107 protein-coding genes, 2 tRNA genes and 2 pseudogenes (1 of these 111 cut by a window edge) are annotated in these 111,037 nt (G+C 68.9%); 35 read left to right on the top strand and 76 right to left on the bottom strand.

The features are described 5' to 3' along the window. Nucleotides 1–123 precede the first annotated feature (123 nt). The 7 genes from DP107_RS02215 to DP107_RS02185 all read right to left on the bottom strand — a co-directional run bounded on the left by DP107_RS02215 (nt 124) and on the right by DP107_RS02185 (nt 8,834). The gene (locus DP107_RS02215) at nt 124–738 is read right to left on the bottom strand and encodes a DUF7529 family protein (RefSeq protein WP_144260496.1); all 615 of its coding nucleotides are present in this window, start codon (nt 736–738) and stop codon (nt 124–126) included. A 457-nt stretch (nt 739–1,195) separates the two neighbouring features. After that, nucleotides 1,196–1,585: a DUF7555 family protein gene (locus DP107_RS02210; RefSeq protein WP_144260495.1), complete on the bottom strand. Its 390-nt coding sequence runs from the start codon at nt 1,583–1,585 to the stop codon at nt 1,196–1,198. Continuing rightward, nucleotides 1,575–2,909, bottom strand: a complete 1,335-nt coding sequence (locus DP107_RS02205) for an ABC transporter ATP-binding protein (RefSeq protein WP_144260494.1) — start codon at nt 2,907–2,909, stop codon at nt 1,575–1,577. Before DP107_RS02205 ends, DP107_RS02210 begins: the two co-directional genes overlap by 11 nt. Next, complete coding sequence (locus tag DP107_RS02200) at nt 2,906–4,036, bottom strand: ABC transporter ATP-binding protein (RefSeq protein WP_394348514.1); 1,131 nt, start codon at nt 4,034–4,036, stop codon at nt 2,906–2,908. Before DP107_RS02200 ends, DP107_RS02205 begins: the two co-directional genes overlap by 4 nt. After that, nucleotides 4,036–5,589: an ABC transporter permease gene (locus tag DP107_RS02195; protein WP_202877309.1), complete on the bottom strand. Its 1,554-nt coding sequence runs from the start codon at nt 5,587–5,589 to the stop codon at nt 4,036–4,038. Before DP107_RS02195 ends, DP107_RS02200 begins: the two co-directional genes overlap by 1 nt. A 1-nt stretch (nt 5,590) precedes the next feature. Beyond that, on the bottom strand, nt 5,591–6,706 hold the full coding sequence (locus DP107_RS02190; RefSeq protein WP_144260493.1) for an ABC transporter permease: 1,116 nt from the start codon (nt 6,704–6,706) through the stop codon (nt 5,591–5,593). 214 nt (nt 6,707–6,920) lie between these two features. Further along, nucleotides 6,921–8,834 carry an ABC transporter substrate-binding protein gene (locus tag DP107_RS02185; protein WP_144260786.1) on the bottom strand — a complete coding sequence of 638 codons (1,914 nt, stop codon included), beginning with the start codon at nt 8,832–8,834 and terminating at the stop codon, nt 6,921–6,923. Between the two features lie 312 nt (nt 8,835–9,146). Between DP107_RS02185 and DP107_RS19745 the strand changes: the two genes are divergently transcribed. Beyond that, entirely contained in the window at nt 9,147–9,305 is a 159-nt protein-coding gene (locus DP107_RS19745; protein ID WP_185977132.1) for a DUF7556 family protein, read from the top strand. A gap of 113 nt (nt 9,306–9,418) precedes the next feature. On the opposite strand, the gene ahbB is transcribed toward DP107_RS19745, so the two are convergent. Next, nucleotides 9,419–10,480: a siroheme decarboxylase subunit beta gene (ahbB, locus tag DP107_RS02180; RefSeq protein ID WP_144260492.1), complete on the bottom strand. Its 1,062-nt coding sequence runs from the start codon at nt 10,478–10,480 to the stop codon at nt 9,419–9,421. A 143-nt stretch (nt 10,481–10,623) separates the two neighbouring features. Between ahbB and DP107_RS02175 the strand changes: the two genes are divergently transcribed. Further along, the gene (locus tag DP107_RS02175) at nt 10,624–11,544 is read left to right on the top strand and encodes an SDR family NAD(P)-dependent oxidoreductase (RefSeq protein WP_144260491.1); all 921 of its coding nucleotides are present in this window, start codon (nt 10,624–10,626) and stop codon (nt 11,542–11,544) included. A 1-nt stretch (nt 11,545) separates the two neighbouring features. Here DP107_RS02175 and thrS read toward each other — a convergent pair whose 3' ends face one another. Together thrS and DP107_RS02165 are read right to left on the bottom strand one after the other, a co-directional pair. Continuing rightward, nucleotides 11,546–13,468 (bottom strand): threonine--tRNA ligase, encoded by a 1,923-nt coding sequence (thrS, locus tag DP107_RS02170; protein ID WP_144260490.1) that lies wholly within the window; start codon nt 13,466–13,468, stop codon nt 11,546–11,548. 84 nt (nt 13,469–13,552) lie between these two features. Then, nucleotides 13,553–14,590 (bottom strand): Glu/Leu/Phe/Val dehydrogenase family protein, encoded by a 1,038-nt coding sequence (locus DP107_RS02165; RefSeq protein WP_144260489.1) that lies wholly within the window; start codon nt 14,588–14,590, stop codon nt 13,553–13,555. A gap of 554 nt (nt 14,591–15,144) precedes the next feature. Between DP107_RS02165 and DP107_RS02160 the strand changes: the two genes are divergently transcribed. After that, a complete protein-coding gene (locus DP107_RS02160) occupies nt 15,145–16,935 on the top strand; it encodes a threonyl-tRNA synthetase editing domain-containing protein (RefSeq protein ID WP_185977131.1) in 1,791 nt (596 codons plus the stop codon). Between the two features lie 56 nt (nt 16,936–16,991). On the opposite strand, the gene DP107_RS02155 is transcribed toward DP107_RS02160, so the two are convergent. Next, nucleotides 16,992–18,653: a class I adenylate-forming enzyme family protein gene (locus DP107_RS02155; protein ID WP_144260487.1), complete on the bottom strand. Its 1,662-nt coding sequence runs from the start codon at nt 18,651–18,653 to the stop codon at nt 16,992–16,994. Nucleotides 18,654–18,725: 72 nt separating this feature from the next. Continuing rightward, nucleotides 18,726–19,184 carry a PaaI family thioesterase gene (locus DP107_RS02150; protein ID WP_185977130.1) on the bottom strand — a complete coding sequence of 153 codons (459 nt, stop codon included), beginning with the start codon at nt 19,182–19,184 and terminating at the stop codon, nt 18,726–18,728. A 448-nt stretch (nt 19,185–19,632) separates the two neighbouring features. On the opposite strand from DP107_RS02150, the gene cmk (DP107_RS02145) reads away from it, so the two are divergent. Then, nucleotides 19,633–20,211 carry a (d)CMP kinase gene (cmk, locus tag DP107_RS02145; protein ID WP_144260486.1) on the top strand — a complete coding sequence of 193 codons (579 nt, stop codon included), beginning with the start codon at nt 19,633–19,635 and terminating at the stop codon, nt 20,209–20,211. A gap of 1 nt (nt 20,212) precedes the next feature. Next, nucleotides 20,213–21,193 (top strand): RNA-guided pseudouridylation complex pseudouridine synthase subunit Cbf5, encoded by a 981-nt coding sequence (locus DP107_RS02140; protein ID WP_144260485.1) that lies wholly within the window; start codon nt 20,213–20,215, stop codon nt 21,191–21,193. Between the two features lie 50 nt (nt 21,194–21,243). Here DP107_RS02140 and DP107_RS02135 read toward each other — a convergent pair whose 3' ends face one another. Continuing rightward, nucleotides 21,244–22,518 carry a response regulator gene (locus DP107_RS02135; RefSeq protein ID WP_144260484.1) on the bottom strand — a complete coding sequence of 425 codons (1,275 nt, stop codon included), beginning with the start codon at nt 22,516–22,518 and terminating at the stop codon, nt 21,244–21,246. Nucleotides 22,519–22,711: 193 nt separating this feature from the next. On the opposite strand from DP107_RS02135, the gene DP107_RS02130 reads away from it, so the two are divergent. After that, nucleotides 22,712–22,782: transfer RNA gene (locus tag DP107_RS02130), tRNA-Pro, on the top strand. A gap of 386 nt (nt 22,783–23,168) precedes the next feature. Here the strand turns inward: DP107_RS02130 and DP107_RS02125 are convergent. Then, the gene (locus DP107_RS02125) at nt 23,169–23,486 is read right to left on the bottom strand and encodes a DUF1330 domain-containing protein (RefSeq protein ID WP_144260483.1); all 318 of its coding nucleotides are present in this window, start codon (nt 23,484–23,486) and stop codon (nt 23,169–23,171) included. 209 nt (nt 23,487–23,695) lie between these two features. Here DP107_RS02125 and DP107_RS02120 point away from each other — a divergent pair, with 209 nt between their 5' ends. Continuing rightward, nucleotides 23,696–25,729, top strand: a complete 2,034-nt coding sequence (locus DP107_RS02120; protein ID WP_144260482.1) for a PGF-CTERM sorting domain-containing protein — start codon at nt 23,696–23,698, stop codon at nt 25,727–25,729. 337 nt (nt 25,730–26,066) lie between these two features. Here the strand turns inward: DP107_RS02120 and ilvD are convergent, their stop codons facing one another. Continuing rightward, nucleotides 26,067–27,830: a dihydroxy-acid dehydratase gene (gene ilvD / locus DP107_RS02115; protein ID WP_144260481.1), complete on the bottom strand. Its 1,764-nt coding sequence runs from the start codon at nt 27,828–27,830 to the stop codon at nt 26,067–26,069. Between the two features lie 92 nt (nt 27,831–27,922). Between ilvD and DP107_RS02110 the strand changes: the two genes are divergently transcribed. Continuing rightward, nucleotides 27,923–28,927, top strand: coding sequence for a beta-ribofuranosylaminobenzene 5'-phosphate synthase family protein (locus DP107_RS02110; protein ID WP_144260480.1), 1,005 nt, complete (start codon nt 27,923–27,925; stop codon nt 28,925–28,927). Nucleotides 28,928–29,163: 236 nt separating this feature from the next. Here the strand turns inward: DP107_RS02110 and DP107_RS02105 are convergent, their stop codons facing one another. After that, nucleotides 29,164–31,200, bottom strand: coding sequence for a hypothetical protein (locus DP107_RS02105; protein WP_144260479.1), 2,037 nt, complete (start codon nt 31,198–31,200; stop codon nt 29,164–29,166). A gap of 207 nt (nt 31,201–31,407) precedes the next feature. Between DP107_RS02105 and DP107_RS02100 the strand changes: the two genes are divergently transcribed. Next, nucleotides 31,408–31,836 (top strand): SCP2 sterol-binding domain-containing protein, encoded by a 429-nt coding sequence (locus DP107_RS02100; protein ID WP_144260478.1) that lies wholly within the window; start codon nt 31,408–31,410, stop codon nt 31,834–31,836. Between the two features lie 33 nt (nt 31,837–31,869). Here DP107_RS02100 and pdxS read toward each other — a convergent pair whose 3' ends face one another. The 3 genes from pdxS to DP107_RS02085 all read right to left on the bottom strand — a co-directional run bounded on the left by pdxS (nt 31,870) and on the right by DP107_RS02085 (nt 34,611). Next, nucleotides 31,870–32,778 carry a pyridoxal 5'-phosphate synthase lyase subunit PdxS gene (gene pdxS / locus DP107_RS02095; RefSeq protein ID WP_144260477.1) on the bottom strand — a complete coding sequence of 303 codons (909 nt, stop codon included), beginning with the start codon at nt 32,776–32,778 and terminating at the stop codon, nt 31,870–31,872. 74 nt (nt 32,779–32,852) lie between these two features. Beyond that, complete coding sequence (prs, locus tag DP107_RS02090; protein ID WP_144260476.1) at nt 32,853–33,701, bottom strand: ribose-phosphate diphosphokinase; 849 nt, start codon at nt 33,699–33,701, stop codon at nt 32,853–32,855. Nucleotides 33,702–33,750: 49 nt separating this feature from the next. Beyond that, nucleotides 33,751–34,611, bottom strand: a complete 861-nt coding sequence (locus DP107_RS02085) for an HVO_0234 family beta-propeller protein (protein WP_144260475.1) — start codon at nt 34,609–34,611, stop codon at nt 33,751–33,753. Nucleotides 34,612–34,711: 100 nt separating this feature from the next. Here DP107_RS02085 and glmM point away from each other — a divergent pair, with 100 nt between their 5' ends. Continuing rightward, nucleotides 34,712–36,145 carry a phosphoglucosamine mutase gene (gene glmM / locus DP107_RS02080; protein ID WP_144260474.1) on the top strand — a complete coding sequence of 478 codons (1,434 nt, stop codon included), beginning with the start codon at nt 34,712–34,714 and terminating at the stop codon, nt 36,143–36,145. 75 nt (nt 36,146–36,220) lie between these two features. Here the strand turns inward: glmM and DP107_RS02075 are convergent. After that, nucleotides 36,221–36,598 (bottom strand): annotated as a pseudogene (locus tag DP107_RS02075) (tripartite tricarboxylate transporter permease); the annotation flags it as partial. Between the two features lie 61 nt (nt 36,599–36,659). Between DP107_RS02075 and DP107_RS02070 the strand changes: the two are divergent. After that, nucleotides 36,660–37,172, top strand: coding sequence for a hypothetical protein (locus DP107_RS02070; RefSeq protein ID WP_144260472.1), 513 nt, complete (start codon nt 36,660–36,662; stop codon nt 37,170–37,172). Next, entirely contained in the window at nt 37,169–38,158 is a 990-nt protein-coding gene (locus DP107_RS02065) for a tyrosine-type recombinase/integrase (RefSeq protein WP_144260471.1), read from the top strand. The genes DP107_RS02070 and DP107_RS02065 overlap by 4 nt, the downstream gene beginning before the upstream one ends. 4 nt (nt 38,159–38,162) lie before the next feature. Here the strand turns inward: DP107_RS02065 and DP107_RS02060 are convergent, their stop codons facing one another. The 14 genes and pseudogenes from DP107_RS02060 to DP107_RS01995 form a co-directional block, all read right to left on the bottom strand. Further along, nucleotides 38,163–39,077 carry a hypothetical protein gene (locus DP107_RS02060; RefSeq protein ID WP_144260470.1) on the bottom strand — a complete coding sequence of 305 codons (915 nt, stop codon included), beginning with the start codon at nt 39,075–39,077 and terminating at the stop codon, nt 38,163–38,165. Nucleotides 39,078–39,125: 48 nt separating this feature from the next. Next, nucleotides 39,126–39,950, bottom strand: coding sequence for a hypothetical protein (locus DP107_RS02055; RefSeq protein WP_144260469.1), 825 nt, complete (start codon nt 39,948–39,950; stop codon nt 39,126–39,128). 8 nt (nt 39,951–39,958) lie between these two features. Continuing rightward, nucleotides 39,959–40,225 (bottom strand): hypothetical protein, encoded by a 267-nt coding sequence (locus DP107_RS02050; protein WP_238330735.1) that lies wholly within the window; start codon nt 40,223–40,225, stop codon nt 39,959–39,961. Nucleotides 40,226–40,738: 513 nt separating this feature from the next. Further along, entirely contained in the window at nt 40,739–41,968 is a 1,230-nt protein-coding gene (locus tag DP107_RS02045; protein ID WP_144260467.1) for a hypothetical protein, read from the bottom strand. Nucleotides 41,969–42,595: 627 nt separating this feature from the next. Further along, a pseudogene (locus tag DP107_RS02040) lies at nt 42,596–43,432 on the bottom strand (tripartite tricarboxylate transporter permease); the annotation flags it as partial. 157 nt (nt 43,433–43,589) lie between these two features. Continuing rightward, complete coding sequence (locus DP107_RS02035; RefSeq protein WP_144260465.1) at nt 43,590–44,936, bottom strand: sodium/calcium exchanger protein; 1,347 nt, start codon at nt 44,934–44,936, stop codon at nt 43,590–43,592. A 51-nt stretch (nt 44,937–44,987) separates the two neighbouring features. Further along, the gene (gene folP / locus DP107_RS02030; protein ID WP_144260464.1) at nt 44,988–47,504 is read right to left on the bottom strand and encodes a dihydropteroate synthase; all 2,517 of its coding nucleotides are present in this window, start codon (nt 47,502–47,504) and stop codon (nt 44,988–44,990) included. A 59-nt stretch (nt 47,505–47,563) separates the two neighbouring features. After that, entirely contained in the window at nt 47,564–48,007 is a 444-nt protein-coding gene (gene arsN2 / locus DP107_RS02025) for an arsenic resistance N-acetyltransferase ArsN2 (protein ID WP_144260463.1), read from the bottom strand. Between the two features lie 58 nt (nt 48,008–48,065). Further along, a complete protein-coding gene (locus tag DP107_RS02020) occupies nt 48,066–48,377 on the bottom strand; it encodes a hypothetical protein (protein WP_144260462.1) in 312 nt (103 codons plus the stop codon). A gap of 295 nt (nt 48,378–48,672) precedes the next feature. After that, on the bottom strand, nt 48,673–50,346 hold the full coding sequence (gene thsB / locus DP107_RS02015; protein WP_144260461.1) for a thermosome subunit beta: 1,674 nt from the start codon (nt 50,344–50,346) through the stop codon (nt 48,673–48,675). A 188-nt stretch (nt 50,347–50,534) separates the two neighbouring features. After that, nucleotides 50,535–50,924 carry a DUF7383 domain-containing protein gene (locus DP107_RS02010; protein WP_144260460.1) on the bottom strand — a complete coding sequence of 130 codons (390 nt, stop codon included), beginning with the start codon at nt 50,922–50,924 and terminating at the stop codon, nt 50,535–50,537. A 134-nt stretch (nt 50,925–51,058) separates the two neighbouring features. Then, a tRNA-Ser gene (locus DP107_RS02005) sits at nt 51,059–51,139 on the bottom strand. Nucleotides 51,140–51,166: 27 nt separating this feature from the next. Further along, on the bottom strand, nt 51,167–51,415 hold the full coding sequence (locus DP107_RS02000; protein WP_144260459.1) for a hypothetical protein: 249 nt from the start codon (nt 51,413–51,415) through the stop codon (nt 51,167–51,169). Beyond that, nucleotides 51,412–51,795 (bottom strand): Rid family detoxifying hydrolase, encoded by a 384-nt coding sequence (locus DP107_RS01995; RefSeq protein ID WP_144260458.1) that lies wholly within the window; start codon nt 51,793–51,795, stop codon nt 51,412–51,414. Before DP107_RS01995 ends, DP107_RS02000 begins: the two co-directional genes overlap by 4 nt. A 118-nt stretch (nt 51,796–51,913) precedes the next feature. Between DP107_RS01995 and DP107_RS01990 the strand changes: the two genes are divergently transcribed. The 3 genes from DP107_RS01990 to DP107_RS19740 are packed head-to-tail and all read left to right on the top strand — an operon-like array spanning nt 51,914 to nt 53,142. Then, complete coding sequence (locus DP107_RS01990; protein ID WP_144260457.1) at nt 51,914–52,543, top strand: AAA family ATPase; 630 nt, start codon at nt 51,914–51,916, stop codon at nt 52,541–52,543. Continuing rightward, nucleotides 52,540–52,953, top strand: coding sequence for an RNA-binding domain-containing protein (locus tag DP107_RS01985; RefSeq protein WP_144260456.1), 414 nt, complete (start codon nt 52,540–52,542; stop codon nt 52,951–52,953). Before DP107_RS01990 ends, DP107_RS01985 begins: the two co-directional genes overlap by 4 nt. A gap of 42 nt (nt 52,954–52,995) precedes the next feature. After that, on the top strand, nt 52,996–53,142 hold the full coding sequence (locus DP107_RS19740; protein WP_185977129.1) for a hypothetical protein: 147 nt from the start codon (nt 52,996–52,998) through the stop codon (nt 53,140–53,142). A gap of 70 nt (nt 53,143–53,212) precedes the next feature. Here the strand turns inward: DP107_RS19740 and DP107_RS01980 are convergent, their stop codons facing one another. Next, nucleotides 53,213–54,349: a polymer-forming cytoskeletal protein gene (locus DP107_RS01980; protein WP_144260455.1), complete on the bottom strand. Its 1,137-nt coding sequence runs from the start codon at nt 54,347–54,349 to the stop codon at nt 53,213–53,215. Nucleotides 54,350–54,503: 154 nt separating this feature from the next. Here DP107_RS01980 and DP107_RS01975 point away from each other — a divergent pair, with 154 nt between their 5' ends. Further along, nucleotides 54,504–55,424 (top strand): rhomboid family intramembrane serine protease, encoded by a 921-nt coding sequence (locus tag DP107_RS01975; protein ID WP_144260454.1) that lies wholly within the window; start codon nt 54,504–54,506, stop codon nt 55,422–55,424. A gap of 7 nt (nt 55,425–55,431) precedes the next feature. Here DP107_RS01975 and DP107_RS01970 read toward each other — a convergent pair whose 3' ends face one another. Continuing rightward, nucleotides 55,432–57,339: a PAS domain-containing sensor histidine kinase gene (locus DP107_RS01970; protein ID WP_144260453.1), complete on the bottom strand. Its 1,908-nt coding sequence runs from the start codon at nt 57,337–57,339 to the stop codon at nt 55,432–55,434. A gap of 147 nt (nt 57,340–57,486) precedes the next feature. Here DP107_RS01970 and DP107_RS01965 point away from each other — a divergent pair, with 147 nt between their 5' ends. Next, nucleotides 57,487–58,242, top strand: coding sequence for an endonuclease V (locus tag DP107_RS01965; RefSeq protein ID WP_144260452.1), 756 nt, complete (start codon nt 57,487–57,489; stop codon nt 58,240–58,242). 415 nt (nt 58,243–58,657) lie between these two features. Here DP107_RS01965 and DP107_RS01960 read toward each other — a convergent pair whose 3' ends face one another. Beyond that, entirely contained in the window at nt 58,658–59,050 is a 393-nt protein-coding gene (locus DP107_RS01960) for a hypothetical protein (RefSeq protein WP_144260451.1), read from the bottom strand. A gap of 101 nt (nt 59,051–59,151) precedes the next feature. On the opposite strand from DP107_RS01960, the gene cmk (DP107_RS01955) reads away from it, so the two are divergent. Both cmk (DP107_RS01955) and DP107_RS01950 read left to right on the top strand, forming a co-directional pair. Next, entirely contained in the window at nt 59,152–59,769 is a 618-nt protein-coding gene (gene cmk / locus DP107_RS01955) for a (d)CMP kinase (protein ID WP_144260450.1), read from the top strand. A gap of 372 nt (nt 59,770–60,141) precedes the next feature. Then, nucleotides 60,142–60,897, top strand: coding sequence for a hypothetical protein (locus tag DP107_RS01950; RefSeq protein ID WP_144260449.1), 756 nt, complete (start codon nt 60,142–60,144; stop codon nt 60,895–60,897). 436 nt (nt 60,898–61,333) lie between these two features. On the opposite strand, the gene secY is transcribed toward DP107_RS01950, so the two are convergent. The 28 genes from secY to DP107_RS01810 all read right to left on the bottom strand — a co-directional run bounded on the left by secY (nt 61,334) and on the right by DP107_RS01810 (nt 81,506). After that, nucleotides 61,334–62,818: a preprotein translocase subunit SecY gene (secY, locus tag DP107_RS01945; protein WP_144260448.1), complete on the bottom strand. Its 1,485-nt coding sequence runs from the start codon at nt 62,816–62,818 to the stop codon at nt 61,334–61,336. Between the two features lie 3 nt (nt 62,819–62,821). After that, entirely contained in the window at nt 62,822–63,334 is a 513-nt protein-coding gene (locus DP107_RS01940) for an uL15m family ribosomal protein (RefSeq protein WP_144260447.1), read from the bottom strand. Next, on the bottom strand, nt 63,331–63,795 hold the full coding sequence (locus tag DP107_RS01935) for a 50S ribosomal protein L30 (protein ID WP_144260446.1): 465 nt from the start codon (nt 63,793–63,795) through the stop codon (nt 63,331–63,333). The genes DP107_RS01940 and DP107_RS01935 overlap by 4 nt, the downstream gene beginning before the upstream one ends. Then, nucleotides 63,795–64,436, bottom strand: coding sequence for a 30S ribosomal protein S5 (locus DP107_RS01930; RefSeq protein ID WP_144260445.1), 642 nt, complete (start codon nt 64,434–64,436; stop codon nt 63,795–63,797). Before DP107_RS01930 ends, DP107_RS01935 begins: the two co-directional genes overlap by 1 nt. Next, on the bottom strand, nt 64,429–64,989 hold the full coding sequence (locus DP107_RS01925; RefSeq protein ID WP_144260444.1) for a 50S ribosomal protein L18: 561 nt from the start codon (nt 64,987–64,989) through the stop codon (nt 64,429–64,431). The genes DP107_RS01930 and DP107_RS01925 overlap by 8 nt, the downstream gene beginning before the upstream one ends. After that, nucleotides 64,990–65,448 carry a 50S ribosomal protein L19e gene (locus DP107_RS01920; protein WP_144260443.1) on the bottom strand — a complete coding sequence of 153 codons (459 nt, stop codon included), beginning with the start codon at nt 65,446–65,448 and terminating at the stop codon, nt 64,990–64,992. Further along, on the bottom strand, nt 65,445–66,287 hold the full coding sequence (locus DP107_RS01915; RefSeq protein WP_144260442.1) for a 50S ribosomal protein L32e: 843 nt from the start codon (nt 66,285–66,287) through the stop codon (nt 65,445–65,447). The genes DP107_RS01920 and DP107_RS01915 overlap by 4 nt, the downstream gene beginning before the upstream one ends. Continuing rightward, entirely contained in the window at nt 66,287–66,823 is a 537-nt protein-coding gene (locus DP107_RS01910) for a 50S ribosomal protein L6 (protein ID WP_144260441.1), read from the bottom strand. Before DP107_RS01910 ends, DP107_RS01915 begins: the two co-directional genes overlap by 1 nt. Nucleotides 66,824–66,825: 2 nt before the next feature. Further along, nucleotides 66,826–67,218, bottom strand: coding sequence for a 30S ribosomal protein S8 (locus DP107_RS01905; protein WP_144260440.1), 393 nt, complete (start codon nt 67,216–67,218; stop codon nt 66,826–66,828). Further along, nucleotides 67,218–67,400, bottom strand: coding sequence for a 30S ribosomal protein S14 (locus DP107_RS01900; RefSeq protein WP_144260439.1), 183 nt, complete (start codon nt 67,398–67,400; stop codon nt 67,218–67,220). Before DP107_RS01900 ends, DP107_RS01905 begins: the two co-directional genes overlap by 1 nt. Beyond that, nucleotides 67,397–67,924, bottom strand: a complete 528-nt coding sequence (locus tag DP107_RS01895) for a 50S ribosomal protein L5 (protein WP_144260438.1) — start codon at nt 67,922–67,924, stop codon at nt 67,397–67,399. Before DP107_RS01895 ends, DP107_RS01900 begins: the two co-directional genes overlap by 4 nt. Then, the gene (locus tag DP107_RS01890; RefSeq protein ID WP_144260437.1) at nt 67,917–68,726 is read right to left on the bottom strand and encodes a 30S ribosomal protein S4e; all 810 of its coding nucleotides are present in this window, start codon (nt 68,724–68,726) and stop codon (nt 67,917–67,919) included. The genes DP107_RS01895 and DP107_RS01890 overlap by 8 nt, the downstream gene beginning before the upstream one ends. After that, nucleotides 68,723–69,085: a 50S ribosomal protein L24 gene (gene rplX, locus DP107_RS01885; protein WP_144260436.1), complete on the bottom strand. Its 363-nt coding sequence runs from the start codon at nt 69,083–69,085 to the stop codon at nt 68,723–68,725. Before rplX ends, DP107_RS01890 begins: the two co-directional genes overlap by 4 nt. After that, nucleotides 69,082–69,480, bottom strand: a complete 399-nt coding sequence (locus DP107_RS01880; protein WP_144260435.1) for a 50S ribosomal protein L14 — start codon at nt 69,478–69,480, stop codon at nt 69,082–69,084. The genes rplX and DP107_RS01880 overlap by 4 nt, the downstream gene beginning before the upstream one ends. Next, nucleotides 69,480–69,806, bottom strand: a complete 327-nt coding sequence (locus tag DP107_RS01875; protein WP_144260434.1) for a 30S ribosomal protein S17 — start codon at nt 69,804–69,806, stop codon at nt 69,480–69,482. The genes DP107_RS01880 and DP107_RS01875 overlap by 1 nt, the downstream gene beginning before the upstream one ends. After that, nucleotides 69,797–70,129: a ribonuclease P protein component 1 gene (locus DP107_RS01870; protein WP_185977158.1), complete on the bottom strand. Its 333-nt coding sequence runs from the start codon at nt 70,127–70,129 to the stop codon at nt 69,797–69,799. Before DP107_RS01870 ends, DP107_RS01875 begins: the two co-directional genes overlap by 10 nt. Further along, the gene (gene rpmC / locus DP107_RS01865) at nt 70,126–70,326 is read right to left on the bottom strand and encodes a 50S ribosomal protein L29 (protein ID WP_144260432.1); all 201 of its coding nucleotides are present in this window, start codon (nt 70,324–70,326) and stop codon (nt 70,126–70,128) included. Before rpmC ends, DP107_RS01870 begins: the two co-directional genes overlap by 4 nt. Then, nucleotides 70,323–71,231 (bottom strand): 30S ribosomal protein S3, encoded by a 909-nt coding sequence (locus DP107_RS01860; RefSeq protein ID WP_144260431.1) that lies wholly within the window; start codon nt 71,229–71,231, stop codon nt 70,323–70,325. The genes rpmC and DP107_RS01860 overlap by 4 nt, the downstream gene beginning before the upstream one ends. Next, complete coding sequence (locus tag DP107_RS01855; RefSeq protein WP_144260430.1) at nt 71,231–71,701, bottom strand: 50S ribosomal protein L22; 471 nt, start codon at nt 71,699–71,701, stop codon at nt 71,231–71,233. Before DP107_RS01855 ends, DP107_RS01860 begins: the two co-directional genes overlap by 1 nt. 3 nt (nt 71,702–71,704) lie before the next feature. Then, complete coding sequence (locus tag DP107_RS01850) at nt 71,705–72,133, bottom strand: 30S ribosomal protein S19 (RefSeq protein ID WP_144260429.1); 429 nt, start codon at nt 72,131–72,133, stop codon at nt 71,705–71,707. Between the two features lie 2 nt (nt 72,134–72,135). Continuing rightward, nucleotides 72,136–72,867 (bottom strand): 50S ribosomal protein L2, encoded by a 732-nt coding sequence (locus DP107_RS01845; protein ID WP_144260428.1) that lies wholly within the window; start codon nt 72,865–72,867, stop codon nt 72,136–72,138. Further along, entirely contained in the window at nt 72,868–73,125 is a 258-nt protein-coding gene (locus DP107_RS01840) for a 50S ribosomal protein L23 (protein WP_144260427.1), read from the bottom strand. After that, nucleotides 73,122–73,868 carry a 50S ribosomal protein L4 gene (gene rpl4p / locus DP107_RS01835; protein WP_144260426.1) on the bottom strand — a complete coding sequence of 249 codons (747 nt, stop codon included), beginning with the start codon at nt 73,866–73,868 and terminating at the stop codon, nt 73,122–73,124. The genes DP107_RS01840 and rpl4p overlap by 4 nt, the downstream gene beginning before the upstream one ends. A gap of 3 nt (nt 73,869–73,871) precedes the next feature. Further along, on the bottom strand, nt 73,872–74,879 hold the full coding sequence (locus tag DP107_RS01830) for a 50S ribosomal protein L3 (protein ID WP_144260425.1): 1,008 nt from the start codon (nt 74,877–74,879) through the stop codon (nt 73,872–73,874). A 120-nt stretch (nt 74,880–74,999) separates the two neighbouring features. After that, on the bottom strand, nt 75,000–75,941 hold the full coding sequence (locus DP107_RS01825) for a putative RNA uridine N3 methyltransferase (RefSeq protein ID WP_144260424.1): 942 nt from the start codon (nt 75,939–75,941) through the stop codon (nt 75,000–75,002). Nucleotides 75,942–76,448: 507 nt separating this feature from the next. Next, nucleotides 76,449–77,414, bottom strand: coding sequence for a transcription initiation factor IIB (locus DP107_RS01820; RefSeq protein WP_144260423.1), 966 nt, complete (start codon nt 77,412–77,414; stop codon nt 76,449–76,451). Between the two features lie 320 nt (nt 77,415–77,734). Beyond that, on the bottom strand, nt 77,735–79,549 hold the full coding sequence (locus DP107_RS01815; protein ID WP_144260422.1) for a flippase-like domain-containing protein: 1,815 nt from the start codon (nt 79,547–79,549) through the stop codon (nt 77,735–77,737). Nucleotides 79,550–79,778: 229 nt separating this feature from the next. Further along, on the bottom strand, nt 79,779–81,506 hold the full coding sequence (locus DP107_RS01810; protein WP_144260421.1) for a radical SAM protein: 1,728 nt from the start codon (nt 81,504–81,506) through the stop codon (nt 79,779–79,781). Nucleotides 81,507–81,629: 123 nt separating this feature from the next. On the opposite strand from DP107_RS01810, the gene mtnP reads away from it, so the two are divergent. Both mtnP and DP107_RS01800 read left to right on the top strand, forming a co-directional pair. Beyond that, entirely contained in the window at nt 81,630–82,484 is an 855-nt protein-coding gene (mtnP, locus tag DP107_RS01805; RefSeq protein WP_144260420.1) for an S-methyl-5'-thioadenosine phosphorylase, read from the top strand. A gap of 187 nt (nt 82,485–82,671) precedes the next feature. Then, nucleotides 82,672–83,577: a halocarboxylic acid dehydrogenase DehI family protein gene (locus tag DP107_RS01800; RefSeq protein WP_144260419.1), complete on the top strand. Its 906-nt coding sequence runs from the start codon at nt 82,672–82,674 to the stop codon at nt 83,575–83,577. Here the strand turns inward: DP107_RS01800 and DP107_RS01795 are convergent. From DP107_RS01795 to DP107_RS01785, 3 genes are read right to left on the bottom strand one after another with little or no spacing between them, the layout of a single operon-like run. Then, nucleotides 83,574–84,617 (bottom strand): segregation and condensation protein A, encoded by a 1,044-nt coding sequence (locus DP107_RS01795; RefSeq protein ID WP_144260418.1) that lies wholly within the window; start codon nt 84,615–84,617, stop codon nt 83,574–83,576. The two genes, DP107_RS01800 and DP107_RS01795, sit on opposite strands and share 4 nt — an antisense overlap. Continuing rightward, nucleotides 84,610–88,209 carry a chromosome segregation protein SMC gene (gene smc / locus DP107_RS01790; protein ID WP_144260417.1) on the bottom strand — a complete coding sequence of 1,200 codons (3,600 nt, stop codon included), beginning with the start codon at nt 88,207–88,209 and terminating at the stop codon, nt 84,610–84,612. The genes DP107_RS01795 and smc overlap by 8 nt, the downstream gene beginning before the upstream one ends. A 22-nt stretch (nt 88,210–88,231) precedes the next feature. After that, nucleotides 88,232–88,537, bottom strand: a complete 306-nt coding sequence (locus tag DP107_RS01785; protein ID WP_144260416.1) for a DUF7518 family protein — start codon at nt 88,535–88,537, stop codon at nt 88,232–88,234. 393 nt (nt 88,538–88,930) lie between these two features. On the opposite strand from DP107_RS01785, the gene DP107_RS01780 reads away from it, so the two are divergent. Together DP107_RS01780 and DP107_RS01775 are read left to right on the top strand one after the other, a co-directional pair. Beyond that, entirely contained in the window at nt 88,931–89,680 is a 750-nt protein-coding gene (locus tag DP107_RS01780) for a 4-phosphopantoate--beta-alanine ligase (RefSeq protein WP_144260415.1), read from the top strand. A gap of 109 nt (nt 89,681–89,789) precedes the next feature. Further along, on the top strand, nt 89,790–90,752 hold the full coding sequence (locus tag DP107_RS01775; RefSeq protein ID WP_144260414.1) for a thiazole biosynthesis protein: 963 nt from the start codon (nt 89,790–89,792) through the stop codon (nt 90,750–90,752). Between the two features lie 12 nt (nt 90,753–90,764). Here DP107_RS01775 and DP107_RS01770 read toward each other — a convergent pair whose 3' ends face one another. From DP107_RS01770 to dcd, 3 genes are read right to left on the bottom strand one after another with little or no spacing between them, the layout of a single operon-like run. After that, the gene (locus DP107_RS01770; protein ID WP_144260413.1) at nt 90,765–91,445 is read right to left on the bottom strand and encodes a class I SAM-dependent methyltransferase; all 681 of its coding nucleotides are present in this window, start codon (nt 91,443–91,445) and stop codon (nt 90,765–90,767) included. Beyond that, nucleotides 91,442–92,392, bottom strand: coding sequence for a thiamine-phosphate synthase family protein (locus tag DP107_RS01765; RefSeq protein WP_144260412.1), 951 nt, complete (start codon nt 92,390–92,392; stop codon nt 91,442–91,444). The genes DP107_RS01770 and DP107_RS01765 overlap by 4 nt, the downstream gene beginning before the upstream one ends. Nucleotides 92,393–92,395: 3 nt before the next feature. Then, nucleotides 92,396–92,983, bottom strand: coding sequence for a dCTP deaminase (gene dcd / locus DP107_RS01760; protein WP_144260411.1), 588 nt, complete (start codon nt 92,981–92,983; stop codon nt 92,396–92,398). Nucleotides 92,984–93,173: 190 nt separating this feature from the next. Here dcd and DP107_RS01755 point away from each other — a divergent pair, with 190 nt between their 5' ends. The 4 genes from DP107_RS01755 to pth2 are packed head-to-tail and all read left to right on the top strand — an operon-like array spanning nt 93,174 to nt 97,856. Then, nucleotides 93,174–93,479, top strand: a complete 306-nt coding sequence (locus DP107_RS01755) for a hypothetical protein (protein WP_144260410.1) — start codon at nt 93,174–93,176, stop codon at nt 93,477–93,479. Between the two features lie 51 nt (nt 93,480–93,530). Then, complete coding sequence (locus tag DP107_RS01750) at nt 93,531–95,390, top strand: ATPase, T2SS/T4P/T4SS family (RefSeq protein WP_144260409.1); 1,860 nt, start codon at nt 93,531–93,533, stop codon at nt 95,388–95,390. Next, nucleotides 95,387–97,468, top strand: coding sequence for a type II secretion system F family protein (locus DP107_RS01745; RefSeq protein WP_144260408.1), 2,082 nt, complete (start codon nt 95,387–95,389; stop codon nt 97,466–97,468). The genes DP107_RS01750 and DP107_RS01745 overlap by 4 nt, the downstream gene beginning before the upstream one ends. Before the next feature lie 49 nt (nt 97,469–97,517). After that, complete coding sequence (gene pth2 / locus DP107_RS01740) at nt 97,518–97,856, top strand: peptidyl-tRNA hydrolase Pth2 (RefSeq protein ID WP_144260407.1); 339 nt, start codon at nt 97,518–97,520, stop codon at nt 97,854–97,856. A 189-nt stretch (nt 97,857–98,045) separates the two neighbouring features. On the opposite strand, the gene DP107_RS01735 is transcribed toward pth2, so the two are convergent. Further along, the gene (locus DP107_RS01735; protein ID WP_144260406.1) at nt 98,046–99,170 is read right to left on the bottom strand and encodes an NADH:flavin oxidoreductase/NADH oxidase; all 1,125 of its coding nucleotides are present in this window, start codon (nt 99,168–99,170) and stop codon (nt 98,046–98,048) included. Between the two features lie 552 nt (nt 99,171–99,722). Between DP107_RS01735 and DP107_RS01730 the strand changes: the two genes are divergently transcribed. Both DP107_RS01730 and DP107_RS19735 read left to right on the top strand, forming a co-directional pair. Beyond that, nucleotides 99,723–100,898 (top strand): 3-dehydroquinate synthase II, encoded by a 1,176-nt coding sequence (locus DP107_RS01730; RefSeq protein WP_144260405.1) that lies wholly within the window; start codon nt 99,723–99,725, stop codon nt 100,896–100,898. A gap of 483 nt (nt 100,899–101,381) precedes the next feature. Next, nucleotides 101,382–101,687 (top strand): hypothetical protein, encoded by a 306-nt coding sequence (locus tag DP107_RS19735; protein WP_185977127.1) that lies wholly within the window; start codon nt 101,382–101,384, stop codon nt 101,685–101,687. Between the two features lie 1,120 nt (nt 101,688–102,807). On the opposite strand, the gene DP107_RS01725 is transcribed toward DP107_RS19735, so the two are convergent. Continuing rightward, nucleotides 102,808–103,629: an MBL fold metallo-hydrolase gene (locus tag DP107_RS01725; RefSeq protein WP_144260404.1), complete on the bottom strand. Its 822-nt coding sequence runs from the start codon at nt 103,627–103,629 to the stop codon at nt 102,808–102,810. Between the two features lie 71 nt (nt 103,630–103,700). Next, on the bottom strand, nt 103,701–105,035 hold the full coding sequence (locus DP107_RS01720) for an ATP-binding protein (protein WP_144260403.1): 1,335 nt from the start codon (nt 105,033–105,035) through the stop codon (nt 103,701–103,703). A 232-nt stretch (nt 105,036–105,267) separates the two neighbouring features. Here DP107_RS01720 and sufU point away from each other — a divergent pair, with 232 nt between their 5' ends. From sufU to DP107_RS01705, 3 genes are all read left to right on the top strand, one after another. Next, nucleotides 105,268–105,684 (top strand): Fe-S cluster assembly sulfur transfer protein SufU, encoded by a 417-nt coding sequence (gene sufU / locus DP107_RS01715; RefSeq protein WP_144260402.1) that lies wholly within the window; start codon nt 105,268–105,270, stop codon nt 105,682–105,684. Nucleotides 105,685–105,766: 82 nt separating this feature from the next. Further along, a complete protein-coding gene (locus DP107_RS01710; RefSeq protein WP_144260401.1) occupies nt 105,767–106,066 on the top strand; it encodes a DUF7130 family rubredoxin-like protein in 300 nt (99 codons plus the stop codon). A gap of 69 nt (nt 106,067–106,135) precedes the next feature. Then, nucleotides 106,136–107,041 (top strand): ketopantoate reductase family protein, encoded by a 906-nt coding sequence (locus DP107_RS01705; protein ID WP_144260400.1) that lies wholly within the window; start codon nt 106,136–106,138, stop codon nt 107,039–107,041. An 18-nt stretch (nt 107,042–107,059) separates the two neighbouring features. Here the strand turns inward: DP107_RS01705 and DP107_RS21035 are convergent, their stop codons facing one another. Beyond that, nucleotides 107,060–107,194 (bottom strand): DUF7859 family protein, encoded by a 135-nt coding sequence (locus DP107_RS21035; RefSeq protein WP_272949812.1) that lies wholly within the window; start codon nt 107,192–107,194, stop codon nt 107,060–107,062. 128 nt (nt 107,195–107,322) lie between these two features. Here DP107_RS21035 and DP107_RS01700 point away from each other — a divergent pair, with 128 nt between their 5' ends. Then, nucleotides 107,323–108,240, top strand: coding sequence for an ArsR/SmtB family transcription factor (locus DP107_RS01700; protein ID WP_144260399.1), 918 nt, complete (start codon nt 107,323–107,325; stop codon nt 108,238–108,240). 163 nt (nt 108,241–108,403) lie between these two features. Here the strand turns inward: DP107_RS01700 and DP107_RS01695 are convergent, their stop codons facing one another. After that, nucleotides 108,404–108,928, bottom strand: coding sequence for a metallophosphoesterase (locus DP107_RS01695; protein ID WP_144260398.1), 525 nt, complete (start codon nt 108,926–108,928; stop codon nt 108,404–108,406). A gap of 227 nt (nt 108,929–109,155) precedes the next feature. Between DP107_RS01695 and DP107_RS01690 the strand changes: the two genes are divergently transcribed. Then, the gene (locus DP107_RS01690; RefSeq protein ID WP_144260397.1) at nt 109,156–110,103 is read left to right on the top strand and encodes a cation diffusion facilitator family transporter; all 948 of its coding nucleotides are present in this window, start codon (nt 109,156–109,158) and stop codon (nt 110,101–110,103) included. Between the two features lie 91 nt (nt 110,104–110,194). Continuing rightward, nucleotides 110,195–111,037 carry the 5' portion of an ATP-dependent DNA helicase gene (locus DP107_RS01685; RefSeq protein WP_144260396.1) on the top strand. Its footprint extends 1,353 nt past the window's final position, so 843 of the gene's 2,196 nt are visible here — the first part of the coding sequence; the start codon lies at nt 110,195–110,197; its stop codon lies beyond the right edge, outside the window.

Here is a 111,037-nt window from a genome sequence, read left to right as displayed (position 1 = left end):
GACCGCCTGCCGCTCCCGGTCTCGAACGGGTGACGTAACTGACGTATCCGGACTTCTTGGCTCGAAGGGAAAGGTCTTTCCGAGAACGTTCATATCCGAGAACGAACGGGCTCGGTAACTCGACTACTCGGGGTCGGACGGGGCCGCATCGTCCCCCGTCGGGTCGGGCAGCGTGTCGGCCGGCTCGCCGGCGACCTCGTAGGCGTAGAACGCGTCCGGGTCCGGGAAGAACGACTCGGCGTCCTCGTGCTCGATGCTCGCGACGACCGTCCCGTCGCCCCGGCGGATGTGGCTGAACATCCGCCCCGCCTCGGTCGCGGTCCGGACGAGGTCGGGCGCCAGGCGCATCCGGTAGGCCCCCACGATGAGCAGGATGGCCCCGGCCTCGAGGTCGATGCACTCGGTGGCGATGAAGACGTTACCGCCCTGGCCCTGGTTCTGGTAGACGGCCGTCTCGTCGAACGCCGTGCGCTCGTGGAACGCGGCGGCTTCCTCGGCGTCGCTGCTGCCGACGAGATAGCTCAGCCCCCAGTAGTCGCGCTCGCCGGCCTCGGGTGCGACCGGGGCGGTGTCGGCGGCGAAGACGGTCAGCGTCTCGTACCCCTCCTCCTCGCGGGCGTCGGCTATGGCCCGGGCCTCCTCGAGGGTCCGTTTCCACCCCTCGCGGGCCGCGTCGGCGCCGCGGGCGATGCGTTCGAGCTCGTCCGGGTTCGATTCGTCGGCGTTCAGGCGGACCATACGCCGCGTTCGACGGCTGCGCGAATAAATGGTGTGTCACCCGCGACGGGGCATACGTAGGATAGAGGACGAGTTTGCCGGATAGCCCGGGAAACTCCTCGTCGAGAGGAACGGGTCGGAAGCCCCTGGCCGCTCGACGGGTTGCGGCTCGCTGCGCTCCTCGGTCGCTCGCGTCGCCTCACCGGGTCGAGCACCGGTGGACTCCGTCCACCGAGCAATCGGCGCTGCGCGCCGATAACGGCCGGCCAGTTCATTCCCGCCCGAGATCATCTGGCCCACGGGGCGCACACACCGAGCCGGCACGGTGCGGACGCGACCCGGGAACGGCGAACCGGGTGGGACTGAGCGGGCGGGGGGTTTTCAGCAGGTCGCTGTCGGTATCGCTGTCCGAAAACCCACCGAGCAGATCGTTAGGAACGCAGGACCCTCCCGTCGCTCCGAGCCCCCACTACGACCGTCACCCGGGCACGCCGAGCCCCAGCTCCAGCAGCAGCGAGACGCCGAGCACGACGAGGCTGGTGACGAACAGCTTGACGTCCCGGCTCACCCGGTCGTCGAACGGGAGCCGCTCCTCGACCGGGAGGGTGTCGTGGATGCGCTCCTCGAAGTCGGCCTCCCCACCCCCCTCGACCGTCACGCGCTTATCCTCCTTGTAGGAGGGTGTGGGCTGGATGCCGAAGCTCCCGATGCCGAACATGAGGACGCCGACGACGAACAGGGCCTGTTTCACGAGCGCGAGTCCGCCGACCAGCAGCGTCGGGACGCCGACCGCGACGGCGACGACCCCCGAAACGGCAGCGACCCAGGCGGCGAAGTCGATGGCCCAGAGGGCCCGGTCACTCGTCATCGCTGCGTCGCTGGAGCACCGTCTCGGGGGGCTCGTACTCGGGGGCGTGACGGTGGCAGTAGCTCTGCTGCCCGGAGTCGGAGACCCCCTGGAGGACCGGACGCTCCCGGTCACAGATGCCGTTGAACTCGTCGAACAGTGCCTCGCGGGCCGCGTCGGGGTTGCCGGCCTTTACCTGCTCGCGGGCGCTCTCGATGGCGTCGGTCACCGCCTCCGGCGCGTCCAGGCCGCCGAACAGGTCCGCAACGGCCTCGTCGATGTCGTCGTACTTCGAGAAGAGGCCCAGCCGGAGCCGCGCCTGGTCGACCAGTCCCAGCTCCTGCCGGGACCGCTCGCGGACGACCTCGCGGAACCGCTCGATGGCGTCCCACACGTCGTCGCTCAGGTCGTCGTACTCCTCCGGATAGATCTTCGCCGGACACCGGGTCGAGAACTGACAGCCGACCGGCGGGTCCCGCGGGCTCGGCGGCGTGCCGGGCAGGGTGATGCGCTGGCGGTCGGCCGTCGGGTCCGGCCGCGGGATGGCCGATAGCAGCGACTGCGTGTACGGGTTCGCCGGGCTCTCGAACAGCTCCCCCGTCTCGCCCAGCTCCATGATCTTCCCCAGGTACATCACCGCGACCCGGTCGCAGATGTGCCGGATGACCGAGAGGTCGTGGGCGATGAACAGGTAGGTGAGGTCGAACTCCGCCTGCAGGTCCTCCAGCAGGGTGATGATCTTCGCCTGGACGGAGACGTCCAGGGCGCTGACCGGCTCGTCGAGCACGACGAACTCCGGTTCGAGCGCGAGCGCGCGGGCGATGCCGATGCGCTGTCGCTGGCCGCCGCTGAACTGGTGGGGGTAGCGGTAGTAGTGCTCCTCCTGGAGCCCGACCTCCGACAGCAGCTCCAGTGCCCGCTCGCGACGGTCCTGTTTCGTCTTCCAGCCGTGGGCGCTGAGCGGCTCCATGATGATCTCGCCGATCGTCATCCGGTCGTTGAGGCTGGACTCGGGGTCCTGGAACACCATCTGGGCGTTCCGGCGCCACTGCTTCAGTTCGTCACCCGAGAGGGTCGTGACGTCGCGCCCGTCGAACAGCACCCGGCCCTCGGTGGCGCGCTCGAGCTGGACCAGGGTCCGACCGAGCGTGCTCTTGCCGGAGCCGGACTCCCCGACCAGCCCGAAGGTCTCGCCGCGGCGGATCTCGAAGCTCACGTCGTCGACCGCCTTCACCGGCGGGTCGGCGAACATCCCCTCGCCGCCGTAGTACTTCTTCAGGTTCTCGACACTGACCAGCGTCTCCCGGCCGCCCTCTGTCTGGGTTCGTTCGGTGACCTTGCTCATGGCTCCCCCCCGCTCTCGGCGCGGCCGCGTCGTCGCTCGCCGGCGGCTGCGCGGTGGTGTTCGGCCCGCTCCGCTTCGGTCTCGCCCTCGGGATACAGCAGGCAGGACGCGGTGTGCTCGTCCCCGTCCTCGACGGTCACCGGCTGTGGCGGAATCCGCTCGCAGGCGTCGAACGCCACCGGACACCGCGGCGCGAACCGGCAGTGCTCGGCCGGGGCGTTCGGCGTCGGCACGTCGCCCTCGATGGTCCGGAGCTGCTCGCCCTGCTCCGTCCGGCCGGGAATCGCCTCCAGCAACCCCCGCGTGTACGGGTGTTTCGGGTCCGCGAACAGCTCCTCGACGGGTGCCTGCTCGACGATCTCGCCCGCGTACATCACGTTGACGCGGTCGGCGATCTCGGCGATGACGCCCATGTCGTGGGTGATGAAGATGATCGAGAGGCCGTGCTCGGCCTGGAGGTCGCGCAGCAGTTCGAGGATCTGCGCCTGGATGGTCACGTCGAGTGCCGTCGTCGGCTCGTCGCAGATCAGGAACTCCGGGTCGCAGGCCAGCATCATCGCGATGACCGCCCGCTGGCGCATCCCGCCGGAGAACTCGTGGGGGTACTCGTCGAGCCGGCGAGCCGCGTCCGGGATGGCGACCGCCTCCAGCAGGTCGATAGCCTCCTGGCGGGCCGGTTCGCCGCTCATCCCCCGGTTCACCTCGAGGGCCTCCATGATCTGGTTGCCGACGGTGTAGACGGGGTTGAGCGACTGCTGGGGGTCCTGTGACACCATCCCGATGCCGCTGCCCCGGATCGCCTGGTACTCCTCCGCGGAGAACTCGGTCAGCTCCTGCCCATCGAACCTGATGGAGGAGCCCTCGAGCATCTTCCCGGGGGATTCGATCAGCCCCATGATGGAGCGGGCGGTGACGGACTTGCCCGAGCCGGACTCCCCGACGATACCGACCGTCTCACCGCGTTTGACGTCGAAGTCGATCCCGTCGACGGCGTAGATGGTCTCCTTGTCGGTGTAGAAGACGGTCTGAAGGTTCGACACCGACAGCAGCGGCTCCTCGCCGTTGGCCGCCATGTCGCCGTCGGCGCTCGGGTCCGCATCGGCGTCTGGCGGTGATTGTGAGGCCATCAGCCACCACCCCCGGCGGCGGTGGTCTCGCCGCCCTCACCCGTGTCGCTCTCGGGGTCGATCGCGTCCCTGATGCCGTCACCGAACGCGTTCATCCCGGTCACCAGCAGCACGATCATCGCCCCGGGGATGAACGAGATGTGCCAGGACGGCCCGGACACGAGCCCCTGTCCCAGCGACACCGCGCGGCCCCACGCCGGGGTCGGCGGGCTGATTCCGAGCCCGTTGCCCAGGAACGACAGCGCGGAGAGGCTGATGATGATGCCGCCGGCGGACATGGAGGCGTAGATGAGCAGGTAGCCCATGATGTAGGGGAACATATGCTTGCGCATGATGATCGAGGGCTGCTGGCCGAAGCTCTTGGCGGCGTCGACCCAGGCCTCCTGCGCGACCTGGAGCGCGGGTCCACGCACCGCCCGCCAGAGGAACGGCCAGATCGTCAACCCGAACACCACCGCCAACAGGAATCCGCCGTCCAAGATGTTCCCCAGCCAGGTGTTGGCGAACACCGCGCTCACCATGATTAGCAACAGTAACCGTGGCACCGAGACGATGCCGTCGGCCAGCGTCAGGACGCCCAGGTCGATACTCCCCCTGTAGAACGCCGAGACCATCGCCAGTCCGCCGGCCAGGAGCGTCCCCAGCCCGATGGCGATGCCGGTGACGATGAGCGAGATACGGGCGCCACCCATCATGAAGGTGAACAGGTCGCGGCCGTTCGTCAGGGTGCCGAACGGGTGGAACCGTCCGTAGTCGTCGTACGTCATCGGCCCGACGTTGCTGTCCTGTGAGCCGATGGACTTCGCGTTGAAGTTCGCCTCGCCGGCGAAGACGGTCTCGACCGACCCGCTCTCGGCGTTGTAGTACTCGATGCGGCTGTCCTCGGTGTAGGGCGAGAGGATGTTCTGCTCGACGGTCGTCGGCCCCATCGCCGGGCCGAACAGTCCCATCGTCAGGAACAGGACGAGGATGACGATACCGAACTGTCCCCAGCGGTGGGTCCGGAGCTTGTCGACCACGTCGTCGGTAGGCGACCACTCCATCTGCCGGTAATGCTCCCGGAAGACGAGCCAGCCCCGGAACAGCCAGTAGCTGAGGACGAGGGCGTACGCGAGCACGAGTACCAGCCGGAGGGCCCAGGCGTACGCCGGTTCCAGCCCGAGGAACGGTCCCTCCCAGGCGCCCGTCCCGCCGGGCTGGTAACCCTGGTTGGGGATGACGTCGCGACTGAGCAGCGTCGGGATGCCCTCGGTGTCGGCCCGGAGCCCGGAGAGGGTCGATGCCGCCGACTGCTGGAACCCGAGGATGCCGGCAGCCAGCGACGACGACACCAGCCCGACCGTCACCTCGGCCAGCCCGGTCACGGCGATCAGGAGCGCCTCGACGACGTTGAGGAACCCGCCCAGCAGCGCCCCCAGTTCGAGGAGTACGAGCACCCCCATCACCGCGACCCATCTGGCGGCCGGCCACGGGTTGTCGGCGATGCGGGAGAGAACCGTCGAGTCGTCCCGCCGTAGCGGTTCCGCGTTCTGTGTGTTCGTGCTGCTTGCCATGTTAGCCAGTGTCCTCCAGCGTTACTCGTGGGTCGATCACCGTGTACAGGAGGTCCTGCGTGATGTTGACGAAGACGTTGATGAGGACGAAGATGAACACCAGCGCCATCACGACAGGGATATCGGGAACGATGATGGCCCGGAAGAACAGGTTCCCGAGGCCGTTGATCGAGAAGACCTTCTCGACCAGAACCGAGCCGCCGATCAGCAGGTAGAACTCGCCCATGATGACCGGAAGCAGCGGGATGGCGGCGTTCCGCCCCACGTGCTTGACGATGATGCGTCGGGGCGAGAGCCCTTTGGCCTTCGCGGTTTCGACGTACTTCGAGTTGATGCTCTCCAGGACCGCGGTCCGACCGATCCGGATCTCGTTGCCCATCGACGCCGACCCGAGAACCAGCGCCGCCGGCAGGATCCATTTGAACGCGATGAGCAGGTTGAACCCGTTCGGAACGGGGATGAACAGCATCTCCAGCACTGGGACCCCGGTGAACAGGTCGATGGTGGAGAACAGGTTCGACACCTCGCTCGGGGTCGTGACCACGTCGGTCCGCCAGGCGCAGGGGTTCTCGTTCGGACCGCAGGGGAAATGCCGGTACCACGACATGAGGCCGCCGGCGGTCAGGCTGCCGGCCAGGATGACGGCCAGCCAGAAGTTCGGCATCGCCCGCCAGACGATACCGCCGCCCGAGGCGACGTAGTCGCTCAGGCTGTTCGCGCGCAACCCCGCGAAGAACCCGGTCGGGATGCCGACCACCAGCGCCACCATCACCGACCAGAAGCCGAGCCACAGCGTCGCCGGCATCCGGCTGACGATGATCGAGGCCACCGAGACGTTCCGCTGGACCGCCCAGGAGTTGCCGAAGTCGAACAGCAGCAGGTCCGACATGACGCCGTAGTACTGCTGCCACAGTGGGACCGGCGAGCCGTCGGGGTTGATATAGCCCAGTGCGACGCGGAGGCGCCGGACGTCCGAGGGCGCGGCGTCCTGTCCGAGGATGGCGTTCGCCGGGTCGAGCGGCCCCCGGTAGAGGATGAGGAACGTCACCGTCAGACCGAACAGGATGACGGGCAGCGCCAGCGCGATCCGCTTCAGGAGGTAGATCGAGCGGTTCACGGCCGCTCACCCGCCGGTCGGCGGTCGAAACGCCGGACTGCCCGATCGCCGGCGACGGCCGGCCGGGCGGGGGAGGGTCGACCGCCGGCTGAACGTGGACGGGCGTGACGTCGTTCGTATGCAAGCATCGTAACGAAACATATTCGTCGGTCGGAGGCGCGCGCACTTCAAATCCGCGGGACGGACGGGAAGGCGGTTATCGGCCGGGGGTCGGTTACTCCCCGCTGGGCGCCTCGGTGTAGGTGACGGTCCGCTCCTCGCGGTCGATGTTCAGAACCGAGAGCGGGAAGTAGGTGTTCGTCGAGTTCGAGGACTCGACCAGTCGCCGGATGGAGTAGACGGCGTCGTCGGCGGTGACCTCGCCGTAGTCTCCCTGGAACTGGACGCCCTCCTTGAGTTTGAACTCGTACTGCGTCAGCTCATCGTTGGCCTCGAAGTCCTCGACGAGCAGGGGCTCGGCCTCGGGTGCCGCGTTCGGGTAGTTGAACGGCGCGTCGAACATGTCCATGATCTTCCCGCCGCTGGCGGTGTTGCCCGACGCGATGGGGTCCAGCGAGTTGAACGTCGCCGAGATGCCGTTGACCGTGCCGCCCTTGACGCCGCTGGCGGCGTTGACCATCTTCGACCGCGAGGCGCCCATAGCGCCCGGCGCGTCGTAGTCGACCGTGTCGTACCAGAACAGGTCGTCGGTACGGTGATAGATCGGAATCATGGCGGCCGATGCCCACAGCCCCTCCTCCAGTTTCACCGCGGCGTCGGCGCGGGTCTGCTTGGCCTCCTCGGAGGTGCCGGGGTTGTTCTGGATGCGGTCGAACTGGTCGACCATGAACTGGCGGACGTTCTCGTCGGCCATGGCGTCCTCCGACCAGAACAGCCGCGCGCCGTTGGGCTGCGTGCCCTCCGCGTCGTACACCGTGTTCGGCGGGTCGACCAGCTGGAGGAAGTTCTGGGGCGCCGGGTAGTCGGCGATCCAGCCCAGCGTGAGCGCCTCGTGCTGGCCCTTCTCGGACTGGGAGAGCAGCGGCCCGAACGCGGCCGAGCTGATGTTCATGTCGATGAAGGCGGCCTCCAGCCGCGAGCGGATGGTGTTGGCCATCTGCTTCCAGGTGCCGCTCTCGTACTGGAGCCAGTTCAGCTCGAACCGGTTGTCCGGCCCGTAGCCGGCCTCGCGCATCACCTGCTTGGCGGCCGCGACGTCGTTCTGGTTGGGGCTGTACGGGTAGCCGCTCAGGCCGTCGAAGCCGCTGCCGCCGGTGTCGCCGCCGTCGTAGCCCTGCCAGTGCTCCTGGTACGCACTGGCGCCGCCCGGGAAGATCTGGGTGGGGGTCAGGTTGTAGGCGCCCGCACCGCGGGATTTGAAGACGCTCTCCACGAACGACTCGCGGTTGACGACGTAGGCCATCGCCTGGCGGACCGCCTTCGGCACCTTCTCCATGTTGAACCCGACGTAGAAGGTGTTGATCGTCGGCGTCCGCGCCATGTTGACCGTCTTGTCGTTCTGCAACGGCCCGTAGCTCCCGGTCCGCTGGCCGGCCCCGCTGGGGAGGTCGACCTTGTTCGGTTCGTACTTCTCCGTCGGGATGCCGGCGACGTCGGCGTTCTCGTTGAGGAAGTAGTTGAACCGGGCCGTCGGGGACGTGATGATGGCGTCCTGCAGGTCGAAGTCGGCCGCCTCGCCGTGGTAGTCCTCGAAGGCGGTCGCGGCGAACTCGCCGCCGTCCCCGGATTCCCAGGTTTCGAACCGGAACGGACCGGCGCCGACGGGGTTGCTGGTCGAGAACTCCTCGTAGCTCATGTCGCCGTCGTACCCCTGGATGTCGCCGACCACTCCTTCGGGGACGATGGAGAACGCCGAATACGCCAGGACCGGCACCGCGAAGGAGAACGGCTCGCGCAGGGTGATCCGGAAGGAGTACTCGCCGGTCTTCTCGACCGCGGTGGAGCCGGGGACGATCTCCGTCCGCTCCTTCACGACGGGGGTCTGCTCACCGGTTCCGGTACCGGTCTCGGTACTGGCATCGGTCGGTTCACTGCTACCGTCGCCGGAACAGCCGGCGATACCCGCCGTCAGGGCGGCGGCACCAGTTGCTTTCAGAAACGTTCGACGTGACTTATCGTTCTCGGTCATGGATGTTGGTTGTCGTTGGGGCGGCGTGTATCGTAGTGTGTCGACAGGTCGTGCCGGACGTCGGCGCGTGACCGCGCCGCGGTCGGACGCCGGTACGCTCTGTCCGCGTGCCGTATGCGATAACTCCGCGCGGCGCCTCTAGTATCCACCGCAAGATGAAACGGCCGTTTCACCAACCGTGGGAACCTGACCCACGCGTTCCGGAGGATCGGCCGTCCGTCCGCCACACGACGGAACTGCCGGGTCCGGACCGCCCGATAGCGGCGGTCTTATCCGGCATATTTATATACGGTTGTCATCTACTGTCACAGTATGGCACCCGACACTGCGCGGGCGTCCGCACTAGCTCCGGACTGCGAGGTCATGTCCTCGGTCGACGAGGATCGGTTCGTAATCGCGGCCATCTGTCGCGACGGGGCATGGCTCTCGATGCGGGCGGAGGAGGCCCTCGACCTCGACGGTTGGCGGTAGGCACGGCCCCGTCGACCTCCGGCCGGTTTCTCTCGCGACGACACCCGACCGGAGCGGTTCCTCGCGACTGCCCCGGATAGCCCCGTCGCCGTCCCGCCCGGTCCGCTCCCGGCTCAGTCGCCGGAGACGATGTCGTCGTAGCGCGCGCCGGTCTGCTTCAGCGTCTCGGTGGAGTAGAGCCGCTCGTGCTCGAACGGAAGGTGGTCGACAGCGAGCTCGTCGACCTTCGCGTCGACCGCCGCGGCCTCGCGCCCGTGGACCATCGTGAACAGGTTGTAGCCCCAGTCCTGGTCCGGCCGCCGGGGCCGGTGGTAGCACAGCGTCACGTACGGCAGCGAGCCGACGGCCTCCCCGCGGGCGTCGAGTTCGTCGTCGGGGACGTCCCAGACGACCATGCAGTTGGCGTCGAACCCCGTGACGATGTGGTTGACCACGCAGCCGACGCGCTTGATGCAGCCCTCGCCGAGGAGCCGTTCGACGGCCGCCAGGACCGAGTCGACGGGGGCGTCGATGGCCGCCGCGATATCGCGGTACGGGGTCCGTGTCAGGGGGAACCCGTCCTGGATCTCCAGCAGGAGGCGGCGCTCGACGTCCGTCAGGTCGGCCGTCGCCTCCTCGGAGATACGGGTGGCGTCGACCGCCGTCTCCTGCAGTGATTCGCGCGCAAAGCGGTCCTCGTTGACGACCGGGAACTCCAGGTCGATGTAGAAATCCGTCAGCATCGGCAGGACGAGCACCTCGCAGCCGGTCTCGGCCTCGATCTCCGCGATGATGCGGTCGCGGGTCTCCCGGCTGCCCGCGGTGACGACGAACCACATGTTCCACTCGTGGCTACGCCGGTAGTTGTGGTTGACCTGCCGGTAGCCGTTGATCATCCCGGCGACCTCGTCGAAGCGGTCCTCGGGGGCGCTGACGGCCGCGAGCGTCGACGACCCGACGACCGGCGGGTTGAGCACGGCGCCGAACCGCCGGAAGATACCGCGGTCGTAGAGCGCCCGGACCCGTTCCAGCGTCTCCGCCTCGGGCACGCCGAGGTCCGCGGCGACGGACTGGAACGGCTCCTCGGCGACGGGGAAGCCGGACTGGTAGCCGTCGATGAGCGCCGCGTCCACGGCGTCCAGCCCGGCCCGCCAGTCCGGCTCGCCCTCGCCCTCACCGGTCCCCAGGGAACTCATTGCACGTCTGTTGGGGCCCGGGTGACTTCCCTCCGTCGGTCGCGGGTGGCGCGACCGGCCACCGTGGGGTTCGAACCGTGTCCGTGGGGGGTGGAACGAACACGGAACAGTCAAACCGTTCCACGCGTTCGCGGAGAACACGCATGCCGACGGCACTCATCACCGGGGCGACGAGTGGGATCGGACGGGACGGCGCGGTCCGGCTCGGCGAGCAGGGCTGGCACGTGCTCGTCCACGGCCGGGACGAGGCGGCCGGCGCCGAGACCGTCGCACGGGTGGAGGACGCCGGCGGGACGGCGGCGTTCCACGGCGCCGATTTCGCCGACCTCGACGCGGTCCGGGCGTTCGCCGACACGGTCCGCGAGGCGGTCGACGGGCTGGACGCGCTCTGCAACAACGCCGGACTCGCGATCAACGACTACCGCGAGAGCGAGCAGGGGTTCGAGCTGCATTTCGCGGTCAACCACCTCGCGGGCTACCTCCTCACGCACGAGCTCGTCGACCTGCTGGCCGATGACGGCCGCGTCGTCACCACGACGTCGGTCGCCCACCGGAACGGCGACCTGGACTTCGAGGAGATCCGTGGGAACGGCCGCACCGGCGTTCCCGGCATCACAGGCGCCAAGCAGCTGGCCCCGCTCCGCCGGCTCGGCCAGGCCACCGGCGTCACCGAGCGGACCGGGCTCGGCGGCTTCGCCCTCTACTCCAACTCCAAGCTCTGCAACGTCCTGTTCACGACGGAGCTGGCCCGCCGGGTCCGGGACGACCAGCGCGTCAACTGCTTCCACCCCGGGATCATCCCCGGCAGCGGCGTCGGCCGCGACCTCGCCTTCCCGGGCTCGCTCGTCTGGGAGAGCCTGGACCTCGTCCCCGGCGTGAGCGACAGCGTGGCGGACGGGGGCGCCGCGCTCGCCACGCTCGCGGGCGATGTCGACGCCAACGGGCGCTACTTCAACAAGGAGCGACCGGCGCGGGCCTCGCCGAGCGCCCGCGACGAGGACACCGCGACCCGGCTCTGGGCGCTGTCGGCCGACCTCGTCGGCGTGGACGCGAACTGGCCCTGACTCAGTCGACGAAGTCCGGCTCGGTCCGCTTCTCCTCGCGCTCCGCGACCAGATGTGCCCGGAACGCCTCCAGGCCGACCGGGTCGGACTCGCGCTCCTTCCGGTCGCGGACCGACACCGTGTCCTCTGCCTCCTCGTCGTCGCCGACAACCAGCATGTACGGCAGTCGGTCCTCGTGGGCGGCGCGGATCTTCCGACCGATGGTCTGGTCGCGGTCCTCGACGGTCACGCGGAAGCCCGCCTCCTCCAGGTCGTTCTTGACCCGATGCGCGTAGCCGAGGTTGTCGTCGGAGATGGGGAGCACCCGGACCTGCTCGGGGGCGAGCCAGAGCGGGAACTTCCCGTCGAAATGCTCGATGAGCACCATGAAGAACCGTTCGTAGGAGCCGTACAGCGCTCGGTGGATCATCACCGGCCGGTGCTCGTCGTTGTCCTCGCCGATGTAGCTCAGGTCGAACCGTTCGGGCATGTTGAAATCCAGCTGGACCGTCGGGCCGTCCCACTCCCGACCGAGCGCGTCCTCGAAGCCGAAGTCGATCTTCGGGCCGTAGAAGGCGCCGTCGCCGGGCTCGACGTCGTAGTCGAGGTCCGACGATTCGAGCACCGACTCCAGCTGTGACTCGGCACGCTCCCAGATCTCGTCGCTGCCGACGGATTTCTCGGGGCGCGTGGCGAGCGCCACGTTGTAGTCGAGATCGAACGTCCCCAGAACCTCGTTGATGGCGGTCATCACGTTGTCGACCTCCCGCTCGATGTCGCCCGGCCGGCAGAACAGGTGGCCGTCGTCGATGGTGAACGCCCAGACCCGCGAGAGCCCCGAGAGCTCGCCGCGCTGCTCCTTCCGGTACACCTTGCCGTCCTCGGCGTAGCGGACGGGGAGATCCCGGTAGGACCAGGAGCCCTGCTCGAAGATGGAGGCGTGCCCCGGGCAGTTCATCGGCTTGAGCCCGTACTCCTCGTCGTTGACGTCCAGCAGGAACATGTCGTCCCGGTAGTTCCCGTAGTGGCCGGACTTCTTCCACAGCTCCGTGCGGAACAGGTGCGGGGTCTCGACGTACTCGTAGCCGTACCGCTCGTTCAGCTCGCGGACGTAGTCGGAGAGCTCGTCCAGCACCGTCTTCCCGGCGGGGTGGTACAGCGGGAGCCCCGGCCCCGTCACGTCCGGGATGGAGAACAGGTCCAGCTCGTTGCCCAGTTTGCGGTGGTCGCGCTCCTTGGCCTGCTCGCGGCGCTCGAGGTACTCCTCCAGATCCGACTCGGAGGGGAACGCCGTCCCGTGGACCCGCGTGAGCGTCTCGTTGTCCTCGTCGCCGCGCCAGTAGGCCGCCGAGACGCTCAGTAGCTCGAACGCGCCGACCTCGCCCGTGCTGTCGACGTGGGGGCCCCGGCAGAGGTCCTGCCAGTCGTCCTGGACGTAGAAGGAGACCTCCTCCTCGCCGGCGGCCTCGGTCTCTAAGATCTCGCGCTTGTACTCGTTGTCCCCGTAGATCTCGAACGCCTCCTCGCGGGAGCGCTCGACGCGCTCGATGTCGTAGTCGGCCGCGACGATGTCGGCCATCTCCTCCTCGATGGCATCCAGGTCGTCCTCGTCGAGGTCGACGCCGGTGACGTCGTAGTAGAACCCCTCGTCGGTCGGCGGGCCGATGGTGAGCGTTGCCTCCGGATACCGCCGCTGGAGCGCCTGTGCGAAGACGTGCGCTGCCGAGTGGCGCAGCACCCGCAGGTACTCCTCGGAGTCCTCGGTGACGATCTCGAGTTCGCAGTCCGTCTCGAGCGGCGCGTGCCGGTCCATCAGCTCGCCGTCGACGACGCCGGCGACTGTGGCCGCCCCGAGCCCGGGTCCGATCTCGTACGCGACCTCTTCGACCGTGACCCCGTCCTCCAGGTCCAGGACGGACCCGTCGGGGAGCGTGACGGCTACCATACCGGAGGGAGTCGGGAGCGTCGGATAAAGGTTTAGAGACGGCGTGACGCCGTGCCACGGTGGCCCGCCCGGCCCCCGGGGTGCTCAGAACAGCTGCCGCTCGCCGCCCTCGGCCATCCGCGCCTCGGCGAACCGGTCCGCGGCCGCGAGCGGCGTGCTGCCCGTCTCGCGGGCCGTCCGGAACATCGTCGCCAGCCGGCCCCGGACCGCCCCGACCCGCTCCAGGGCGGCCGCCGGGTCCCCGCCCTCCAGCTCGACGACCCCGGAGACCAGCCCGCCCGCGTTGACCACGTAGTCCGGCGCGTAGAGGATCCCCCGCTCGGCCAGCGCGTCCGCGTGTCGGCGCCCCGCGAGCTGGTTGTTGGCCGACCCGCAGACCACGTCACAGCGCAACCGGGGTATCGTCTCGTCGTTCAGCACGCCCCCGAGCGCGCAGGGGGCGAACGCGTCGCAGGGCTCGTCGTAGACCGCGTCGGGCGCCACCGACTCGACGCCGAACTCGTCCCCGACGGCCGCCACCGCCGCCCCGTCCACGTCCGCGACCATCACCTCGGCGCCGGCGTCGACCAGCCGCGCGACCAGCGCCCGCCCGACCTTGCCGACACCCTGGACGGCGACCCGCCGCCCGGCCAGCGAGTCGTCACCGTCCGTCTCGGCGAAGCAGGCCCGGAGCCCGTGGACGACGCCGGCCGCGGTCACGTCGGTCCCATCGCCCCCGCCCGTCCCGCCGACGTGGTCGGTGACCGACTCGACGACGCGCAGGTCCGAGACGTCGACGTTGACGTCCTCGCCGGTGACGAAGCGGCCGCCGTAGGAATCCACCACGCGCCCGTACGCCCGGAGCAGGTCGTCGGTCTTCTCGGCGGGGTCGCCGATGATGACGGCCTTCCCGCCGCCCAGCGGCAGTTCGGCGGCGGCGGTCTTGTACGCCATCGCCCGCGAGAGCCGGAGCGCGTCGGTCAGCGCCCCGCCCTCGTCGTCGTACGCCAGCATCCGGGTGCCACCCACGGCGGGGCCCCGCCGCGAGTCGTGGACGGCGACGATGCAACGCAGCCCCGTCGGCTCGTCGCGGTAGTAGGCCACGTGCTCGTGGCCGCCCGCGTCCATCTCACGGAAGCTCATGGGCCCGGCTCAGGAGTGCCCGCGGCTTAACCCCACGGGGAGACGGCGTCGCGGCGCTCACAGGCCGACCGACGCGACGAGTTCGTGCTCGTCCCCCGCCGTGGACAGTCGGGTGACGGAGACGCCGTCGACGGTGAACGTCCGGCCGAACGTCGCGTCGTCGAGCGGGCACCCGACGACCTCGCCGGCACGCTCCGGGCCGAGCGGGAGCGCGAGCCCGACGCGCGGGAACCACCACGGCGGGCTTGTCGTAGTCCGTCGGCGCGTGCCCGAGGGGCGCGAGCGCGTCGACGGCGTCCCGGTGCAGGTCGGGCACGGCCGGCGTGTCGGCCAGCCCGTCCAGCCCGTACAGCGTCACGTGCGGATACGGGTTGACGTAGCGGTCGAGGCCGAACCGGTCGGCAAGCGTCGCCCGGACGGCCTCGATACGGCCGAACTGCGGCTCCGGGAGCGTGGGCCCGACGACGACTGCCATGGGGTCGGGACGGCGCCCGGGTCCACGACCCATCGGCCGCCCCGCAACCGCTTTGCCGCGACCGGCCGACCCTGCGGACGTGCGCGTCCTCGACATCCACGCCGACCACTGTGCGTTCGAGGCGGTCGCCGCGCCGCCCGCGGAGGACGCCCCGGAGCCCGAGGCCCCGACGCCCGACACCGAGGGGCGACCTCCGGCCCCCCGCGAGGGCGGCTTCGACGACTGCCTCGCGGTCCTCGTCGCCGTCGAGGGCACCGACGCCAGCGACCCCCAGACCGTCGCCCGGCGGACGGCCATCCATCTCGCCGACCGGGCCGCCGACCTGCGGCTCTCGCGGGCGCTCATCTACCCGTGTCCGGCCCTGAGCGAGCGCGCGGCCGACCACGCCACGACCGTCGAATGTACCCGCGCGCTGGCCGGGGCGCTCGCCGACGACCTGACCGTGGTGCGTGCCCCCGTCGGCTGGCATCACGCGCTCGCCCTGGAGACCGCCGGCCACCCGTTCGGGGCGACGGTGTCGCGGTTCGACGCGTCGCCCGCCCCGGGCGACGCCCGGGCGGCCCCGGACTGGACCGTGCTGACGGCCGACGGCGACCGACGCTCGCTCGACGCGGTCGCCCTCGACGACCCGACGCGGTCGACCTGTGACCGGCTGACGGCCGGCGAGGCGGCGGCCGAGTTCCCGGTGGCGACCGGTACGGGGCCGACGCCGCCAGCGGGCCCGTTCGCCGCGCGGGACGACCTCGGCGGTCGCCATCTCAGCCCGGACGGGCGGCTGGTGCACGACCTGGCAGTCGCGCACGCCCGGGCGCGACTCCGCGACCACGGCGCCACGCCGGTCGAGACGCCCGCGACGTTCGACCTCGGGGCGTCGGCCGTCGCCGACCTGCTGGGCGCGGTCGGGGAGCCCTGGCCCGGCGCCGACGCGGGCGTCGACGGGGCGTTGCGCGTCTCGACGCGGCTCGGGGTCTGTTCGCTCCTCCGCGACGCGACGCTCTCGCGGGCGGACTGCCCGGTCCGCCTCGCAGAGGCCGGCCCGCAGCGGACGGCCGACGGCGGCGCGACGGTCCCGACCGCCCACGCCGTCGCGGGCGACCGGGACGGCGCGTGGGCGGAACTCCGCGCGTTCGCCACGCTGACCCGCGACCTGCTGACGGACTGTGGCCACCCGGCGGTCCCGGTCTGCCGGGCCGGCGGCGACGCCGACCCGGCCCGCCTCGACGCGCTCGCGGCGGCACTGGACCGTCCGGTACTCCTCGCCCGACACGGCGGCGGCGAGGCGGTCGACCTGACCTTCCGCGACCCCGAGACCGACCGTGCGGCCGTCGCGCCACGGGTCCGGCTCGACCCCGAACTGGCCTCGCGTGCGGACCTCACGCTCGCCGACGGCGACGCGCCGCTGCTCGTCGAGTGTGCGCCCGTCGGCGCACCCGACGACGTCCGCCGGTCCCTTCCGGACCCGGCGCCCGCCTGGCTCGCGCCGACGCAGGTCCGGTTCCTCACCGTCGAACCCGGCCACCGCGACCGAGCCGCCGCCCTCGCCGGACGCCTCGCCGACGCCGGCCTCCGGGCCGACGTGGACGACCGCCCGTCCCCCGTCGGCGAGCGGTTCGACCGCGCGGCCGCCGACCGGGTCCCCCTCGTCGCGGTCGTGGGCGACCGGGAGGCCGAGGGGGGCGACCTGAAGCTCTACGACCGCCGGGCCGACACGGAGCGGACGCTGTCCCCGTCGGCGCTCGTCGACGCCCTGCACGAGCGCGTCGCGGGGTTCCCGGGGCGCGAGCCCTACGGACCACGGTTCGTGGGCGAGGGAGCACTGTCGGATGTATTCGGTGAACCGGACGCCGCGAATGGGAATCCGACAGGTTAGCTGGATACTGTCGGGGGGACGCGGCTGCGAGTGGAATCACCGGGATAGCGGGGGACTTACAGCTCCCCGCTGGGCGAGAGCGGACCGTCGAGCCGCTCCGCGGCCGCCTCGACCAGCTTGTAGCGCTGGACCTTCCGGGTGCCCGAGCGCGGGAGCTCGCCGACGAAGAAGACCCGCCGCGGATGGGCGTACGTCGGCACCCGTTCCAGCGCGAACTCCCGGACCGCCTGCTCGGTCACCGCCTCGGGGTCGGCCCCGCTCTCGCGGACGACGAACGCCACCGGCGCCTCGCCCTTCACCTCGTGGTCGGCGGCGACGACCGCGGCCTCGGCGACCTCCGGGTGGTCGAACAGCGCGTTCTCGACCTCGGCGGGGTAGACGTTCTCCCCGCCGACGATGATCATGTCGTCGGCCCGGTCGACCATCCAGAGGAAGCGGTCCTCGTCGACCCGCGCGATGTCGTCCGTGTAGAACCAGCCGGCCTCGTCGAAGACGGCCTCGTTCCTCTCGGGCAGGTCGTGGTAGCCCTGGCACACCTGCGGCCCTCGGACGGCCATCTCGCCGGTGTAGGACGCCTCGTCGTCGAAATCGACGTGGTCGGTGATGTCGACGGGCGCCTTCGGGTCGAGACACTCTGCCGGGACGCGGGTCTCGCCGGTGGTCGGGTCGACGAGCTTGATCTCCATGTCCGGGCTCGGCCGGCCGATGCAGCCGGCGCCCTTGATGACCCCGCGGACGGTGTTGGTGGTGCCCGCGGGCGTGGTCTCGGTCATCCCCCAGCCCTCGATGAGCTGGGCGCCGAACATCGCCTCGACGCGGTCGCGGGTGTCGTCGGCCAGCGGCGCCGCGCCCGACCCCACCGTCTCGACACTCGAGAGGTCGTACGCGTCCGGGTCCGACTCGTACGCCGCCAGCATCTCGATGAAGATGGCCGGGATGCCGGCGAACTCCGTCACGTCGTGCTCGTCGATGGCCCCCAGCAGCTGCGAGGCGACGGGCAGCGTCTTCAGCACGATGTCGGCGCCGTTGTACAGCCCGTTGATGAGCACGACGCTCAGCCCGTACATGTGGAACAGCGGGAGCACCAGCAGCGCCGTGTTCTCCTCCGGGTCGCCGGGGCCGGTCTTGGTGTAGGACCGTGCGGTCGTCAGGACGTTCTCGTGGGTCGTCAGCACCCCCTTCGGGTCGCCGGTGGTGCCGGAGGTGTAGCACTGCAGGCAGACGTCCTCGAACTCCCGTTCCGGGCGGTCGAACTCCGGGCTCGCCCCGTCGACGTGCTCGTCGTAGTCCAGCAGCCCGGCGTCCTCGTTGCCGCCGGGGATGAGCGTCGTCTCCACGTGCGCGGCGAGGTCCGAGACCACCGAGGGGAACACCTCCGACCCGACCAGCAGATCGACGTCGGCGTCCTCGAGGATGTACGCCAGCCGGGGCTTGTCCATCCGGTGGTTGAGCGGGACGGCGACGGCGCCCGCCCGGACGATACCGAAGAACGTCTCCGGGAACTGCAGCGAGTTGGCGATGTACATCGCCACGCGGTCGCCCGGCCCCACGCCCAGCTCGACCAGCGCCGACGCCACCCGGTCGGCCCGCCGGTCCAGGTCCGCGTACGAGTACTCCTGCCCCCGGTACTCCAGGGCGCGCTTCTCGCCGTACCGCTCGGCCCCCATCGCCGGGACGTCACCGACGTGCCGGAGCGGTGCCTGCCGGTAGTACTTCATGCGAGCGTGTGACGTGGTGCCGCCCGGTAAAACTCTGTTCCCTGTTGGCACGCCCGGGTTAATGACGGCCCCTCAGTCCCGCTCGTAGCCGACGGACTCGTCCAGCTCCACGCGGCTCCGGGCGAACCGGCCGGTCCCCCGGGCGATCTCGTCGCCGTCGTCGTCCTCGGCGATGGCGCTCGCCAGCAGCTGGTTCGGGTTCGCGTTGACGACGACCCCCTCCGCGCGGACCGTCCCCTCGCTCATCGGCCGTTCGAGGTGGACGTCGAACCCCGTCGTCAGGCAGAAGACGTCCTCGACGAGCGAGTTGACCGCAAAGAAGGCCGCGTCGTCGAGCGCCCTGAAGTAGTACGAGCCGTGCATCCCGCCGGCGGCGTGGTGAGTCGACTCGTCGACCTCGAACTCGACGGTCGCCTCGGCCGTGCCGATGGAGAGCGTCGGGTCCAGCCGGTCGTTGCACGGTGCCTCGTGGTACATCTCCTCCAGTGCGCGCAGATGGGCCTCGTCCGGCCCGGGGTCGTCGTCTGCCATCGCTTGGTCGCGGACGCCGACGGTGAAAACGGTGCCGGGACCGAGCGTGTCCGGGGTACTGGGCGTATCCGGCATCCGCCTCAGCTATATATCGTATACCCGAATCCGTGATAGAGGGGCGGACGTTGAGATAATATAGCCGGTATTGCGTTCGAACACCACCGTTTCATGTACAATACGGCAAGTACTGACGTATCCTCCGAGCGACCGGCAGCGACGTGGATGCCGCCGCAGCCCTCGCGCTCGGAGCCACGGTGCCTGCATCGCCCCGCCGGGTCGCGCGACCGGGGATTCCGAGGGGGGAGCTCCCGACGAGGTCGCCGCGGGACGTCGGGATCTGTCGATGAACTGCCTCGGCCGAGCCCCGGCGACAGTGTGACCTCGCTACACGGCCCCAAAGGGTCCCCGCAAGGACAACGATTTTGAACGGCTGCGACGGAAGAGACACATGCTGATTACCATCTCCGGCCCAGCCGGCAGTGGAAAGAGCACTGCCGCGGCCGGGCTCGCCGAGGCGCTCGGGTACGAGCACGTGAGCGGGGGTGACGTCTTTCGGGCGCTCGCCGACGACCGCGGCATGACGCCGCTGGAGCTCAACCGGGCGGCCGAGGAGGACGACACCATCGACCGCGACCTCGACCGGCGGCTCCGCGAGACCGCCCGGGAGCGCGAGGCGCTCGTCCTCGAGTCGCGGCTGGCGGGCTGGATGGCCGGCGAACACGCCGATTTCAGGATGTGGCTGAACGCGCCACTCGCGGTCCGAGCACAGCGGATCGCCGAGCGCGAGGACAAGTCCGTCGACCGGGCCCACGAGGAGACCCGCGCCCGGGCCGAGAGCGAGGCCGGCCGCTACCGGGAGTACTACGGCATCGACATCGCGGACCTCTCCATCTACGACCTCGTGCTGAACACGGCCCGGCTCGACCCCGACGGGGTCGTCGACGCGCTCCGCGTGGTCGTCGAGGCGTACTCGCCCGAGGGCGACGAGGGGAAGACGCCCGTCGAGGGCGTCCGGTACGAGTTCTGAGATGAGCGACGCCGACGCGCCGCTGCGACCGGCGCCCGAGGCCCGCTCGGTCCCCGAACTGCTCGCGTTCGGCGTCGTCAATCTGGACAAGCCGCCGGGCCCCTCCGCACACCAGGTCGCGGCGTGGGCACGCGACCTCGCGGCCGACGCGCTCGGGGCCGGCGGCGGAGCGGCTGACGACGCGCCGGCCACCGTCGACCGTGCGGCCCACGCGGGCACGCTCGACCCGAAGGTGACGGGCTGTCTGCCGCTGCTGCTCGGCGACGCGACGCGGCTGGCGCAGGCGCTCGACGACGCCGTCAAGAAGTACGTCGCGGTGCTGGAACTCCACCGCCCGGCGCCCGCCGACACCGACGCGACGGTCGCCGAGTTCGAGGGGCCGCTGTTGCAGAAGCCGCCCCGGAAGTCGGCCGTCAGCCGGCGGCTGCGGACCCGGACGGTCCACGAACTGGACCTGCTGGAGCGCGAGGACCGCCGGGCGCTCCTGCGAATCGAGTGCGAGGCCGGCACCTACGTGCGGAAGCTGTGTCACGACCTCGGGCTGGCACTCGGGACCGGCGGGAACATGGGCGCCCTCCGCCGGACGGGGACGGGCAGCTTCGACGACACGACGCTCCGGACGATGCATGACTACGTCGACGCGCTGGCCGTCTGGCGCGAGGACGGCCACGAGGGGCCGCTCCGGGCGGTCGTCCAGCCCGCCGAGCGCGTGCTCACCCACCTCCCGCGGGTGACCGTCGCTCCCAGCGCCGCCCGGGCGGTGGCGACCGGCGCACCCGTCTACGCCCCCGGCGTGCTGGGAGTCGAACCGCCCCGCGAGGGGATGGACGAGGGCGCCGACCCACAACCCGGCACGGGCGAGGACGCGCCCCTCGTCGCGGGGTACGTCCCCAGCGGCGCGGCGGTCTGTCTCGGGCGGCTGGTCGGCGACCCCGACGCCGAGCGCGGGACCGTCGTCGACCTCGAGCGCGTGCTCGTGTAGACGCTCCCGACCCGGGCGGCACGTGAGCCGACACCACCGACCCCCGTCGGTCACCGGACCGCCCGCTGGATGCGGTCGGCGAGGACCACGTAGGGGTCCACCCCGTCCCCCTTCTCCACGTAGTCGGTGACGTCATCCAGAATGGCCCGTTTCGCGACGTGTTCGCTTCCCTTCCCGGTAAAGAGGATGAACGGGAGGTCGGGATGCGAGTCACGCACCCGCTGGAGCAGTTCGACCCCGTCCATCGCGGGCATGCGAAAATCGCTCACGACACAGTCGAACGACCCCTCGTCGATCAGCTCCAGGGCATCGCCCGGCCGTCGGGTCGTCGTGATCGCGAGCCGGTCGGACTGGCGCCGAAGGAACACCTCCGACAGCTCCAGGACGTCCGGTTCGTCGTCGACCAGGAGCGTCTCGACCGGTCCGTCCGGGGACGTCTCGTTCCGATCGGGTGGCTGCATTCGCAACGGCGACTGGAGATACCGGCCGAACAGGTTGAACTGCCGGGGCGACGGGAGCCGGGCCGTCGTCATCGCGGGCCGACCGTCCCGGCGCCAGTAGAGCGAGATGGTCGGCCGGGAGTCGCCCGCTCCGGCCTGGCTCTTGAACTTCGTGAGGGCGTCCCGCGGAATCGTCAACACCGGGTCGGCGTCCCCGTCGGTGGCACGGAGTCGGGTCGCGCGCACCCGGAGCACGAGATCCGACCGTGAGAGCTTCTGGTTCCCCCCCTCGGTATGTCGAACCGTGAGCGGCGTCTCGTCGAGCAGAACCCGGAACAGCGCGTGCTGGAACCGGAACAGCGTCTCCGCCCGTCCCTCGACGGAGACGAACTGCTTGTGCCCCCTCCCCATGAACGCGACCGTGACCGTCTCGGTCGCGTCCGGATCGGCGAGGGGGGAGACGTCCTGTGCGATGTCGAAGACGCGGTCGAGCGGGATCCGCCGCGTCGCCGCGTCACCGGTCAGGACCAGCCGGTCGCGGTGAAGCGTGACCCGCGCCTGCCCCGCATCGTCGGCCTCCCCACCGAACGAGATGCTGGCGCCGAACTCCACGATGCTCGACTCGCTCACCGTTCGCGACGGTTGACGGGGCGCCGCTATCAGTATTTGGACGGATTCGGTCGCTCGAACCGGGCGGGCGATTAGGTTCGCCGGGCCCTCGCCGCGGACGGTGGCGCCGGCCACGATGGCGGTGAACCCGACGGGCGCGAGCGTGCATTCCCGCGCCGGTGCCGGCGTCGGCTCGGCGCCGCGGCGCTCCGGCACCCGATCCAGGACCGGAAGCACGACGGCACGGCCGTGGACGTGGACCACGGGAAGGGTCACGGCAGGGGACGGGCCCCCGCGAGATCCGCCGGCCCGGCGCTCAGGTCCTCGACCAGCGTCGCGATACGGTCACCGAGCGTCCCTAACGGCAGGCTCGGGACCGCGTGACCGGCCGACTCGCCGCGGCCCGTTACCGCGACGGGGCGACGAAACGACACCCTCTTTACCCGGAGCCGCGTTCGCCGACACGCAAGGGACCGTGGGGTAGTGGTATCCTATGCGGATGGGGTCCGTATGACCCGAGTTCAATTCTCGGCGGTCCCGCTCGACTCTTCGAACCGTCGGTACCTCGAGACGCGACCACGTCGTGTCCCGGCGGCCCCACTTCCGAACCGACACCGTGAGCGTGCGGTCCCGCGGTCCGCACGTGGTCCTCCGCTACGGTACTCCCCGAACGCGAGGCGACCTGACGGGGACGCCCCGCTTCGGGAAGGTACAAGTAGCCCGGAGCGCTCCGGACAGACGGAGTCCTGATCCAGTGCGCTACCAGGGCCTTACAGCCCGGGCCGCTCTGGCAGGTAGGGTAGCGTAACCCAGCTATCCGCCCACCACTCATACTGCGGTCCCCTGTCGTATCACCGGCCCAGCGCGTAGCGACGCCGCCCCGCCCGGACGAGTGGCGCGTCGGTGCCGGGCCGCGGCGGGTCGTTTCAGCCGTCGAACCCGGGGAGCATCGCGATGTCGCTCCACGCGGCGGCCTCGTGGCGCGCGCTCATCGCCTCGACGTACTCCTCGTCCTGCATGAAGGCGTACGCGTCGTCCTCGGACGGGAACTCGATGACGACGGTCCAGTTGCCCGCCCAGTCGCCCTCGAGCTCCTCGGCCGCCTCGCTGGCGACCAGCACCTCGCCGTCGTGGGCGGTGATGCGGTCGAACGTCGTCGGCATATACTCCGACCGGTAGGTGTCCCAGTCCTCGACCGCGATCTGTGCGACGATGTACACCGTTTCCCCCTCGTGTTCACTCATCAGTTCATCCGCGGGCGGCGGCGATAAAAAGCCGCCGTCGCCGCCGCGGCCCGACTCACCGGTCGGGCAGTCCGATTCCACGAACGTTTATGTAGCGACGGTAAGAACCGGTGGACGAGTGCGCTCTCAGAGCGCCGGTCCCCGCGCCCTACCCACCGACGCGGCCGCAGCGTGGGACCCGCGATGACATACGGTAGACAGGTGACAACATGACTCACGAGACACCCTCCGCGGGACGCTGGCGCCGGGCGGTGACCGCCCTGGTCGCCCTGCTGATGGTCACGAGCGTGGCCGTCGGCGCGGGCGCCGGCACCGTCGCGGCGGCGGACGACGCCCCGGCCCAGCGGTCCCTCCAGGAGGACGACGACAGTACCGGCAACGAAACGCTCGACCCCGCGGACGAGGTGTTCGTCAGGGAGAACGGTGACGTGATCCTCCTCTACGGCGACGAGAGCAACGCCAGCGAGGAGCTCTCGCAGGCGGAGTACGGTCTCGACGTCGGAGAGGGCATCTTCAACGCCCTCATCGTGACCACTCCCGAGGAGGCTCCCAACGCGACGGGGTCGGTCACCGCCAGGCTCGAACCGAGCGCGTTCAGCGCGGAGGGCGACCTGACGGCACCCCGGCCGACGGCGGTCGACGACCTGAGCCTGACCATCGACGGCGCCCGGACGCCGGAGAACAGCCGGTTCGACGCGAGCGGCCGGCTGGCGGTCAACACGCAGGAGGCCCCGTCGCTCCGGCTGATCGAAACCGCCGACACCTCGCTGCAGGCGACCGTCGCCCCGAACTCGTTCGACGCGTCCGGGGAGTTCTCCGCACAGACCAGCACCCAACTCGGGGAGCCCCAGGAGCAGTCGTTCACCCTGACCGAGGGGACGGGGACGTACACGCTGGAGGCGAGGCAGAACCAGACCATCCGGGAGTTCTCGCGTGAGCAGTGGAACACCAGCGATCGCGCCCGCCGGACCATCGAACAGCGCTACGCCAGTGTCGCCGAGGGGCTCGGCGGCAGCGCGACGGTGACGCTCGACTCCTACTCGTTCGCCAACACCAGCCAACGGGGCGTCTACCGGTTCGACGTCTCGTACACCATCGAGTACGAGGGCGTCGACGAGGGACTGGAACGCGTGGCTGCGTCCCAGCTCGCCAACTCCGAGGAGTTCAATCTGACGCGGGCCGAGGCCTCGGCCATCGCGACGAACGTGACCGCCCTCACGATCGAGCGCGCCAGCGTCGATTACCGGATGGGTCAGCAGTCGGTCGCGGGGAGCGCCGACATCCAGCTGGAGAACTACAACGACGCGTTCCTGAGCGGCCTCGACGCGCTGGCGGCCTACTCGCCCCCCGAGGGCGAGGTCGGCTTCGACTCCGAACAGCTGGAGAACGTCCGGGCCCGCATCGAGGCTCAGCGTGACGCCGAGTTGACGCGACGCTACTCGCTGAGCGCCACGCATACGCTCGAGTCCCAGTCACAGGCGGTCATCGAGCTCCAGGCACAGTCCCGGACCGAGAACTGGCAGGCCTACGTGGCGGAACTGGAGAGCCGCGACATCACCGTCGGCAGCCAGGAGTACTCGCTCTCCGCCGAGACCGACGGCGAGAACGTCGTCGCCAACGGCTCGCTCACGGTCGAGCGCGAGGGGCTGGTCAGCGATGCCGTCGACCAGTTCCTCAACACGACCGAGGCCGGCGCCGAGGAGGACGAGGAGGTCGCGCAGGCCCGGAGCTTCGTCCGCGCCTTCCGGGAGGCCGGCTTCGAGAAGGCCCGCACCGACATCACCGTGACCGAGGGGAACGTCACGGTCGAGGCGGGCGCGAAGTTCGATGACATGGCGGCGTTCCGCGACGTGCTCCAGCAGTCCGGTCGCCTCGACCTCAGCATCACGCGGGTCGTCGGCCAGCAGAACGAGACCGGCGCCCTGAATCAGTACGTCTACGCGCAGGGGGCCGTGAGCGCCAACGCCTCCGAGAGCGAGGTGCGGGAACTCTCCGTGGTCGACGAGGACACCACGGTCAACATGCCCGGGACCTACGACCGCTCGTTCCCGGAGATGGACACCGAGCGGGCGTACCGCTACCTCGAGCTCGAACCGCCGACGCCGACCCCGACGGCCGACGGCGGTGACGGCGGCGATGGCGGTGGCGGCGAAACCGACACCGGCGGACAGCCCGGCTTCGGCGCGGCGGCCGCGCTCGTCGCGCTCGTCGCCGCGGCACTGCTCGCCCACCGACGTCGCTGAACGGCTCGCGACCTCTTCTTTCGCCGCCCGCCGTCGAGCCGCGCGTCCGACACCCGCATGCGCCACGGCACCGCTCAACGGATATCGTCGGGACCCCGAGCCACGAGCGAACGTCGAGCACGGATGTGAGCTACGAGCGGGCGGAGTAGAGGACGGTCGAGGTGGGGAGGACGGCATACGACCGCTACGGGACCCGGGAGGACGCTACCGGGCGAATCAGGGCGTACGAGCGGGTCGGCGGGGCCGGCGCGCTGCTGGCGTCGTCGGTCGCGTTCGCCCGCGCGGACGTGCGATGCGGAGCGGGAGCCCCGGGGCAACGGGTCGCCCGGCTACGGCCTCAGTCGGTCCGTCGGACGCGGGGGTTGGTGACGGCGCCGTTCGCCGCGGAGCCGAAGGCGGCCCCGTACTTCGCGAGCACGCCGCCACCGTACGAGGGCTCGGGCTGCTCCCACTCGTCGAGCCGCGCCGCCAACTCCTCGTCGGAGAGGTCCACCTCGATTGTGCGGTCCGGGATGTCGATGGTGACGACGTCGCCGTCCTCCAATGCCGCGATGGGGCCGCCGACGAACGCCTCGGGGGCGACGTGGCCGATCATCGGGCCCCGGGTGCCGCCGGAGAACCGGCCGTCGGTCAGGAGCGCCACGTCGTCCTCGTGGCCGGCGCCGACGACGGCCGCGGTGACGCCGAGCATCTCGCGCATCCCCGGCCCGCCCTGTGGCCCCTCGTTCCGGATGACGATGACGTCACCCGACTCGATATGCCCCTCCTGAACGTAGCGCATCGCGTCCTCCTCGTCCTCGAAGATTCGGACGGGCCCCTCGTGGTGGAACTCGTCCTGTCCGGTCGCCTTCAGGACGGCGCCGTCGGGCGCCAGGTTGCCCGAGAGGATCTTGATGGCGCCCTCGGGGTACTTCGGCTCGTCGACGGTGTAGAGGAACTCCGCGTCGATCCCGCCCTCGGCCGGCAGGTCGAGTTCCTCGAGCTCCTCGGCGACGGTGCGGCCGGTGACGGTCATCGCGTCGCCGTGGAACAGCCCCGCGTCGAGCAGGCGTCGGATGACGACCGGGACGCCGCCGACCTCGTGGAGGTCGTTCATGACGTGAGCGCCGCCGGGCTGGAGGTCGGCGATCTTCGGGGTGCGACGGCTGATGCGGTCGAAGTCCTCGATGTCGAGCTCGACGTCGGCCTCGGCCGCCAGCGCGAGCAGGTGGAGGACGCCGTTGGTCGAGCCGCCGATGGCGGTCTGGAGCGCGATGGCGTTCTCGAACGACTTCCGCGTCAGGATGTCCGACGGGCGGCGGTCCTCCCGGATGCACTCCAGCACGAGGTCGCCGGCGCGCTCGGCGACCTCGTAACGCTCCGCGTCCTCGGCGGGCGCGGAGGCCGACCCGAGCGGGGCCAGCCCGAGCGCCTCGCTGATGGAGGCCATCGTGTTCGCGGTGTACATCCCGCCACAGGAGCCCGCACCCGGGCACGCGTGGCGCTCCAGGTCGTCCAGTTCCTCGGCGGACATCTCGCCCTCTGCGTATGCGCCGACCCCCTCGAACACCTGGACGATGGTCACGTCACGGCCCTCGTGCTCGCCGGGCATGATGGAGCCGCCATAGAGGAAGACGCTGGGCAGGTCCGTCCGGATGGCGGCCATCATCATTCCGGGGAGGTTCTTGTCGCAGCCAGCGACCGTGACGAGCGCGTCCATCCGTTCGCCGAAGGAGACGAGTTCGACCGAATCCGCGATGACCTCCCGGGAGATGAGCGAGGCCTTCATCCCCTCGGTCCCCATCGAGATGGCGTCCGAGATGGTGATGGTACCGAACTCGATGGGCATCCCGCCGGCGTCGTCGACGCCGTCGACGGCGCTCGCGGCCACGTCGTCGAGATGGACGTTACAGGGAGTGATGTCCGCGGCCGGGTTGGCGACGCCGACCATCGGCGACGCGAGGTCCTCATCGTCGAACCCCATCGCGCGGAACATCGAGCGATGCGGGGCCCGTTCGGGCCCCTCCGTCACCTCCCGGGAGCGGAGGTTCTCGGGCTTCTCGTCGTCGGGTCCGACCGCGTTGTCGTCCTCCCCGCCGCGTCGGGGGTGTTGCTTACTCATACCAGTCCCTTGTCGTGCACGGGTTTAACTTCCGCGAGAGGGCCGGCCGCCGTGGAGACGAAACGGGCTTGACGGCGGCAGCTCAAAGGTTGATGATGCGAGCTACGGTGGAGGCCGGCGCGCGACTGCACGTCGGCTTTGGCAACCTCTCGCTGGCCCACGAGCGCCTCTACGGTGGCGTCGGGCTGTCGCTGGCCGAACCGCGCGTCCGCCTCTCGGCCGTTCCGACCGAGGGGGTGCGCTGCACCACCGGCGAGGGCGTGGCCGAAGCCGCCACGGCGGTCGTCCGGGACCACGCGACGACCGCGTGTGACCTGCTCGGGGTGTCCGGGGCGGAGGTGCAGGTCGAGCGCGCGCTCCCGCGCCACGTCGGCCTCGGGAGCGGGACGGCGACGGCACTGACGGCGCTGACGGCGATCGCCCGTGCACACGGCCACGAGCCTCGCCCCCGCGAACGGGCCCCGGCGATGGGACGGGGCGGTCGCTCCGGCGTCGGCGTGGCGGTGTTCGAACGCGGCGGCTTCGTTCTCGACGCCGGCCACCCGACCGAGCGGTTCACCACCGAGCCGCCGGCACAGGGCGACTGGACGGTCCCGCCGGTGTCGGCGCGGCACCCGCTCCCGGCGGACTGGCGCGTCGTGCTGGTGCTACCGGACGCCGAATCCGGTCGGCACGGGAGCGCCGAGGACGAGAGTATGCGCGCCGTCGTGGAGTCGGCCGACCCGTCGGTGGCCGACGAACTGGCGGCGCTGACGGTACGGCGGCTCCTGCCCGCGGCCGCCGAGGGGCGGCTCCATGCCTTCGGCGACGCGGTCGCGGAGTTCGGGCGGCTCAACGGGGCCTGGTACGCCGACGAGCAGGGCGGAGTCTACCGCCCGCCCGCGGGCCGGGTCGTGGAGTCGCTCCGGACGTCGACGGCGGTTGCGGGCGTCGGCCAGTCCTCGTGGGGCCCGGCCGTCTACGCGCTGACGGATGCGACCCGGGCCGACGCGGCCCGGCAGGCCGCCACCGAGGCGCTCTCAGCCGCCGACGCGGAAGGCGAGGTGCTGGTCACGCGGCCCCGGAACACGGGCGCAGAGGTGACGACGGAGCGGTGAGAGGGCGAGCAGGCGATGCGACCGCACTCCGGGCCGTGCATCGCGCTGACGGAACCGGTCCGGCGGTGGCCCGCCGGCCCGGGTCGGGGGCCCGGAGCGACTCGTCAGGACACGGGGTGCCTGCCGCCTGTTGGTATTTGAATCCCCGGAGTTGCAGTATATCTGCTAACTCGATGGCTACGGGTAGTTACCGGTCTGCTGACGAATGGGGGTTGAGAACAACTGTTAGCGCCCGCTCAGAACTCGATAACGAGCCCGTAGCCGGCGCCGAGGAAGCTCCCGTAGAGGACGAGCCCGAGCAGCGTTCCGCCGTCCAGGTTCGGGGCCGGCCCCATCGAGAAGACGGTGAGGTTCTCGACCAGCAGCGGCAGCCCCACGGCGCCGAACACGACCGCCAGCGCGACGCCGTACGCGACGCCGATGGCCGCCGAGGTGGTGGTGACGGCCGCGCCCTTCAGCGCGGGCCGGAGTAGCTGGCGGAGCCCCTGGTTGCGCGAGGACGTCATGATGAGGCTGTTGACGTAGTCGTCCAGGTTGCTCCGGACGAACGCGACGAACAGACCGCCGAACACGAACGCCAGCCCGAGCCACGCCGCCCACGCCGTAATGAACGAACCACCCATGCCGAACAGCGAGCCGATATACCGCATGTACACCGGGCCGCCGAGATGGTGGATGGCGAGGCCGCCGACGAGCGCGCCGAACTGTGAGCCGAACAGGGCCGCCCGGACGGTCCGGGACTGAACACCGGCCCCGACCGACTTGAAGTCCGTCCGGGGCTGGCCCAGCGGCAGGCTGTCGCGGTAGACCGCCGCGAAGACGAAGCCGGCGGTCACGTACGCCAGTAGCCCGGCGCCGACGTACGGCGCGGGGTACGCCTGGAGCGGCGTCACGCCGTCGATGACGGTGGGTACCAGCGCGATGCCGGCGACGATGGCGAAACCGACCCCGTAGATGAGCCCAGTCGTGCCGGCGTCCAGCGCGCTGGTCCGCGCGTCGAACCGCCGCCCGGGGACCACCGCGAGCAGTGCCGCGAGCGGCAGGCAGACGATGAACCAGGCGACGAAGCCGCGTCCCGGGGTCCCGCTCCGGAGGAGCGTCCCCAGCCAGAGCAGGTGTGGTTTCGCGAGCACGTAGAGGAGCACGCCGCCGACGGCACCACCCGAGAGGAGCCCCTTCAGCCCGGCCGTGCTGCGGACGTCGACGACCAGGTCGACCCGGTTCCGCCGGAGCAGACCGTACGTCGCCGTCGTGCCGAGGCCGAGCAGGAAGTAGCCGAAGGCGATGGGGAAGTAGCCGATCGGCACCGCCAGTGACCAGCCGCCGATGGCGCTCACCAGCACCGGAACGGCGAACAGCCCGAAGACGGTCATCCCGATGCCGGCGAAGACGCCGGCCGAGACCGGCGCGTCCATCGCCCGCCGACCGGCGAGCCGCGAGACGAGACCGACCAGCACGAGGCCGACCAGGAAGAGGAAGACCAGACCCCGCTGCTGGGTCCCGCTCGCGAGGACGGTCCCGACGAAGCGCAGATGCGGCGGCCGGACGACGAGTAGCGCCAGCCCGCCGAGATAGATCCCGGCGAGCGAACTGACGACCGCCCGGGCCCCGGTCCGGCGGAGATAGCCCGGGAGGACCTCGCCCTCGGAGAGCACGCCGGCGTAGGTTGTCCCCATCACGGCGCCGAAGACGGCCCAGCCGAGGACGACCACCGTCGGCGCCGGGTCGACACCCTGGGGCGTCTCGCCGACGAGTTCGGGGACCACGAGGAGGCTGAACGCCCCGCCGAGGACGGCCCCGAAGACGAGGCCGGTCGTCGCGTTCCGGCGGACGAACCCGCTCCCGCGGCCGACGACGTTCGCCGCGGTGACCACGTACAGCCCCGTCAGGACGAACGCCACGACGCCGAACAGGAACATCCCCCGGGCCGGGGAGCCGCTCCGGATGACGGTGCCCATGTACCGGAGATGCAAGCCCGAGACGGCGTAGGTCGTCACGGCCCCCGCGATGGCGCCGGCGAACGCCGCGTACATCGTGGCCCGCCGCTTGCTGCCGCCCGTCCGCTCCGTCGTCGCACTACCCACCGCCATGCCGGAGCCGGCGGTCAGGAGCCCCTCGATGCTACTGGGGCCCCCGACACCGCCCGCCGCTACCAGCGTCCCGACGACCCCGACCACGAGGCCGACGAGGGACGCCAGCACCACCCGGTCGTTCGTGCCGTGTTCCGGATTCCCACCGACCCCGGCACGGCCGCGCACGTTCGTCTGCGTCACGGCGTATCTACCACGGTTTTTAAATTCCAGTTGATAAAGCGTTGCGTGGGTGCTCTCCGGCTGTTTATACAGCTGACGGGCCACTCCCGTGAGGTCCAGCCACGGTGGCGGCGCGCCCGCCGGTCGACCGAGCACTCACGATTAAACGGTGCGTCGCATACCGGGCCGAAGTTTTAATCCGTGACCTCGCCACCGCTATGCCGTACCATGGCAGACGAAATCGACTTCCCGAGCGAGGAGTGGTTCGAGGAGTACGAGCGACGAGTCAACGAGAGCGAACAGTACTCCGAGAGCGGCGCCGGCTGGGGCGTTGAGTTCAACGGCGACTTCCTCTACGTGTACGAGGCCGACGACCGCCTCCCGGAGACCCGTCACTTCTTCGTCGGCCTGCACGACGGCGGCGTGACCGATACCCACGAGGTCGACGACCCGGACGAGGTCGACGCCGGGTTCGCCCTCCGGGGAGCCTACACCGACTGGATCGACCTCAACGAGGGCGACATCGGCGCCGTCGACGGGATGATGTCCGGCGTGTTCGAGCTGGAGGGCGACATGCAGAAAGTGATGCAGTACACCCAGGCGTCGGTCGACCTTACCGAGATCGCCAGCGAGATCCCGACGAACTACAAGTACTGAGACGAGTTTTTCCCGCCCGAGTAGAGGCTCCTGTTAGACGCCGCGACCCTGCAGCTTCTCCTCCTCGGGCATATCGACGTTGGAGTCGCCCTTCATCCCCTCGCCGACGTTGGTGGCGATCTCGACGAGGCGCTCGGGTTCGTCCCAGTTGTTGACGGCCTCGACGACGGCACGGCCCATGGCCTCGGGGTTCTCCGCTCCGAAGATGCCGGAGCCGACGAAGATACCGTCGCAACCGTGGTGCATCATCAGCGCGGCGTCCGCGGGCGTGGCGATGCCGCCGGCTGCGAAGTTGACGACGGGGAGCCGGCCCATCTCGGCGGTCTTGTGGACGAGGTCGGCGGGGGCCTCGTGCTTGCGGGCCCACATCTCGCGCTCCTCGCGGCTCTTGCCCGTGATCTCGCGGATGGCGGACTTGATGTTGCGCTGGTGGGTGACCGCCTGGTTCACGTCGCCCGTGCCGGCCTCGCCCTTCGTCCGGATCATGGCCGCACCCTCGTCGATGCGGCGAAGCGCCTCCTGCAGGTTCCGGGCGCCACAGACGAACGGGGTCGTGAACTGGTCCTTCTCGATGTGGTAGTCGTTGTCGGCGGGGGTGAGGACCTCGGACTCGTCGACCATGTCCGCACCCGCGGCCTCGAGGATCTCCGCCTCCTTCGTGTGGCCGATGCGTGACTTCCCCATCACCGGGATGGAAACCTCGTCCGCGATCTCGCGGAGGCTGGCCGGGTCGGCCATCCGGGCGACCCCGCCGCGCTTGCGGATGTCGGCCGGCACCGCCTCGAGGTTCATGACGGCGACGGCTCCCGTGTCCTCGGCGATACGGGCCTGCTCGCGGTTGACGACGTCCATGATGACGCCGCCCTTCTGCATCTTCGCGAACCCGCGCTTGACGAGCTCCGTGCCGCGTTCGAGTTCCTCCAGGTCGGTAGCCTCACTCATAGCTATCTGTTGGAGCCGGACCCACTTAACCCGTGTCTTTGGTGTGGCGAACACCCTCGTGTCGCCGGACGGAATCAGAGGTGCTCGGCCACCGCGGGGGCGGCGCTGACGCGGCTGGCGACCCGCTCGATGGTGTCCGTTCCGTAGAGCCCGGCGACGTCCGCCCGTGCGAGTCTGGTCCGGGCGCTGGCCGCGAACATGGGGTGGACACAGGCCACGAAGACGCGGCCGACGGCCCCCTCGTGAAGATGTGCGATGGCCTCGCTCATCGTGCCGCCCGTCGCGACGATGTCGTCGACCAGCACGACGTCCCGACCGGCGGCGTCGAGGGCCGTCGGCGACAGCTCGATGTCGCCCGTCTCGTGGTCGCGGTGCTTCTCGAAGGCGTCGGTCGCGCCCTCGCCGTACGCGTCCCGGACCGTCGCGGCGAGGTCGACCGCGCCGGCGTCCGGCGCCAGGAACAGCGGCTCGCGGAGGTCCCCGGGGAGCGGCTCGGCGAGCCGGGCGCCCGCGTCGACGGCCTCGAACGGCACGTCGAAGAACTCCCCGATGCCCGGCTCGTGCGGGTTGACGACGAGCACGCGGTCCGTCCCCGTCGAGATGGCCCGGGCCACGGCCCGCGCGGAGACCGGCTCCCCCGCCTGGAACCGTTCGTCCTGCCGGCCGTACCCCATGTACGGGAGTACGGTCACGACCTCGTCGGCCCGCTCGGCGACGGCGTCCTGTAGCTGGAGGAGTTCGACGTGGGCGTCGCTGGAGTCCGTCGCGGCGACCACGACTGCACGACCCCCGTCGAACTCCGGGACGCGGGCCAGCAGCTCCCCGTCCGCGAACCACTCGAACTCGACGGGGGCCAGGGGCTCGTCGAGGGCGTCGGCCAGCGACGCCGCGAGCGACTGCGACCCGGACCCTGGAACTATCATGGGCGCGACTCCCGCGTGCAGGGTAACAAGCGTTTCCGTCGCCGTCGGGTCAACCGAGCCCCACGCCGGGGACGGCGAGTCGGCGCACGTCCGGGAGCCCCAGCGACCGGTCGCGCCAGCCGTCGCCCGCGTTCGCCAGGACCGTCCCCTCGGCGGTGACCGCGAAGGTCGCGTCCGGGCCGTGGGCGACATCGACGACGTGCCCGGCGGCCGGGAGGTCGACCTCGGCCCAGGCGTCGGGACCGTACCCGTCCGCGGCTGAGGAGCGCACGTGCAGTGCATCCGAGGTCGCGGCGTGGGCGCGCCCGTCCGGTGCCGCGGTGACGGCCCGAACGTTGCCGGGGAGCGCGTCCATCCAGCCGTTGCCGAGGTAGTAGAGCCCATCGCCGGTTGCCGCCAGCGGGACCTCCGGTGCGGCGTCCCGGGCGTCCGCGAGCCCGAGTCGGGTGCCGTCCAGCCGGAACAGCCCGTCGGCCGCCGCGACCATGTCGCCAGCGAGCGCGCGCACGTCCGTGAGTTCACAGCAGGTCGACCAGTCGCCGGCGACGGGTTCGTCCGCCCCGCCCACGGCCGGGTCGCCGTCGGGCCCGAACCGTGCGACCCGCCCGTCGCCGGCGGCGTGGAGCGCGCCCTCGTGCCAGCCGACCGCCGCGGCAGGACCGAACCCCGTCGGGCGGAACGCGTCGCCGGTGCCGAGCCGCACGTCGTCGTCGGTGGCGACCGCGAGCCGCCCCCCGCTCCCGGCGACGTCGCGGACCCCGCCCCGGTGGACGAGGCCGAACTCGCCGACGAGGTCGTCGGAGATCTCGACCCGCGCGAGACCGGCGCCAGTGGCGACGAAGAGGACCGTCGTCCCCGTCTTGTCGCCGTAAACGCGTTTCTCGTCGATGGAGATATCGTCATCGCCCATACCGACTCGCGGGTGGCCACGCTCAAATCGGTTGCCGTGGCCCGCGGGGCGGACGGGTCGTCCGGAACCCCTTTGATGTGACCGGCCGGACACCCACGTGATGGAGGTGTTCGGGTCCAGCGGCGTCCGTGGCGTGGTCGGCGACCTGATTACGCCGGCGTTCGTCGGCCGGGTCGCGCGCGCCGCCGGCGCCGTCTGGCGCGAGGGGGCGACGGGACCGGACCGCCCGGTCGCTGCGCTGGCCCGGGACACTCGCCGGACGGGCAGGACCCTGGCCGACGCCGCCGCGGCCGGCCTCACCAGCGTCGGACTCGACGTATACCGGCTCGGCGTGCTTCCCACACCCGGACTGCAGGCCTACGCCGAGCAGGAGGGCGTCCCGGGGCTGGTGATCACGGCGAGCCACAACCCGCCCGAGTACAACGGTATCAAACTCGTCGGGGCGGACGGCATCGAGCTGGACCGCGCGGCTCTCGAGCGCGTCGAGGCCAACGTCAGGGCGATGCGGGCCGACGGCCCCACGGGGCCGGCGTACGCCGCATGGGACCGAACCGGCCGGAGCCGCCGCGTCGAGGGCGCCACTCGACGGTACGCCGCGGACGTGCTCGCGGCGGTCGATCGTGAGGCCATCGCCGACGCGGACCTGACCGTCGCGCTCGACCCCGGACACGGTGCGGGGGCGCTCACCTCGCCGGACCTGTTCCGCGACCTCGGCTGCGAGGTCGTCACGGTCAACGCGACCCCCGACGGCCACTTCCCCGGCCGGAACCCCGAGCCGGTGCCCGGGAACCTCGGCGACCTCGGCCGACTGGTCCGGACGGCCGACGCCGACCTGGGTATCGCCCACGACGGCGACGCCGACCGCGCGATCTTCTACGACGGTGCCGGCGACCCCGTCGAGGGGGGCGCCACGCTGGCGGCGCTGGCCGCCGCAGACCTCGACCCCGGCGACGCCACCGTCTCGGCGGTGAACGTCTCCCGGCGGCTCGTCGAGGCCGCCCGCGGCGCCGGCGCCGACCTCGAGCTGACCCCCATCGGGAGCACGAACATCATCACGCGCATCGAGTCGCTCCAGGCCGAGGGGACGCACGTCCCGGTCGCCGGCGAGGGGAACGGCGGGGTGCTCTTCCCGCCGTACCGCCTGGCTCGGGATGGTGCGTACACGGCCGCCCGCTTCTGCGAGCTGCTCGCCGGTCGTGGGGAGATCGAGGGCGTATCCGGCGGCCGCCGGACCGTCCGCGAAATCGTCGCGCCGTTCGACGGCTACGAGAACGTCCGGGTGAACGTCGGCTACGCGAGCGACGACGAGCGCGAGGCGATGCTGGAGGCCATTGAGGCCCACGCGGCCGCCGCCGACGCCGAGGTGACGACCATCGACGGGCACCGGCTCGACTTCGGCGACGGCTGGGTACTCGCCCGCGAATCGGGGACGGAGCCGCTCGTCCGGGTGTACGCGGAGGCCCCCAGCCGCGAGCGGGCGGAGGCGCTGGCCTACGCGATGCGCGATGACATCCTCGCGGCGAGCGACGAGTAATGCCCCGTCTTGCTCGATTATGCTTCGTTTTCATCGCCCATCGAGATTACAACTAGTATACAATCCGTTTCCGCATCAAACGCCCACGATGAGCGGTCCCATCAGCACGCCCATCAGATGTGACCGTCGGGCGCCGAGCCGGGCCGGAACCAGCCCGAGCGCGCCGGCGACGAGGAACGTTCCCACGCCGACCGGGCCGGCGAAGACGAAGGAGACGGCCGCGAGCCCGACCAGCACGGCGGCCGAGAGCCGCGTGTAGTCGGCTGTCCGGAGCCGACGGAGGTACCGGTCGCCCAGCAGCGGCACCATGCAGAAGCCGGCGACGGCGGCGAGGCCGGCGGCCGCCACCAGCAGCGGGAGGTTGAGCGGCGTCTCCGCGGCCTCCAGTGCCACAAGCACGCCCGTGCGCGGAACGCCGAGCGCTACCAGGGCGAACAGCGCGAATATCGAGTTTGGTTAAATTCAGTACCACTGTGTACAACAAAACTATGTACGAGCAACCGTGTGATATGCTATGACAGATTGGGAGACTGTAACCATTCGCGTAGACCCTGAGACGAAGGGAGAGTGGGAAGAGTACGCAGAGGAACATGAGGAAGTAGCGAACCTCTCCCACCTCGTTCGGTACTCAGTATCGCAGGAGATGGCTTCTGAGACGCCTGCTACCGTCCGCTCAAGCCAGCCAGAGGATGAGCGGATAGGTGAGGTATTACAGGAAATGAGAGAGTTATCTGAGCAAGTGAACGACGTAAACACGAAAGTCCAGTCCTTACAACGAGAGAAAGATGCAACCGAGAAGTTCGACATGCAAACACTCTTACTTGAATTGCTTCCGGTCCCTCAAGAAGAAGAGCTTCGTGGAAAGAGTCAGGGAGAATGGGGAGTTACTGCTGAAGAGTTAGCGTCTCAAATCGGAGCAGAGGACAAGAGTGTAATTCTTGACCCGTTAGACCGGTTGGAAAAGAACACTGGTCTGGTAGTATCAGTATCCGATGGGGATACAAGAGCTTGGTGGAAAAGAGAATGACTGACGAAACTGAAGAAGCTTGTCAGAAGGTTCTCGAGCGACTTGAGAGAAAGAAGGGGGAATCAACCTTCCGCGAATACAAACGGCATGTGCGGCAATTCAGAGAATGGCTAAACGACGGTGTGGGTCTAACTGTGTTCGAGGCAAGCAGTATAGATGTAGAAGATATGGTAGATGATATGTTGGACGACGGCTATTCTCCTTCATCGATTAGAGTACGCAGAGCGGCACTATCCGAGTTCTACGGTCAAGCAATCAGGCTTGATGGAGAGCGTATTGAGGTTGACATTTCGGAGAGTCCTATCGAGGATATCAGCTTAACTGAGTGGGAGGAAATTAGGTCTAAGGAGAAAGAGCGAGAGTACACATCGGAAAATGACGTACCGTACCTCAAACCGGACCAGATACGGAAACTCGCAGATAACGTCCCTCAACCTGCCACCCGGAACGAGCTACTTGTGCGGCTCGGGTTCCAGACAGGCCTACGCAGGAAGGAGTTGGTTCGCCTGAAGATAGACGACGTAGACCAAACGACTCGGAGAGTCGTTGTGCGCGAAGAAAACGCAAAAAACGGACAAAAGCGAGTGGTCAGATATCAACCCAGTCTCGACGTACTCCTGACCCGGTGGGTGGATAACGTGAGACCGACTGTTGCTATGGCAGGTAAGTCCGACTACCTATTCCCGTCCAATCGAAGCCTGCATATCTCCGGACAACAATTCAATACCGTCGTTAAGACGGCTGCTGAGAACGCAGGTATTCAATCAGTCGCCTACGTGAATAAGTCTGGACAAAAAAAGAAGAATGTAACTGCTCATATATTGCGTCATAGTTTTGCTATGGCAGCAATTGATAATGAATGGGATTTGTATGTATTGAAAGATGCACTAGGGCACTCATCAGTGGAGGTTACTGAAATGTATCTGCATAGAGACGAAGAACGCACACTCTCTGCATTCGAAAACAAAGGGCCCAGGTCAAGTTGAACTCTTAATACGTTTGACGATGGATAGTATTTCCATTGAGCTTCACCATGATATCAAAGCTGTTCTCATGGGATGCCGGGAAATTTTGTCCAACTCCAGAATCACTTGTTGATACTGTGTATTCTCTGACTACCTTATCAGAGGTGTCAGGATTATAGATAATACTGAGGTCAAATTCGCGCGTTCCCTCCCCAGAATATTCAAAGTCAACGTAAATATAAACCTCGGTATCTTGTACATCCACCCGAGTATCCTCATAAACTTGACTTATGAACGGATTCATAGGATATCCATAAAATGCCGGAAATGTTAATATACTCCCAAACAGTAACAGGATTCCAGCGACTGTGATGATAGCTATCTCTCTCTTGCCAATGTCGACTTCAGGCACATCGAAACTTTCCTTATCAATATCTATACTTCTCGCCGCCAAGAAATCATTTCTCTCATTTTTGCTAATATTATGGGCGATGACTGAAGAGATACCACTTGGTACGGTAATAATTACACCTGCATAAAACACCTGTCCGAAGTCAATACTCCCACCTACATTACTCGATGAGGTCTGCCCAGTTCCACCATCTGCTTGGGTAGTATTCTGGTCAGCGATGACTGCTACCCCAACCTGCACAGATATTAAAATTATTACGACTAATATCAAAACACCCGCTAAGCTAGTAGAAAAAACTTCCAGATTGGATTTATCTTCCGGTTCTCCCTGTGTTATTGTAGCAAAAACTGAAATAATTGGGCTCAGGAGAAGAGGTATTAACATAAAAATCACTATTAATATTGCACTAGCCAAAATTGATTCAAATTGAGCAATAATTCCAATTAGTGTCAGGCCAATACCTATACCAATTGCAGCAAATACACCTAACGTAGAAATTAGTCGACTCCTTACCCCCTCACTCGCCATACTCCTAAATAATGTTCTTATTAAAAATAGTTTATGCGAGCCTTTGGGTCAACCGTAACACTCCTTCTTCCGGTCGGCATACTTCTTGAATTCACCCAACGGCTGCCAGTACTTCCGGTCAAGTGCCCACAGCATCGTCGCCCACATGAAGGCACCTTGGGAGCAGTTACGGATATCCGAGTTGGCTCCGAGGACCGGAATATTGTCGCCGACCTCGTTGGTCAATCCTGCTGTTTGGCCTCTCTCAGCATCGATTCCCCTATTCGACTGGCTTGACCCAGCCGGTGTCGCAAGCGCATATTCGTCCGGAGAACGGATAGATATCGCATCGCCGTACTGGTGATGACTCTTGTCAGCATATCGGTGATTGTGGACATGTGACTTGATTACTGGGTGGAAGTCCTCCTCGGCAACATTTCCATCCACCCAGAGGGCGATATGTTTGTGAGAGTACCATTCAGTACGGGGAGCATGTAGCCAGACTCCTGCGTAGTCGTCTATTCCTGCCTTCTTCCTCGACCGATACAGAGCCTGCTTGACGGCTCCTGAGCGAAACTCTGCATCGTGGATAGCTGGGTTGACCCAATCATCTCTCTTCCGTGAGCGAGCTGTAAGCGACAACCAGACGGTATGTGGTCGGTCGAAGTGTTCGAAACAGTATCGTGCTGCAGATTTCACTCTCGCGTATCTGTAGTTCGCCTTCTGTACGGTGAATCTCGGCGTGCTTGTACGATTCTTCCGTAGAGGGAGCTTGGCTGAGAGCCACTCTCCGAAGTCATCGGCCCATTCACCCCACGTTTGTCCGTTAAATGAGATGTCGTTACGGTCGGCCCAAATGCTCGCACTCAATTCGGCCAACTCCTCTTCCGGCATTGGCCAACCTACAGGTCACGGTGGGAACCGACGAAGGGATTATCTTCAAGCGATACCGAATTCCCGATGGCTCCATCATACTCTCCACATGCCTCGCTGTATGCGTCCATACCTGTCGAGGTATGTCCCTCCCACAACTCTTCTTCGGGGATTCCCTCACTCTGGAGGTAGTATTCCAGCAAGTAGCGAGCAATCTTTTGAACACCTGCCTCGTTAGATATCTCCTCTTCTACTGTCGGCAGTCGGAGGAGTAGTTTTTCAATTTTCTTATTCATTCTTTGCCTCCTTAGCAAGTTGGCCAACTACAAATCCGAGAGGGACGTGCACATCGAACTTTTGTTCTCTTACTTTGACTATATTCTCTTTCTCTGATTCAGCGACACGAATTGTAGTATCTCTTGTATTCGTCATGACTTCAATTAATGATTGTGTCGGTCGACCCACTTAAATTGAATAAGCATTCCGCATGGGTTCATCTCGGATATAGAGGGAGATACTCAAGTAGTGAATATACATCTAGTTTGTAATCGGAATCGGGCCGAATAGAGCTTATCAGTCGGTATATGTGGTATACAAACAATAAATGGCGGCAGGGATTATTTCTTCCGGTTGGCCACTGTTGTATACGGCATTGTAACGGACAAACTCACGAGAGAGAAACCTGACGAATATTTCAGAGTTTCTGACTGCATGCGGTCGAAGTGGGACGAATACAAAGACAATAAGATATATGTAGAGCCGACAGTTAGAAAATGCCCAATTGGCCAAAAGTTTTTGGAGAGATACGATTAGTAATCTTCTATAATATTTTGTCGCTTACGTTCATACTCTTCCGAAGAAATCAGGTCTGATTCGTGCAGATTATCTAATTCTTGTAATTTATTTTTTATGCCATCTTCACTACTTTCGTCAACTTTCTTGCCTTTCTCCTCACTGGTCCCTGAGCTTTCTTGCCCACCTCGATTAATAAAATCTACCATATTGCGTATATAATCTGGCTCTATGTGGTCCGACAATTTGATTCTGTACTGCCCAACGTCTGACCATACTTGAAAGCCGTTTTCAATATAAATAGCTCTATCAATGATATCGAAATCAATACTGAACTCAGCAATATCTCCAGAAGGGCCAGGAGCCTTCAATAATAATTTCTCTGAGTCCACATAAATTTTCTTTATCATGCTCTCAAATTCGTCTTCTTCCTCTTTAAACTCCCCGTGCATCTCAGTTTCCTGTTTATAGCTTTCGAAAAAATCGCCACGAGACTTTCCTTTTGTCTGACCTTGAATCGATATCTGTCCAGATGTTGTGGTAACACCGGGCAGAATAAGCTTCGCATCTTGACTCCCCGGTAGAGCTGGTATATAAAAATTCTCTTCAATTAACTTTATATCTGAATGTTTCTTGAGCAGATTATTTAATTCGCGTCTATCCAAGCGATAGTACATTTCTGCTCCTTCTGAAGTCCTTAATAATGAGTATCCGATTGGCCCTATTAATCCGGAATCGTAAAATATTCCCTTTGAAATGTCATCCAACTTCAAATCTTGCTCTCCGAAAATAATACGCTTATCCGTCAGGCATACAGTTTCTCTTCTTTTCTTTGAACCTTTTCCGGTATACAAAGAACCGTTCTGCACTGCGAGAATATTCTCGTCGTTAGATAAGTAAGGCAATATTTCTAGGTGTTTGTGGCGGAATTTTTCTGCAGAGATATGTTTGTTCGCCATATCTAAACCAGAGGACGACATTCCTGGCACTTCTTTGATTACTCTATCTATCTCTGATTCTTTCCTTTTTTTCTCCTCTTTGCGCTCTTTTTTGGCTCTTTGCTTGTCATCTACGGAACTCAGCCTGAGCGAATACACTGCCATTGCTGGCATTGATATCAGGAATAGAGCCCCGCCAATCGCCCCGCCGGGCTGTGGAGAATAAAACATCAGCACCAGACCCAGAATGAATGCCGCTAACCAGAGCCTTCTCCGTTTGACATCTTCTGCGGTTTGATTATCCTCCATCGTAAAATAACTGTAGGAATCCAGCAGTATAGTGTTTGTCTTCAGCCTAAATTACCAATTGAAGAGTACTGCGGCCATCACTACCAGTTTATGTATGTGGCTTGGCCCAGCTTCTTCCAGTCAAGTCGACCACACACCACTGTGTTCTCTCTGCTGCCTGTTTTGTCTACCGTGTATTACCTCTGTAACCACTCAGTCGATACTATGACAATCGGGCGAGTTCCATGAGGTTGTTTCCGAGATACGAGTCATACTCGTTGAAGACTCTCACAGACCACCGAGCGCATATGGCTGGTTGCAGAAATACTATGACAATCGGGGGAGCGACCATTACCCCAGCTATATGCTGCCTACAGTCAGAGGTCGGCCGAGTGGTTTTGTAGGAGCCATCAGAGACTGCTTAATAAAAAATATAATCTATCAAAAGAACTAGGTTCCCTCTAATCCGCCTGTCTAGTGGAGTCCGAAACTGAGTGCACCACTTCGGTGACGAGATTCGACCACCCTGCGTGCGATTGCCCGAGTCCCGCAGTATAGTGGGCTAAGGCGGGCAATCTGAATAATCTAGTCCGCAAGATTTTTTAATTCTCGGAGCAGAAATTGTTGTACACAGTATTACTGAGTTTTGGCGAATATCGAGTTGGCCGTATTGACCCCGCTCGTCGTGACGACGAAGCCGCGGGCGCCGCTCCCGCCGACCGCGAGCAGGGCGACCGTCGCGGCCACCGCGCTGGAGACGCCGGGCACGTAGCCGACGACGGCGCCCGTGAGCGCCCCGACCGCGCCGAGTCGGGCGACCGTCCGCGGTGCCGTCGCGACCGTCGCGTCGTCCTGCCGGGGGACGCCGCTCCCGCCGAGCGCGTCGACGAGGACGGGCGCGCCGAACAGGCCGGCGAACAGCGGCGTCAGGACACCACCGACCGCGAGCGGTGCCGCCGGGTCGATATCCAGCGTGGCCCAGCCGAGCGCGCCGCTCGCGAGGAACGACCCCGCGCCGACGAGCATCCGGGTCCCGTCCCGCTCGGTGAGCACGAGGACGAGCGCGACGGCGCCGAGTACGAGCGGCAACTGCGCGCGCAGCGTCGGATAGACGGCCACCATCGCCCGCGTGACCGGTATCGCGAGCGGGACGGCGAGGAGCACGGCCACGCCGCTCCCGAGCGCGGAGAGCCGGAGCGCCTCGCGACCCCGGCCCTCCAGGACGAGCCGGTGGCCCGGGAGCGCGGACGCGGCCATCGCCGGGTCCGGGACGCCGAGCGCGAGCGCCGGCACCACGTCGAGGAAGGTGTGGACGACGCCGGTCGCCAGCAGTGCGGCCCCGACGAGCCGCGGCGGCCCGGGGACGCTCGACGCCGCGGACGCGAGCAGCAGAGCCATGTTGTTCGCGTGGAGCCCCGGCGTCAGTCCGCTGACGGTCCCGAGCAGCACCCCGCCGGCGACGAACGCCAGCGCCGTCACCGCCAGCGGCGGGTCGAGGAGGACCCGGACGCCGGCGACGTCGACGGCGGCGAGCGTGACGGACGGGGAACGGAGTGCCGTGAGCACGGTAGGCGCTCTGGCCGCGTTCCCCTACTTGAACTCTCGGACGGCAGCCGGCTCCCGGCCGACGGCCCGCCGTCGGTCAGTCGTCGGCCTTGAGTTCGGTGGCGTCGGCCGTCCCGTTGAACTGGCGGCGGCTGAGCGACGCGACCCGCTTGACGTCGCCCAGGCGGCGGGAGAACAGGGCCAGGCCCAGCACCATGTAGACGCCCGTGAAGACGAACAGGAGCGTGATGCTGGCGCTCTCGGCGGCTGCCTCGGAGAGCGTCCGGATGAGGACGAACTCGGCGACCACCTGCGAGAGGAAGAGCACGAGCAGCACGACCGACTCCTGAACGGAGATGCGGAAGTCGACGAGCACGGCCAGGGCGAAGAAGCTCTGGGCGGCGGTGAGCCAGATCTCGACGGCCTGCTTCTGGCCGAACGGGAGCGCGCCGTACCGCCCGAGCGCGATGCTGTAGACGACGACGAGCGTCCCGATGAGCAGCGTCCACTGGTTGAGCTTCGAGGAGATGAGCGCGTTGAACGCCGCGGTGGTCCGGGCCTTGTTGACCAGATAGGCCGTGACGATGAGCTCCGGCGACTCGGAGGCCAGCGGCGCGAACCACTGGACCATGAAGAACTCGGGGATACCGAACTGGAGGCCGAGCTCCTCCAGCCCGTGGGCGAACGGCTCGACCGCGGTGAAGATGAGGAAGCCGCTGCAGACGAACAGCGCCAGGACTGCCGGCACGCGGAGGCGGGTGGCGAACCCCTGGAGGTAGGCCGGGACGCCGACGTGGGCCTCGCTCTCCTCGACGTCCCCCCGGACGATGACGAAGATGTAGGTGAGGTAGAGCCCGACGAGGACGACCATGTCGACGATGTCGATGCCCCGAGCGGGGCCGTCGCCCAGCCCGAGCGAGAACGGGACGAGGAAGGCGTAGACGGTGGCGGCGGTGAGGAAGAGGATCTCCGTCGCGATGCTCTTGTCCAGCTTGACGGCGTTCGAGAGGACGCTGTCGCCGCTCGTGTCGACGGCCGTGTCCCCGGAGGTGCGGGCCTTGTAGATGGAGAAGAGGGCGATACCGGACCAGCCCAAGCCGATGAGGATGCGGTTGGCCCCGGTCATGTTCGCGACCGCGAGGTCGGCCGCGGCGGCGTCCCCGCGCCCGGCCTGGAAGGCGTACAGCGCATCGACGGCGTACTCGGGGGCGACGGCCAGCACCGCAAGCACCGCGAGCGCGAACGCTCGCGGGACGTCCTTCTCCGCGGTCTCGGCACCCCACGCCAGCAGGAAGGAGGCCCCGAGGACGGCGGCCCCGGCGACGACGACCTGCAGGAGCGTGGAGAGCGCACCCACCGACCCGGTCGCCCAGATGCCGACCCACGGGAGCGTGAACAGCACCGCGACCGCCAGCGAGCCGACGGAGTACCGGGCGGAGGCCATTGGCTGAGGTAGACCGCGCCGGGTTTGTATCGCTTCTGCTTCGCCCCTCGGTCAGACGTCGTCGGGCTGGTCCGCGGCCTCCGCGGTCCGGACGGCGGCGACGTTCTCCGCCACGTCGTGGACCCGGACCACGTCCGCGCCGCGGGCGGCCGCCAGCGCCGTCGCGGCGACCGTCGGGGCCAGCCGCTCGTCGGGGCCGGACCCCACCAGCTCGAACATCGACTTGTGGGAGTGGCCGACGAGAACGGGACAGCCGAGCGCGCGGAACTCGTCGAGCCGGCCCAGCAGCTCGAAGCTCTCGTGGCGGCGCTTCCCGAAGCCCAGGCCGGGGTCGACGAGGATCTGCGACCGGTCGAGCCCGGCCTTCTCGGCGAGCAGCACCCGCTCGACCAGCCCGGCGAGCGTGTCCTCCACGACGTCGTCGTACGCAACCTCGACGTCCGGGTCGACCGGCGCGTTCACCGAGTGCATCACGACGACGGGGACGTCGCGCTCGGCCGCGAGCAGCCGCATCGCGGGGTCCTCCAGCCCGGAGACGTCGTTGAGCAGGTCGGCGCCCGCGTCGAGGGCCGCCTCCGCGACCGACGCCTTCCGGGTGTCGATGCTCACCATCGCGTCCAGGTCGGCGATCCGCTCGATGACCGGGACGACCCGGTCGCGTTCATCCTCGGCGGGGACCGGCTCGGCGCCCGGCCGCGTGGACTCGCCGCCCACGTCGACGATGCCGGCGCCGGCCTCGACCATCGCCTCCGCGCGGGCGACGGCGTCGTCGACCGCGACGAACTCGCCCCCGTCGTGGAACGAGTCCGGCGTCACGTTGAGGATACCCATGACCGCGGTGCCGTCGCCCCAGGGGTAGCCCTGCTCGCGGGCCGCGCGGTCGGGGTCGGTCCGGATGCCGAGCCGCTGTCGGAACTCCTCGCCCAGCTCGGAGAGGCCGTACGGCTGACCGTCCAGCTTCTCGACAAGGCGGTTGAACTGCGCGAGCGTCCCCGACAGCACCACGTCGACCGGCTCCTCGTCCTGCCGGGAGAGCCCCGAGGTGGCGCACTCCCCGCCCAGCGACAGCATCTCCTGTTTGAGATACTCCGCCTGCCGCACCCGGACGCGGGTCTTCAGCGTCCGGTGGACCGTCTTGCCCCGCATCCGCCAGACGCCCGGCCCGGTGACGTTCGCGTCCCGCAGTGTCGCCTCGGCGGTCGGCAGGTCCTCGACCCGCTTGGGGACGTGGAGCCGGGTCCACCGGGTCCGGGCCTCCGCGACCGTGTAGAGCGAACCCGTGACGAGGACGGCGTCGTCCCCGTCGGCGTCGTCGAGCGCGGCCGCCAGCGCCCCCGGGACGTTCCCCGCCTGGTCGACGGGGCCGTGCTTCCCGCTCGCCTCGAAGGCGGCCGCGAGCGCGCTCGTCGCCTCCGCGCGGTCCACGTCCGGCCGGCAGGCGTACACCGCGGCCGGCGGGAGCGCGGCAGCCATCCCGGCGTGGTCCTTGTCGGCCATCGCGCCGACGACGAGCCGCAGGTCGTCGAACGAGTCCTCGAACTCCGCGAGCGTCCCGGCGACCGCCCGGCAGCCCCCGGGGTTGTGTGCCCCGTCGAGCACGACCAGCGGGTCCCGCGAGAGCACCTCGAACCGGCCGGGCCAGTGGGCGTTCCGCAGGCCCGTCCGCAGCGCGGCGTCGACGTCGACTGCCGGGTCCCCGTCGCGGAGCGCGTGGAGGGTCTGGCGGACGAGCGCGGCCGCGACGCCGGCGTTCCGGGCCTGATGGGCGCCCAGCAGCGCCAGTCGGGCGTCGAGCGACCAGTCCGGCCCCGCCAGGGTGGCCACCCCCTCGATACCCTCGCGGCCGTGGTAGTCGACGGTCACGTCCGGGGCCGTCTCGCGGTCGTCGGCCTCGTCCGCCCCCTCGGCCGTCCCGACGGTCAGCACGCCCGCCCGCTCGTCGGCCACCGTCCGGGCGGCCGCGAGCGCCTCGCCCGTCACGCCGGTCACGAGCGGCCGGTCGGTGGGGGCGACGTGAGCCTTGTCGCGGGCGATCTCGGCCTCCGTATCGCCCAGGACGTCGGCGTGTTCGAGCGTGACGCTGGTCACGGCACTGGCCACCGGGTCGACGACGCTGGTGGCGTCGTGCTTCCCGCCGATGCCGACCTCGAGCACCGCTACGTCCACGTCCGCCCGGGCGAACTCCCACAGTGCCATCGCGGTCACCGTCTCGAAGAAGGTCGGCGACTCGCCCGCGCCCGCCCGCTCGGTGATGTACCCCTCGACAGCCTCGGCGAACTCGCACACCGCGGTCTTCGTCATTCGGCGGTCGTTCACGAGGATCCGCTCGCGGAGGTCGTCCAGATGCGGCGACGTGTACAGCCCCACGTCGAGGCCGGCCTCGCGGAGCGAGCGCTCGACCATCCGGGCGGTCGAGCCCTTCCCGTTCGACCCGGCCACCTGCACGCACGGGACGGCGGCGTGCGGGTCGCCGACCTGCGCGAGGAGGCGCTCCGTGGACGCCACGCCGGCCCGGGGGGAGTACCGGCGAAGGTCGAACAGGAAGTTCGCCGCCTCGTGGTAGTCCATACTCCCGAACAGCCCTGGGAGGCGCTTCAGACTGTCGGACTCACCGATGCCATCCGGCGCTACGCCGACCGCCGCATGACCGTCGCCGAATCCGGACACAGTGACGCGAACTGGGCCGTCCCTCGAATCCGCTCGGGAACCGACTCACGGGCCACCGGCTCGAACCCCTGCGCCGCGAGGAACGCTGCCGCGTCCGTCGTGAGCGCGAAGAGCCGCTCGACGCCCGCCGCCCTCACCTCGTCGGCCAGCGCCGCCACCAGCGCCGCACCGACCCCCTGGCCCCGGGCCGACGGCTCCACGACTACCGACCGCACCAACCCGTCCCGACCGTGGCGCTCGACACCACCGACGCCGACCCGCTCGCCCGCGACCGTCGCGACCCGGAACGCTCCCGCCTGCTCGCGGACGTCGGCGGTCGGCAGGTCCGCCCGCGAGAGCAGTCGCTCCACGTAGTCCAGTGCACCCGCCTCGTCGGCCCGGTGGAGGGTGAGGCTCGGGGACATACGCGGTCCTTCGCCGCCCGGCCCGTTAGCTCATCGGGTACGCCACAGTTGCCCGCAGCTACACCGACAGCCGCCGCCGGATCCGCTCGACGGTCGCCCGCAGCCGGTCGCTATCGATGTCCTCACTCGACACCGCCCGGGCCACCTTCACCAGCGCCGCGACCACGACGACCACCTCGACCAGCGCCAGCACCGCGAGCGCCACCAGATACGGGAGCGCCACCTCCAGCAGCGCCAGGAGCGTGGTGCCTCCCGCGACCGCCACCAGCAGCTGCCAGGTCCCGACCAACCCGACCCCGACACCCAGCAACAGCACGACCACGGCCGCCGCCAGATACCGCCAGGGGACCAGTTCAGTGAGACTGCGCATACCTCCCCTCGACCGTGGTCGGTTATGAGTGTGATGGCCGGGGTGTCTACCGGATATTGCTACAGTTTGGGCCCTGGTAGGCTGAATTGCGTATAATGCCGGATAGAAGACAGGAATCCCAGCGCACCGGGACGGATATCGGCTGCATCCGCGCGAGCGGAGCGAGCGCGGTTGGGTTCGAGATGGCGGAGCCGTCCCGGCCTCCCGAAGATCCACGACTTTCGGAGACATCGGCACGAGGGCACGCAGCGCCCGCCGAAGGCAGGTGTGGGGACGTCCGGGCCGGAAAGCGCGTTTACATCATCCCGCCCATCCCGCCGCCCATCCCGCCCATGCCGCCCATGCCGCCGCCGCCGGGGCCGCCCTCCTCCTCCTCGCCCTCGGTGGAGAGGTCGCCGGCGGCGATGATGTCGTCGATCTTCAGGACGAGTGTGGCGGCCTCCGTCGCACTGGAGAGCGCCTGCTCCTTGGCGTGGGCCGGCTCGACGACGCCGGCGTCGAACGTGTCGACCACGTCGCCGCTGAAGACGTTGAGCCCGGCGTGGGCGTCACCGTCAGCGTGGGCGGCGCGCAGGTCGACCAGGGTGTCGATGGAGTCGAGTCCGGCGTTCTCCGCGAGGACGCGGGGGACGAGCTCCAGCGAGTCGGCGAAGGCCTCGACGGCCATCTGCTCGCGCCCCTCGACGGAGTCGGCGAAGTCGCGCAGGCGGCGCGCGACCTCGACCTCGGCGGCACCGCCGCCGGCGAGGACGCGACCGTCGGCGACCGTATTGGCGACGACGTCGAGCGCGTCACCCATGCCGCGCTCGGTCTCGTCGACGACGTGGTCGGTGGAGCCGCGGATGACGACCGTGACGCCGTAGGCGTCGTCGCCGCCCTCGACGAGGAACATGTCGTCCTCGTCGTCGCGGGTGACGTCGGCGTGGCCCAGGTCCGCGCCCGAGAAGTCGTCCAGGTCGGAGACGATGTTGGCGCTCGTGACCTCCTTCAGGAACTGCAGGTCGGACTTCTTGACGCGGCGGGCCGCGAGGATGCCCTCCTTGGCGAGGTAGTGCTGGGCGAGGTCGTCGATGCCCTTCTGGCAGAAGACGACGTCGGCGCCCGCGTCGGCGATCTGCTGGACCTTCTCCTGCAGGCGCTCCTCCTCCTTGTCGAGGAACTCCTGGAGCTGGTCGGGGGAATCCAGGTTGATCTGGGCGTCGGCCTCGGCCTCCTCGACCTCGATGGGCTCGTTCACGAGGAGGACGTCGGCGTCCTCGACCTCGCCGGGCATGTCCGGGTGGGCCGGGTCCTTGTCGATGGCGGCGCCGTGGAGCAGCTCGGAGTCGCTCACGGAGCGGCCGGTCTGGGTCTCGATCTTCACGAACTCCAGGTCGACGACGTGGGAACCGTCCTCGGCCTCGACGGTGACGGCGCCGACGGCGTCGACGATGAGCTGCGCGAGCAGGCTCTTGTGCTGCTCGGCGCCCTTGCCCGTCATCGAGGTCTCGGCGAGCTTCGTCAGGAGCTCGGTGTCGTCGGCGTCGACCTCGGTGGCGACCTCGTCGACCTGTGCGCGGGCCTCCTCGCTGGCGAGGTGGAAGCCACGGATGATGGCCGTCGGGTGGATGTCCTGCTCGAGCAGGTCCTCGGCGTTCTTCAGGAGCTCGCCCGCGACCGCGACGGCCGTCGTGGTGCCGTCGCCGGCCTCGTCCTCCTGTGTCTCCGCGACCTCGACGATCATCGAGGCCGTCGGGTTGTCGATGTCCATCTCCTGGAGGATGGTGACGCCGTCGTTCGTGATGGTGACGTCACCCATCGAGGAGACGAGCATCTTGTCCATCCCCTTCGGGCCGAGCGTTGTCCGTACCGACTCGGCGACCGCCCGGGCCGCCTCGATGTTGTGGCCCTGCGCGTCCTCGTCCTTCATCCGCTGGGAGTCCTCGCCGAGAACGATCATCGGCTGTCCCTGCATTCGCTGCTGGCTCATGGTCATCTCGTGATTGAATGTGATTCTATATAATCGCTGCGGTCCGACGGTGCTCCCGATGTCGGCCGGAGCGCGCGGGTTAACGCCGGAAAACACCGTACGACGGCCCCAAAGCCGCGGTTCGTGCGCCACGCTGTCACACGGGGTGGTCGCCACCCGCCGGGACGCGCTGCCCGGGGTTTATGTACTCAGTCGACGGGCTCCTTCCAGTGGACCGTCGCCGTCCCGACGACGAACGCGTCCTCGGTGGTGTCGTCCCGACGGACCCGCAGCGTGTTCTCGCCGCCAGTCAGCGAGGTGCCCGACACGGAGTCCATCCAGCACTGCCAGCCCGGCGACGGCGGGATGTCGAACCCGGAGAGCGGCTCGCCGTTCACGACGATCTCGTGGCCGAACGTCCCCACGTCGTACGCCTGCAACTGCACGAACGCCTCCGTCGGGTCGTCGGTCGGGACCTCGAACCCCTGCGGTGCCGTCGCGTTCCCCGCGAACTCCGCCCACGGGGTGTCCAGGGCGTCCGCGGTCTCCCCCAACTGCGACATGACGTTCACCAGCGCGTAGTTGGCCCGGCGTGACATGGGCGGAGCCTCGGCGGGGGCGGATATAGGTACGGCGCTACCCGCCCGCCCGGCCACCCGCGCCGACCCGTCCCGAGGGCGCAGATGTTCGACACACCGGCGGCCCTCCGGAACGGAGTGTCTCGTCGCGAGAACGCCGGGACAGGGATTTGAACCCTGGATCCCAGAGGGAACACGCTTTCCAGGCGTGCGCCTTACCACTCGGCCATCCCGGCTCGGTCTGGCGTAGCCCACTGCGGCGCTTAAGGCTGTTCCTTCTCCCCGGTCGTCGGCCCGCCTTCCTCCGTTCGAGCCGCGAACGCGGGCCCGAGCCGCCGTTCGAGCCAGTGGGAGACGCCGGCCGCGACGACGCCGACGACGGCCGCGACACCCAGCGCGACCGCGACCGAGACGGTCGCCGAGGTCAGGAGCTGGAGCGCCTGCACGCCCGCGAGGAAGGTGAGTGCGCCGAGGGCACCCCAGAGGAGGCTCGACTTCGTCAGCGGTCTCATTCCACGAGCGCGACCGCCTCGATCTCCACGGCGACGCCCTTCGGCAGCGCGCCGGCCTGGACCGCCGACCGCGCCGGCGGCTCCTCGCGGAAGTAGCTGGCGTACGTCTCGTTCATCGCCTCGAACTCGTCGATATCTGCGAGGAAGACGGTCGTCTTCAGGACATCCCCGGCGGTCGCCCCGGCCTCGCCGAGCACCGCGAGCAGGTTGTCGAGCGCCTGCTCGGTCTGTGCGGCCACCGGCGCGTCGTCGAGCAGGTCGCCGTCCGGCGTGAGGGGGATCTGCCCGGCCGTGAAGACGAGGTCGCCGTTCGTGGTCGCCTGGCTGTACGCCCCGACCGCGGCGGGCGCGTCGTCGGTGTGGACGATGTCCTTGGACATGGGCGGCGTACGTGCGGCCGCCGCGTTAAAGCCCGGGTGCGCCGCTCCGGGGGACGCGCGGCGCCGCGACCCGGAGCGTAGCCGTTAACCCCGGACCCCGAGAAGGGCCGGGCAACCAATGCGCGTCATCGGAACCGTCGGGCTGGCGGGGAGTGGGAAGGGGGAGTTCGCCGCAGTGGCCCGCGAGGTCGGCGTCCCGGTCGTCACGATGGGCGACGTCATCCGGGCGGAGTGCCGCGACCGCGGGCTCGACCCCGCCGACCATCACGGCGCGGTCGCGCGGGCGCTCCGCGAGGAGCACGGCCCCGCCGCGATCGCCGAGCGGTCACTGCCGCTGGTCCGCGAGGCGCTGACGGACGCCGCGGCCGTGCTCGTCGACGGGCTCCGCTCGGACGTCGAGGTCGACGCCTTCGAGGACGCCTTCGGCGACGACTTCTCGCTGGTGAGCGTCGAGGCCCCATACGAGGTCCGCGAGGAGCGGGTCGTCGACCGCGGCCGCGACAACACCGACCGCGAGACCCTGGCCGAGCGCGACGCCCGCGAACTCGGCTTCGGCATGGGCCGGGCGATGGACCGCGCGGACCTCGTCGTCGCGAACGTCGACTCGCTGGAGCGCCTCCGTGACCGCGCCCGGAGCGTCATCGAGGACGGTGTCGACGCCGTCCCGGGCGACGAGGGCTACGACTGGCGCGAGAGCCCCGGCGCCGAGGCCGCCGAGGCCGCGGGGACGGACGGTGATGCCACGTGACCGACGTGTACAGCGTCGACGTCCAGATCACGGCGCCCGTCAGGCCGACGGAGGTGACCGACCGCGTCCGGGATGCCGTCACCAACCTGTTCCCGGAGGCCGACGTCACGGAGGGCCACGGCGAACTCCTGGGGGAGGCCCACGGCATGGAGACGTTCTCGGAGCTGCTGCACGACCAGGAGATCCTCGACACCGCGCGCGGCCAGTTCCTCGCCGACCGCCGGGGGGATACGTTCTCCTTCGACCTGAAGAAGCAGGCCGCCTTCCAGGGGGTCGTCAACTTCGCCGTCGGCGACCCGGCGGAGCTGGGCGACATCCACGTCCGGGTGACCGTCACCGAGCCGTCGGTCGAGGACTACATCGACCACGTCGCCCCCCCGACGGAGGACGGGCGCCCCGTCGAGGACTGACCGGCGCAGGCCGCCCACTCCGGCGATTCCGGGGGACTGCTCGTGCTGGTCGTCCTCACGGCTGCACCGGCGGCGGCCTTACAGACCCCGCCGACCGACATCACGAACGCGCCCGGTTTCGACTCGGTCATCGCCGGTCTCGTCCGGATGTTCGAGGGGCTCATCACCGGAGTCCAGAGCCTCGCCTGATGACGGTACCCTGCTATCGGTAGCAACGGGCGGATACCACCGACCTCGCACCCCCTCCGCCACCCACGTCCTACCGCCTCTCGGCCTCGGCGATGGCGCTCGACAGGCCGTGCCCGTTCGTCGCGGGTTCCGGCGCCGAGGTGCTGTAGTCCGGGTCGTCGCCGTCCCCCTCGCTCCCCGACGCCTCCTCCGCAGGTTCCTCGTCCGGCTCATCGACACGTCGGACGGCCGGGACGAGTTCGTCGTCCGTCTCGTCGACCTGGCGGACGGCGGACGTAGCGTTCGTCGATACGTCCCGCGGGTCCGGGGCGGTGTCAACGGCGGGGATGGAGTCGTGGACGACCTCGGTCGGGTCGGCGGCGGCGTCGGCCGCCTCGTCGCGGACGATGTTCATCGCGCCGCGGGCGCGGATGGCGCCGTCGACCTCGGCGTCGTCGTGGAGGTCGAGGTTCTCGCAGGCCACGTCGCCGCGGACGTGGGCACCGGGGGCGATGGTCACGTCGCCGCCGCGGGTCGTCACGTCGCCGTGAACGACGGCGTCGGACGCGACCGTGATGTCGCCCTTCGCGCGCAGCGAGCCGAACAGCTCCGTCCGGGCGCCGACCTCGATGGACTCGGCCCGGACGTTGCCGTGGAGCCGGCAGTCGGCGCCGACCGTCGCCGGCGTCGACACCTTCCAGGCGTCGTCCGAGACCCGCGCGCCGCGGGGGACCAGTACGGGTTCGTGCTCGCGGTCGTCGGTCAGGAACTCGTCGACGACCTCCTCGGCGTCCTCGTCGCGGCCGAGCCGCAGCAGCTGCGAGAGGTAGATGAACAGGAACACGACCGTCGGCATCGGGTTCCGGATGACGATCCAGCCGTTCGCCTCGAACCCCTTCTCGATGTCGACGTCGTCGCCGATGTCGAGGTCGCCCGAGACGATGAGCTGGCCGCCGACGTGGACCCGCTCGCCGAGGTAGGCGTCGTCGCCGACGAGCACGTTCCCCTTGACGTCGCACCAGACGTCCAGCCGGCACTCCCCGTCGGCTTCGATGTCGCCGCCGAAGCGGACCCGCTCGCCGGCGTAGACGTTCCGCCCGCGGACTCCGAACTCGACCGTGGACTGGCCGCCGACGACCACGTCCCCGTGTGCCACGAGGTCGTGTTCCTCGACGGTCGTGCCGTCCGGAATCTGCAGCCGGTCCAGCGGGTCCGAGCGAAGTGACACGCGGCTTCGTTGCGAGTCACGGAAAATAAACCCCGCCGCCGCGCACGACGGCCGTCTGACGGACGCATGACGACTCCGCCCGAACGGGGCGCCCGTGTCGACGACGCGCCGTGGACCCCAACCCCTTTGCGTGGGCCTCGCCACCTCTCTGATAATGGCCTCCTGCGACGTGTGTGGGAAGCACGTAGACATGCCGTACCGCTGTAACCGGTGTGGCGGGAACTACTGTTCCGAACACCGACTGCCCGAGAACCACTCCTGTACGGGACTGAACGACTGGAACGACCCCGACGGCGTGTTCGACTCCGGGTTCGACGACAGCGTCAACGACGACACCCGGGGCGGCGGTGGCGGCCTCTCCGACCGCCTCTCGTCGGCGACGAGCACGGGCGGCCCGCTGGGCTACGTCCGCGGGAACGTCTCGTATACGTTCCTCGCGATCATGTTCGTCGTCTTCATCCTGGAGTTCGTCGTGCTGTTCACCCTCGGCCGGGGGGCGTTCCGGGATATCTTCGTGCTCACCTCCGACAATCCGGAGTACGTCTGGACCTGGGTCACCTCCGTCTTCTCGCACTCCCCGAGCACGTTCTTCCACATCCTCGGGAACGGCATCGTGCTGTACTTCTTCGGGCCCGTCGTGGAGCGACGGCTCGGCTCGAAGCGCTTCGCCGCGCTGTTCCTCGTCACCGGGATGCTCGCGGGGCTCGGCCAGATCACCTTCGGCCTCCTCATCGGCGACCCCGTCACGGGCGTCCTGGGTGCCAGCGGCGCCATCATGGCCATCCTCGGCGTCCTGACGGTGCTGAACCCGGGCCTGAAGGTGTACCTCTACTTCATCCTCCCCGTCCCCATCTGGCTGCTCACGTTCGGCTACGCCGGACTGTCGGTGTTCGGCGCACTGGGGACCACCAACGCCCTCAGCAACGTCGCCCACATCGCCCACCTCTCCGGGCTCGTCCTCGGACTGGCCTACGGCCAGTACGTGAAGGGCGAGGTCAGGGGGCCCGCCGACGAGCTCCAGCTCGGCGGCGGGATGCGACGGGGCGGGGGCGGTGGCGGCCGCGGACCGTTCTGAACGGCTGCTACTCGAGGTCGACGCCCGTCAGCTCGAACCGGGCGCCGCCGTCCGCGCCCGTCGTGACCGAAACCGACCAACCGTGCGCGTCGGCGATGGTCCGGACGATGCTCAACCCGAGCCCGGTCCCGTCGTCCGCGGTGGAGTACCCGGCATCGAAGACGTCGTCGCGCTCGCCGGGCGGGATGCCGGGGCCGTCGTCCTCGACGTAGAACCCGTCCGGCAGTGTGCCGACCGTGACCGTCACGCCGTCGTCCATCGCGCCGTGCTCTACGCTGTTCCGGAAGAGGTTCTCGAACAGCTGTGCGAGCCGGTCGCGGTCGCCTCGGATGACATCCTCGGTCTCGACCACGAGCCCCCCGCCGTCGGTCCGCACGTTCCCCCACGACCGGCGGGCCACGTCGCCGAGCGGCACCGGCTCCAGCTCGTCGATGGCCTCGCCCTCGCGAGCGAGCGTCAGCAGGTCCTCGATGAGCGCCTCCATCCGCGCCAGGGCCTCCTCCACGGTCGCGACGTGCTCGGAGTCGGCGTCCTCCTGGAGGAGTTCGGTGTAGCCCCGGGCCACCGCGAGCGGGTTCCGGAGGTCGTGGCTGACGATGCCGGCGAACTGGTCGAGGCGCTCGTTGCGCCGCTCTAGCTCCCGCCGGCTCGCGCGGAGTTCGTCGGTCTGCTCGATGCGGGCCAGCGCCACCTCGACGTTGGCCGCGAGCACCTTCGCCAGCGAGACCTGGCGGGCGTCGAACTGGTCGGCCCCGGTCGAGCCGGCCATGAACACGCCGAACTCGCCGAGCGGGATGACGAGTTCGCTCCGGGTCGGGACCACCTCGGTCCCGCCGGGGGCCGAGCGGACGTCGTCGTACACCTGTGGCTCCCCGGAGTCGAACACCTCGCGGGCCAGGCTGTCGCCGGCCCGGAACATCGGGAGCGACCGCTCGCCGGCGTCGTGGGCCTCCGTCGTCGCGGCGGGCACCAGCTCGTCGGCCGCCTCGTCGTACAGCCAGACGGTGTTGACGGGGAGGCCGAGCACCGCCTCGGCGGCCTCGGTCGCGATGTCGGCGGCCTCGGCGACGGTCCCGGCGCGGAACAGCCGGCGGGTGGCGTCGTGGAGGCTGGCGAGCTGCTCCCGGTGGCGGCGACGGTCCGTGATGTCGTGGGCGACGCCGGCGACCGCCACCACCTCGTCGTCCCGGCGGACTGGCCAGCCCGAGAGCCATACCCAGCCGGCCCCCGTGTCCGCGTCCGGCCGGAACTCCAGGTCGACGGTATCGCCGTCCGCGACCCGGTTCATCGCCGCGGACAGCGTCCCGCGGTCCTCGGGATGGGCCGCCTCGACGATGGCCGACGGGTCGGTGCCGACCGTCTCCGTCGACTGGCCGAACAGCGGCTCGTACGACGGACTGACGTAGAGCGACTCGGAGGCGTCCGGCCGGAACAGCCAGACCGCGGCCGGGGCGTCGTCCAGAAGCAGCGACGGGGCCCGCCGCCGGGCCGTCCGTCCGGCCCACCGTCGCCCGGCGAGGAGTCCGACCACGCCCCCGACGTTCCCGACGGCGACCAGCCCGGACCCCGGCTGTAGCGTCTCGGGGCCGAGCGGCGGTCGGGCGGCCGAAAGCGCCGGGACGGCCGCGGTGGCGGCGGTCGCGACCGCGAGCAGTGTCGTCGCGGCCGCCAGCCCGCCGAGATAGCCGCCGGCGACGCGCCACCGACTCGCCCGCGACACGGTCGAGCGCCACAGCGCCACCGCTGCCGCCAGTGCCACCGCCGCGAGCCCGACCGTCGCGGCCGCGTCGACGAGCCAGAGTGCCAGCCCCTCGGCCGGCGGTCGCGGCGTGACGGCGGCGGCCGCGGCGGCGTACCCGATCGCGACGAGCGCCAGGCAGCACTCCGGGGCCGACGGCGGCCCCTCGATTCCCACCGAGTCGCGACCCCACTCCACTCCCATCCCTGAGTCGCCCCTGATACGCCGGCTTGCACACGTCACCGATTAAGCGTTCCCCCCACGTCGCGTTCGTCCGGCGCGGGACGACAGGTTCCTTGCCCGTGGCCCGCCAACACCCGGCCGATGCGCGAGCCTCCCGCCCGCTTCGACCCGGACCCGAGCCTCTCTCGCGCGGCGATGGAGGCGCTCCAGCGCGACATCGCCGACGCGGCCGTCTTCGGCGACGACCTCCCCTTCGACCCCGCCCGCGTCGGCGACGGGGACCCCGAGGCGCCGGTCGTCGCGGGCGTGGACCAGGCGTTCCGAACCGACCGCGACCCGACGGTGGCCGTGAGCGCCATCGTCTGCTGGCGCGGGGGCGAGGTCGTCGAACGCACCCACGCCGCCGTCGAGGTCGACTTCCCGTACGTCCCGGGACTGCTCTCCTTCCGGGAGGCCGGCCCCATCCTCGCGGCGTTCGGGACGCTCGACCACGACCCCGACCTGGCACTGTTCGACGGCAGCGGCCGCCTCCACTTCCGGCAGGCCGGGCTCGCGACCCACGTCGGCACGGCGCTGGACGTTCCCAGCGTCGGCGTCGCCAAGTCGCTGCTCTGTGGTACCCCCCGCGGTTCCGTCGACGCGCTCCCCGAGACCGCGCGGGTCCCCATCGAGGTCCGCGAGGACGACGACGTCGACGCCCCGGTCGGGACGGTCATCGGGTACGTATACCAGAGCCGGCAGTTCCCCGACTCCCGGCGCATCAACCCGCTGTACGTCAGCCCCGGTCACCGGATCGGCGCCGAGACCGCCGTCGGCGTCGTCGCGCGCTGTGGCGGCGACTACAAGCTCCCCGAGCCGACGCGACTGGCCGACGCGTACGCCGACGAGATGAAGTAGAACGGTGGAAAATCGGGAACAGACACGATACAGGCGACATATCCGTCTATCGTCCACGATTCGAGAGATATACTGCCCAACTGCGCCCGTTCACCGCTCCAGCATCACGGCCCCGAACGGGACGCGGGAGTCTCGCACCCGATGCGGACGCCCCGGATGGAGGCGACGCCCACCCCGCCAGGGAGCCGCTGGACGAGCGAACCGGGCTTCGCACACTCGCCGCCGTCCGCGCCACCGAACTCGGGTTCGCCGTCTCCTCGTCGCTCCCGATGCCAGCCGGAGACCCCAGACCAGTACCGTTCGTCGTGTCAGCATACCGGCCGACGGCGGGGACGGAGGCCGCCGTCCCCAGGAGGCGGGTGGAGGGCGGTCGGCGTCCGTCCGGAATCCGGCCCGCCGGCCGACCGGGGTCGGTTCAGCCGTCGCCGACCTCGACGGCTGCCTCGTAGTCGGGCCCGAGCCCGTGGACGTCCCGGAAGCAGGCCTCGAGGAAGTCGGCGACGCGCTTGGCGTCGGCGAGCGCGGAGACGTACACCTCCCCCCCGCTGGCGCGGCGGGTCTCGGGCTGTTTGAGCTTGAAGACGGGGAACTCGCTCAGCAGTTCGTCGAGGGCGTCGCGGGCAGCCCGCCGGGAGACGGCCGCATCGGAGAGGTCCATCGAGACGATGCGGTCGCCGTAGGCCAGGCGCGGGCTGCAGCCGCCCCCGGCGCTGGTGGCGGCGAAGGTCACGCCGTCGTCGCGCGAGCGGTGGGCGGCGACCTCGCGGGCGAACAACCGCCGCCGGTCGGCGGGATCGGTGGCGAGCATGGCCGGGCTTTGCAGCGCCAACGGTTTCGGTCTGCCGGCGAACCGGGAGGCCGACGCCGCGGTACCGTAATATACAGGCGGGTGCCCCCTCGCGTTCCAGTATGGAGCACAACCTCCTCATCACGGTGTCGGGGCCGCCGGGCAGCGGCGCGTCGAGCACGTCCCGGGAACTGGCCGAGACACTCGGGGTTCAGCGGGTCGACGGCGGCGAGGTGTTCCGGGAACTCGCCGCGGAGCGTGAGATGAGCCTCACGCAGTTCTCGGCGAAGGCGGACGAGGACCCGGAGATCGACCGCCTCATCGACCGCCGGCTCCAGCGCGTCGCCGAGGTGTGGGGCGCCTCGAACAAGGGGTTCGTGCTGGAGTCCCGGCTGGCCGGCTGGCTGGCCGGTAACCGCGCGGACATGCGGATCTGGCTCGACGCCCCCGAGGAGATCCGCGTGGACCGGACCGCCGACCGCGAGGAGATGGAGTCCGAGATGCGCGTGCGCGAGGTCCAGGAGATCGGCCGCTTCGAGCGCGCCTACGGCGTCGACGTCACCGACACCTCGTTCTACGACCTGTCGCTCAACACCGCGCGCTGGTCGCGCGAGTCCATCGTGGAGATCATCATGAACGCCATCCGCGAGTACGAGCACGAGCACGACGAGGGCGCGTTCACCAACGCCATCACCCTGCCCGACCCCGAGGGCGAGACGGAGCTGGGCCCGAGCGCGTAAGCGCCCTCGGCCCGACGCGTGGCCGAGCGTCAGTCCATCAGCGACTATCCGCGAGGACGTCGAACGCAGAAGTTGCGGGGCCGCTCGGCGAACGAGCACCCGGCGGCTGGTCCCCGAAGACCTGCCGCGTGCTCACGGATCTGCTACCCAGCGTGTACACAGGTCCGGAACTGGTAGCGTTGCATCTACGAAGCGAGAGGGGCCACTCCGGCGTCGCTGTCCTCCGTGGGCTGTACTGTCCGTGGAGGTAGCATTTCCCGAGCGCCCTGCCGAATAGCGGGTGCGTATCTCAGACGTGGAAACGACGGGTTGCGCGGGTCGCATCAGTGGGTGGTCATCAGAGCTTTATCAGATTCGGCTGAGCGCTAGTACGTGAGATACAGGATCGCAGTCGTTGCCGTCGCAGGGCTCCTCGCCGTTGGCTTCGGTGGTAGTTTCACTCTTGGCCCGCCAGCAACGACGACTGCTGACCGCTTCAGTCCGACGGTCGCAACGGGGCAGTCCGGGGGGACGTTCTACTCGGAAGGGGATGTAGTCGAAAAGCGTTCGATAGCCGTTTCCGAACGGGGAGCTATCCGGACAGAGGTGACGTTCGCTACCGTTACCGGTGTCCGGTACTGGAACGGCTCGGAGGAGTCCGTGTACCGGGTTGAAGCCGCGAACGAGTCCGTCGTGGACCGAGTCGTGGACGCGCACAGCGACTCGGAGATCGTGAACCGGTCGGAGGGAGTGGCGGTCGTTGAAGCGGCACGAGAGCAACCGGAACCCGAGGAGTGGTGGAACGGTTCGCTAGTGATGACCTATCTGCAGGTCCCTGAGTACGAGCGGGTCGGGACCGAGACACGGCGCAATAACACAGTCGTCCTCTACGAACCATCGTCGTCGTTCGTGAGAACTGAGAACATCGGTGAGCAGACGGTTCACCTGACGAACCCCTCAGGCGAAATCGTGGTTGATGCCGATACACGCCGGCTCCTGTCAGCGGATCTGTCCTACGAACTCGTTAGCGCGAAGTCGTGGGGAGACTATCTGCTAAACGGAGTTATCAGGGACTCGGCTCAGGTTCGAGTGACGTACGAGTACCAACCGGATGCTACTGTGACACCAGTGGAGAGAAACGCTTCTTGAGCCATCAGTGGCAGCAGGTTGTTCGCGTCCCGGTCACGCTCGTTCTCCGGCGATTGCTGACAGTCAGTACCCGTTTCCTCGAGTAACACCTCCTCGTGCGACCAGTAGTGCGGTCCGTCGGACCGCTCTGCTGAACGTAGCCTCCGTATCGGTCACAACGGTCCTGGCAGCTGTCAGGCACGTATCCCGGGGCTGGTCGACTCGGGACACGAGTCGGCCACGGTCGCGTCAGTTAGTTCACCCCTTGGATCGGCCCTCGCAGGACCCCGTAGTCTCAAACTCGTAATCCGGTCACCGGAGACCGTTACCTAGAACAGGGCTCTCGTTCCTCGGCTCGGTGGACGGCGGAGCGCCGATCGGGTGGCAGCTATCCGGTGAGAGAGTCGAGGGAAACCGGATTGGAGAACCGTTTAGCGGACTGAACTTCGTCGAATTGTCAGTCGCCAAAGACCTCCCGCATCATCGGATGCATCTCCATCATCTGCTCCTCGGCGATCTCCTCGTAGAGCTTGTAGGTGATGGAGACGGTCAGCAGCAGGCCCGTCCCGGAGACGGCGCCGATGGTCCCGAGCATGTTGGCCATGACGGCCAGCAGCCCGACCAGCGCGCCGCCGATGACGGTCACCTGCGGGATGTACCGCTCGAGCACTTTCTCGATGACGCCCGGCGACTGCCGGAACCCGGGGATCTGCATCCCCGAGTTCTGGATCTGCTGGGCGGTCGCCTCCGGGCCCATGTCCGCGGTCTCGACCCAGAAGATGGCGAAGATACCGCCCCCGACGACCATGATGAACAGGTCCACGAACACCCGGCCAATAATCATGCTCGGCGGGTTGGAGGTGGTCCCGAGGAACCACATCCAGTCCTGGTAGCTGTAGATGGGTGCCAGGAAGTAGAACAGCCCGCCGACCGGTTCGGCGGTCCCGCCGCCGCTGGTCGCGTAGGTGCCCAGCCAGGCGGGCATCCCGGCCCACTGGGAGTTGAGGATGCGCCCGAGGAACTGGATGTTGGCCTGAAGCGCCCGGACGAGGATCATCGGCAGGACGCTGGCGTAGATGAGCTTGACCGGGAACCGGCCCCGTGCGCCCTTGACGCGGGCGTGCGAGAGCGGGATCTCGACCCGGACGGACTCGGCGTAGACGACGACAGCGAAGATGGCGACCGTCGTGAACAGGAACAGGATCTGCCCGGGTTCGATGAGCAGGTTGAGGATGCCCTGCGAGGAGAGGACGGCCCCGAGCTGCTGTTCACCGACGATGATGGTGTACCAGTTGTAGAAGAACCCCGGGTTCGCGGTGACGCCGGGCACGCCGAAGAAGCCGCCGATGAGGCGCTGGCTCACGCCGGCGATGATGAACAGGCCGATACCGGAGCCGACGCCCCACTTCGAGATGACCTCGTCCATGAACAGGATGAGGAGACCGCCGACGAGGATCTGGCCGAACATCAGCCACCGCACGCCGGTCAGACCGATGCCCAGCTGCTGGGCGAGCTGCGGACTGGCGGGCAGGAACCCGCCGGCGAAGACCATCGGTAGCCCCGTCAGGACGCACATGACGACCACCAGCAGCTTCTGGAGCCCCTGGTAGAGCGCCTGGTCCCGCGGGTTCTCCTGGGTGTTCAGGCCGAGCAGGTCGGCACCGCCGAGTAGCTGCAGCACGATGGATGCGGTGACGATCGGACCGATTCCGAGCTGTAAGACGGTTCCCTGCCCGCCCGCGAGGATGGTCCGGAACTGCCCGAACGCGTCGTTGCCGCCCCCACTCGCGAGTCCGTAGATGAACACGTTCGTGAGGAAGAAGTACAGCACGAGGATGCCCCCTGTCCATGCGAGCTTGCGCCGGAAGGGGACGTGACCCTCCGGCCGCTCGACGCCGGGCATCCGCGTGAGCACTGGTTCGGCGGTCTCCTTCCAGCTCATTCGTTAGTTCCCGTTGGTCTCGTCCGTTGTATCTTCTTCGGCCTCCTCGGCTGCCGCCTCGGCCTGGCGCTCCTCGCCGCGCTCGGTGAGGACCGCCTCGCCGCCCGCGGCCTCGAGGGCCTCGCGGGCCCCGTCGGAGAACGCGTCCGCGTGGACGGTGAGCGACTCGTGGACCTGCCCTCCCGCGAGGACCTTCACGGCGTCGGCATCGTGGCCGTCCTCGACGACATCGCGGACGTCGACCTCGTAGCCGTCGTCGGTCTCCTCGGCCACACCCTCGGCGGCCAGGACGACCGCGTCCTCGTCGAGTTCGCGGACGTTGATGGTCTCGACCTGTTCCTGTACCTTCTGGGGGCGCTTGAAGCCGGACTTGCCCAGCGGCGGGTAGAGGTACTGTTCGTGCTTGTCGCGGCCGGCACGCCCGCGGCCGCCGCGGTGGCCGGCGCCCCGTCGCTTCTTGTGCGAACCCCCGCCGTGCGTGCGGGAGCCGCGCTGTCGTCGTTTCTTGGATGTCATCTCATCGCCTCCAGAAGCCGGTCGATCTCCTCGGTCGACTGCTTGCCGAGGACGCCACCCTCCGTGACCGGATGCTTGATGCCGTCGTGACCGCCACGCGGCGGGTGGAGCCGCAGCGTCGGCGAGAGCCCCTCGTCCTGGAGCTTGGTCTCCTCGGCGGCGAGCGCCTCGGCCAGCGCCGCGACGTCGTCGTAGTCCGTGTGCTCGGCCACCCACTCGTCGTCGATGTCAGCATCGCCCTCGGCGGGCTCGCCGCGCCGACGGACGAGCGCCTCGACCGTCTCGGTCGAGGGCTCGCCGTGGGCCACCCAGTCGTTCACCTTGTTCACCATCCCGGTGTACGTCTCCGTCTCCGGGACGAGCGTCGCGTGGTTGACACGGTGGAGGTTCAGCATCCCCAGCGTGTCCCGAACGCCCTGGCCCTGGTTGACCTCGCCGCGGAGCTGGACCAAGGCCCGCATCAGTCGCTCACCCCGCCGGTGTCGGCCTCGGCGCGCAGCGCGCGGGGACCGCGTGCCTTCGCGGCGTTCTCCAGCGCGCCGAAGGTCGCCTTGCCGAGGTTGAGGGTGGTTCGGGTGTTACCGTGGCTCTTGGTCCAGGCGTTCTCGATGCCCGCCAGCTCGAGGACGTGCCGAACGGTCTCGCTCGCGGCGAGGCCCAGCCCCTCGGGGGCGGGGATGAGCTCCACCGTGACGGAGCCGGCCTTCCCCTCGGTCTTGCGGGCCAGCGAGTGGGGCCGCTCGGAGCGGTCCTCCCACGAGCCGGCGCCGCGCTCGACCTTGATCATGTTCAGCTTCGCGATACCGATGGCCTTCTGGATGGCACCGCCGACCTGGTCGTCACGCCCCTCAGCGTAGCCGATGTAGCCGTTACGATTGCCGACGACGACCACGCACCGGAACTTGACCCGGCGCCCGGAGTCGGTCATCCGCTGGACCATGTTGATGTCCAGCACCTCGTCCTCCAGCCCCGGGAGGAGCTGGTCGACGATCTCGGGCTCCTTCAGCGGGAGCCCGGACTCGAGGGCGGTCTTCATGTCGCTGATCTCGCCCTCGGCCACCTTCCGGCCCAGTCGTGTCTGGGGTTCCCAGCCGTTACTCATTGATGTCCTCCATGATGGTCTCGCGGACCGTATCGAAGTGGTCCGGCAGCTCCGTCGCGTCGAAGTCGCCGCTGTACAGCGGCTCGTCCAGCGACGCGGCGTACTCGGCGATGTGCTCCCCGCGCGTGCGAGGCCACTCGGCGAACACGTCGTCGCTGTGCGGCACCTCGAGGCCGCCGTCGATGGCGCCCTCCTGCACGGCGAACGCCTTGTTGCCGGGCGTCGCCGTGTTCAGCCCGATGTCGAGGACGGCCTCCTCCAGACCGGCCTCTATGGCGCGCTTGCCGGCCAGCAGGCCGGTCAGGTACGCCGCCGGCAGGTTGCCCGTGGGGGCCTCCCAGCCGTACTCCTGCAGGTCGTTCGAAGTCGCCGACGCGAGGGTGCCGTCACCCTGCGCCCCCGGAACGATCAGCTGCGCCCTGGTGTGCTGGTTGCTCTTTCGAGCGACCAGCCGCGGCTTGCCGGATTTCAGCAGGCGCAACCGCTGGTGGTAGTTCGTTCGGGCCTCGCGCCGACGCCGCATCGGCACCTTGTATCGTGGTCCTGTCGCCATTCAGTCGTCACCTCCAACGTCGTAGTTCTCGCGGACGTAGCGCTCCACGTCCGCGACGGAGTCGAATTCGCCACCGCCTGCCATGCGGTAGACCTGGCGGTAGTCGGTGGGGTCCAGTTCGCCGTTCTGCCGATACGTGCGGAGGCGGCGCCGCTGCGCGCGGATCTTGCTCCGCCATTCGGCCGTCTCGTCGTTGCGACCGCCGGCGGTCCCCTTGCGGGTGCCCTGGCCCTTCTGGTGGCCGTACGAGCGCTTCTCGGCACGCTCGCGGGCACGACCGCGGCTGTTGCCCCCCTTTGGCTCGACGCGGATGGCGCCCTCGTCGATGAGTTCACGCACGTCGTCGCGCGTGATGGCATCGGCGATCTCGCCCTGCTGCTCGGGGTCCAGCTTGACGCGGTTCTTGCCCACGTCGAGGACGTCGGCGGCCAGTCGCTTCTGTGCTTTCAGGTCGGTCATTGCTCTACCTCGACCTCCTCGTAGGTCGGATTGAGGACGCGGATGTCGCGGTCCTCGGCCTCCTCCTCGATGCGCTCGCGCTTCCGGGCACCGACCGTGGAGCCGATGCGGACCGCCTCGCGGGACCCGTCGACACCCTCGAGGTCGTCCACGTTCATCACGCGGACCTCCTCGAAGCCGGAGGGATGCTTGCCGCGGGCGGCCTTCGGCGTCCGGAACCCGGCCTCGACCGTGGCGCCCTTGCCCTTCACGCCGCGGCGCTGTTTGGACAGGCCGCCGCGGGGGCGGCGCCACGAGGTCGGGGTCCGCTTCTTCTTGTGGTAGTCCTGGCGGAAGAACTGCGGCTTGCCAACGCGCTTGCGCTGGGCCAGCAGCCGCTCCTCCTCCTCGTCCAGGTCCGGCGTCTTATCGACCAGGCCGCGGGGACGGAGCTCCGTCTCCACGTCCTCGTCGGTCTCCGCGGGCTCCTCGGCCTCGACCTCGGCCTCGGTCTCCTCGGAGACCTCAAGCCCACCGACGTCGGCCTTGATGCGCGCGGCGAGCGCGTTGCCGATGCCGTCGACCTCCGCCAGCTCCTCCTGGGAGGCCCGGCGGACGTCGTCGATCGTCTCGTGGCCCGCGCCCTCGAGGGCCGCGGCCTTCGCGTTCCCGACGCCGCTGATGTCGGTCAGGTCGGTGTACTCGTCCTCCGCGTCCGCGGACGTGTCCTCGCCCTCGGCATCCTCGGACCCGGTGTCCGCGGACTCCTCGTTGTCGAACTCGAACTCCTCCTCGTCGTCCGTGGGCTCTTCTTCATCCATCCGTTCGAGTTCCTCCTCTGCCTCCTCGTCGTCGGCCATCAGGCGTCACCTCGGGAGGGCTTGCTGGTGATGTAGACCCCGTCCTGGAACACACGGGCGTCCTTGTCGTTCACGCGGGTCAGCTGCTCGATGTCGGCGGCCGTCTGACCGACCGCTTCGATATCGCTCCCGCGGAGCCGTACCTCCTCGCCGTCGACCTCGACCTCCGTGTCGCCACGGAGCGGGGTCCGGCGCGGCGCCTTCTCGCCGAGGAAGTTCGAGATGACGACCTCCTCACCCTCGACGGCGACCTGCATCGGGAAGTGGGAGTAGAAGACCTCCATCTCGTACTCCCAGCCCTCGAGCACGCCGTGGAACATGTTCCGGACGTGGGACTCGAAGGTGCCGGCCGTGGCGTTCGTCTTCGCGTCCTCGGCCTCGGCCTCGATGACGACGGTGTCGCCATCGACCGAGACGTCGATATCCGGGTACCAGAGCTTGCGCGTCACGCTCCCGTTGGGCCCCTCGACCGTGAGGTCGAGCCGGTCCATCGAGGCGCTTGCGTCCTCCGGTACGGGTAGTTCGATTCGTGTCATTGTCAGTATACGTAGGCGATGACCTGGCCACCGATGCCGGTCTCACGCGCCTCGTAGTGGGACATGACCCCCTGCGAGGTGGTGACGACCAGCGCGCCGTAGTCCCGCGCCGGGAGGAATCGCTTCTCCCAGCGCTCGAACTCGTCGGCGCCTGCGGAGTAGCGTGGCTTGACCGCGCCACACTCGTTGATGGCTCCGCTCAGTTCGACCTCGAACACGCCGGCTTTCCCGTCGTCGACGTACTGGAAGCTGTCGACGTACCCGCGGTCGTAGAAGACCTCGAGCACGGAGCCGATCTCGTTCGAGGCGGGCTCGACCTCATGCGTCAGGTGGCCGACGCGCTCGGCGTTGTCGACGCCCGACAGCGCGGCGGCCAGTGGATCGTTGCCTGCCATTAGTTGTACTTCTCGAACCCCATGCTGCGGGCGATCTCCCGGAAACACTGCCGGCAGAGCCAGATGTCGTACTTCCCGACCAGGCCCTGCTCGCGCCCGCACCGCTGGCAGGCGTGCAGCGCACCGGTACGCTTTGCAGCGTTCTCGCCGGTGGGTTGCTCTTCTGCTTCACTCTCGCTCATTCGTTGACCTCCGTGTCGAACTCCTGCTCGATGAACGCCACCGCGTCCGCCGCGTCGAGCCGATGGTGCGGGGGGATGTCGCTCGATGCCTTGTCCCGCTTGCGCACGCGGTAGCCCGGGCGGACGAGGTTGACCGTCACGTCCAGCCCGTAGATACCGATGCTCGGGTCGTACTCCTGGCTCGGGAAGTCGGTGTGCTCCTCGACCCCGAACGAGAAGTTGCCGTACGCATCGAACTGGCGCTCGGCCAGCTCCACCAGCGGCAGCGACTTCTCGAGGAACTCGCGCGCCGCGTCGTCGCGCAGCGTCACCTTCGCGCCGATCGGGTCGCCCTCGCGGACGCCGAACTCGGCGATGGTGCCCTTGGCGGTCGTTCGCACGGGCTCCTGGCCCGCGACCTCGGCGAGGATCTCCTCGCCGGTGGCCAGCTCGCGCCCACCCTCGCCCACACCCATGTGGACGACGACCTTCTCGATGCGCGGGCGGCGCATCTCGTGGAACTCGCCTGCTGCGTCGCTACTCATCGTCGGTCACCTCCTCGTCCTCGTCGGCATCGGCGTCGGTCCCGAGGTCCTCCGTGCCGGCGTCCGCCTCGTCCTCGTCGGTGGCGGTGACGTCGGGCTCGGCCGCGCCCTCCTCGTCGGTGAAGTTCTCGTCGATGACGACGACGTAGTCCTCGACCGTCTCGAAGCGGCCGTCGTCGCCCTCGATGAGGACGTTGTTCTGCGAGGAGCCGGGCGTGACCTGAATCCGGTCGATTCGGCCGATCTCGCCGGCGTGACTGCCGCGGACGGCGGTCACCAGCGCGCCCTCCTCGTACGGGAAATGCGCGACGATCGAGCTGTCGTCGTTGGAGACGACGATGGAGTCGTTCGTCGAGATGCTCCCGTCGTCGGTCCGGAGCGTGGCGCCGTCGTGCAGCGTGAGCTGCGTGTCGCCCCCGGGCTCCTGGGTCTTGCCGACGACCTTGCCGAGCCGGGAGCCGGCGCTCTCGGCGTCGATCGCCGTCAGCGCGAGCCGCCCGCCCTGGTCGGGGAAGACCCGGTAGTGCTCGTCCCGCTCGGTGAACTCCACGATGTCGAACATCCCGATGGGACGCTCCTCGTCGCTGGCGGGCTCGCCATTGACCAGGACGTTGTCCTGTTCGAGCGCGTACCGGGTCTCCTTCCGGGAGTCAGCGTAGCCGAGCACGTCGCGCAGGACGATGAGCAGGGGGACCCCACTCTCGCCGTGCGGGCCGGCGTCGGCCTTGACCGTGTACGTGGAGGTCTTGCGCTCGACCGGCCACGAGTTGGGCACCGAGAGCCGCTTCTGGTGGCGCGTCATCCGTCACCCTCCGTCTCGTTCAGCCGCTCCTCGCGACGGTCGTCCTCCAGGTCCAGACCGGTCACGACGAGGTTCGACGCGTCGAGGTCACGGGGCACCTCCTCCCCGTCCGCCTTCTCGACCGTCACGTCCTCGACGTTGATGACCGCGTCGCGGAGGTCGACGTCGACGACCTCCCCGGTCTCCCCGGCGAAGTCGCCACGCTGGACCTCCACGGTGTCGCCCGCGTTGACGCGGACGGACCGCGTGCCGTACTCCTCCCGGAGCTCCTCCGAGAGGTGGGCACGGACCTGCTTCTGCTTCTCGTGGAGCGGCGCACGTCGCTGTCGTGTCCGCTGTTTGGATGGCTGCTTGCTCATACTATCATCGTCGCGGTTGATGCGATGGAGCCGAACCGCTCGGCGACCTCGCGGGCGATGGGGCCCTTCAACTCGGTCCCGCGGGGGTCCTCGTTGTCGTCGATGACGACCGCCGCGTTGTCCTCGAACTTGACCCGCGTCCCGTCGGGACGGCGGATGGGCTTGCGTTGCCGGATGACGACTGCAGGGATGACCTGCCGTCGCATCTCCGGGGTGCCCTTCGTGACCGAAACCATCACCTTGTCACCCAGGCCGGCCTTCGGATGCCGGTTCTTGGTGCCGGACTGGCCCGACACGCTGATGACCTTCAGCTCGCGCGCCCCGGTGTTGTCCGCACACCGGATGAGCGAGCCCTTCTCGAGGCCGGGCGTGACGTCGGCGTTGAGCGCCTCCATCAGCCCTCGTCCTCCTTGGTATCGATCACGACGTGGCTCTTCGTCTTCGAGAGCGGTCGTGTCTCTGCGATACGGACCGTGTCGCCGACCTCGACGTCGAGGCACGGCGGGTGGTGTGCGGATACCCGCGACCGGCGCTTCATCAGCCGGTCGTACTTGGGCACCGTCACGTCGTACTCCCGCTCGACGACGACGGTCTTGTCCATGTCTGTCGACGCGACCTGTCCCTCGATGACCCCGCCCCGCACGGAGAGCTCCCCGTGGAAGGGACAGTTGGGGTCGGCACAGGCCGCCTCTGGTGTTGCTGCGTTCAGTCCTAGCGCCATATCGAATCACCTCTGTGTTCGGTCCGTCGGGCGGGGCGAGCGACGAGTCGCTCGCCGGCCACGGTCACGAACTGGTCTGCCCCCCGCGCACCGTGCGCCGGGGCGTCATCGCCCGTGCCGGGCAGGCGGAACTCGAACGTCGCCGCCGCCTTCGGGACCTGCCGCACGCCGGTCCCCGAGCCGTCCACCGCCAGCGTCCGCGTCGTCTCGTCGACCACGCGGCCCCCGAGGCCGACGTACCCGTCGTGGGTGGCGTCGGCGACGCGGACCGGCAGGCCGATGAGCTCGTGTCGCGGGAGCGTCTCGGGGGTCGGCATCGTCAGTCGTCCTCCTCGTTCTGGATCGTCTTGATGCGCGCGATGGCCTTCCGCAGCTCCGGCATGCGCCCGGGGTTGTCCGGGGCACCACCGGCGGCCTGCACCGCCCGCGCGTTGAGCAGCTCGGTCTCGAGCTCCTCCAGCTCCGCCTCCCGCTCGGCCGGCGTCATGTCGCGGATCTCCTCGACGTGCAGGACCGTCATTGCTCACCCTCGTCGGCGGGTGCCTGCGCGCCCTCGTCGGCCTCGTCGGGCATCTGCTCCATCAGGTCCTCGGCCTCCTCCTCGACGGACTCCTCGAGTTCCTCGAGCTCCTCCTCGATCCCCTCCTCGGGCTCGACGGGCGGCTCGGGCTCCTCCTCGACCTCCTCCTCGATGACCTCCTCGACGTCGACGGCGGCCTCGTCGTCGGCCGGTTCGGGCTCGGCCTCGGGTGCGTCGCCGTCCTCGGGCTCGCCCTCGAGTAGGTCCTCAACGCCGTCCTCGGGCTCCTCGATGTAGTCCTCGACCTCGACGTCCTCGTAGACCTCGAAGTCGTCGGGGAGCTCCGCGTCCGGCGGGATGATCTTGACGTTGACGCCGATGGTCCCGAGCTTCATCACGGCGACGCCCTGCCCCTCGTCGACGACGGTCTCGGCGGGCTCGCCGTTGTGCTTGATGTAGCCGCGGTTGAACTTCTCGACGCGCGACCGGGCGCCGGTTACCTTCCCGCTCAGGATGATCTCGGCGCCCAGCGCGCCGGACTCCATGATACGGTCGATGGTCGTGTGGCCGGCCTTCCGGAAGTACCAGCCACGCTCCAGGGCGTTCCCCAGCCGGTCGGCGACGATCTGGGCGTTCAGGTCCGGCTCGTCGACCTCCTGGACGTCGATCTGCGGATCGTCCATGTCGAACCGCGACTCGAGCTCGGAGGTGATCTTCCGGATGTTCTTCCCGCCCTTCCCGATGACCATCCCGGGTTTCTCGGCCTTGAGGACGATCTGTGTTCCCATCGGGGTCTGGGCGACGTCCATGCCGCCGTAGCCCGCTCGGGACAGCTCGTCCTGGAAGAACTCGTCGATCTGGGTCCGCTCGAGGCCGTTGTCGATGAACTGATGCTCGTCCGCCATCAGTTATCATCCCCATCGGTCTCGGCGAGGACCATCTCGACGTCGACCTGCGGGGTGTTCCACTCGGAGGCGCGTCCGAACGCGCGGGGCTTGCGCCCCGGGGACTCGCCCACCTTGTGGGCGGCGACGTGCGCGATGCGCATCGTCTCGCCGTCGAACCCCTGGTGGTCGGCGTTGTTCGTGGCGTTCTCCAGCAGGTCGAGGAAGGCCTCGCTGGCCTTCTCCGGGTAGCGACCCGCGTCCCAGCCGTCGATATCGTTCCGGTGACCGACACCGGAGTTGTGCGACTTGAACGGGACCGAACGCTCGCCGGCGATGACCTGTTCGAGGTAGTCGACGGCCTCGCCTGCGGTCATCCCCTTGATCTCCTTGGCGATCTCCTTGCTGTGCTTGTGGCTCATGTGCCGCTCCCGGAGCATCGCTTTCGCCGTTGCGTCCGGGTCGACGTCTACCGAGTAGCTGATTCCCATTGTTTACTTGAGGGGCACGAACTTCGAGGACCGGGTCGCGCCGATACCGGCCTGGCCGTGTTCGACCGAGGTTCGGGTGAGGACGAACTCGCCGAGGAAGTGACCGAGCATCTCCGGCTCGACCAGGACACGGCTGAACTCCTGTCCATTGTACACCTCGAAGGTGAGGCCGACCATCTCGGGCAGCACGGGCATGTCACGCAGATGCGTCCGGAGCGGGTCGTTGGCCGTCTCCTCCTCCTCGGCCTCGCGGGCGTCCTTGAGCAGCTTCTCCTGCTCGGTCGTCAGCCCTCGGGTGATGCTCCGCCGCTGGCGGGCGGGTAGCAGTTCCGCGACCTCGTCGAGCGACAGCTCCTGCAGCTCGCCGAGCGTGTGGCCGCGGAACGTGAACTCCTCGTCCTTGTCGCGGCCGATCTGGTATTCGGAACTCATGATCAGTCTCGACCCCCTTTGCCCCCGCGACCCGTTCGTCGCGAGGAGATGTCACCGACCTTGCGTCCCGGCGGGGCGTTCCGGGAGATGCTCTTTGGCTTGCCGGGGTGCTGGCGGCCGCCGCCACCGAACGGGTGGTCGACGGCGTTCATCGCCACGCCCCGGACGGTGGGGTACTTCCCACCGCGCGCCTTCATCTTGTGATACTTGTTGCCGGCCTTGACGAACGGCTTCTCCGTCCGGCCGCCGCCGGCGACCACGCCGATGGTGGCGCGGCAATCCGGGCTCAGCCGTCGCACCTCGCCCGACGGGAGCTGGACGACCGCGGCGTTGCGGTCGTGTGTCATCAGGTCCGCGCTGACGCCGGAGGCGCGCGCGAACTTCCCGCCGTCGCCGGGCTGGCGCTCCACGTTGCAGACCGGGACCCCCTCCGGGATCTCGGCCAGCGGGAGCGTGTTCCCCGGCGCGACCTCGGCGGTCACGCCGACCTGGAGCCGGTCCCCGACGGCGATGCCCTCGGGGGCGAGCACCAGACGGCGGTCGCCGTCCTCGAACTCGACGTCCGCGACCGGCGCGCTGCGCGCCGGGTCGTGCTCGATGCCGACGATCTCCCCGGCGACCACGTCGCCGTCCTCCACCTTCCGGTGGGAGAGGTCCGCCTTGTACCGGTGCGAGGGCGCACGGAACGTGGGCGTCCCGCGCCCACGCCGCTGGCCCTGGATGCGACGCCCCATCTAGAACACCCCCACACGGGACGCGACGTCCTGTGCGTCGTCGTCCTCGTGGAGCGTGACGGTCGCCTTCTTCTGACCCTGCATCGTGTTCTGGGTGTTGACACCCGTGACGCGGACGTCGAAGCGCTCCTCGACCTCCGCCGAGATCTCGCCCTTCGTCGCGTCCATGTCGCAGACGAACTGGAGCTTGTTCTCGAAGTCCATCTTGTTCATGGCCTTCTCCGTGACGAGCGGGTGCTTGACGACATCCCCCGTCATCGGCCGGCCACCTCCGCGAGCGCGGACTCGGTGAACAGCGTCAGGCGACCGGGGTGGGCCCCGGGCGCGAGGTCCTCTGCATTGACCTCGTCGGCCGTCGCCACGTCGACGCCCGCCAGGTTGCGGGCGGCGCGGGACGGCTCCTCGCTGGTCACGACGAGCACGGACTTGGGCCGCTTGTACTTCCGACCCCGACCCGTCCCCTTGCCGGAGCGGATCTTGCGGCCGTCGTCGGCCCGCTGCACGTCGTCGGCGACGCCGAGGGCCTCCAGGGTGCTCAGGGCCGCCTGGGTCTTCTGGAGGTCCTCAAACTCGTCGGAGACGACGAGCGGGAGCTCGACGTCCTCGTCGAACTCGTGGCCGCGCTCGGCCACCAGTTCGGCGTCGGTCGTGGCCGCCAGTGCCGAGCGGACGGCGAACTGGCGCTCCTTGTCGTTGATATCGAGCGTGCGGTCCTTCTCGACCTTCGGCGGATGCGCCGGGCGCCCGCCCACCGTCTGGGGGACGCGCTTGGCGACGCCGTTCTGTCGGGGGACGTGCGCCATCCCGCGGCCGGAGCCGGGGGACTCGGCGGGCGTCCTGAGGCCCGCGAACTCGTCGGTACCGTAGTCCTGTCGTCGGTTGGCCTGGGCGGCGAGCACGGCTCGCTTGATGAGGTCCGGTCGGTGGACCGTCCCGAACACGTCCGGCAGCTCCACGCTCCCGGCGTCCTCGCCGTCCAGATCGCGTACTGTTGCTTCCATGATCTATCCCTGGTTGGATTCCGTCGAGACGTACCGCACCTCGGGGTCGAGGGGCGGCTGTTTCGTCGCGCGGACCGCGGGGCGGAGACGCAGGAGCCGCTTGTCCGGCCCGGGCACGGAGCCCTTGACCAGCGCGTACGGCCCGTCGACCTCGCCGTAGTTGACGAAGCCGCCGTCGGGCGCCATCTCGCCCTCGTCCAGCGCGAGGAGTCGCTTGTTCAGCTCCGTCCGCTGGCTATACCCCATCTGCCCCTGCTGGGGGACCGTCGAGCGGACCCGCGAGGGGTTCCACGGGCCGAGGTTGCCGATGCGTCGGCGCCACCCCTGGCGGGCGTGCTTGCCCTTCCGCTTCTGGACGCCCCAGCGCTTGACCGGGCCCTGGGTGCCCTTCCCCTTCGTGACGCCCGCGACGTCGGCGTACTCGCCGGCGCGGAAGACGTCGGTGACGTCGTGGGCCCCGCCCTCCGCTATGAGGTCCAGGGCGAACTCGACACGCTCCTCGACGGCCGGGCCGCCGACACGCGTCTCCATCACGTCGGGTTCGGTCTTCGGGACGCTCGCGAGCTCGCCGGGAACGGTGTGCGTGATGAGACGCACGTCGTCCACGCGACCCTCGTCGAGGGCCGTCCGGAGGTCGGCGTCGTCCATCTCGTCCGGGCCCGAAACCGCACGCTCGAGGTCCTCGTGCCGGTCCTCGGCGTCGGCCCACACCTCGGTGATCGGTCGCTGTCCGTACGGCGTCGATTCGTAGGCTCGCAGGGCGGCCGCTCGCACCGGCGGCGTCTCCACCACCGTCACGGGGACGGTCTCCTCCATCCCCTCGCGCGGCGAATCCGGCTCGTCGTTGATCATGACGACGTGCGTCATGCCGGCCTTGTACCCGGCGAACCCCTGAATCGCGGGCTGGTCGCCGTCCTCGGGCCAGGTCGAGATGCGGGGCACCTCGCTGGACGTCCGGGACCGCGGGCTGTAGCCCATCGAACCCTTGCGTGGTCTGCTTGGTTGTGGCATGTGTGTTCTCCTCCGTCCACTGTCTGGTGGGCGCCCGGTGTCGGTGCCGAGGTGTGGGTCGCCACGCGCCGCGTGGGCGCCCCTCCTCGCACATCGCGACAGTCGACGCCCCCGAACCCCCTACTCGCGGGGGAGACGCAGGGGCGAGAGCGTTGCGAACATCGCCTCCTCCGTTCGCACCGTCTCGCTACCCTGGTCGGGGACCGTGTTGAGCCAGAGGTCGAACCGCGGGTCGCGCGGTTCGGTGGATGCACCCGCCGCGGGTGCGTCGTCGGTGTCGGTGTGGCCGGCCACGGCCACGGTACTAGTCTCACTCGGAGTTCCCTCACGCGCTGCCCGGACGGCCTCGACGTCCACGTCGAGCACCTCCGGCAGCCCCCGTTCGGGGGCGCCGAAGGCCACCGTCCAGCCGCCGGCCGACTCCCGCTCCGCCTGGAGCGAGTCGAGTCGGGCGACGGAGAGCTCGGCCCCGAACCGGGACGCGGCGATGCGGACGCCGGCGTCGGCTCGAGCGAGCGTTGCAGCGAGGCCCGCGCGTTCGACGTCGAACCCCGGCTGGGGTTCGTCGACGAGCTTGGCGCGAACCGGTTCGCGCGAGGAAACCCTGATGGTTACGCGTTCCCCCTCGCTCGGGACCGCCATCTCTGGCGGCACCGGGAGGGAGATCGGGTGTTGCAGGCCGCAATTGACCCGGACGCGCTCCTCAGGTCCGACCTCGGTCACGATGCCCTGTCTTGACGACCCCGAACCGTCGGATCCGGAGCCGGTCCGTGCACCCAGGTGGAGCGGCGGCAGCACGCCCGCGTACTCCAGTTCGCCCCGCCTGCCCCAGGCCTCCTTTCGGAGGTAGGGGGCCGTGGCGGCGTACGCGAGTACGGTGTGCACGAACCCGCCGTCACCCCAGCTGGCGTCCGGCTCCCCGAGCGGATCGGGGTAGACCACCAGCCGGTCGACCCGGAACACCGCCGCCGCGCGGGCGACGTAGCCGAGCTTGCGGGTCGCAGCCCGCTTGTCCTCGGCCTCCCGGACCAGTGACGACGGCACGAGCACGCTGCGTGTCATGCCATGGCGCTTCCACGCCGGGCCACTAGACTGTGCCGGTATACCGAACCCGCACCTAAAAGGATAGCGTTTCTACGCCGGCTCTGTGGCGTTCTGACACGGGCTTCGCCGTGGGAACGCCTGACGTGGTGCCGGCAAGCGATTCCGGGAACTGAACCCCACCGACGGGACACCCGGCCACGGCACCGAACCCCTACAACGGCGATAGGACCGCCCGCGAAGCCCGCGCCGCTACGACGTACCTGCGACGATGGAACCACGCTCGACGCCCTCGCGCATCTCTCGGCGGCCCCCCGACCCGACCGCCAGGATGCGCCCGCCCGACCAACGGGAACGGCGAACCTCCAGCACCCCATGGGCCGGGAGCCTCGTGAGTCCCCTCGTCGGTACTGGCGACGCGTCGAGACGACGGCTGTACCGGCCGGCCCCACGGATATACCCGAGACTCGGAGACTAATCAGAGAACATCAGGGAAATACGGGGAGTTCGGAGGTAATACCGGCCGTATCAGGCCATCGTCAGGCCCTGCTCGGCTTCCAGCAGTTCGTGATAGCGGTTGCGGATGGTGACCTCCGAGATGTCGGCGACCTCGCCGACCTCGCTCTGGGTGACCTTCTCGTTGGTCAGCAGCGAGGCGGCGTAGACCGCGGCGGCCGCCAGGCCGACGGGCGACTTCCCCGAGTGGATGCCGGCCGCCTTCGCCGACTGCAGCAGTTCGCGCGCTCGGCCGGCGGCCTCCTCGCTGAGGTCGAGGTCGGAGGCGAACCGGGGCACGTAGCTCTCCGGGTCCGCCGGGGCGATCTCCAGGCCGAGTTCGCGCGCGACGTAGCGGTATGTGCGGGCGATCTCGTCCTTCTCGACGCGGCAGACGCCGGCGACCTCGTCGAGCGAGCGCGGGACGCCCGCCTGCCGGGCGGCGGCGTAGAGCGCACTCGTCGAGACCCCTTCGATGGAGCGGCCGGGCAGGAGGTTCTCGTCGAGGGCCCGGCGGTAGATGACGCTGGCCGTCTCCCGGACGTTGTCCGGGAGCCCCAGCGCGGAGGCCATCCGGTCGATCTCGCCGAGGGCCTGTTTGAGGTTGCGCTCCTTGGAGTCGCGCGTCCGGAAGCGCTCGTTCCACTTCCGGAGGCGCTGCATCTTCTGGCGCTGCTTGCTCGACAGGGAGTTGCCGTAGGCGTCCTTGTCGCGCCAGTCGATATTGGTCGACAGCCCCTTGTCGTGCATCATGTTGGTCGTCGGCGCGCCGACGCGGGACTTCTGGTCCTTCTCGGCGGCGTCGAACGCGCGCCACTCCGGCCCACGGTCGATGCTGTCCTCGTCGACGACGAGACCACAGTCCTCACAGACCGTCTCGCCGTGTTCGGTGTCGGTCGCCAGGTTCCCACCGCACTCCGGGCAGCCGTGCTGTTCGTCGGTCTCCTCGGTCGTCTCCTGGGTCGGGTCCCACTCGCGGGTGTTGACTCGTTCACTCATTGGTGATAGGCCGTGCGTCGCGCGGGACGAGCGCTGCCCCGTCGCCTTCGTACCGTATACACTACCGGAAACTCGTATTTAGTAGTACCGAGTTCCGACGCCCGGCGCCCGACCTATCCGTTCGCCGATACTCCGCTCCCGAGCGGCGTCGAACAATCAGTGGCAACAGGTGGGGCCTCGCGCCACCGGATGACGGAGAGGGACGAAACGTGCTCCTCTGGGCCGACTCCCGGCTGTGGTTACATCGGTGTCACCGGTCGTATCATAACTCATGTATGTCGTTCCGCGGTCGGCCGTCCCGTCGGTAACTCCACGTCCGTTCAGTCGTCCCGCGCCGCGGTCTCGTCGGAGTCGACCTCCCGGGACTCCTCGACGGCCGTCGTGAGCGAGACGTTGAGCAGCAGCGTCGCGGCCACCCCACCGATGAGCGTGACGACGTTCTTGACCGCGTGGTCCATGATGGCGACGCCGAGCGCCGTTCCGGCAGCGACGGGCGTGAGCCCGACGACGAGCAGGGTGAACGCGCCCTCGTAGAGGCCGACGCCGCCCGGCGAGAGCGGGAGCACCTTCGCCAGGTTGCCGACGCTGACGGCGAAGAACCCGACCGCGACGACCAGCACCGGCCGGCCCGTGGCCAGCGCGGGCTCGAACGCCGCGAACACCAGCAGCGCCGTCACCACGTCCAGCGACCAGATGACGACGCTGCTGGCGCCGACCCGGGCGAAGGCGCCGCGGTCGCCGGCCACCCGCTGGATGTCGCCGACGAACTGCTCGATGATTCCCGCAACCCAGTCCGCGTACGAGTCCGTACTGACCGCCCGCATCGCCCGCCGGACGAGGTTCCGGTCCGACCGCGCCGAGAGGACGATGGCGAGGACGGCGAGGATTGCCACGACGCCGACCCCGGCGGCGACGACCAGCGCCGTCCGGCCGCTCCGTGCCACGTCGCCGCCCCCGGCGCTCGTCGGGTCCAGCCCCGCCAGCGCGAAGGCGACGAGGACCGTCCCCGCGAGCCCCGCGATGGTCAGCAGGTCGAACACCCGCTCGACCGCGAGCGACGCGAACCCCGTCGGGTACGGTACCGCCCGCCGTGTCTTCACCACGTACGCTCGCACGGCGTCGCCCGCACGGGCGGGGAAGACCAGGTTGCCGGTCTGTGAGATGAAGACGGCCCCCGTCAGGAAGCCGACGCTCTCGCGATAGCCCAGCTCGGCCAGGACGTCCCGGTAGCGCGCGCCCCGGAGCGGCCAGGAGAGCGCGTAGACGACCGCCGCCAGCCCCACCAGCCGGGGGTCCGCCGCCGCGATGCGGTCGAGGACCTCGGAGGGGTCCAGATAGACCGTCATCAGCGCGACGGCGGCGAGGACCAGCAGCGTCCCGACGCCCACGGTCACCCGACGGGTGATGCGGGGCGCGACCGCGAACTCCCACCAGACCCGGAGGATCTGGCTCCCCATCCCGAACACGTCCCGGACGAGGTCGACCTTGGTGTCGCCCTGTGGCGTCCAGTCGACGGGGAACTCCCTGACCCGGTAGCCGGCGCGCTGGGCCCGGACCAGCACCTCCGTGTCCCAGAACCAGTGCTCGTCGGCCACGTCGTCCAGCAGGGCGAACAGTGCCTCCCGGTCGAACGCCTTGAACCCGCACTGGTGGTCGTGGAGCTCCGACCGGAGGAAGAGCCGGACGAGCGTGTTGAAGCCGGTCGAGGCGACGCCGCGCTCGGGGTCGCGGTCCTGCTTCCGGCCGGGCAGCCGCCGCGAGCCCGTGGCCACGTCGTACCCCTCCGACCGGACGCTCTCGACCAGCTCCTCCAGGTGGGCCATGTCCGTCGCCAGGTCGGTGTCGAAGTAGACCAGCGTCCCGCCGTCGGCCGCCCGGAAGGCCCGCTCCAGCGCACCGCCGCGGCCCAGCCGCTCGTCGCTGTGGAAATGCCGGACCCGCGGGTCGGCGTCGGCCAGCCGGGCGGCGATCTCCGGGGTGCGGTCCTCGCAGCCGTCCTCGGCCACGATGACCTCGAACGCCCCCGCCGGCAGGAAGGCGGCGAGCGTCTCCAGCGTCGTCTCGACGGTGTGCTGGATGGTGTCCGCCTCGTTGTACGAGGGGAGGACGACGCTCACCTCCGTGCCGGTGCTCATCGTCCGTGGGTTGTCACGACGGCCTAAGTGGTTTCCTCTCCGGGTCGTGCCAGCGCGGCCTCGGCGACGAGCCGCCGGACCGCCGCGAGATGGCCTAGCCCGCCGATGTCGGCGACCGTCGCCAGTCCGGGGCAGGTCGCGCTCCCGATAGACGCCTCGACGATGGGGCACTCGAGGTCGAGGACCTCGCAGAGGGCGGTGGCCGTTTCGCCGCCGCTCGGGGTTCGTGTCAGTCCGCGCCGGCCGGCGGCCGCGCCGTCGCGAACTGCGAGAGGTCCGTCTCCACGTGGTCGGACGCCGCGGTCGCCGACTCGAACGGCCGGTTGACGACGATGTCGCCGGCGCGCTGCCGGCCGATACCCGGGATCGCCGCCAACTCGTCCATCGACGCGCTGTTGATATCCAGCGGGTGCGGGACGCCCGTCACGGAGCGGTAGCCGTGGTCCGTGATGGCCACGTCCAGCCGTTGCCCGAGTTCGCGCTCGCCCGGAACCGCCACGAGCAGCGGGTAGGTCCCGAGTTGCCGGCCGAACGTCTTCCCGTCCTGGTGGTACTCCAGGTGGACGTCCGGCAGGACCGTCCCCGGCGGCGCGACGCGCTGGAGCATCGGGTTATCGACCGTCTCGCGGATCTCGGATTTGTACTGCTTGAACTGCTCCTTGTGCGCGTGTGCGACGGAGGCGCCCGTCTCGGCCATGTCGGTCCCCTCGAACGCCATCACCTGTCGGATGTTGACCCGGCGAAGCATCAGGCCCTCGTCGAGCACGCGCTGGAGGAACTGCCGGTTGTGCTCGTACGTCTCCTCGCGCTCGCCTTTCAGCCCGTGGAGCAGGTTGATGCCCGGCAGGAGCTTCGGGAGCCGGCGCGCGGCCTCGGGGCCGTGATTGGGGGCCGTCTCGCGGTCCCCGCCCGGGCGCCAGCCCGCGGCCTCGTTGACGATGCGGACCGCTCGGAAGCACTCCTCGGCGGTGACGTTCAGGTTGTTCTCCGCCTGCACCAGCGGGTCCGCCGACTCCAGCCCGAACGCCGCCGTATCGCCGGGCGTGTTGTGCTCGGCGATGACCTCGATGCCGGCGCGGGCCTTCTCCGGCCACTCGACGACCGTGATGGGGTTCATGTTGTCGAGGTGGAGCGTGTCGAGGTCGGGCGCCACCTCCCGGATGCCGCCGTACAGCGCCCGGAGCGCCTCGGGGTTCGGGCGCTCGCCGTCGCCGCCGTAGGCGAGGATGTCGGCCTGTCGCCCCAGCCGGAAATCCCGGACCCCGTTGCCGTACAACGCCTCGACCTCCCCCGTCACGCTATCAACGCTCCGGAAGGAGGGGTCTCCGTACATCGGTTCCGTGCAGAACGAACACCGGTACGGGCAGCCCCGCGAGGTCTCCAGCTCCGCGATGAGGTAGTCCGGGTGGTTGGGATGCTCCTCGACCACGAACGCGCCCTGGCGGGCCCAGCGGCCGATCTCCTCGTTCGAGCGGTAGCGGTCCTCGAACCCCTCCATGCCGCCGTGTGCGAGGTCGTAGGCGGCGGCTTCGACGTCGGCCATCGCCAGGAAGTCGAAGTCGAGGTCGTCGCGGGCGGTCTCCGTCGCGCCTTCGTTGGCCTCGCCGACGCCGAACCGGACCGGGCCACCGATGAGACTCGTCCCGTCCGCGGTCCACGCCAGTTCGCGCACCTCGTCCGGCTCCGCGGGCGTCCCGCCGACGTACTTCCCGGGGACGGTCATCCCGCCGATGTAGACCAGCAGGTCGGCTTCGGCGACGTCCGCCCAACGCGACCGCTCCTCGCGGAGCGCGTCGATGGTGTGGTAGGTGATGTTATCGCGGGGGACCCCGGCGTCGACCAGCGCCCCGGCGGTGTACCGCGGATACGTCGAGATGTAGGGGGGTACGCCGAAGTGGGCCGGCTCGTCGACGTAGCCGTCCACCAGGGTCACGTCGAGGTCGGCGGGGTCGTTCATTACCGTAACCTTTCGTGTCGAGGGACAAGAGCGTGACTACCCGGTCGGGGCGCCGGCGCGGCCCCGGCACGAGCCACCCCGCGGACACGGGAACTCAAGTGGCACCCCGCCGCGTGTCCCGGTATGACCGTGGGAATCATCGGCGGCAGCGGGGTGTACGAGGCACTCGACCTCGAGAACGAGGCGACACGGTACGTCGAGACGCCCTTCGGTGAGCCGAGCGGGACGCTGACGGTCGGCGAACTGGCCGGCGAGGAGGTCGTCTTTCTCCCGCGGCACGGCCGCAACCACGAGCTGTCGCCGACGGACCTCCCCTACCGGGCGAACGTCCACGCGCTGAAACAGGTCGGCGTCGACCGCGTGTTCGCGACGAACGCCGTCGGCAGCCTCCGCGAGGACCTGCCGCCGCGGACGCTGGTCGTCCCGGACCAGTACTTCGACCGCACGAAACACCGGCCGATGAGCTTCTTCGGCGACGGCGTCGTCGCCCACCTCTCCATGGCCGAGCCGTACTGCCCACATATGCGCGAGCACCTCGTGGCCTGCGGCGACGCGACCGACGCCGACCTCGTCGAGGATGGGACCTACGTCTGTATCGAGGGGCCGCAGTTCTCAACCCGCGCCGAGAGCGAGTTCTACCGCGCCAACGACTGGGACGTCATCGGGATGACCACCGTCCCGGAGGCGAACCTCGCCCGCGAGGCCGAACTCTGCTACGTCCCGCTGACCGGCATCACCGACTACGACGTCTGGCGCGACGAGTCGGTCACCCTGGCGGAGGTCCAGGCAAACGCCGCGGCGAACGAGGGCGCCATCAACGCCGTCCTCGAGCGGGCCATCCGCGACCTGCCCGCCGAGCGCGACTGCGACTGCGGGTCGGCACTCGCGGGCGCCATCACCACGCCCGTCGAGGCCATCCCTGCAGGGACGCGGGAGCCGCTGGAACTGCTGGCCGGGGAGTACCTCGACACGCAGTAGCGGCACCGCTCCTGCCGGGATATCCGATGTATCGGCGAAATATGACGGATATGGCGGCGATAACGCGTTCGAACTCCCGGTAAACGCGGTCCCGGTGTCCCCCGGACCACCCGACGGGCGTTCCGTGACCGACCCGCCCGGCGTGGACGGGACCAACCACTAAGCCCCACCGCCCCGGGGACCGGACATGGACCTGACCGAGCAGCTCCACCTCGCCGACGCGACCGGCTGGCGTCGCGGGCTCTACCAGGACGTGATGGCGACGTTCCGGGCACCCATCGTCAACAGCATCTGGCGGGCGCTGGTCGCGAACCGGCCGCTCGCGGCGCGGCATCTCTGGGCGGCGGTGAAGCCGACCTTCGAGACCCGCGCGTTCGCCGACTTCTCCGTGCGGTACCGCGACCGCGTGCTCGACGCGCTGGAGGGGACGGCCGAAGGGCCCGGCCTCCCGACGTACGACCCCGGCGATGTGGGCCTCTCACCGTCGGCGTTCGCGACGCTCCGGGGCCAGCTGGCGACGTTCGATACCGTCGCGCCGCGGCTGGCCGCGCTGTTCGCGGTCTGTGACCGGGCGTGCTCCGGGTCGTTCGACGCCCCGCGCGGGGGGCACGCCGCGACCGCGCCCGCGCCGGCGTGGCTCGACGCCGACCGCGGCGCCCGGGTGACGGTCCTCGACAGCGACGCCGCACGGGACGCCGCGCCCGAGACCGTCGCCGACATCGACGCGTACCACGGTACCGAGTTCCTCCCCTCCATCTACCGCTGTGCCGCACAGTGGCCGTCGTATCTGGAGCGGGTGTGGGCCGATCTCGAACCGCTCCGCGCGGCGGCCGGCGACTCGTCGGCGGGCTTCGCGGCGGCCGAGGCGGCCGCGGACGGGACGGTGGACGGGCTCCTCGACCGCCCACCGGCACCGTTCACCGTGACGGCCGGGACGCTCGCCGCGGCCGGCGTCGACGACCCGGACGACGCGCTCGAGGACCTCCGGGAGACGTTCGCTGCGTTCGCAAGCGGTGTGAGTAGCGTGCTCCCGGTCCTGCACGCGCTGGCGGCGACGGTCGACGCGACCGGGGAGCGGGACTGGCGGCTCTAATCCGCGACGGCCTCCTCGCTCCCCTCCACGGCGGCGGGGTCCTGCACCCAGAGGTCGCCGAACGTCTCGTCCTGTTCGAGCCGGATCTGCCCGCGGTGTGCGAGAAAGAGCAGTCCGAGGAACGTCTGCACGCGGCTGCCGCCGGCGGCGTCCACCTCGGCGAACAGCACCTCCGCGCGTCCCCCGTCGTACCGCTCGCGTAGCGCCGTGTAGACGTCCGTGATGACGTCCTCCATCTGCTCGTCGTGGGCGGTGCCGGTCACGTCCTCGACCGTGGGTTCGTCGTCCATCCGGACGTCGTCGCCGGCGCGGTAGTCCAGGGTCTGGGTGCCGCGGGCGTAGCCGCCGGGGGAGTCGCTGGTGTCGTAGCTGCGCGACTCCTTCCACCAGGAGTCCCGTTCACGCTCGCGGAGCTCCCGGACCAGTTCGTCCAGTGTCCGAGGCATCCCCCGTGCGTTGCGCCGGTCGAGCCGGCGCTCCATCTCCTGCTCCAGCCCGTCGATGGGGTCGACCGCCGGCTCGTCGTCCATCGGGTCGCCGGCCGTCCCGCCCTCCCAGGCGACCTCCCAGGGCTCGCGCTCGTCGGCCCACGCCTCGTCCTCGTCGTCGGCCAGCATCGCGTCGCTCTTCATCCGCAGGAGTACGCTCGCGTAGAACAGCGCCCGCCCGCCCGTGCGGATGTCGGCGTCGTCCAGCTCGTCGAGGAACGCGTCGGTGACGGTGACGATGTCGATGTCCCAGGGGTCGATGCGGCTCTCGTCGGCCAGCCGCACCAGCAGCTCGACCGGCTCGACGCCGTCGTCGTCGACATCGACGTCGCTCTCCGCGACCGCGTCGACCTCGTCGGCCACCGAGAAGCCGCCGAGGCCCGTCCCGGTCCCCGCCGCGTCGTCCTCGGGACCCACCCCGGGCGTCTCGACCGACGGCTCGCCCCTCGACACCCCGGTGTCCGCCTCCGCCCCGGGGTCGTCATCCTCCCCGTCCGGGTGCGCCCGGTCGTCGTGGCCCGTGATGTCCAGCGGGATATCGTCCTCAGTCATCCGCGACCACCTCGTCGCCGTCGGCGTCGGGACCCTCCTCGGAGAGGTCGATTCCCGTGACGGCGGAGACGTTGTCGTCCTGCATCATCACGCCGATGGCGCGCTCGGAGCGCTCCAGCAGCGCGGCCCGGTGGGAGACGACGACGAACTGGGCCTCGCCGGCCAGTTCGTCGACCATCTCGCCGACCATCTCGGCGTTGGCCGCGTCGAGGAAGGCGTCCACCTCGTCCAGTGCGTAGAACGGCGCCGGGTTGTACCGCTGGATGGCGAATATAAAGGCGAGCGCGGTCAGCGACTTCTCGCCGCCGCTCATCGCGGCCAGCCGCTGGACCGGCTTGTCACGCGGCTGTGCCTTCATCGTCAGCCCGCCGTCGAACGGGTCGGCCTCGTCCTCCAGGTGGAGCTCCCCGGAGCCGTCCGAGAGCTTCGCGAAGATGCGCTGGAAATGCTCGTCGATGCCCTCGTAGGCCTCCATGAACACCTCGCGCTTGCGCTCCTCGTAGCCCTCGATGCGCTCGCGGATGCCGTCGGCCTCCTCCTGCAGGACCTCGCGCTTCTCCTGCAGGTCCCCGAGGTCGTCCTCGACGGTCTCGTACTGGTCGATGGCCCGCATGTTGACCGGCTCCAGCTCCGTCATCCGGTTCTCCAGCTTCGTGATCTGCCCCTTGACGAACCCGTGGTCGGGGATCTCCTCCGGGTCGTAGTCGCCGACCTCGCCCTCCAGCTCCTCGACCTCCCATGCCAGCCGCTCGGCCTCGGACTCCAGCTCCGAGCACTCGGACTCGACCCCGGCGACGGCGTCCTTCTGCTCGTCACGCGCCTGTCGGGCCGCCCGGAGGTCGTCCTTCAGGTCCTCGCGCTCGCCCTTCAGCTCCGCCAGCTCCGCCTCCAGCTCCTCGACGGCCGCCTCCTTCTCGGCGAGCAGGTCCTCCTGTTCGTCGACCTCGGCCTCCAGCTCCTCGACGGCGGCCTCGGCCTCGGCCTTCCGGTTCTGTGCCGTCTCGATGGTATCGTGGAGATCGTCGATATCGCTCTCGGCGTACTGCTTCTCCAGGCCGAGCTCGTTCAGCTCGCCGTCGATATCGTCCATCCGGTCGTCGAGGTCGTCGATCGCCTCGCGGAGTTCGTCGGCCTCGGCGTTCAGCTCGGCGATCTCCGAGGCCTCCAGCTCCGCCTCCAGCGCCGCGATGTCGGCTTCGACCGACTCGATGGCCTCCGTCTTCGCCGCGATCCGCCCCTCGATATCGTCCATCTCGGCGGAGACCTCCTCGCGCTGGGCCTCGATCCCGTCCAGCTCGTCCTCCAGTCCCTCGATACGCGCCTCGGTGTCGGCGATCTCGCCCTCGACGCGGTCGATCTCGCTCTCGACGTCGCGGACCTGCTCGGTCGCGTTGGACTGCCGGTCGCGAGCGTCCTCCAGCCGGTCCTCCACGTCGCGGATCCCCTCGCGGAGCTCCCGGCGCTGGTCCTCCAGCTCGTTGATGCGCTCGGCGACCCGCTCGATGCGGCCCTTCCCGCTCTTGGTGAACGAGTAGCGCGACCCCGACGAGGAGCCGCCCGTCATCGCCCCGCTCTTCTCGACCAGCTCGCCGTCCAGCGTGACGATGCGGTAGTCCCCCATCAGGTCGCGGGCGGTCCCCATATCCTCGACGACGAGCGTGTCGCCCAGCACGTACGAGAGGACGCCGGCGTAGGTCGGGTCGAAGTCGACGAGGTTGTACGCGAAATCGACCACACCCGGCAGGTCCGGGGCGCTCGGCAGCCCACGCCGGTCCATCTGGTTCAGCGGGAGGAAGGTCGCCCGGCCGGCGCCGCGGGATTTCAGGTACTCGATGCAGGACTGGCCGACCCCGTCGTCGTCGACGACGACGTGGGCCAGCCGCCCGCCGGCGGCGGTCTCGCAGGCGGTCGCGTACTCGCCGGGGACGCCGCCCAGCTGGCCGACGGTCCCGTGGACGCCCTCGCGGTCGGCGTTGAGTACCGTCGTCACGGCCCGGCCGTACGACTCCTCGCCGTCCTGGCCCGCGTTGGCCTCGAGCTCCGCGTACTCGGACTGCTTTGCCTTCAGCGCGTCCTCGACCTCGTCGAGGTCGTCGCCGAGCGACCGCTTCTCCTGCTTCAGGTCCTCGACGACCTCCGTGATGGTCTCGCGGTTCCGCCCGGCCTTCTCGCGCTCGTCCTCCAGGTCCGACAGTTCGGCCCGGAGTTCCGGCAGCTCGGCCTCGGCGGCCTCGATGGCCTCGCGCTTCTCGCGCTCCTCGTTCGAGCGCCGGCGCGCCTCGTCGGTCAGCCGGTCCTGCTCGCGCTGGAGCTCGTTCTTCTCGTCCTTGAGCCCGTCCAGCTCGGCGCGTCGCTCGGCCAGCTCGTCGCGAAGCTCGTCGTACTCCGTGTCGATGGCCTCGATCTCGGCCTCGACCTCGTCGAGCGCCTCGCGCTTCTCGACCTTGTCGGCCTTCAGCGAGGACTTCTGGACCTTCAGCCGGCGGATCTCCTCCTCGAGGTCCTCGACCTCCTCGTTCTTCCGGTCGATCTGCACGAACGCCTGCCGGCGCTCGTTCTCGGCGGCCTCGATGCGCTCCTCGGCGTTCCCGATCCTGTCCTGGAGCCGGGATATCTCACCCTTGATCTCCTCCATCTCCCGCTTGATGGCGAGCTGCTCGTCCTCACCCTTCCGCTCGATCTCGCGGTTCAGCTCCGCGAGCTCGTCCTCCAGACGGGTGACCTTCCCCTGGCGGCTGTCCAGCTCCTCGCGGAGCGTCTCGAGCTCCGCCTCGGCCCCCGTGATGGCCTCGCGGGTCTCCGCCAGCTCCGTCCGCTTGGTCTCCAGCTCCGCGGCCTTCAGGTAGCCCTCGTACTCGGCCTTCTCCCGCTTCAGGTCGCGGTACTGGATCGCGGTCTCGCGCTCGTCCTCGAGCTCGTCGAGCCGCTTTCGCTTCTCCTCGATGCGGAGGTCGGCCTCCTCGACGCGGTCCTCGACGGTCTCCAGCTCCTCGAAGGCGTCGGCCTTCTTCGCGTCGAACTCGGCGACCCCGGCGATCTCGTCGATGATCTCGCGGCGCCGGCCCGCGGTCATCGTGATGATCTCGGTCACGTCGCCCTGCATCACGACGTTGTACCCCTCCGGGGTGACCCCGGCCTGCGCGAGCAGGTCCTGGATGTCCGAGAGGTTGACCGAGCGGCCGTTCAGGTAGTAGTAGGAGTAGTAGGTCTCCTCGTCGGTCTGCTTCACTCGCCGGCGGATGGCGATCTCCGCGACATCGCCGACGTCCTCGGTGCCCGCGGCGGAGACGACCTGCGAGCGGTCCAGCGTGTCGTCCCTGTTGTCGAGGATGACCTCCACGCTGGCCTCCCGCTCACCGTCGAAGTCGTCGGACTCGCCCTCGTGGCCGGGGTTGTAGATGAGGTCGGTGAGCTTGTCGGCGCGGATGCCCGAGGTCCGGGCGAGTCCCAGGGCGAACAGGACGGCGTCGATGATGTTCGACTTGCCCGAGCCGTTCGGGCCGCTGATGGTGGTGAAGTCCCGGTAGAACGGGATGCGCGTCTTCCGGCCGAAGCTCTTGAAGTCGTCCAGTACGAGCTCTTTGATATGCATGTGGGGCGCTCGTGCCCCGCGTTCAGGCGACGATGATGTCGTCCGACGCGGAGTCCTCGTCGGTTCCGTCGCTCGCCTCGTTCTTAGCCTCGTCGGCTGATTCGACCGCCTCGTCGACCTTCTCCTGGGGCGCCTCCTCGCCCATTCCCGGCTGACTGCCGGTCGGCTCCGGGGCCATGATGTCGCTGCCCGAGGGCTCGGGCTCGACCTCGGCCTCCAGATGCTGGATGCGCTCCTTGCACTCGACCAGTTCGTCCGTCAGGCCGTCGACGGTCGCTTCCAGGGAGCGCACTTTCGCCTCGAGTTCCTCGACCCGGTTGCCGGTCATACACCCATTCGGTCCCTGCCACCTCTTAAACATGCGTCAGACATCCACACCCCGTCAGACGCACGTCTGTCGCGCCGGCGCCGCCGCCCGGCGCGGAGTTCGGGGGGACCGGGACGGTCCAGCAGCCGCCCGCGACCCCGGTTGGCGACCCGCCGGTGTCGTCCCCGGGCGTGCGCTCGGACGTGGCTGGTCGGCGACCGACCCTGATTCCACTCGAACGCCCCGAACAACTCGAACGAACCGCCGATATCGTCCGAACGTCTGAAGGAACAACGGGACAACGGTAGTTACAGTGATACCGTTTCGCCGCCCCTCCGGGCCACCGACTCGGTGCGGATCGGCGCTTGGCCGCACGACGCACGCCTTTTTACCCCCCGTCACCCATCGGCGCCCATGACGGAGGTCGACGTGCCGGAGAGCCACCCCCGGTACGAGTCGCTGCTGACCCGCCACCGCATCGAGGCGGGCGTCGAGAAGGGGATCACCTCGAAACAGGGCCTCATCGCCCAGGGCCGGGGGGAGGCCTACGACTACCTCCTCGGCGAGCGCACCATCCCCTCGGCCGACGAGGCGGCCCGTGTCGCCGCCGCCCACTTCCGCCTCGCGGACCAGGCTGTCGTCTCGGTGAACGGCAACGTGGCCGCGCTCTGTCCGGGCGAGGTGGTCGAACTCGCCGACGCGACCGGCGCCGACATCGAGGTGAACCTGTTCAATCGCACGGCGGAACGGATGGAGCGCATCGCCGACCACCTCCGCGAGCACGGCGCCGAGGCGGTGCTCGGCCTGTCCGCCGACGGCCGCATCCCCGGACTGGACCACGAGCGCGCGACGGTCGACGCCGACGGCATCGGGAGCGCCGACGTCGTACTCGTCCCGCTGGAGGACGGCGACCGCGCCGAGGCGCTGGCCGCGATGGGGAAGACGGAGCTCGTCATCGACCTGAACCCGCTCTCGCGCTCGGCGCAGTCCGCGAGCGTTCCCATCGTGGACAACGTCATCCGGGCGATCCCGAACATCACCGAGCACGCCCGGGACCTGCGCGACGCCCCCGAGACGGCGCTGCGCGACGTCATCGACGGGTTCGATCCCGAGACGGCGCTCGGGACCGCCGAGGACGCCATCCGGAGCGGCGACCTGGACTGACCGTCCCGGACCCCGCTTCTCCCGACGGAGGCCGTACACCAGCGGCGCGACCGTCCGGGTCGCCGCGGCCCCAACGACTATTTACCACTCGTGAATACAATCTGGTGGTATGCAGAACACGGCTGAGTTCGACGGCTTCACCGACGCGAGCGAGGCACAGGTGACCCGGGCCATCGCGGGCGAGTGGCACGAGGAGTTCATGGAGTTCACCGAGTCCGACGTCATCATCGTCGGCGGCGGCCCCTCCGGACTGATGGCGGGCAAGGAGCTGGCCGAGCGCGGCGTCGACGTGCTGCTCCTGGAGAAGAACAACTACCTCGGCGGCGGCTTCTGGCTCGGCGGCTTCCTGATGAACAAGGTGACCATCCGCGAGCCGGCCGACCGCGTCCTCGACGAGCTGGACGTCGACCACGAGGAGAGCGACGAGGCCGAGGGGCTCCACGTCGCGGGCGGGCCGGAGGCGTGTTCGGGGCTCATCAAGGCCACCTGCGACGCCGGCGTCAACGTCCAGAACATGACCGAGTTCACGGACCTCGTCGTTCGGGAAGGACCCACTGGGGGGGCCGACGCCGCCGAGGGCCACCGCGTCGGCGGCGTCGTGATGAACTGGACGCCGGTCCACGCGCTCCCGCGGGAGATCACCTGTGTCGACCCGGTCGCCGTCGAGTCGGACCTCGTCATCGACGCGACGGGCCACGAGGCGGTCGCGCTGTCGAAGCTCCACGAGCGGGGCGTCCTCGACGCCGAGGGTATCGCGAGCGCCGAGGAACGGGCCACGGGGATGGACCGGACGGACGACGGGTCCTACGGCGCCCCCGGCCACGACTCCCCGGGCCACGACTCGATGCACGTCGCCGAGAGCGAGGACGCCGTCGTCGAGCACACCGGCGTCGTCCACCCCGGCCTCGTGGCGAGCGGGATGGCCGTCGCGACGGCCCACGGGCTCCCGCGGATGGGCCCGACGTTCGGCGCGATGCTGCTCTCGGGCAAACGCGCCGCCCAGGCCGCGCTCGACGAACTCGGCGTCGACGCGCCCGCGGTGTCGACCACGCCGACGCCGGCCGACGACTGAGACGGCGGCGGCTCAGACGGTCCCCGACAGCACCCCGACGAACCCCACTCCCATCGTCTCGTACCGCCGGTCGGTGGCCCGCGCGGCCAGCGCCCGTCGCGACGCCCCGACACGCTCGCGCAGCGGCGCGTCGAGGTCGCTCCCCGGCGCGAGTGCCCGGACCACGTCCCCGGGCGACGAGGAGGGTGCGCCGGCGGCGACGAACGCCCGGAACGCCGGGTTCAGCAGCCGTCCGGTGGGGTGGCTGCTCGCCGTGGCGTCCACGAGTGCGAGCCGACCGCCCCCGGTCGCCGCCACGACGTCGCACCAGTCCCCGACGGCGGCCGCCGGGTCCGCCAGGAGCCCGACGACGAACGTCGCCAGGAGCCCGTCCGCGGCCGCGACGGGCGGCACCGTGGCGTCGCCCCGCACGGCGTGGACGTTCGTCCAGCCCTCACGGGCGATGCGGTCGCGGGCCCGCTCCAGCAGCGGCCCCGTCAGGTCGACCCCGACGACCCGTCCCGACGGACCGACAGCCGTCCGGAGGTACGGGAGGTTCGCGCCGGTCCCGCAGCCCATCTCGACGACGGTGTCGCCCGGGTCGAGGTCGAGCGCCGCGACGGCGCGGGCGCGCCATCGGCCGACGGGTGGGAGGGTCGCGATGCGGTCGTACAGCGCGGCGTTGTCGCCGTAGAACGCCGCGACCGAACTCATCGGACGTGCTCGGCGAGGTCCCGGACGCGCCCGGCGACGGTCGCCGCGTCCGGACCGAGCACGTAGACGATGGGCTCGACGCCGAACCCGCCGGTCTGGTAGAGGACGTCGGCGTCGGGGGCGCCAGCGAGCGCGTCCGCGACGGCGGTGTCGATGTCGTCCGCGTCGCCCTGTCCGGCCCCGCCGGCCCCCGCCGCCTCACCGACGGCGTCGAACTCGACGGGGTCGCGCCCGAGGCCCGCGAGCGCCTCGACGATGGCGGGCGTGTAGCGGACGTTGCAGGCCGCCCGCGCCTCGTGGCCGGCGCGCCGGGCCGCCAGCAGGACGCTCGCGACGTAGACGGAGACGCCGAACTCGGGGTCAGCCGGGACCGCCGCCCGGCCCTTCACGTCGAGGATGCGCCCCGGGACCGCCGCCACGTCCTCCACGTGGGTCGCCTCCGGCAGCGCCTCCACCAGGTTCGAGCCGACGGCCGGCACGAGCGCCGCGAAGGCCGGCGACTCCTCCAGCGTCCGCAGCCCCTGTCGGACCGAGGAGAGTACCCGCTCGCTCGCCCGGAGCCCGGAGTCGGGGTCGTGCACGTCGAAGCCCCCCTCGTACTCCGCCAGCGGCGGGAACGCCGCCTCGTGGAGCTTCGCGAGCAGGTCGTCCTGCTCGAGCTGTCGGACCAGCACCTCCGCCTCGGCCAGCGCGCCGACCCGCGAGAGCTCCCCGGACGCCAGCCCCTGCCCCACCCCCGCGACGAGTTCGCGGACCCGCTCGTCCCCGGCCACGCGGCCGTTCACCTCGACGGCCCCGGTGGCGTACTTCGAGACGGCGCTCTGGCTGATTCCGAGCAGGTCGGCCACCTCGCTCTGGGTCAACCCCCGGTCCCGGAGGTCGGCAGCCAGCAGGGACCGGTAGGTGGGGAGGAACTCCTCGACCACGACCTCCTCGATGAACTTCATCTGCTACTGGTCCCCGCCGAACTCGCGGTCCCCCTCGATGCGCGAGGCCTGCGGGCCCTGCTGGTCCTGGTACTTCGAGCCGCGCTCGCTGCCGTACGGTCGGTCGGCGGGCGAGGTCAGCTCCGTGAACGTGAGCTGCGAGATGCGCATACCCGGCGTGAGCGCGACGGGCGCGTTACCGAGGTTCGAGAGCTCGAGCGTGATCTGCCCCCGGTAGCCCGGGTCGCAGAGCCCGGCTGTCGCGTGGACCACGACCGCGAGCCGTCCCAGCGAGGAGCGCCCCTCGACGTGCGCGATGAGGTCGTCGGGGATTTCGACGCGCTCGTGGGTCGTCCCGAGCACGAAGTCGCCGGGGTGGAGGATGAACTCGCCGCCCTCCTCGACGACGGTCTCGTGGACGTACTCGTTGACCTCGGCCTCGCTGTTGGGGTGGATGCAGGGGATGTTAGTCCGCTGGAACTCCAGGAACTCCCGTCCCAGCCGGAGGTCCACACTCGCGGGCTGGACCTGCAGGTCGATGTCGTCGAGCGGCTCGACGACGAGGTCCCCCCTCTCCAGGCGTCGGAGGATGTCGGCGTCGGAGAGTATCACGGGCGGAGGCGGGAGCGACGACGACGAAAGGGTTCCGGTCGGGTGCAACGGCGGCCGCCGAGCGGGGGTCGCCGCCGGCGACGACCCGGGGCGTCCACCCAGATGGGGCGGCTTGCCCCATGACTGACGGCGTTGCGTCCCGGTTCCGCGTGACAACATTTTATACGATGCTTCTGCTAGGGAGTAGCACATGGGGGGTAACGATAGCACACGCGGTGGTAGCGGACGGGCCAGTGACAGGGGAACGTTCGAGTCGGTGATGGGGCGGGTCGCCGGGCTGGTGGTCAGCGTCCGGGCGTATCTCGCCGATGGCCTGAGCGTCGGGTCGTCGGCCGCCGCCGAGACGCCGCAGTCGCTCGCCAGCGCGCCGCCGGTCCCGGACGCCGTCCGCGACCACCCGACCCGCACGTCGGTGTTGGCCGACGCGCTCGACCACTTCCACGATACCGAGGACGAGGACCTGCCGCCGCCCGACGAGGAGGCCATCCGACGGTGACTGCTCGACTTCTCGTATCTGCAGTATCACGACGAGATCGAGCGCTACTGGGTGAACGAACCGTTCGCCTACGTCTCCGTCCTGGAGGAGCAGGGGTCGAACGAGCGCCGCTACCGGGTCACCGAACCGGTGCTCGACGAGTACGAGGCGTTCGTCCTCGACGAACTGTCGAAGGTGCTCCGGGACAGCCTGATGTACCAGGACGTCGCTGACGGCGAGGCGCTCGACGAGACCTTCGAGGCACGCGCCCGGGAGCTGATGGACGAGCATACGGCCGCGCTCGACCCGATCTCGCACCACAAGCTGCTGTACTACCTCAAGCGTGACTTCGTCGACTACGAGCGTATCGACCCCATCATGCGCGACGAGGCCGTCGAGGACATCTCCTGTGACGGCGCCGGGGTCCCCGTCTTCGTCTACCACCGGGAGCACCGGGACATGGACACGAACGTGGAGTTCGACCGGGACGGACTGCTCTCGTTCGTCACGCGGATGGCCCAGCGGGCGGGCAAGCATATCTCCGTCTCGAACCCGCTGGTCGACGCCTCGCTCCCCGACGGGAGCCGCGTCCAGCTCACGTTCGGCGGCGACGTGGCAACGCGAGGCCCGAACTTCACCATCCGCCAGTTCTCCTCGGTGCCCGACACGCCGGTCGACCTCATCAACTGGGGGACGTTCAGCATCGAGCAGATGGCCTACTTCTGGCTGGCCATCGAGAACAACCGCTCGCTGGTGTTCGCCGGCGGTACCGGCTCCGGGAAGACGACCTCTCTCAACGCCGTCTCCTTCTTCATCCCGAAGAAGTCGAAGGTCGTCTCCATCGAGGACACCCGCGAGATCTCGCTCCCGCACGAGAACTGGGTCCAGTCGCTGACCCGCGACTCCGTCACCGAGGAGGGCCGCGGCGAGGTGACGATGTACGAGCAGCTCCAGACCGCACTGCGACAGCGGCCGGAGTATATCCTCGTCGGGGAGATCCGGACCGAGGCCAACGTGGCGCTGACCTTCTTCCAGGCGATGGCCACGGGCCACACCGCCTACACCACCATCCACTCCGAGTCGGTCACGGGCGTCATCAACCGGCTGGAGAACGACCCGCTCGGGGTCCCCACGCAGATGGTCAAGGAGCTCGACATCGTCTCCATCCAGCGGCAGGTGATGATCGACGACGAGCGGGTCCGCCGGAACGCCCGCGTGACGGAGCTGCTCTCGCGCGGCGAGGTCGACGACGTCTCGGTCCACGACGTCTTCGAGTGGAACGCCGCCGAGGACGACTACAACGAGATGTTCGACTCCCGGGTCCTCGACGACATCGCCGACGACCGCGGGTGGGACCAGGCCCAGCTCAACCGCGAGCTGGACCGCCGCGTCGAGGTGCTGGAGTATCTCGTCGAGAACGACATCACCTGGTACGAGGACGTCGCCCGGGTCATCCACACGTTCATGAGCGACCAGGAGCAGGTCATGGAGGCCATCCGCGACGGCGACGGGCTGGGTGACCTCCAGGCCAGTCGGCGTGGACTGGGCGAGCCGGAGCCGGCCGTCCCCGGTGCGGAGCCGGGGGAGGTCGACCGGCCGGCCGGGGCCGACCCCTGGGCGACGCCCACCGAGTCCGACCCTGTGGGCGACGGCGCGGGCGTGCGGAGCGCCGAGGAGTTCGAGGCCGGGGAGGGACTCGGCGAGATGCCGGAGGAACTCGACCCCGTCGGCCCCGGCGAGGCGGAGCCAGCCGACGACGGGACGGCGGCGGTCGAGACGGACGTCGTCGAGAGCGACCCGGCCGGGGCGACGGACGCCGACGGGGACGACGGGACGGACCCGGCCGACGGCGAGGTGGCCGCGACCGAGGACGAGCCCGGGGATGCCGACGAGGACGAGGTGACCGACGCCGACGAGGGTGATGCGTCGTGACCGAGGGGGACGACCCCACGACGGACGGGGGAACCGCCGACACGACGGCCCCCGACGGCGGGACGGCCGAGAGCCCGCCGGTGCCGGAGTACGAATCCGACCAGTACGTCCCGGGGACGGACCCGGCCGTCCGGACGGGCGTCCGGGAGCAGGTCCTGACGGAGAAGTTCGGCCCGGTCCGGGCCTATTTCAAGACCCGCCCGGACCGCCACTGGAAGCTCCAGGAGCGGCTCAACCAGGCTCGGTTCGGCATCACCTACGACGTCTACCTCACGCGCATCGCGGCGTACGCGGTGGGGACCGGCCTCGTCGGCGCGCTGACGGGGTTCACGCTGGCCATCGTCCTGGCGCAGACGGGCGCGTTCGCGAGCATCGACGCCCCAGCGCTCGTGCCGACGGCGTTCGCGCAGGCGGTCTACGAGAACCGGGTCGTCGTCGCGGCCGTCGGTAGTGTCACCACGCTCGGGGTGCTGTCGGGGTCTATGGCCTGGGTCGTCGGGTACAGGTACCCCTCGGCGGTCGTCGATGTCCGACGGCGCAAACTCGACGTGACGCTGCCCCACGCCATCGTCTACATGTACGCCCTCTCTTTCGGCGGGATGGGGCTGACGGCGGTGCTCCGGCGGATGGCCGAGGCCGAGAACACCTACGGCGAGGTCGCGAACGAGTTCGACATGATCGTGCGGGACGTGGACGTGTTCGGGAACGACCTGTTCACCGCCATCCGGAACGCCCGCAATCTCACGCCGAGCGATAACCTCGAACAGTTCTTCGACGACCTCCTCTCGGTGCTTGACTCGGGGGGTGAGCTGACGACGTTCCTCGAGGACGAGAGCGAGAAGTACATGGAGCGGGCCCGGACCGAGCAGCAGTCGTTCCTCGACGCGCTGGCGACGCTCTCGGAGATCTTCGTCGTCGCGTTCGTCGCGGCGCCGCTGTTCGTGGTCGTGACGATGATGATGTTGAGCCTGCTGGGCAACGTCGGCACGCTCCCGCTCGCGCTCATCGTCTACGTCGTCGTGCCGCTCGGGATGGCCGGCTTCCTCGTCGCCATCTCCGTGCTCTCGGAGCCGTACAAGCAGCCCTCCCACGAGCTCCAGCTCGACGACCGTTCGGCGGCCGTCCCCGACGGCGGCGTGCAGGCCCACCCCTACTTCGACACGTTCCGCCGCATCCGTCGGAAGGAGTGGTTGCAGGAGCGGCTCGCCGATCCAACCGCCCTGTTCCGGGCGAAACCCATCGCGACGCTTCTGCTGACCGTCCCACTGACGCTCCTCGGTATCGGCGCCCTCGTGACGACCGGGCTGGCCGAGCCGACGCCCGAGGCGTTCATCGCCGAGCCGGTGTCGACGACGGCCCTGCTCGTCATCGCGCCGTTCCTCGCCGTCGCGGTCCCGCTGTCGATCTTCCACGAACTCGCACGGCGCCGCGACCGGGAGATCGCCGAGCGGCTCCCCGACGCGCTGGATATCCTCGCCAGCGCCAACCAGATGGGAGTCGGCCTCACCGAGGGCCTGGACCTCGTCGCCCGGAACCTCTCCGGGCGGCTCTCGACGGAGCTCCGGCAGGTCAGCAACGACATCCGCTGGAACAACGACATCCAGCGGGCACTGCTGGGGCTGGCCGACCGGCTTCAGGTCTCCCAGCTCACCCGGACCTGCAAGATACTCGCCGAGGGCTCGCGCTCCACCGGCGACCTCCACCGGGTGCTGGACATCGCGGCCGAGGACACTCGCCACCGCTACCGACTCGCCCGCGACCGCCAGCAGACCCTCTCCTCGTACACCGCCGTCGTCATCATCGGCTTCCTGGTCTATCTGGCGGTCATCGTCATCATCAACGAGAGCTTCCTCGGCCCGATCACCGGGAGCGGCCTCGTCTCGGGGGACGCCGGGCCCGTCTCCATCTCCGGGGACGCCGTGGCCGCCTACCGGACGCTGTTCTTCCACTCGGCCATCATCCAGGGTATCGGTACCGGGCTCATCACCGGGAAGCTCTCGGACAACCAGGTGCTCACGGGGCTGAAGTACAGCATCGCCCTCGTGCTGATCGCGCTCGGCGTCTTCGTGGTGCTCTGAGGTGACCGGGAGCCGTCGGCCCTAAGCCGGTCGCCCTCCCAACCCGGGTATGAAACAGGCCATCGTCGCCCGCACGGACATCGGGATGGGCCAGGGGAAACTCGCCGCACAGGTCGCGCACGCCTCGCTCCGGGCGTACGAGGATACCGACGCGACGGCCCAGCGCGAGTGGAAGGGCGAGGGCGGGAAGAAGATCGTCCTGAAGGGGGAGTCGGAATCGCAGCTCCAGGAGCTGGCCGACCTCGCGCGGCGCGAGGGGCTCCCGTACTCGCTGGTCCGGGACGCCGGCCACACGCAGCTGGAGCCCGGCACCGTCACCGCGCTCGCGGTCGGCCCCGGTCCCGAGAACATCGTGGACAAGGTGACGGGAGACCTGTCGCTGTTCTGAGTCGGACCGTCGGGGTCGGTCGGGGACAGCCGTTCCTACCGCAGAAGTCCGGCTTACGCTGATTGTACCCCGAGTAATCGGGGAACGTCGGCAGTAGAACGATAACCGACTCCCCCTCGTCCGTCGCCGACGACGCCACTGCGGCGCCGCCTGCTGGGCGAACCCCATCGCACGCCGGTACCCCCCGACTCAGTTGGGATAGCCCCGGTAGTACTGGCGCGGCACCTCGACGCGGTCGAGTTCCCCGAGTTCCTCCGCGGCGGTGAGCGTGAAGTACGGATCGCGGATGTGCTCGCGGGCCATGATGGTCAGGTCGGCGCGCCCGTTCCGGATCACCTCGTCGGCGCCCCCCGGCGTGGTGATGCCGCCGACGGTGCCGACGGCGCAGTCCGCGCCGGCCTCGGCGAGCGACTCGCGGACGCGCTCGGCGTACGGCACCTGGTAGTGGGGCCCGGTATCGGGGACCTCCTGTGCGGGGTCGATGGCGCCCGCGCTCACGTCGATGAGGTCCGCGCCGTCATCGGCCAGCAGCGGCGCCAGCCGCGCCGTGTCCTCGACGGTCCACGAGTGCCTGTCGGGCAGCCAGTCCGTCGCCGACAGCCGGACGAACACCGGCTTGTCGTCCGGCCACACCTCCCGCACCGCGCGGGTGGCCTCGCGGACGATGCGGGTGCGGCCGGTGAAGCCGCCGCCGTACTCGTCCTCGCGGCCGTTGGTCACCGGTGAGCAGAACTCGTGGAGCAGGTAGCCGTGCGCGCCGTGGACCTCGGCGATGTCGAAGCCAGCCTCCAGTGCGCGCTCGGCCGCGGCGCGGAAGTCGTCGACGATGCCCTGGATGTCCTCGACCGAGAGCCGCTTCGTGGGGACGGGCCCGCCCGCGTCCTCGTCGTGGGGCCAGGGGGTCGCGCTCGGCGCGACCGTCGTCCAGCCGCGCTCGTCGTGGATGGGCTCGCCGCCATCGGCCGGCCGCTCCGTGGAGGCCTTCCGGCCGGCGTGGGCGAGCTGGATGCCCGCGAGTGCGCCGTGGTCGCCGATGAACTCGGCCGTCTCCGCGAGCGCCTCGCCGTGTTCGTCCGACCAGATGCCGAGGTCGTGGGGCGTGATGCGGCCCTCGGGCGAGACGGCCGTCGCTTCGGCCATCACGATGCCCGCGCCGCCGACCGCCCGCGACCCGAGGTGGACGTGGTGCCAGTCGGTCGCCAGGCCGTCACCGTCGCAGGAGTACTGGCACATCGGCGACACCATCACCCGATTGCGGGCCGCCGTGCCCCGGAGTTCCAGTGGGCTGAACAGGTCCGTCGTGTCGTCGCTCATGGCTCGCCTTCGGGGGTGGACGGGAAATGGAGGATGGAACCGGCAGCCCCGGCCGATGACTTGGACGATGAGGCCATAAGGTAGGAATTTGATGTTTTCGATATGTATTGGAGGAACAAGCTGCCAGATGGGCGCCCCGATTGAATATACGGCAGTGACAACGGATCAATCTACGAAGCCCTCGCGCTCTCGACTCGCGCGCCTCGCTGCGCTCCTCGCTCCCTGCGGTCGCTGCGGTGCTTGCGTCGGCGTGCTTCGCCGAGAGCGCTCGCCCTTCGATTCCACCAGGAACGCGGGATGGACGGTAGAGCGCACGCACCGAGCCAGCACGGTGTGGACGCGACCTCGAAGGGCGGACGAGCACACACCGTGCTGGCTCGGTTCGCGCCCAGCCGAGGCAATGAATCGGGGCGGGAATGGAAGGGGCCGGCCGGGGGCTTGCTACACGGTTCCGGCGTCGCTGGCGGTGGAGAATCGATCACTATCAGATGTAGGACCCTGGCACTGCACCTTCCGCCACGGTTAAACCGCCGCCAGTCGACCCGCCGACATATGTCACGCGCCGTCTGGCTGAAGGCCGACGACACGGTCGGCGACTGGGAGCAGCGCAAACGCCGCATCACTGCCGGCCTCGAGGCCGGCGTCGACTGGGTCCTCGTCGACCGCGCGGACGTGGCGAAGGTCCGGGAGCTCGGCCGGGTCGACGTCGCCGCCTTCGCCGGCGACGACGTCCACGTCATCGACGAGGCCGAGGAGGAGGCGGCCGAACCGGACGCCGTCATCGTCGGGAAACACGGTGAGGGCGATGGGACGGTCGACCTGCCGTCGGACTTCTCGGGGAGCGCCGACCTGACGACGCTCCGCCGGACCGAGGGTCCCGCCGGCTCGTACGTCCGCGTGCTGGGCCCGGGCTACGAGGAACTCGCGGAGGAGGCCGCCCGCGACGCCGACTACACCATCGTCGTGGGCGAGGACTGGTCGATCATCCCGCTGGAGAACCTCATCGCCCGCATCGGCGAGGAGACCGACCTCGTGGCGGGCGTCCAGACGGCCGAAGAGGCCCGCACGGCGTTCGAGACGCTCGAACTCGGCGCTGACGCCGTCCTGCTCGATACGGACGACCCCGACGAGATCCGCCGGACCGTCGACGCCCGCGACGCCACCGACCGCGAGTCGCTGGACCTCGTCACGGCGACGGTCACCGCGGTCGAGGAGGTCGGCAGCGCCGACCGGGTCTGCGTCGACACCGGCTCGCTGATGGAGCACGACGAGGGGATGCTGGTCGGCTCGATGAGCCGGGGGCTGTTCTTCGTCCACGCCGAGACCGCCGACTCGCCGTACGTGGCCAGCCGGCCGTTCCGGGTGAACGCGGGCGCCGTCCATGCCTACGTCCGGACGGCCGGCGGCGAGACGAACTACCTCTCGGAGCTCCGGAGCGGCGACGAGGTCCAGATCGTCGACACCGCCGGCAACACCCGCGAGACCATCGTCGGCCGTTCGAAGATCGAGAAACGCCCGATGTTCCGGGTCCAGGCCGAGGTCGAGGGTGACGGCGGGACGGACGTCATCGAGACGCTGCTCCAGAACGCCGAGACGATCAAGGTCGCCACCAGCGAGGGCCGGAAGGCCGTGACGGACCTGCAGGCGGGCGACGAGGTGCTGGTCTGCTACGAACCCGTGGCACGACACTTCGGCGAGGCCGTCGAGGAGAGCATCATCGAGCAATAAGACGAGCTTTTTTGCGCTGCGGGTTCGCTTGTGTGCCGGCCTCGCCGTCCTCAGAATCGAAGATTCTGCTGTCGAGGCGAATCGAGGATTCGCCGACCGTTGGAGAGCTCCGCTCTCCAAGAGGCTGCGGGAGAGCTTCGCTCTCCCGAACGGCACTCTGCGCGAACCGCTTGTCAAAAAACGTTCGGAAAAAAGGCTGCTGCCTCGCTCGGATGAGCCGGCCCTCGGCCGGCTCATCACTCGCTCGGCAGCAGTGAAACCGCGCCTTCGGCGCGGTATGCGGACGATGGACCCGCGCCCGTTTCGCTCGCGCGGCGCATCCACTCTCGATTGGAAGCTATACTCCTGTTGAAACGCTGAACCGGTGATAGGTCCTCAGGAGTCCTGCTGCATACAGGGCGCAAACGTAGCAGCGGTGTCACGGGCCGGACAGCGAAGCGGTCAGTGCAAAACTAGTAGTATACATCCCGTCTGGCTTCAGCTATGGAGCGACCTACCCGAGCAGTGGTCGTGGCCTATTCGTTAGCGGTCCTCGGAGTTGTGACGATGGTTCAGTACTCGGGTGTCACCGGTGAGCCGGTCATCAGTCTCCCCTCCAGTAAGGCGTGGATCCTGTCTCTCTGTATGGTTGCGCTCGGTGGATTCCTGGTAATGCTCGGAATCGCAGTCGCGTCCCGGCAGGGTGAGATACATCGTGGGGGGGAGCAAGCACCCGGCTGGCTACTCGCTACTGCTCTGTTCGAGACGATGGCCTTTGCGGGGCTTCTCGGTTCGGCGCTGGTCTGGTAGCCCGATCAAGGAGCAGCACCAGACCCGATGGACTGACCAGTAGTTATCAGTACGAATCGATCCCGGGCGGATGGGTCAGACGGTGACCGAAACAGACCAGATCGCTGTGTTCGCTACCTGTGTCCAGTCGCTCAACTTCTACAGCTGAAATCAGTCGCGATGGCGGGTTGTAAGGCCGTCTTCGCGGTCTATGTGGAGGACCGCTTCGGACGCCGTCTTGCCTGGTATAAGATTTAACCGAGGATGACTCACAACACACGGAACGTGTCCGACATACGTGCCAAGCTCCGGTCCCGTCTCCTTTCGACAGATTTTGCGGCGTGGAACAACCCACGACGAGTGAAAGCGTCCCTTCCCGTCTTCGTCGTCCTCGGAGGCGGACTAGGGATTCTGATCCAGTCGTACGGGGTGGTAAGTAATATTCCACTGCCCGTCCTCTGGACCCTCTCTGCGATCGTCGGAGTTACCGTTCTAGCTATGATCGATTGATCCGGACAGCTAGTGGCCACCCGATACGAGCATATGTCAGAGACGGTCTCGTATGAATGGACGCTCTAAGTCGGTCACTCGCCCGAACGACTCCTGAGGGAGTCGTCGCTATCGGAGTAACGGATATACCGCGCGTGTTCAGCCCTGCGTTCTCGGGAACACTCTCTGGCATATGCTCAGCCGCTCACGTTGTCCGAAAGTCTGTTCCCGCCTTCGAGGGCCACGAATACGGCGGGCATCCGCCATGCGAGCGCCATATCAGCGAAGGGAGGAATAGTGAACGTCGTGATGACAAGAGCGACCGCCCAGAGGACTTCTGCAGCCCCAGCGGCAGCCGTCCTGTTCGTGGTACAGCTGCCGTTGTGGATCGTCTCAACAGCGTGTATCGGTGATTATTCGCGCCGACCCAGACGGCTGGTTCCCCAAGAGAGCCCCCGAGCGAGAGCTGCTGCATACCCCTATATCCTGCGGACCAGTACTATCAGACTCCGAGGGTTTCAATAGAGCTGAACCCGTATCTTCCCGGTCAGTCGGCTGTTTTGCGGTCTCAGTTCCGGACCTGTTCTCGGGATCTGCGAGTTAGAGTCCGAGGCCGGCGGCAGGACACGTACACTCCCGGCCGCCGGGGGCCTCACAGCACGTAGCGCTCCCCGTCGACGGCCAGCGGTTCGACGAACGCCTCCTCCGCGGGGACGAAGTGGGAGACGTGGACGACGCGGGTCTCGTCGGCGTCGAGGTCCCGGCCGAGGCGGCGGGCGCCCTCGAAGGTCATGTGCTTCGTGCCGAAGGTCATGAACTCCCCGTCGACCTCGTGGTTCCCGCCGAGCGGGTGGTACTCGCAGAGGTGTTCGGGGACGATACCGTCGGCCAGCAGCAGGTCCGGGTCCCGGAGCGCCTCGCGCGAGTCCTCGGGCACCCCGTAGTTCGTGTCGCCGGACAGCGAGAGCTTCGCGCCCGTCTCCGGGTCCTCGATGGCGAGCCCGTAGCAGACCAGTGGCGGGTGGTCGACCGGGACCAGGGTCAGCTCCAGCCCGCAGGCCTCGAACGGCTCGAACGGCGTCCGCGGGACGGGGGTCACGGCGTCGAGGTAGTCGTAGCGCCGATCGACCGTCCCGACGACGCTCTCGCCGGTCTCCGGGTCCGTCTCGTCGGCGGCGTGGACCGGGACGTCCGAGACGAGCCGGTAGGCGTTGCCCAGCCCGTCGAGATGGTCGAAGTGGATGTGGCTGATCAGCACCTCGTCGGGGAGCGGGACGTCGTTGGCGAGGAACTGGTGGCGGAGGTCCGGGCTGGCGTCGACGAGCAGGGACTCGTCGGTCCGCTCGTTGTGGACGTGGACGGAGAAGCGCGACCGCTTTACCCCGCGCTCGCGGGCCGCCTCGCAGGTGTCGCACGAACAGTCCGGCGTCGGCGTGCCCGTCGTGTCGCCGGTGCCGAGCAGGGTGACCTCCATCTACCACCACTGACGGGCGCGAGGGGCTTGACTCCGACGCTCCCCGAAGCCGCGACGTGGAGGCGCCGCCGTCAGTCGTCGTGTGCGTGGTCGTGGTCGTGACCGCCGCCCGTCTCGCCGCCGTCGCCGGCGATCATGCTCCCCTCCCCGTCGATCATGTCCATGTTCTTCAGGTTGTCCCGCTCCTCGAACCCCTCGACGGCCCGCCGGAGGTCGGCCTGCGTGAGCGTGGTCCGCTCCTCGGTCAGCGCGTCCAGCACGGCCTCCCGCATCACGAGCCGGAGGTCGCTGCCGGTCAGGCCCTCCGTGAGGTCGGCCACCTCGTGCGGGTCGAAGTCGTCGATCTCCATCCGCCGAGTGACCACATCGAGGATGTCCGCGCGCATCCCCGCGTCGGGCTTCGGGAAGTTGACGATCTCGTCGAACCGGCGCCACGCGGCTGCGTCGAGCTGGTCGGGGTGGTTGGTCGCGCCGATGAGGAGCACGTCGTCCTGGATGAGCGAGACCTCGTCGATGCTCTTCAGCAGCGTATTGACCGCGCGCTTGATGGCGGCGTGCTCGTCGGAGGAGCGCGTCTTCGCGACGAAATCGAACTCGTCCATGAAGAGGATGCACGGGGAGAGTCGCTTCGCCACCTCGAACGTCTTGTCGACGTTCTTGGCGGTCTCGCCGAGGTACTGGCTGGTGATCATCGAGAGCTTCACCTCGACGAACGGCAGGTCGAGCTCCCGGGCCAGCGCCCGCGCGACGCTCGTCTTCCCGGTCCCCGGCGGCCCGACGAACAGGAGCTTCCCGATCTCTCGAAGGCCGATCTCCGCGAGGTAGTCCCGGTGTTCGATGGCCTTGACGACCTTGTGGATCTCGTCCTCCTGGTCCTGCGTGAGGACGAGGTCGTCCATCGTGATCTCGACCTCTTCGGGGGCCTTCACGTCCACGAGGTCGAGCATCTCCTCGTCGTCCTCGTCGAACATCTCGTCCAGCAGGGAATCGATCCACACCCGGTCGGCGTGGACCGGGCGGTTCGTCTCCCGGGCGGACTGGTAGTCGACTCCATCCATCCCGGCCTCGAAGTGCGATGCCAGGGTCGGGTTCCCCTGGATGCGGTCGGCGTCGACGCGCTGGGTGTACCACGACTGCGCCATCTCCCGGTCGGTCAGGTCGATGGAGCCGGAGAAGTCGTCGCGCTCGGTGAACATCAGTCCCGAGACGGCCTCCCACGGCCGGTCGATACCGGTCGCGGCGGCGGTGGTGTTGCCGGTCGTCGCCAGCGGTCGCTCGACCTCCCCCTCCGACCAGAAGACCCGCCGGTAGCGTGGAGGCAGGTCCCGCTCGTCGAGGTCCCGGTTATCGGTGTAGACGGCCGCGGTGAGGAGGAACTCGACGACATCGAGCTCTGGGCTGCTCATTCCCGGGAAGGTTCGGGCGGAAGCGACATAAGCCGTTCGAGACGGGAGACGTTCGCGGTGACCGCCCGTTCAGACGGCGACCCGCAACCCGGCGGGTGACGGTGACGGCGACGACCCCCCGGGCCCGACCGACGGACACCACGCGAGGCCGGGGCGTAACCGGAATCCCGTACCCGCGTGGTCGCGGTGAAGCCAAGCCTTTTGCGCCGGAGACAACTACGTACATCTACCAATGAGCGGCCGAGATATGTATCGCCAGCAGATCCTCGACCACTACAAGAACCCCCGCAACTACGGGGAGATCGAGGACGCTTCCTTCGAACACGTCGGGGAGAACCCGATGTGCGGCGATACCGTCAAGATGTACGTGAAGCTTCAGGACGACGACGAGACGATCGAGCAGGTCTCCTTCGTCGGGGACGGCTGTGCCATCTCGCAGGCCTCCGCCAGCATGCTCTCGCAGGACCTCCACGGGCGAACCCTGGCGGAGATCCGGGAGATGGACCGCGACGATATCTTCGAGCTGCTGGGTATCGATGTCAACCCGATGCGGGTCAAATGTGCCGTCCTCGCCGAGAAGGTGGCCCAGGACGGCGCCGCGATCCATCTCGGCGAGAAGGACCTCGAGGAGACGACCATCGAGGACTGAGCGGGCCGGCCCCCGGCCGTCGGACCACTACCACCCCTCGCCGGGAACTTATACCGTGCTACGTCGTAGCATACCACTGGCCATGTCCAGTCCCGGATCCAGTGCCGACCGACAGGTGAGCATCGGGCGGACGGTGTACGACGCGGACGGGAACGAGCTCGGACAGGTCCGCGGGCTCGACAAGCACGGCTTCTACGTCGCCACTGCCGAGGGCGTGGCGTCGATGTCGACCGACCACGAAGCAGGTGCGCGCTCGGGCCACAAGGAGCTCCACTGGCGTTGCTGGGAGTGCGGCGAGATCGGGGGGCTCGACGAGATGCCCGAGGAGTGCCCGGCCTGTGGCGCCCCGGAGGAGGAGCTCTACTACTGGGCGCAGGACTGAGGCCGTCGCGGGCGCTCGTGACCGCGCCCGCGACGACACCCATATACTCGCGAGCGTCGACCGGCCGGTATGGAGTTCCTCGTCATAGGTGCGGGGTCGCTCGGGAGCCTCCTCGGGGGGCTGCTGGCTCGCGAGCACGCGGTGACGCTCGTCGGCCGCGACCCGCACGTAGGGGCAGTTCGGGAGTCCGGGCTCGCCGTCGACGGGGCCGTCGAGAGCCACGTCCGGCCGGCGGCACGGACCGACGTACCGGGCGGGCGGTTCGACTGTGCGCTGGTGACGACGAAGGCCTTCGACACCGAGGCCGCGGCCCGCGACCTCGCCGCGGCCGGCGTCGACCTCGACACCGTGCTGTCGCTCTCGAACGGGCTCGACAACGAGACGACGCTGGCCGGGCACATCGGCGCCGCGGTGCTGGCCGGGACCTGCACCTATGGCGCGATGACGCCCGAACCGGGGGTCGTCCGCTGTACGGGCGTGGGCAGAACCGTTATAGGTGCACGGCGAGGCGGCCCCTCGGCGGCGGCCGACCGGGTGGGCACGGCCTTCGACGAGGCCGGCATCGAGACGACCGTGGCGGCCGACATGCCCCGGCGGCTGTGGGAGAAGCTGGCCGTCAACGCCGGCATCAACGCCCCGACGGCGCTCGCGCGGGCCGAGAACGGCGCGCTGCTGGCCGGCCCCGGCAACGCCGTCGCCCGCCGGGCCGCCCGCGAGGTGGCCCGGGTCGCCCGCGCGTCGGGCGTCGACCTCTCGGACGGCGAGGCGACGGCGGCCGTCGAGCGGGTCGCCGAGGCCACCGCCGCTAACACCTCCTCGATGCAGCAGGACGTGCTCGCCGACCGGCGGACGGAGGTCGACGCCATCCTCGGGAGCGCGGTCGATCGGGGGGACGATCTCGGCGTGCCGACCCCGACGCTACGGACGCTGGCGGACCTGTTACGGGCCTGGGAGCGTGAGCGCGACCTGCGCTGACCGCGGCGTGTTCCTCGGTTAGTCGCGGCGCTGTCCCTCGCGGAGGCCGTCGGTGAACCCCTTCATCGTGCGGCGGAACAGCAGGAAGAGGAACAGCACGATGAACAGGAGCACGGCGACGATGCCGACCAGTACCGGGTCCACCTGAACCATACCGTCGGATGCAGGGGCGTCGCGCAAAGGCGTTTCGGCACCTCCCGGGCCGCACGCGGACCGTTACCGCGGGAACCACCCCGTCGGGCACACAAGATTGATGCGCGCCGGACCGGTTGTGAAGGCCGATGAGCCTCCTGCCCTCCAGCCCGGAGGTGTCCGTCGAGGACGACCCGCGCGTGGTCGGCCTCGACAGCGAGGAAGCCGACGACCTGATGCAGGCCCTCTCCTCGGACACCGCCCGGCAGATGCTCTCCGCCCTCCACGAGGAGCCCCTGCCGCCCTCCCGGCTCGCGAACCAGGTCGACACGACGCTGCAGAACGCCCAGTACCACCTCGAACGACTCTCCGAGGCCGGCGCCATCGAGGTCGTCGGGACCGCCTACTCGGAGAAGGGCCGCGAGATGGACGTCTACGCACCGGCCGACAAGCCGCTGGTCATCTTCGCCGGCCGCGACGAGCAGGCCTCCGGCATCAGGGCGGCGCTCCGGCGGCTGGTCGGCGGGCTCGCCGCGCTCCTGTTCGGCGCCATCGCCATCCAGGAGGTGTTCGGCCGGGGGGTCCGCCGGCTCGCCGCACCCCTGTTCGGCGGGACGAGCGGTGCGGGGGGTGGCGGCGACGCCGGCGGCGGCGCGGGTGCCGACGGCGACGCCGCCGCGACGGCGACCCCGACGGAGACGCGGGCGACGACCCCGACGGAGACGCCGGTGGAAACCCGGACGGGGACGCCGGCACCGGAGACGAGCGGCGGCGGCGACGACGTGGGTATCTTCGGCGAGGAGTCGACCGCGACGGCGACTCCCCAGCCGACCGCCGCCGAGCCGGCGACCGACACGCCGGCGCCCGAGGCGACCGAGGCGGTCGCCGACGGGGCCGCTGGCGCCACGCCGACATCGACACCGGTCGCCGACACCGCCACGGAGGCGGCCCGGATGACCGCCGAGACGGGCGGGGCCGACCCGGCGCTGGGACTCCCGCCCGGGCTGGTCTTCTTTCTCGGCGGCGCGGTCGTGCTCGGCGTCGCGCTCGTCCTCACCTACCGGTGAACGGCCATGAGCGACCGTCTCGTGGGTGAAACGTCTCTTTGAGCCTCCGGCGGCTATTTTATATCCCCCGCCATACCCGTAATCGCGCCGAACGCTTCGGCCCTCCACGCCGACGCCCACGCCCTGCTTCCCGTTCGGTGCACCCTCCATCCCCGCTGTCGGATCAGTCCTCCGAGCCGCCGACGGTGAACCGCTCGACGAGCGTGCCGTCCGGTTCGACCAGTCGCCCGGTCAGCTCCTCGTCTTCATCGGCCCGTTCCAGCTCGATATGTCCCGGCCGGAACTGCCGTGGATCCGCGTGGCTCCCCGGGTTACATAGCGTCACCTCGCCGAGTCGCCGGACCGTCGGCCGGTGGGAGTGGCCCACGACGACGCCGTCCGCGCCGGCCTCGCGTGCCGCCAGCGAGAGCGCCTGCTCGCTGTGGTCGTGGCCGTGGACGACGACGAACCGGACGCCGCCGAACTCGCAGACCCGCCGGGCGGGCAGCCGGTCGACGACGCCGGGGTCGTCGCGGTTGCCGTGGACGGCGTGGAGCCGCCGCGCCGCGTCGTGGAACCCGTCGAGCACGGCCTCGGTCGTGAGGTCGCCCGCGTGGACCACGACCTCGGCCTCCGCGACGGCGGTCGCGGTGCGACCCTCCAGCCGGGTGCTGTCGGTCCCGTGCGTGTCGGAGACGATGGTGAGCACACTCGGTGTTCGCCCGCCCGACACTAAACTCCCGCCGGAGGCGTCGCGGGCGCGGTCCTCACCGGGCCATCCCGTAACGGGTCGAACGTGACGGGCCAGCCAGTACTGTGTCGGCATGACGGACCCGTCCGTCGGACCTCGACGATGACACGACTCGCCCGGGCTGGTGGTGACCCCCCTCGGACGGCAAGGCATCTGTCGACGTCGGGCCACGGCCCTCGTAACCGATGGCCAGCAGCAAATCCGTCGTCATCGCGGCCCTCGTCGCCAACGGTCTCATCGCGCTCCTGAAGTTCATCGGCTTCCTCCTGACTGGGAGCGCGGCGATGCTCTCGGAGACGTACCACTCCATCTCCGATACGGGCAACCAGGTGTTCCTGCTCGTCGGCATCCGCTACAGTGGGAAGGACCGGAACCGGGAGCATCCCTTCGGCTACGGGAAGGCGCAGTTCTTCTACTCCTTTCTCGTCAGCGTCTTCCTGTTCGGCATCGCCGGGTGGGAGAGCCTGAAACACGGCTACAACGCCATCCTCGACCCGCACCCGCCGGGGGAGGGCACCGCCACCCTCCCGATACTGGATATCACCTTCGAGGCCGTCTTCGTCAACTACGCCGTACTCATCGGCGCCATCGTGTTCGAGGCGTACGCGCTGAAGAAGGCGTGGGCGAACATGAGCCGGCAGATCGACGAGAACGAGTGGAACGGCATCCGCGAGGCGTTCAAGAAGACCTCGGACGTGACCGTCCTCACCGCGCTCACCGAGGACACCATCGCCATGGCCGGCGCCGGCATCGCCCTCCTCGGCGTCTTCCTCTCGCGAGTGACGGGCAACGGCATCTACGACGCCGTCTCGGCCGCGCTCATCGGCGTCATGCTGATGGGCTTCGCCGTCGCGCTGGCCTGGGAGAACAAGCGGCTGCTGCTGGGCGAGTCGCTGCCGAGGGAGGACGAGGCCGAGCTCCGGCGGATCGTCGCCGACTGGGAGGGGGTCGACGAGGTAGTCGACTTCCGGACCGTGTTCTTCGGCACGGAGAACGTGGTCGTCACGGCGGATATCGCCCTCACCCCCGACCTCGACACGGGCGCGATGGACGAGACCATCACCGCTATCGAGGACGCTATCAAGGCCCACCGCCCGGGCGTCCGGAAGGTGTACATCGAGCCGGAGACCTGAGTCATTCGACCGGCCGTCCCGCTTGAGAGCCCCCGACCACTTCCACCCGGCTCGGCGAACCCTTTTGTCCGGGAGCGAACTACCGGACTGCGTGGCGACGAGTGACGCCCCGGGCTACCTGCGCTTCTTCCCGTACGACCAGCCGTACGACCACCAGCGCGACGCGATGGAGACCATCCGCGAGGCCCTGGTGACCGAGCGGGACGTGCTGTTCGAGGGCGCCTGCGGAACCGGCAAGACGCTGGCGGCGCTGGCGCCGGCGCTGGAGTACGCTCGGGCCGCCGACAAGACGGTCGTCATCACGACCAACGTCCACCAGCAGACCCGCCAGTTCATCCAGGAGGCCCGGGCCATCAACGCCAGCGAGGCCATCCGGTCGGTCGTCTTCCGCGGCAAGGGGTCGATGTGTCACATCGACGTCGACTACCAGGAGTGCCAGGCGCTCCGGGACGCGACCCGCGAGGTGGTCGACCAGGCCGAGGAGGTGGCCGCGCTGGAACGGCAGGCGGCCGAACTGCGCGAGGCCGCGGCCCGGAGCGATGCGGACGACGGCCCGGAGACGCCGGATGGCGGCGACGTGGCCGAGGCCCGCGCGGCCGTGCTGGACGAGTTGGGGAGCGCCGAGGACGCGCTGGAGACGGTCCGGGCGGACGCCAACGTCTGCGAGCGCTACCAGCGCAACCTCACGGCTGACACGAGCGACTTCTACGACTGGCTGTTCGCGGGCGTCCGCACGCCCGACGAGATATATCAGGCGGCTCACGAGGCCGGCTTCTGTGGCTACGAACTGCTCAAGGACGGCGTCGAGGGGGTCGAACTCGTCGTCTGCAACTACCACCACCTGCTTGACCCGACCATCCGCGAGCAGTTCTTCCGCTGGCTTGGCCGGGACCCCGAGGACATCGTCGCGGTGTTCGACGAGGCCCACAACATC

Source organism: Haloglomus irregulare (assembly GCF_007421925.1).
Taxonomy (GTDB): Archaea; Halobacteriota; Halobacteria; order Halobacteriales; family Haloarculaceae; genus Haloglomus; species Haloglomus irregulare.
This window is presented reverse-complemented; position numbering and strand designations above follow the sequence as displayed.

Excerpts from the sequence above, each read along its gene's own strand:
- cmk (WP_144260450.1), top strand. The coding sequence starts at position 59,152 with ATGGAGCACAACCTCCTCATCACGGTGTCGGGGCCGCCGGGCAGCGGC.
- DP107_RS02120 (WP_144260482.1), top strand. The coding sequence starts at position 23,696 with ATGACTCACGAGACACCCTCCGCGGGACGCTGGCGCCGGGCGGTGACC.
- DP107_RS01920 (WP_144260443.1), bottom strand. The coding sequence starts at position 65,448 with ATGACCGACCTGAAAGCACAGAAGCGACTGGCCGCCGACGTCCTCGAC.
- DP107_RS02165 (WP_144260489.1), bottom strand. The coding sequence starts at position 14,590 with ATGAGCTTCCGTGAGATGGACGCGGGCGGCCACGAGCACGTGGCCTAC.
- DP107_RS02050 (WP_238330735.1), bottom strand. The coding sequence starts at position 40,225 with ATGAATAAGAAAATTGAAAAACTACTCCTCCGACTGCCGACAGTAGAA.
- DP107_RS01925 (WP_144260444.1), bottom strand. The coding sequence starts at position 64,989 with ATGGCGACAGGACCACGATACAAGGTGCCGATGCGGCGTCGGCGCGAG.
- DP107_RS02010 (WP_144260460.1), bottom strand. The coding sequence starts at position 50,924 with ATGTCACGCCGGGCCAACTACGCGCTGGTGAACGTCATGTCGCAGTTG.
- DP107_RS02210 (WP_144260495.1), bottom strand. The coding sequence starts at position 1,585 with ATGACGAGTGACCGGGCCCTCTGGGCCATCGACTTCGCCGCCTGGGTC.
- DP107_RS02205 (WP_144260494.1), bottom strand. The coding sequence starts at position 2,909 with ATGAGCAAGGTCACCGAACGAACCCAGACAGAGGGCGGCCGGGAGACG.
- DP107_RS02195 (WP_202877309.1), bottom strand. The coding sequence starts at position 5,589 with ATGGCAAGCAGCACGAACACACAGAACGCGGAACCGCTACGGCGGGAC.
- DP107_RS01775 (WP_144260414.1), top strand. The coding sequence starts at position 89,790 with ATGCAGAACACGGCTGAGTTCGACGGCTTCACCGACGCGAGCGAGGCA.
- DP107_RS01845 (WP_144260428.1), bottom strand. The coding sequence starts at position 72,867 with ATGGGGCGTCGCATCCAGGGCCAGCGGCGTGGGCGCGGGACGCCCACG.
- DP107_RS01720 (WP_144260403.1), bottom strand. The coding sequence starts at position 105,035 with ATGAGCAGCCCAGAGCTCGATGTCGTCGAGTTCCTCCTCACCGCGGCC.
- DP107_RS19735 (WP_185977127.1), top strand. The coding sequence starts at position 101,382 with ATGGAGCGACCTACCCGAGCAGTGGTCGTGGCCTATTCGTTAGCGGTC.
- rpl4p (WP_144260426.1), bottom strand. The coding sequence starts at position 73,868 with ATGGAAGCAACAGTACGCGATCTGGACGGCGAGGACGCCGGGAGCGTG.
- pth2 (WP_144260407.1), top strand. The coding sequence starts at position 97,518 with ATGAAACAGGCCATCGTCGCCCGCACGGACATCGGGATGGGCCAGGGG.
- DP107_RS01840 (WP_144260427.1), bottom strand. The coding sequence starts at position 73,125 with ATGACGGGGGATGTCGTCAAGCACCCGCTCGTCACGGAGAAGGCCATG.
- DP107_RS02020 (WP_144260462.1), bottom strand. The coding sequence starts at position 48,377 with ATGCGCAGTCTCACTGAACTGGTCCCCTGGCGGTATCTGGCGGCGGCC.
- DP107_RS01795 (WP_144260418.1), bottom strand. The coding sequence starts at position 84,617 with ATGACTGAGGACGATATCCCGCTGGACATCACGGGCCACGACGACCGG.
- DP107_RS01735 (WP_144260406.1), bottom strand. The coding sequence starts at position 99,170 with ATGAGCGACGACACGACGGACCTGTTCAGCCCACTGGAACTCCGGGGC.
- arsN2 (WP_144260463.1), bottom strand. The coding sequence starts at position 48,007 with ATGTCCCCGAGCCTCACCCTCCACCGGGCCGACGAGGCGGGTGCACTG.
- DP107_RS01990 (WP_144260457.1), top strand. The coding sequence starts at position 51,914 with ATGCGCGTCATCGGAACCGTCGGGCTGGCGGGGAGTGGGAAGGGGGAG.
- DP107_RS02035 (WP_144260465.1), bottom strand. The coding sequence starts at position 44,936 with ATGGCCTCCGCCCGGTACTCCGTCGGCTCGCTGGCGGTCGCGGTGCTG.
- thrS (WP_144260490.1), bottom strand. The coding sequence starts at position 13,468 with ATGGTAGCCGTCACGCTCCCCGACGGGTCCGTCCTGGACCTGGAGGAC.
- DP107_RS01930 (WP_144260445.1), bottom strand. The coding sequence starts at position 64,436 with ATGAGTAACGGCTGGGAACCCCAGACACGACTGGGCCGGAAGGTGGCC.
- DP107_RS02070 (WP_144260472.1), top strand. The coding sequence starts at position 36,660 with ATGACAGATTGGGAGACTGTAACCATTCGCGTAGACCCTGAGACGAAG.
- DP107_RS02155 (WP_144260487.1), bottom strand. The coding sequence starts at position 18,653 with ATGAAGTACTACCGGCAGGCACCGCTCCGGCACGTCGGTGACGTCCCG.
- DP107_RS02185 (WP_144260786.1), bottom strand. The coding sequence starts at position 8,834 with ATGACCGAGAACGATAAGTCACGTCGAACGTTTCTGAAAGCAACTGGT.
- DP107_RS02045 (WP_144260467.1), bottom strand. The coding sequence starts at position 41,968 with ATGGAGGATAATCAAACCGCAGAAGATGTCAAACGGAGAAGGCTCTGG.
- glmM (WP_144260474.1), top strand. The coding sequence starts at position 34,712 with ATGGAGGTGTTCGGGTCCAGCGGCGTCCGTGGCGTGGTCGGCGACCTG.
- DP107_RS02200 (WP_394348514.1), bottom strand. The coding sequence starts at position 4,036 with ATGGCCTCACAATCACCGCCAGACGCCGATGCGGACCCGAGCGCCGAC.
- sufU (WP_144260402.1), top strand. The coding sequence starts at position 105,268 with ATGAGCGGCCGAGATATGTATCGCCAGCAGATCCTCGACCACTACAAG.
- DP107_RS02000 (WP_144260459.1), bottom strand. The coding sequence starts at position 51,415 with ATGAGACCGCTGACGAAGTCGAGCCTCCTCTGGGGTGCCCTCGGCGCA.
- DP107_RS01785 (WP_144260416.1), bottom strand. The coding sequence starts at position 88,537 with ATGACCGGCAACCGGGTCGAGGAACTCGAGGCGAAAGTGCGCTCCCTG.
- DP107_RS02085 (WP_144260475.1), bottom strand. The coding sequence starts at position 34,611 with ATGGGCGATGACGATATCTCCATCGACGAGAAACGCGTTTACGGCGAC.
- DP107_RS01820 (WP_144260423.1), bottom strand. The coding sequence starts at position 77,414 with ATGAGTGAACGAGTCAACACCCGCGAGTGGGACCCGACCCAGGAGACG.
- DP107_RS01935 (WP_144260446.1), bottom strand. The coding sequence starts at position 63,795 with ATGCGGGCCTTGGTCCAGCTCCGCGGCGAGGTCAACCAGGGCCAGGGC.
- prs (WP_144260476.1), bottom strand. The coding sequence starts at position 33,701 with ATGATAGTTCCAGGGTCCGGGTCGCAGTCGCTCGCGGCGTCGCTGGCC.
- DP107_RS01815 (WP_144260422.1), bottom strand. The coding sequence starts at position 79,549 with ATGAGCACCGGCACGGAGGTGAGCGTCGTCCTCCCCTCGTACAACGAG.
- DP107_RS01915 (WP_144260442.1), bottom strand. The coding sequence starts at position 66,287 with ATGGCCGACGACGAGGAGGCAGAGGAGGAACTCGAACGGATGGATGAA.
- DP107_RS01900 (WP_144260439.1), bottom strand. The coding sequence starts at position 67,400 with ATGAGCGAGAGTGAAGCAGAAGAGCAACCCACCGGCGAGAACGCTGCA.
- DP107_RS02060 (WP_144260470.1), bottom strand. The coding sequence starts at position 39,077 with ATGGCGAGTGAGGGGGTAAGGAGTCGACTAATTTCTACGTTAGGTGTA.
- DP107_RS02100 (WP_144260478.1), top strand. The coding sequence starts at position 31,408 with ATGGCAGACGAAATCGACTTCCCGAGCGAGGAGTGGTTCGAGGAGTAC.
- DP107_RS01830 (WP_144260425.1), bottom strand. The coding sequence starts at position 74,879 with ATGCCACAACCAAGCAGACCACGCAAGGGTTCGATGGGCTACAGCCCG.
- DP107_RS01700 (WP_144260399.1), top strand. The coding sequence starts at position 107,323 with ATGAGCCTCCTGCCCTCCAGCCCGGAGGTGTCCGTCGAGGACGACCCG.
- secY (WP_144260448.1), bottom strand. The coding sequence starts at position 62,818 with ATGAGCTGGAAGGAGACCGCCGAACCAGTGCTCACGCGGATGCCCGGC.
- DP107_RS01780 (WP_144260415.1), top strand. The coding sequence starts at position 88,931 with ATGACGGAGGTCGACGTGCCGGAGAGCCACCCCCGGTACGAGTCGCTG.
- DP107_RS02215 (WP_144260496.1), bottom strand. The coding sequence starts at position 738 with ATGGTCCGCCTGAACGCCGACGAATCGAACCCGGACGAGCTCGAACGC.
- DP107_RS02125 (WP_144260483.1), bottom strand. The coding sequence starts at position 23,486 with ATGAGTGAACACGAGGGGGAAACGGTGTACATCGTCGCACAGATCGCG.
- cmk (WP_144260486.1), top strand. The coding sequence starts at position 19,633 with ATGCTGATTACCATCTCCGGCCCAGCCGGCAGTGGAAAGAGCACTGCC.
- DP107_RS01705 (WP_144260400.1), top strand. The coding sequence starts at position 106,136 with ATGGAGTTCCTCGTCATAGGTGCGGGGTCGCTCGGGAGCCTCCTCGGG.
- DP107_RS01755 (WP_144260410.1), top strand. The coding sequence starts at position 93,174 with ATGGGGGGTAACGATAGCACACGCGGTGGTAGCGGACGGGCCAGTGAC.
- DP107_RS01875 (WP_144260434.1), bottom strand. The coding sequence starts at position 69,806 with ATGGCGCTAGGACTGAACGCAGCAACACCAGAGGCGGCCTGTGCCGAC.
- ilvD (WP_144260481.1), bottom strand. The coding sequence starts at position 27,830 with ATGAGTAAGCAACACCCCCGACGCGGCGGGGAGGACGACAACGCGGTC.
- DP107_RS01825 (WP_144260424.1), bottom strand. The coding sequence starts at position 75,941 with ATGACACGCAGCGTGCTCGTGCCGTCGTCACTGGTCCGGGAGGCCGAG.
- DP107_RS02140 (WP_144260485.1), top strand. The coding sequence starts at position 20,213 with ATGAGCGACGCCGACGCGCCGCTGCGACCGGCGCCCGAGGCCCGCTCG.
- DP107_RS01690 (WP_144260397.1), top strand. The coding sequence starts at position 109,156 with ATGGCCAGCAGCAAATCCGTCGTCATCGCGGCCCTCGTCGCCAACGGT.
- DP107_RS19745 (WP_185977132.1), top strand. The coding sequence starts at position 9,147 with ATGGCACCCGACACTGCGCGGGCGTCCGCACTAGCTCCGGACTGCGAG.
- thsB (WP_144260461.1), bottom strand. The coding sequence starts at position 50,346 with ATGAGCCAGCAGCGAATGCAGGGACAGCCGATGATCGTTCTCGGCGAG.
- DP107_RS01890 (WP_144260437.1), bottom strand. The coding sequence starts at position 68,726 with ATGACGCGCCACCAGAAGCGGCTCTCGGTGCCCAACTCGTGGCCGGTC.
- DP107_RS01730 (WP_144260405.1), top strand. The coding sequence starts at position 99,723 with ATGTCACGCGCCGTCTGGCTGAAGGCCGACGACACGGTCGGCGACTGG.
- DP107_RS01905 (WP_144260440.1), bottom strand. The coding sequence starts at position 67,218 with ATGGCAGGCAACGATCCACTGGCCGCCGCGCTGTCGGGCGTCGACAAC.
- DP107_RS01960 (WP_144260451.1), bottom strand. The coding sequence starts at position 59,050 with ATGCTCGCCACCGATCCCGCCGACCGGCGGCGGTTGTTCGCCCGCGAG.
- mtnP (WP_144260420.1), top strand. The coding sequence starts at position 81,630 with ATGACCGTGGGAATCATCGGCGGCAGCGGGGTGTACGAGGCACTCGAC.
- folP (WP_144260464.1), bottom strand. The coding sequence starts at position 47,504 with ATGGACTACCACGAGGCGGCGAACTTCCTGTTCGACCTTCGCCGGTAC.
- DP107_RS02065 (WP_144260471.1), top strand. The coding sequence starts at position 37,169 with ATGACTGACGAAACTGAAGAAGCTTGTCAGAAGGTTCTCGAGCGACTT.
- DP107_RS01855 (WP_144260430.1), bottom strand. The coding sequence starts at position 71,701 with ATGGGAATCAGCTACTCGGTAGACGTCGACCCGGACGCAACGGCGAAA.
- DP107_RS02110 (WP_144260480.1), top strand. The coding sequence starts at position 27,923 with ATGATGCGAGCTACGGTGGAGGCCGGCGCGCGACTGCACGTCGGCTTT.
- DP107_RS01725 (WP_144260404.1), bottom strand. The coding sequence starts at position 103,629 with ATGGAGGTCACCCTGCTCGGCACCGGCGACACGACGGGCACGCCGACG.
- DP107_RS01940 (WP_144260447.1), bottom strand. The coding sequence starts at position 63,334 with ATGACATCCAAGAAACGACGACAGCGCGGCTCCCGCACGCACGGCGGG.
- DP107_RS01765 (WP_144260412.1), bottom strand. The coding sequence starts at position 92,392 with ATGAAGTTCATCGAGGAGGTCGTGGTCGAGGAGTTCCTCCCCACCTAC.
- pdxS (WP_144260477.1), bottom strand. The coding sequence starts at position 32,778 with ATGAGTGAGGCTACCGACCTGGAGGAACTCGAACGCGGCACGGAGCTC.
- DP107_RS01995 (WP_144260458.1), bottom strand. The coding sequence starts at position 51,795 with ATGTCCAAGGACATCGTCCACACCGACGACGCGCCCGCCGCGGTCGGG.
- DP107_RS02055 (WP_144260469.1), bottom strand. The coding sequence starts at position 39,950 with ATGCCGGAAGAGGAGTTGGCCGAATTGAGTGCGAGCATTTGGGCCGAC.
- DP107_RS02175 (WP_144260491.1), top strand. The coding sequence starts at position 10,624 with ATGCCGACGGCACTCATCACCGGGGCGACGAGTGGGATCGGACGGGAC.
- DP107_RS21035 (WP_272949812.1), bottom strand. The coding sequence starts at position 107,194 with ATGGTTCAGGTGGACCCGGTACTGGTCGGCATCGTCGCCGTGCTCCTG.
- DP107_RS02150 (WP_185977130.1), bottom strand. The coding sequence starts at position 19,184 with ATGGCAGACGACGACCCCGGGCCGGACGAGGCCCATCTGCGCGCACTG.
- DP107_RS01850 (WP_144260429.1), bottom strand. The coding sequence starts at position 72,133 with ATGAGTTCCGAATACCAGATCGGCCGCGACAAGGACGAGGAGTTCACG.
- DP107_RS01810 (WP_144260421.1), bottom strand. The coding sequence starts at position 81,506 with ATGAACGACCCCGCCGACCTCGACGTGACCCTGGTGGACGGCTACGTC.
- ahbB (WP_144260492.1), bottom strand. The coding sequence starts at position 10,480 with ATGAGTTCCCTGGGGACCGGTGAGGGCGAGGGCGAGCCGGACTGGCGG.
- DP107_RS01800 (WP_144260419.1), top strand. The coding sequence starts at position 82,672 with ATGGACCTGACCGAGCAGCTCCACCTCGCCGACGCGACCGGCTGGCGT.
- rplX (WP_144260436.1), bottom strand. The coding sequence starts at position 69,085 with ATGAGCAAGCAGCCATCCAAACAGCGGACACGACAGCGACGTGCGCCG.
- DP107_RS01965 (WP_144260452.1), top strand. The coding sequence starts at position 57,487 with ATGCGCGAGCCTCCCGCCCGCTTCGACCCGGACCCGAGCCTCTCTCGC.
- rpmC (WP_144260432.1), bottom strand. The coding sequence starts at position 70,326 with ATGACGGTCCTGCACGTCGAGGAGATCCGCGACATGACGCCGGCCGAG.
- DP107_RS01895 (WP_144260438.1), bottom strand. The coding sequence starts at position 67,924 with ATGAGTAGCGACGCAGCAGGCGAGTTCCACGAGATGCGCCGCCCGCGC.
- DP107_RS01860 (WP_144260431.1), bottom strand. The coding sequence starts at position 71,231 with ATGGCGGACGAGCATCAGTTCATCGACAACGGCCTCGAGCGGACCCAG.
- DP107_RS01975 (WP_144260454.1), top strand. The coding sequence starts at position 54,504 with ATGGCCTCCTGCGACGTGTGTGGGAAGCACGTAGACATGCCGTACCGC.
- DP107_RS01880 (WP_144260435.1), bottom strand. The coding sequence starts at position 69,480 with ATGGAGGCGCTCAACGCCGACGTCACGCCCGGCCTCGAGAAGGGCTCG.
- DP107_RS01710 (WP_144260401.1), top strand. The coding sequence starts at position 105,767 with ATGTCCAGTCCCGGATCCAGTGCCGACCGACAGGTGAGCATCGGGCGG.
- DP107_RS01770 (WP_144260413.1), bottom strand. The coding sequence starts at position 91,445 with ATGAGTTCGGTCGCGGCGTTCTACGGCGACAACGCCGCGCTGTACGAC.
- DP107_RS01910 (WP_144260441.1), bottom strand. The coding sequence starts at position 66,823 with ATGACACGAATCGAACTACCCGTACCGGAGGACGCAAGCGCCTCGATG.
- smc (WP_144260417.1), bottom strand. The coding sequence starts at position 88,209 with ATGCATATCAAAGAGCTCGTACTGGACGACTTCAAGAGCTTCGGCCGG.